Below are 111,813 nucleotides of genomic sequence, written 5' to 3' on the forward strand. Positions count from 1 at the left end.
GCGGTCGCGGTGGCCGAGGAGATGGGCCCGATCTTCCGCGAGAAGCACGAGCAGGACATCGCCCGCCACGAAGACCCCCGCAACGGCACCGAGGCAGAGAAGGGCTGGAACGTCTGATCATGAATGCCGCCACCGCCAAGAAGAAGACCGGCAGTGGCCCGGTGCTGGACTGGGCGGCCGGTCACGGACCCGTGACCGGTGCCCTGTCCGCCACCACCGGAGCCTTCGCCCTCGCCACCACCGGCGCCGCAACCGGCATGCCCCCCGGCTGGACCCTCGCCGCCGGCGCCGCAGGCGCCCTCGGCCACACCATCACCGGACTGCGCGCCCGCGCCGCCGGCCGCACCCTCGCCACCCGCGCCACCACATGGCTCCTCGGAGCCGGCTGGACCACATGGGCCATGGCCACAGGTCCGCTGACCTGGGCCGCCCTCGGATCGCTGGCCACCCTCGGCATCGGCATTGGTGCCTCCGCCCGCGCGTCCGCCTTGTATGAGGAGTCTCGGGAGGAGGAGGCCTTGGCCGCGGCTGAGCGGCAGGTGGCCCGTGAACTGTCCGCGGAACGCCGGGCGATTGCGGCGGAGTGGGTGGACCGGATCCAGCGCGTGTGCGGGATCACCGTGCGGGTGCTGGCAGTCGAGCAGTGGCCCACCGGGGCCGGGTTCTCCATCGACGCCGAACTCCCGCCCGGCGGCGCCACCTGGCAGAAGATCGCAGGCGAGTCCACCCGGCTGTCCGCGGACGCCCGTCTGCCGCACGGCTGCACCGCCACCGCCTCACCGGGCATCGACCAGGGCCGGGTCATCATCGACGTGACCACCGTCAACGTCCTCGCCAAAGAGCGCACCTACCCGTCCGACTACGGGCCCCTGTCCGTGCTCACCGGGATCCCGTGGGGCTACCGGACCAACGCCGAAGAGATCCGGGCCTACCTGCGCGAGCAGTGTGCTCTCGTGGTCGGCCCGACCGGATCCGGTAAGACGAACATGGTCCACGGGATCCTGGCGGGGTTCGCCCGCGCCGACGACCTCCTGACCTGGGTCATCGACCTCAACGCCGGATCCGCCGGCCTGCCCTGGGTCCTCCCCGCCCTCAACGGCGAGATCAAAGGATCCGACGGCAAGCCTGTGCGGCCGGGTGTGGACTGGCTCGCCGGCACCTACGACGAGGCCCTGACCATGCTGGACACCGCGGTCCGCGTGGCCAAGCAGCGCAAGATGCGCTACCAGGACCTCCTCGCCCGCCACAACACCGACCTCCTCCCCATCAGCCCGCAGATCCCCCAGATCATGCTCGTGATCGATGAGGGCGCGGAGATCCTGGCCAGCCCCGACCGGGCCATGCGCAAGCTCGCGGAGAAGATCCTGGAAGTGATCCGGATCGCCCGCGCCATGGGTATCCGCACCGTCCTGACCGCACTCGGCGCCACCAGCAGCGTGCTGGGCAACCTGATGATCCGCCGTGAGGGAAAGGTCCGGGTGGCGCTCACGGGCGGTGAGACCGAGGGTATGAACCTGGACAAGATGTTCCCCGGTGCCCGCGGTCTGCGCGTCGACCAAGCCCCCTACAAGGGTGCCGGGTTCATGGGCACCCCGGAGTCCCCGGCCGCGCTCTTCAAGACGTGGCGGATCCTGCCGAACCAGATCCGGGAGATCATCGCCGCCACCTCCGACCGGCACCCCGTCCTGGACGACATCTCCGTCAAGGCAGCCGGACCCGCCTACGTCCGCCGCTGGGATGCCGATCGCATCGCATGGATGCGCGACGACACGGCCGGCACCGGCCCGGCCCCGGCGTCCTCGGCACAGGCGCCGGTGGGTGGAGCGCTGAACCTGTCCGCGCTGCGCACCGACCAGCCGACGGCGGTGTCGGAGGAGGACGACCTGGCCCGCCGATTCCGGGAGGAGATCGACGCACACTTTGGCACCGCCCCCGAACCCGCCAACTCCGAGCGGGAGCGACCGGAGCGCCCGGGGCTGAACCTGTCCGCACTGCGCGACAGCAACGGCGCGGTCCCCGAGCCGGGGGCTGTGTCGGGGCGGGATGGCGGGCCGGACTGGCTGCCGGATGCGATCACCGCCATCCGCGATGCGGGGGCCACGGGCATGAAGCCGTCCGCGGTCGCCGATCTTGTCGGCCGCAGCCGGCAGGCCGTGCGCGACGCCCTCAAGTCCGCAGCCGAGCGGGGTGAGTTGGTCTACCGGGATAACGGACCGCACTCGGTCTACGTCCACCCCGACCACGCCTGAGTACTCACAGACGGCTACTGACTACTGGCTACCGGCAACTTGCCACTAGCCAGTAGAACGGCCCGCTACAGGCCCTCTGGGGCCCTCAACTGGCAATTCTGAGTTGCCAGTAGCCACTAGGCAGTAGCCACTACGACCACACACCGTAATCAGACGAGTGGGCGGCACCGGGAGCGGTGCCGCCCGCCGCTCGTTCCCTGGGAGGCCGCTCGTGATCGTGACCCTGTCCGCCGTCGCACTCCTCGGGGTGCTGGCCTTCGTCCTGCTGCGGGGCCGCTACGTCGGCCCGTTCAGCGCTCTCGTGCTGTTCCTGTTCGGCTTCTTCACCGCCAGCACCGGCGCCTCCGGCCCCATCCGCGCCATGTGCCTCGCTCTCGCCGACGCAGCCCGCCACATCACCTGACCCCGGCAGGAGCCCACCATGCCCGAACACGACCAGCCCGCGGCCTGGCAGCCGCGCATGACCGACACCGAAGCCACCGCCGAAGCCCGCCGGATCATCGAAGACGCCTACCGGCAACCCGTGCCGCAGATACCGACCGCCTACCGCGACCCGGCGCCGCTGCCCGCCTACGGCAGCACCCCACCCGTCCCGCAGCCGGACCAGCGGATCGTCCCCGCATGGGCCGCCGGGACCGCGGTCGCCGGCATTGGTGTCGGCGCCACCTGCGTCGGGATCGGCTGCGGGATCTGGCTCGCCTGCCAGGGATTCGCCGCCGTCACCCTCACCAGCGTCCTGTTCGTCACCCTCCCAATCGCAGCCCTGGCCGCCGTCGCCACCGCCATCGGATCCGCAGTCCGCTCGGTCAAGGCGACCCGCACGGAGACCCACCACCACTACTCGGGCCCGGTCCGGGTGGAGAACAACGCGATCACCGCGCCCGCGTACGGGCTGATCGCCCGCAACCGCAACGAACTCAACCGCTGAACCGGAGAGGAACCCCATGTCGTTCGGAGAGACTCCGATCACCCTCGTCGGCAACCTGACCGATGACCCGGAGCTGAAGTTCACCGAAGGCGGCGCCGCGCTGGCGAAGTTCACGATCGCCGTCACGCCTCGCGCCTTCGACCGCACCTCGAACCAGTGGAAGGACGGCACCACCGCGTTCTACCGCTGCGCGGCCTGGCGGGCCCTGGCCGAACACGTCGCCGAGTCCCTGGGCAAGGGTTCGCGCGTCGTCGCCATGGGCCGGATGCGGCAGCACGACTGGACCACCGACCAGGGAGAGAAGCGCTCCATGCTCGCTGTCGAGGTCGACGACATCGGCGCCTCCGTCCGCTTCACCACCGTCCAGATCAACGCCAAGCGGCCCGCCCAGAACGGCCCGGCCGCAGACCACCCGTGGAACACCCCGGGCAACCCCGCCGAGCCGGGCAACGAGCCGCCTTTCTAGACACGCCCCGGGGCGACCGCCTCTCTCGCCAAAGACACGCGGCCGCCCCGGATTCCAGTCCCATCCAAGAGATCTGGAGACCTCCAGCATGACTCATCCCCCGGGGGCCACGGTATGACCCTCATCAACGTCACCGGCATGCCGCTGGTCGGCCTGGACAGCCTCCACCTGCTGGCCTCCGCCCTGTGCGCGGCTGAGCGGGGCTGGCCGGTCATCCCGCTGCACCCCGGCAGCAAGCGCCCGGCCGGGCATCCCGAACGCTCCTGCCCCGGCACCGGCCGGTGCGCGGACGGGCACCGCACCCCCGAGCAGCGCGCCACCACCGACCCCGAGCTGATCCAGGCCGCGTGGGCGCGTACCGCGTACAACGTGGGGATCGCCACCGGCCCGGCCGGGCTGCTGGTGATCGATCTGGACGTGTGCAAGCCGGAAGAGGAAGAAGGAGCGCCTGACGGCGCCACTTCCTTGACCACGCTCTGCGAGCGCGCCGGCGAGCAGCTTCCGCCCACCTACCAGGTGCGGACCCCGAGCGGGGGACGGCACCTGTACTTCACCGCCCCGCCCGACGGGCGGCTGCCCGGCAGCGTCAACCGGCTCGGACCTCACATCGACACCCGCGCCTGGGGCGGCTACGTCGTCGCCCCCCACAGCACCACCCCCGACGGCGCCTACGCGGTGTGGGACGAAACCCCCGTGGCCGCACTGCCGTGCTGGCTGGTCCCGCTGCTGACCGAGCCGTCCAAGCCAGCGGTGGCGCCGGCGCCACTGCTGATCCCCGGCCGGGTCACCCGACGGGCTGAGGTGGCCTTGGAGCGCGAGGCGGCCATCGTCAGGGATACGCCTGAGGCCGGGGGCCCGCAGGGCGGCCGTAACGAGCAGCTTCTGGTGAGCGCCCGCGCGCTCGGGCGGTTCGTCGCGTGGGGCGAGATCCCGCGGGACTTGGTGGAGGAGGCTTTTCAGGGGGCGGGAGAGGCGGCCGGACTGTCCGCGTCAGAGTGCCGCGCCACCATCCGCAGCGCCTTGGACTGGTCCATCCGCAACTGCTGGCCCAGGGACGCCGCATGACCCCCAGTCCTGAAAAGCCCACCCCATCCACCACACCCGGTTCGCGCCCGGCCCAGGGCGGCGCCGATGAGCGCCGTGGCACGAAGAGCGACGGCCGACAGGCCGTCCTTTCAGCTCGTCGTCCTGACCTGCACCCGGCCGACCACCGCAGCCACAACCCCGACGACCCGACGCCGGACCGGCCGAGGATCCGCATCTACGCCGCACCGGTCTACCGCCACCACTACGACGGCGCCCGCTGGTCCAAGCGCTACGGCGCCACCCCCACCGCTGCCTACGCCTGCTCCTGCGGCCAGACCGGCACCGTCACCGGACAGCACGCCGTGGCCGCTCTGGTCACAGAGTACGAAGCCCACCAAGCCGTCTGCACCGGAGCACCCACAGGGCACACCGAAGGGAGGGCCGCCGCATGACGGACGCTCGCAGTACCGACGGGGAGGAGCTGCCGCCGCCCAGCAACCCCCTCGCTGTCGCCCGCAGGGTGCTGCCGGACTGGCAGAACGAGGACGGACGGCTGGTGTGCCGGCGCTGGCGCGGCTCCTGGATGCGCTGGACCGGTACCCACTGGCGGGAGATGGACGACGCACAGGTGCGCGCGGCCATGTACACACGCCTGGAGCACACCACCTACCAGGCCCCCGGCAAGGACGGACAGCCCGAAGGGCGTGACTGGGCACCGACCAAGCAGAAGATCAGCAACCTTCTCGACGCTCTAGGAGCCATCACCCTGCTGCCCACCGACACCGACGCGCCCGCCTGGCTCGACGCCGACGCGGACGCACCGGACGGAGGGCAGATCGTGGCATGCGAGAACGGGCTGCTGCGCATCCGGGACCGAGCGCTCCTGCCGCATGGGCCCGGCTTCTTCAACCTGGTCTCCGTTCCCTTCGCCTACGACCCGCAAGCGACCGCACCGACCTGGGAACGCTTCCTGGCACAGATCTGGCCCAACGATCCCGACGCCATCCAGGCAGTTCAGGAGTGGTTCGGCTACGTCCTGTCCGGCCGCACCGACCAGCAGAAGATCCTGCTCATCGTCGGCCCATCGCGTTCCGGCAAGGGCACCATCGCGCGTGTCCTCAAAGAGCTGGTCGGCAAGGACAACCTGGCTGGTCCCACCCTCGCCGGACTGGGCACCAACTTCGGGCTGTCCACCCTCGTCGGCAAGCCGCTTGCGGTCATCTCCGACGCCCGCCTCGCCGGCAACGACAACAGCCAAGTCGTCGAACGGCTGCTCACAATCTCTGGTGAGGACACGATCGACATCGACCGCAAGTACCGGGAAGTGTGGACCGGCAAGCTCCCCACCCGGCTGATGATCCTGTCCAATGAACTGCCGCACTTCGGCGACTCCTCCGGTGTCATCGCCAAGCGGTTCGTGCTGCTCAACATGCGGGTCTCCTGGCTGGGCAAGGAAGACCCCACCCTGTTCGACCGGCTCGTCACCGAGATGCCCGGCATCCTCAACTGGGCGCTGGAAGGCCTCGCCCGACTCCAGCGCACCGGCCGGATCACCGAACCGGCATCCAGCCGCGAGGCAATCACCACCATTCAGGACACTGCATCCCCCACCAGTGCATTCGTCCGCGAACGCTGCACCACCGGACCCACGTGCAGCGTGCCCGTGGACGCTCTGTGGTCCGTCTGGCGGGAGTGGGCCGAGGACAACGGCGTACGCCCCGGCACCAAGCAGGTCTTCGGCCGCAACCTGCTCTCCGTGGTGCCTCAACTCAGCCGCTCCCGGCCCCGCGACGCCTACGGCCGGCAGGTGGTCACCTACACCGGGATCACGCTGCGGCAGTGCGAAACACATTTGCGTGAGTCGCGACTCATCGCGTCTCAAGACCCCTCTGAGTGCCGCTGAGTGCCGTTGAGTCGCGACTCAGAGCAATGTTTTTCTAACTTCCGGAGGACGCAGTGACGCCATCCCGGGTCCTTGAGGAGACCGGCCCCCGGGCCATCCTGCGGGGCGGTCTCCCCGACCGGTACCTCACACCCGACGACATCGCCGAGATCTTCGAAGTGCCGAAAGAGACCGTCTATCAGTGGCGGAGGAAGCGTATCGGCCCGCCCGGCTTCCGCGTCGGCAAGTACGTCCGCTACGACCCTGCCGACGTCCGCGCCTACGTCGCGCAGCGCAAGAGCGCAGACCAAGACGCCGCGTAGCCGACAACCACCCAAGGACAGCAGGGAGAGCCGCGCCCCAGCGGCTCTCCCTGCTGCATGTTGAGATGAGAGAGGACCACTGCCGCATGGCCGGCCACATCCAAGACCGCTGGTTCAAAACCCAGACCGGCCCCGACGGGAAGACGGCCCGCGTCAAGACCGACCGCCACGGCACAGGCATGCGCTATCGCGCCCGCTACATCGGCCCCGACGGCACTGAGAAGTCCAAGAGCTTCCCCGACGGACAGAAGCGCCTCGCTGAGAAGTGGCTGTCCCAGATCGAGGCGGACATGACGCGCGGGCAGTACATCGACCCGCGCGCCGGTCGCCTCACCGTGCGGCAGCACGCGGAGCGGTGGCTGGCCTCACTCACCATGGACCCGGGCACCTACGTCGGAACCGAGCAGCGCATCCGTCTGCACGTCCTGCCGCACCTGGGCAGTCGCTCCCTCGACTCGCTCAGGCCGACGCACATCCGTGAGTGGCTGCGAAAGCTCCAGGACGGCGGAGTTGCGCCCGCCTATCAACGGGTGATCTTCGCGAACTTCTCAGGGATGCTGACGGCGGCTGTGGAAGACCGCCTGATCCCGCACAACCCCTGCCATTCGTCGTCGGTGCGGGCGCCCAAGCTGGACCCGCGCCACATCGTTCCTTGGCAACGTGAACGAGTGCTCGCGGTTCGCGCGGCACTACCGAAGCCGTTCGGCGCGATGGTGGATCTGGCCGGCGGGTGCGGCATGCGGCAGGGCGAGGTCTTCGGCCTGGCCGTTGACGACGTCGACTTCACCGAAGGCGTGGTCCACGTCGTCCGGCAGGTCAAACTCATCGCCGGGCACCAAGTCTTCGCACCGCCCAAGGGCGGCAAGACGCGCACGGTGCCTTTGCCGGAGACCGTCGCCCAGTCACTGGAGGAGCACATCACGCAACACCCGCCCACCGCCGTAGCGCTGCCGTGGCGGGCGGTCGACGGCCCGCCCCACACGGCATCCGTTCTCTTCGCCAACCGCGAGGGACGCGCCGTCAACCGCAACGTCTTCAACCGCCTGGCATGGCGTCCTGCCCTCGACGCGGCGAAGGTCCCGCGTGGACGGGAGAACGGCATGCATGCGCTCCGGCACTTCTACGCGTCCGTGTTGCTGGACGCGGGGGAGAGCATCAAGGCCCTGTCCGAGTACCTGGGACACCACGACCCGGGCTTCACGCTGCGGACGTACACCCATCTCATGCCAAGCAGTGAGAAGCGGACGCGGGAGGCGGTGAACCGGGCCTTCGGGGGCGGCCCGGACGCCGATGACGGCCCCACGACGGCCCAGGCGGCCTGAGGAAGGGGGAAACCAGCAGGTCAGGCCGCAAGCGCCGTCAGTAGCGCTGGTTGAGATACCCCAGCAACTCGTCGTGCAGCAGGCCGTTGGACGCGGCCGCGTTGCCGCTGTGCGGGCCCGGGCGGCCGTCGAGGCCGGTGAAGGTGCCGCCGGCCTCGGTGACGATGACCGCGGTGGCGGCCATGTCCCACAGGGACAGCTCCGGCTCCGCGCACAGGTCGACCGAGCCCTCGGCGACCATCATGTACGGCCAGAAGTCGCCGTACGCGCGCGTGCGCCACACCTCGCGGGTGAGGTCCAGGAAGCCGTTCAGGCGGCCCTGCTCCTCCCAGCCGGAGAGCGAGGAGTACGCGAAGGAGGCGTCCGCCAGCTTGCCGACGCGCGAGACGTGGATGCGGGTCGCGGAGGTCAGGCTGCGGCCGCTGAAGGCGCCGTGGCCCTTGGCGGCCCACCAGCGGCGGCCGAGGGCGGGGGCGGAGACGACGCCGACGACGGGCTGGTAACCGCCCTCGGCCGCCTCCATCAGGGAGATGAGGGTGGCCCAGACGGGGACGCCGCGGACGTAGTTCTTGGTGCCGTCGATCGGGTCGATGACCCATCGGCGGGGCCCGGTGCCCTCGATGCCGTACTCCTCGCCGAGGATCGCGTCCCGGGGGCGGGCGCGCTGGAGCTGGCCGCGGATGAGTTCTTCCGCCGACCTGTCCGCTTCGCTCACCGGGGTCATGTCCGGCTTCGTCTCCACCTTCAGGTCAAGGGCCTTGAAGCGGGCCGTGGTGGCGGCGTCGGCCGCGTCCGCGAGGACGTGGGCGAGGCGGAGGTCGTCGAGGTAGTCCGGCATGGAACGAACGCTATCTGTCGAGGGGGTACGGGGCTACAGGGGGCTGCGTGACGAGGGCGCCCGCAGCTGGGCGGGTGCGTGGACGGCCGAGGGCGCCCCCCTGTGCCACCGCGAACCCTTGACAGTGCATGTATGCGCGTCAAATCTGGGCGCAGAGCCGCTCGCCCCAGGGAGGCGATGATGCCTGCAGCCCGGGAATCGCTACTGGACGCCGCCTACACGGCACTCGCACGCCGGCCGTGGTCGGCGGTGCGGATGGTCGACGTGGCCGCGGCGGCCGGGGTGTCCCGGCAGACGCTGTACAACGAGTTCGGGAGCAAGGAAGGGCTGGCCAGGGCGCTGGTACGGCGGGAGGCCGACGGGTATCTCGCCGGGGTGGAGCGGGCCCTCGCCGCGCACACCGATCCGCGGGACCGGCTGACCGCCACCGCCGAGTGGACGGCGTCGGCCGCCCGGGACAACGCGCTGGTGCGGGCCATGCTCACCGGTTTCTGGAGCGAGCGCCTGCCCGCGCCGACGCTGTCCGCCGTGCCGTCCTCCTCCGCCGTACCCGCACAGCGCCGCGCGGACGGACCACTGCCGTCGCCCGGCGATTTCGTGCGGATCGTGCGGGACCGGGCGGTGACGGTGCTGGCCGGTCCCGTCGCGGCCACGGCGGACACCAGCGAGCTGATCCGGTCCTGCGAACTGGTCGTACGGGTCGCGCTGTCCTGTGTCGCGGCCCCGCCGGGCCAGGGCGGCGTGGCGGACCTGGTGCGGAGCGCTCTGTTCCGGCAGACGGTGTGAGCCCCGCTCGTTCAACGGGCCTGGCCCGGCGACGTGTTCAACGGGCCTGGCCCGGCGACGTGTTCAGCGGGTCGAGCCCGGCAGCGTGTTCAGCAAGTCGCGCCCGGCGGCCCGTTCAGCGGGCCGAGCCCGGCTCCGTGTTCAGTGGGCTGAGCCCGACAGCTGGAGGCCGATGACGCCGACGATCACGAGCGTGATCGAGACGATCTTCAGGGTCGACACCAGGTCGCCGAGGAAGACCATGCCGTAGATCGCGGTGCCCGCCGCGCCGATCCCGGTCCACACGGCGTACGCGGGTCCGACGTCGAGCTTCCTCAGGGCGAGCGTCAGCAGGCCGAAGCTGCCCAGCGCGAAGCAGGCGAAGGCGATCGTCGGCCAGAGCCGGGTGAACCCGTGCGAGAGCTTCAGGCACACGGCGAAGCCGGTCTCCAGAATCCCGGCCACGATGACCAGCAGCCACGCCATGTGCTGTCCTCCCGTAGGTCCGGCTCTCCGGCTCGGTGCGATTATGCACTTACCGGCCTCGGGCCTCGGCAAACAACGCGGTGCTCAGTCGCCTTCCCGGCGCTCCCGCGTGGCCAGCAGCCGCCGCAGCGAGTACAGCCGAGCCGGGTCGGCGTGCCCCTCCTCGACCCACGTGTCCAGCGCGCAGTCCGGCTCGTCGTGGCTGCACGCGCGGGGACAGCCCTCCGTGCCCGGCTCCAGGTCGGGGAAGGCATGGATCACCCGGGACGGGTCGATGTGCGCGAGGCCGAAGGAGCGCACGCCCGGGGTGTCGATGACCCAGTCGTCCACACCGGTGAGCGGCAGGGCGAGGGCGGAGGTGGTGGTGTGCCGGCCGCGGCCCGTGACCGCGTTGACGTGTCCCGTCGAACGACGGCGGTCCTTCGGGACCAACGCGTTGACCAGGGTCGTCTTGCCGACGCCCGAGTGCCCCACGAAGGCGGTGATCTTGCCGTCCAGGTAGGCGCGCACCCGGTCCGCGGCGTCGCCGTTCTCCAGCTCCTCGCGGCTGGTGACGACGTAGGGGATGTCCAGGTGGCCGTACAGCTCCAGCAGCTTGTCGGGCGGGGCCAGGTCCGACTTGGTCATCACCAGCAGCGGTTCCAGACCCCCGTCGTAGGCCGCGACGAGACAGCGGTCGATCAGGCGCGGGCGCGGCTCCGGGTCGGCGAGAGCCGTGACGATCGCCAGCTGGTCGGCGTTGGCGACGACCACACGCTCGTAGGGATCGTCGTCGTCGGCCGTGCGGCGCAGCACCGAGGCGCGCTCCTCGATGCGCACGATCCGCGCGAGCGTGTCCTTCTTGCCGGACAGATCGCCGACCAGGGACACCCGGTCGCCGACCACGGCCGCCTTGCGGCCCAGCTCGCGGGCCTTCATCGCGAGGACCGTACGGTCGTCGACCAGGCAGGTCAGCCGGCCCCGGTCGACGGTGAGGACCATGCCCTCGGCCGCGTCCTCGTGCTTGGGCCGGATGTTCGTACGCGGCCGGTTGCCCTTGCGGTTGGGACGGCTGCGGATGTCGTCCTCGTCGGTGTGCTTGCCGTAGCGGCGCATGGTTCCAGTCCGCCCGTCAGTTCCCCAGCATCCCGGTCCACAGGTCGGGAAAGTCGGGCAGGGTCTTCGCCGTCGTCGCCACGTTCTCGATCTGCACACCCTCGACCGCCAGACCGATGATCGCACCGGCCGTCGCCATGCGGTGGTCCTCGTAGGTGTGGAAGACGCCGCCGTGCAGCTTGCGCGGGCGGATGTGGAGGCCGTCGGCCGTCTCGGTGACGTCGCCGCCGAGTTCGTTGATCTCCTTGGTGAGCGCGGCCAGCCGGTCCGTCTCGTGCAGCCGCAGATGGGACACGCCGCGGAGGGTGGAGGGGGAGTCCGCGAGGGCGGCCACCGCCGCGATGCCCGGGGTCAGCTCGCCGACGTCGCCCAGGTCCACGTCGATGCCGTGCAGGGCGCCCGAGCCGGTGAACTCCAGCCCGTACTCGGTCAGTTCGCAGGAGCCACCCATCTCGGTGAAGATCTCCCGCAGCCGGTCACCCGGCTGGGTGGTGCGGGCCGGCCAGTCCGGGATCAGCACCTTGCCGCCGGTCACCAGGGCCGCCGCCAGGAACGGCTGGGCGTTCGACAGGTCCGGCTCGATCGTCAGGTCCCGGCCGAGCAGCGCGCCCGGGGTCACCCGCCACACGTTCGGCTCGCCGCCCGACTCCGGGGTGTCCACCTGGGCGCCGACCGCGCGCAGCATGTCCACGGTCATCCGGATGTGCGGCATGGAGGGCAGGGTCGCGCCCGTGTGACGGACCTCGACGCCCTGATTGAAACGGGGGCCGGACAGCAGCAGCGCCGACACGAACTGGGAGGACGAGGAGGCGTCGACCGACACCGGGCCGCCGTCCAGCGCCCCGCCGCCGTGCACGGTCAGGGGCAGCGCGCCCCGGCCGTCGTCGTCGATTCGGGCGCCGAGCGTGCGCAGCGCGTCGATCACGCCGTTCAGAGGACGCTCGTACGACCGCGGGTCCCCGTCGAAACGGATGGGACCGTCGGCCAGCGCGGCCACCGGCGGCAGGAAGCGCATCACCGTGCCGGCGTTGCCGACGTCGACCGTGGCCGGACCGTGCAGGCCCGTGGGCAGCACCCGCCAGGCCTCCCCGGATCCGTCCGGGCCCACCCCTTCCTCGATCTCCACGCCCATGGCCCGCAGGGCACCGGCCATCAGCAGCGTGTCGCGGGAGCGCAACGGGCGGCGCAGCCAGCCGGGCTCGGAGGCGAGGGCCGCGAGCACGAGGGCGCGGTTGGTGACGGACTTGGACCCGGGCACGTGGACCGTCGCGTCGACGGCTCCGCTCGCGTGCGGGGCGGGCCAGAGGGCGGGGTGCGCGGTGTTCGGGGCCATGGGGCCACTTTATAAGGAGGGTCCGGTATCAACCTTCCAGCAGCCAGCGGCCCCCACCGATCAGCGAGCACAGCGACACCGCATGGAACAGGAACAGCCACAGGCCCGCCGGAACGTGCGTCAGCCGCGCCAGCTGGTCCGCGTCCGAATCGCCCGCGCCTCCGCGCGCCCGCTTGGCCTGCAGCTCGAACGGCGGCCGTACGCCGCCGAACAGCAGGAACCACACCACCGCGTACGCGAACGCCGCCTGTACCTGCGGACCCGCCAGCCAGGACACCAGCAGGAAGGCGCCGCCGGCCAGGACCACGGTCAGGACCCCGTAGGCGTTCCGGATCATCACCAGCATGGTGACCAGCAGGGCGGTCGCCACCCACAGCAGCAGGGTGATGCGGCCGGCGGCCAGGAGCGCGGCACCGCCCAGACCCAGCAGCGAGGGGGCCGTGTAGCCCGCGGCCGCGGTGAGGATCATGCCCAGGCCGTACGGCTTGCCGCGGCTGACCGTGAGGCCGCTGGTGTCGGAATGCAGGCGTATGCCCGTGAGCTGCCGGCCCGTGAGCAGGGCCACCAGGCCGTGGCCGCCCTCGTGCGCGATGGTGATCGCGTTGCGCGAGAGCCGCCACACGGTGTGCGGGACGACGACGGCGAGTGCGGCGCCCAGGGTGGCGAGCACCACCCACAGGTCGGGGTCGGGCTGGGTGCCGGTGAGCCGGTCCCAGAGGTCGGGCAGCGCGGTGGCGGCGAGGCTGTCCATGGGTCCGAGTGGCTCCCTGTCGTCGTACGGAGTCTGGCAGTGTGGCACTTATGTGCGGACGGTATGCATCCAGTCGTAGGCCCGAGGATCTCGCAGGAACCTTTGAGATCGAGAAGTGGGAGCCCGAAGAGACCTTGGAGCCGGACTACAACGTGGCTCCGACCAAAGAGGTCTACGCCGTCCTGGACCGTCCGTTGAAAGACGCGGACGCCCCTCGTCCGGTTCGCCAGCTGCGCAAGCTCAGGTGGGGACTGGTGCCCTCCTGGGCCAAGACGCCCGAGGGCGGCGCCCGGATGATCAACGCGCGCGCGGAGACCGTGCACGAGAAGCCCTCGTTCCGGCGCGCCTTCGCCGCTCGGCGCTGCATCCTGCCCGCAGACGGCTACTACGAGTGGGTCACCGGCAGGCAGGAGCGGGAGCTGGAGGAGGAGGGCAGGCGGAAGCGCCCGCGCAAGCAGCCCTACTTCGTGCTGCCCGCCGACGGCTCGGTGTTCGCGATGGCGGGGCTGTACGAGTTCTGGCGGGACCGCACCCTGCCCGACGACCACCCGCAGGCCTGGTGGGTCACCTGCTCGGTGATCACCACCGAGGCGGAGCAGACCCCGCTGGCCGTCGCCCCCGCCGAGGGTCCGCACACGCTCGCCGAGATCCACCCCCGGATGCCGCTGATGCTCACCCCGGACCGCTGGGACGCCTGGTTGGACCCCTCCCGCACCGACCCGGACGACCTGCGCGACCTGCTGGCCCCGCCCCCGCCCGGCCTGATGCGCGCCTACCCGGTCACCACGGCCGTCAGCAACGTCCGCAACAACGGCCCGGAGCTGCTGAAGGAGCTGGAGGCACCGGAAACAGGCACACTCTTCTGACGTGACTACAGAGACGGTCGGTACGGATGCCGGGGACGCCCGGATCACCTGGCACAGGGCGAAGAAGGCGCGGCTGGTGCTGGCCGTGAGCCATGGGGCGGGAGGTGGCATCGAGGCACGCGACCTCCGGGCGCTCGCGCAGACGCTCCCCGGGCACGGGGTGAGCGTCGCCCTCGTCGAGCAGCCCTGGCGCGTCGCGGGCAAGAAGGTCGCGCCCGCCCCGAAGACCCTGGACACCGGGTGGCGCGGGGTGTGGCCCGCGCTCGCGAAGCCCGGCCTGCCGGTGATCTCCGGCGGGCGCAGCGCCGGCGCCCGGGTGGCCTGTCGTACGGCGACCGAGCTGGGTGCGCACGCCGTGCTCGCGCTGAGCTTCCCGCTGCACCCGCCGGGCAGGCCCGAGAAGTCCCGCGCCGACGAGCTGCTCGGCGCCGGGGTGCCCACGCTCGTCGTCCAGGGCGGGAACGACCCCTTCGGGAAGCCCGACGAGTTCCCGGAGGGCGACTTCGCACTGGTCGAGGTGGAGCACGGCGATCACGGGTTCGCCGTCCCCAAGCGCGCGGAGATCACCCAGGAGCGGGCGCTGGAGATCGTCACCGACGGTGTCGTGGAGTGGATCGCGTCACTCGGCTGACCCCTGGGAATGTCACACGGCGGATCACTGTTGTGGCGGACAGGAGTGCTGAAGCACCGGCACCGACGTCGTGGAGAGGAAGTCCGCCGCATGGGTTCGACCATCTGCCCGAGCCGCAGCAGCCGCACTGACCTGGACTGGACGGTGCTGCACGCGGGCAAGACCGCTCCTATTCGAGCGGCGGCAGGCCCGGGTCGTGTTCTATCCTCCGAAACGAGTGGGACCGGTTTCGGCCCCGCCCAGGATCTTGAGGAGGTGGGTCCGGTCACTGGGACCGACGCAGGGACCGACAACGGCCAGGCGGAGCAGCCCGAGGGCCGGGGCGACAGCGCGGAGACGAGGACGGAGCGCAGTGCGCGCTTCGAGCGCGACGCGCTCGAATTCCTCGACCAGATGTACTCGGCCGCGCTGCGCATGACGCGCAATCCGGCCGACGCCGAGGACCTGGTGCAGGAGACGTACGCCAAGGCGTACGCGTCCTTCCACCAGTTCCGCGAGGGCACCAACCTCAAGGCGTGGCTGTACCGGATCCTCACCAACACCTTCATCAACTCGTACCGCAAGAAGCAGCGCGAGCCCCAGCGCAGCGCGGCCGAGGAGATCGAGGACTGGCAGCTCGCGCGTGCCGAGTCGCACATGTCGACCGGTCTGCGCTCCGCCGAGTCGCAGGCGCTCGACCACCTGCCCGACTCGGACGTGAAGGAAGCACTGCAGGCGATCCCCGAGGAGTTCCGCATCGCCGTCTATCTCGCGGACGTAGAGGGCTTTGCGTACAAGGAGATCGCGGACATCATGGGGACACCCATCGGTACGGTGATGTCCCGGCTGCACCGGGGCCGCCGTCAACTGCGCGGCATGCTGGAGGACTACGCCCGCGAGCGCGGTCTGGTCCCGGCGGGTGCCGGAGAGTCGAACGAAGCGAAAGGCTCGGGCTCATGAGCTGCGGAGAGCCGCACGAGACGGACTGCAGTGAGGTCCTCGACCACCTGTACGAGTTCCTCGACAGCGAGATGCCGGACGTCGATCGCGACAAGTTCCAGCACCACTTCGAGGAATGCTCGCCGTGCCTGGAGAAGTACGGCCTGGAGCAGGCCGTGAAGAAGCTGGTCAAGCGGTGCTGCGGACATGACGACGTGCCCGCCGACCTGCGTGCCAAGGTCATGGGGCGGATCGACCTGATCCGCTCCGGGCAGACCGTCCCCGAGCACGACGTCACCGCCGCGCCGCAGGAGAGCTGAGCTCCGGCCGTACGAGCCCCGGCCGTCACCCGAATGTGCTAATCCTCGGTTCATAAGCTCCCGGATCTCCTGATGCGCGCCCTAGGCTCCGAGCCTGGACGGGCATGGTCGGGGGAGGGGCGTCATGGAGGCGGTTCCGGCGAGGGCACGGGCCTATGTGGTCTGCGTCGCCCTGCTGGCCGTGCTCAGCGCCCTGCCCCTGCCGGCCACGCATGCGCCCTGGTGGGCCCTCACCCTGCTCGCCGCGCTGTACGCGGCCTGCGACCACGTCGTACGCCGCCGCCTCGGCGGCACCTTCTACCCCGTCCTGCTCGCCGGGGCGTTCCTGCTCCCCCCGCCCGCCGCCGCACTCGTCCCGCTGCCGGCCGCCCTCCTCGCCCGTGTCGAGGACCGGCCCGTGTGGCTCCGCCGGGTGTGGCGGGCCGCGCAGCCCTCGCTCGCGGTGTGGGGCGCCGCCAGCGTCCACTGGGCGCTCGGCGGCCGGGACGCCGTCGTGGGCTGCGACTTCCCCTACGCCCTCGTGCCCGCCGGGGCGGCCGTGCTCGCCTTCTGCCTGGTGCTCACCGCGCTCGACGGCGGGATCCGGGCGACGGCCGAGAGGGTGCCCGTACGCCGGGCCTGGCGCGGGCTGCTGTCCCGCTCCCTCGCGCCGGTCGCGGTGCACGGACTCGCCGGGCTGATGATGGCCGTCCTGTGGCGCAGCCGGTACGGGCCCGTCGCCGCGCTCCTCGTGCTGCTGCCGATGTGCGTCTCCTGCTGGGTCTTCGCCCAGTACCACCGGGAACGGGCCGCCCACCAGGCCACCATCCGCGCGCTGGTGCAGGCGGTCGACATCAAGGACGGCTACACCCGCGGCCACAGCGAACGCGTAGGCCAGGCCTCCGTGATGATCGCCCGCGAACTCGGCATGGACGACGACCGCGTCGAGGTGCTGCGCTTCGCCGGCATCCTGCACGACGTCGGCAAGCTCGGCGTGCCCACTCGGCTGCTGCGCAAGGACGGCCCGCTGACTCCCGAGGAGCGGCGGATCATCGAGCTGCACCCCGAGTACGGCCACGAGATGGTGCGCGGGATCTCCTTCCTCGGCGAGGCCCGCACGGCGATCCTGCACCACCACGAACGGCTCGACGGCAGCGGCTACCCCTACGGGCTCGTGGGCACCCAGATCCCCGAGTGCGCCCGCGTGGTGGCCGTGGCGGACGCCTTCGACGCGATGACCTCCACCCGCTCGTACAGCAGGGCCCGCCCCGTCGAGGCGGCGCTCACCGAGCTGGAGCGGTGCGCCGGGACCCAGTTCGACCCCCGCATGGTCACGGCGCTCGCCCGGGCCCTCGGCCACCACGGCTGGCACCCGGCCGTCACGGCCGACGAGACGGCGCAGCGGGTCCCGGCCCAGCAGCCGGTCGCCGACAGCCGCAGCGGGGCATCCCGATGACCGCCCTCCGGCTCATCCACGCCGCCGCCGCGCTCACCGCCGCCGCCTCCTTCGCGGTCATCCTGTGGACCGGCATAGCCGACCGGGGGGTCGGGCTCGCCTTCGGGGTCCTCATAGCCGTCGGCGAGCTGACGCGGTGGAGCGGAGCCCAGGTGCGGCAGGCCGCGCCGCTGGGCACCGCCGGATCGCTGTCGTACGCGTTGCTCGGACCCGATGCGGGACACCAGACGCTGCATGACGCGCCGCAGGTCGTGACCGTCGTCCTCGCCGCCTCCCTGCTCGGCGGCGTCCCGCACATCTGGTCCGGCCGCACCCCGACCCTCGACCACCTCGCCCGCCGCGTCCTGACCGTCGGCTTCGCCGCGGTCTGCTTCCAACCCCTCTCCAACCAGGGTGCGTTCGACTCCTGGAGCGGCCCCGCCTACGCGCTGCTGCTCGTCGCCCTCCTCAGCCTCACCGCCCTGTGCGACGCCGTCCTCGCCGCCGCCCTCGCCCACTCCCGCACCCGCTGGCCCTTCGGCCCGCTCCTGCGCGACGAACTGCGCGGGCTGCTCGGCATCGGATCCGCCGTCTGCGCGACCGGCGCGGTGATGGCGCTCGCGGTCGCCGTCGTCGGACTGTGGGCCCTGCCGGTGTTCTGTCTGCCACTGCTGCTCACCCAGCTGTCCGTACGCCGCTACGCCGCCGTGCGCGCCACCTACCGGCAGACCATCGCCTCCCTCGCCCGGGCCACCGAGATAGCCGGGTACACCCCGACCGGGCACGCCCGCCGTGTCGCCACGCTCAGCCTGGCCGTAGGCCGCGACCTGGGCCTGTCCCGGCCGGCGCTGACCGTCCTGGAGTACGCGGCTCTCATGCACGACATCGGCCAGCTCAGCCTGGTCGACCCGGTTCCCGCCGGCGCCACCGCCGTCCTGTCCCCGCAGGAGCAGCGGCGCATCGCGCTGCTCGGCGGGGCCGTCGTACGGCAGACCGGGGTGGACGCGGCGGTCGCCGTGGTCGTGGAGCGGCAGGCCGACCCCTGCCGGGATCAGCCGCTCGCCGGCCGCATCGTGCGGGCCGTGAACGCCTACGAGGAGAAGGCCCGTGACGCCGGGCCCGACGGGCCGCTCCGGGCTCTGGAGGAGCTGCGCCTGGCCACCGCCGGTGACTACGCTCCCGAGGTAGTGGAGTCGCTCGCCCGGGTCCTGTCCCGGAAGAAGGACGGCGCGATGGGGGTGCCCCCAGGTGTGTAGCTCCGGGGGAGCCTCGTGCCAGGCTGGTGGCGGGAGACGGGTGGGCCTGACCCTGCCCTCGGCGGGGTAACCCATGGGTAATGAGCGCCCTTCCCACCGTACGTGGTTGGATGCGAGGGAGAGGGTGTCCGGGGGCACAAGCCAGCCCACGTGCGGAACTGGAACTGGCAGGCGGGAATCGTGAGGATCTTCGGCAAGGGACGGCACCGGCCCTCCGCCTCCTGGCGGCAGGCCACCGACCGTGCGTTCACGCTCATCGGCGACGGCCGGTACGAGGACGCGGGCGAGCTGCTGACACGCGCGGCCGACCTGGAACCCTGGCTGGCGGAGTCCTGGTTCAACCTCGCCCTGCTGCACAAGTTCCGGCACGACTGGGAGCAGGCCCGCGCCGCCGGACTGCGCGCGGTGGCCCTCCTGGACCGGGAGACCGGCGCCCCGGACTGGTGGAACGTGGGCATCGCCGCGACCGCCCTGCAGGACTGGTCGCTGGCTCGCCGCGCCTGGCAGGCGTACGGGCTGCGGGTGCCCGGCGGCGCCGCCGCCTCCGGTGAGCCGGTCGGCATGGAGCTGGGCAGCGCGGCCGTCAGGCTCTCCCCGGAGGGCGAGGCCGAGGTGGTGTGGGGCCGCAGGCTGGACCCGGCCCGGATCGAGGTGCTGTCCATTCCGCTGCCGTCGTCCGGGCGGCGCTGGGGCGAGGTCGTGCTGCACGACGGCGTTCCGCACGGCGAGCGCACGACGACCGCCGGGCACTCCTACCCGGTCTTCGACGAGATCGAGCTGTGGGCGCCCTCGCCCGTCCCCACCTGGGTGGTGCTGCTGGAGGCGGCCACCGAGGCCGACCGGGACGCCCTGGAGCAGCTGGCCGCGGACGCGGGGTTCGCGGCGGAGGACTGGTCCTCCTCGGTGCGACTGCTGTGCCGGATGTGCTCGGAGTCGCGGATGCCGTCGGACGAGGGCGACGGGGTGCACCTGGATCCGCATGACCACAGCGAGCCCGGGCATCCGGGGCCGCTGGGGCATCGCACGGACGGGCAGCTCTGGGTTCCCGAGCGGGAGTGCGGCGTTGCGGCGCCGGCCTCGCTCGTGCGGGGGCTGCTGGACGGGTGGGTCGCGGACAGCCCTGACTCCCGGGACTGGCGGGATCTGGAAGAGGTTTGCTGAGCCACTCTCGACCAGCCCCCTTTAGGCTGTACTCGCAGATTTTTCCAGGCATGCAGGAAGGCGTACGTCGGTCATGGCTCAGCAGGACACCGATCAGCAGCACGCGGGCGTGCTCCCCGTCGACGACGAGGGCTATGTCGTCGACACGGAAGACTGCGAGGAGCGCGAGCAGGCCTGGCGCGAGCGCGGCACCTCGCGGCCGATCACGGTCGTCGGCAACCCGGTCCTGCACAAGGAGTGCCAGGACGTCGCCGACTTCGGTGCGGAGCTGGACCAGCTGGTCGCGGACATGTTCGCCAGCCAGCGCACCGCCGAGGGCGTGGGCCTGGCCGCCAACCAGATCGGTGTCGACCTGAAGGTCTTCGTCTACGACTGCATGGACGACGAGGGCGTCCGGCACGTCGGCGTGGTGTGCAACCCGAAGCCGGTCGACCTGCCCGCCGACAAGCGCCGCCTCGACGACAGCAACGAGGGCTGCCTGTCCGTACCGACCGCGTACGCGCCGCTGGCGCGTCCCGACTACGCCGAGGTGACCGGCCAGGACGAGAAGGGCAACCCGATCAAGGTCCGCGGCACCGGCTACTTCGCTCGCTGTTTGCAGCACGAGACCGATCACCTGTACGGGTACCTGTACATCGACCGTCTGTCCAAGCGCGACCGCAAGGATGCGCTGCGGCAGATGGCCGAGAACGAGCCACGCTACCCCGTGGTCGCGAACGACTGAGACGCACGGCCGGGACGTCCGGCCACCGTGCGGGAGCAGCCACGACGTCGACCGCGACGCCCGGCCGGGATCTGTCCCGACCGGGCGTCGTTCGTTTGTTCGTCGCACGATTCCCGGCATCTTGGGGTGGTGAGTGGGGCAAATCCGTTCCCATAACGGTCAGTTGTGGTGCTGAATGGGAAGTGCGGGGATACGCAACGGCGCACGCCCGGCACGGCAAGGAGGGGTGTGTGCTCCTGGCGGCTGAGAGGGGACTGTTCGTGCACGCTTTCTCACACGGCACCACATCGTCGACAGCGGTCGCAGTGCCGCCGTCCCTCGCCCTCCCGGTGATCGAGGACCTGTTTCCCCGGCAACTCCACCCGTATTGGCCGAAGCTTCAGGAGAAGACACGCCAGTGGTTGCTGGAAAAACGGCTCATGCCCGCGGACAAGGTGCGGGAATATGCCGATGGTCTTTGCTACACCGACCTCATGGCCGGGTACTACACCGGCGCCTCCGACGAGGTCCTGCAGGCCATAGCGGACTACAGCGCCTGGTTCTTCGTCTGGGACGACCGCCACGACCGTGACAGGGTGCACGGCAGGGCGGCCGACTGGCGCCGGCTCAGGTACCGCCTGCACGCGGCTCTTGACGCACCCCGGCACCATCTGCACCACCCGGACCCCCTGGTGGCGGGGTTCGCGGACAGTGTGCGCCGGCTGTACGCGTTCCTGCCGCACACCTGGAACCTGCGGTTCGCCCGGCACTTCCACGACGTGATCGAGGCCTACGACCGCGAGTTCCGCAACCGGACCGAGGGGTACGTACCGAAGGTCGAGGAATACCTCGCCCTGCGGCGGCTGACCTTCGCCCACTGGATATGGACGGACCTGCTGGAGCCGAGCGCCGGTTGTGAACTCCCGGACACGGTGAGGATGCATCCGGCATATCGCCGTGCGGCACTGCTGAGCCAGGAATTCGCCGCCTGGTACAACGACCTCTGCTCGCTGCCGAAGGAAATAGCGGGCGACGAGGTGCACAATCTGGGAATCAGTCTCGTCACCCATGAGGGACTGACGCTCGAAGTAGCGGTGGAAGAAATCAGGCGGCGCGTCGAGGAATGCATCCATGATTTCTTCGAAGCCGAGATGGATGCCCTTCGGTTCGCCGCCGAAATCGACGACGGTACGTCCCGCGGAAGGGAATTGAGCGCCGCCGTGCGCGTCTGCGTCGGATACATGCGGAACTGGTTCAGCTCCGTCTACTGGTTCCACCACGAGTCCGGCCGGTACATGGTCGACAGCTGGGACGACCGGTCCACGCCCCCGTACGTCAACAACGAAGCGGCAGGTGAGAAATGACCGTCGAGTCTGTGAAGCCCGTGACCCCCGAGAGCACGGAACTGCGCGAACCGCCCCTCGCCGGCGGCGCCGTCCCGGGCCTCGGGCACGGCCTGAAGCTGGTCCGCGACCCGCTCGCCTTCATGTCCGGGCTGCGCGCGCACGGCGACGTCGTGCGCCTGAAGCTCGGCCCCAAGACGGTGTACGCCGTCACCACACCGGCGCTCACCGGCGCACTCGCACTCAGCCCCGACTTCAAGATCGACGGTCCGCTCTGGGAGTCCCTCGAAGGCCTCCTCGGCAAGGAAGGCGTGGCCACGGCCAACGGCCCGCGCCACCGCCGCCAGCGGCGCACCATCCAGCCCGCGTTCCGGCTCGACGCGATCCCCGCGTACGGCGCGGTGATGGAGGAGGAGGCGCACGCGCTGACCGAGCGCTGGAAGCCCGGCGAGACCATCGACTGCACCTCGGAGTCGTTCCGGGTCGCCGTGCGCATCGCAGCCCGCTGCCTGCTGCGCGGCGACTACATGGACGAGCGCGCGGAGCGGCTGAGCACCGATCTCGCGAGTGTCTTCCGCGGTATGTACCGCAGGATGGTCATCCCGCTCGGTCCGCTGTACCGGCTGCCGTTCCCCGCCAACCGCGAATTCAACCGGGCACTGGCCGATTTGCATCTGCTGGTCGACGAGATCGTCGCCGAGCGCAGGGCATCTGGTCAAAAGCCGGACGATTTGCTGTCGGCATTGCTGGCGGCGAAGGACGACAATGGCGACCCCATCGGGGAACAGGAGATCCACGACCAGGTGGTCGCGATACTCACCCCCGGAAGCGAAACGGTCGCCTCCACGATCATGTGGCTGCTCCAGGTGCTCGCGGAACATCCGGAACACGCGGAGAAGGTGCGCGCCGAGGTCGAATCCGTGACCGGTGGTCGGCCCGTTGGATTCGCGGACGTCCGTGGGCTCCGGCACACCAACAATGTCGTCGTCGAGGCGATGCGTTTGCGGCCGGCCGTATGGATATTGACGCGGCGCGCGGTGACCGACACCGCGCTCGGCGGCTATCGCATTCCGGCCGGGGCGGACATCGTCTACAGCCCTTACGCCATCCAGCGCGACGGCCGCTCGTACGACCACCACCTCGACTTCGACCCCGACCGCTGGCTGCCCGAGCGGGTCAAGGAGGTGCCGAAGTACGCCATGAGCCCCTTCAGCGTCGGCAACCGCAAGTGCCCCAGCGACCACTTCTCCATGGCCCAGCTGACCCTGATCACCGCGGCGATCTCGGCGAAGTACCGCTTCGAGCAGGTCAGCGGGTCGAACGACGTCACCCGCGTGGGCATCACCCTCCGGCCCCACCGGCTGCTGCTGCAGCCCGTGGAGTGGTGAGCGACGCCTGCTGAACGACCGGCGCGCGCTCAGGCGGCCTCCGGGCCCCTGAACGCGCGCCGGTAGGCGTTCGGGGTCGTGCCCAGGGCGCGGACGAACTGGTGGCGCAGTGCCGCCGCGGTACCGAACCCGGTGCGCGAGGCGATCGCGTCCACGGTCTCGTCCGTGCCCTCCAGCAACTCTTGTGCCAGCAGCACCCGTTGGCGCAGGATCCAGCGGTAGGGAGTCGTCCCCGTCTCCTGCTGGAAGCGGCGGGCGAAGGTGCGCGGCGCCATATGGGCGCGGGCGGCGAGCTGTTCGACGGTCACGTCCTGGTCGAGGTGCTCCTCCATCCACACCAGGACCTCGCCGACCGTGTCGCACCGGGTCTTGGGCAGCGGCCGCTCGATGTACTGCGCCTGTCCGCCGTCCCGGTGCGGTGGCACCACCATGCGCCGGGCGATCTTGTTGGCGACGTCCGGGCCCTGTTCCTTGCGGACGATGTGCAGGCAGGCGTCGATGCCGGCCGCGGTGCCGGCCGAGGTGATCACCGGGTCCTCGTCGACGTACAGGACGTCCGGCTCGATGACCGCCCTCGGATTGCGCAGCGCCAGCTCCTTGGCCTGCCGCCAGTGCACACTGCACCGCCGCCCGTCGAGCAGTCCGGCGGCACCGAGCACGAAGACGCCCGAACACACGCTCAGCACGCGCGTGCCCCGCTCGACGGCTCGCACCAGGGCGTCGAGCAGCGCGGGCGGATACTCCCGCCAGACGTAGTCGCTCCCGGCCGGCACCGCGATCAGGTCGGCCTCCTCCAGCCGCTCCAGACCGTACGGCGTCGACACGGTGAGTCCGCCGACATGGGTGCTCAGCGCTTCGCCCTCCGCCGAGACCACGGCGAAGTCGTACACCGGCAGGCCCTCGTCGCTGCGGTCGATGCCGAACACCTCGCACACCACACCCAGCTCGAAGGGGTGCACACCGTCCAGCAGCACGGCGGCCACGTTCTTCAGCATGCCTTCAGTGTGCCCCGACAGTGGCAGTAAATCGAGGGTGTACGGCAGTCCTGCCACTCCCGGTAAGGAGCATTCAGCGCGACAGTAGTGACATGAACGGAAATCAGATCGAAGGCCTGATCGGAATACTCGTCACGTTCGGCATCCTGGTCCTCCTGGTCCTCCCGTCCGTGCTCGGCATCGTGCGCGACAGGCGCATCGACCGGCAGCTCAGGGAGGCCCAGGAGAACCGCGGAGGGAGCCAGCGGGAAAAGGAGGCTCAGAAGTCCTCGTCCAGGTCGACCGTGCCCTCCACGGCGACCTGGTACGCCGACGGGCGGCGCTCGAAGAAGTTCGTCAGCTCCTGAACGCCCTGCAGCTCCATGAAGGAGAACGGGTTCTCCGAGCCGTACACCGGGGCGAAGCCGAGGCGCGTCAGGCGCTGGTCGGCGACGCACTCCAGGTACTGCCGCATCGACTCGGTGTTCATACCGGGGAGGCCGTCACCGCACAGGTCGCGCGCGAACTGCAGCTCGGCCTCGACGGCCTCCGCCAGCATGTCGGTGACCTGCTGCTGCAGCTCGTCGTCGAAGAGGTCCGGCTCCTCCTTGCGGACGGTGTCGACCACGTCGAAGGCGAAGGACATGTGCATCGTCTCGTCGCGGAACACCCAGTTGGTGCCGGTGGCGAGACCGTGCAGCAGACCCCGGCTGCGGAACCAGTAGACGTACGCGAAGGCGCCGTAGAAGAACAGGCCCTCGATGCACGCGGCGAAGCAGATGAGGTTGAGCAGGAAGCGCCGGCGATCGGCCCTGGACTCCAGGCGGTCCAGCTTCTCCACCGAGTCCATCCACTTGAAGCAGAACTCGGCCTTCTCGCGGATGGACGGGATGTTCTCCACGGCCGCGAAGGCGGCGGCGCGGTCGTCCGGGTCCGGGAGGTAGGTGTCGAGCAGCGTCAGATAGAACTGGACGTGCACGGCCTCCTCGAAGAGCTGGCGGCTCAGGTACAGCCGCGCCTCCGGGGAGTTGATGTGCTTGTACAGCGTCAGCACCAGGTTGTTCGAGACGATCGAGTCGCCCGTCGCGAAGAAGGCCACCAGGCGGCCGATCAGGTGCTGCTCCGACGGCGTCAGTTTCGCCAGGTCGGCGACGTCCGAGTGGAGGTCGACCTCCTCGACGGTCCAGGTGTTCTTGATGGCGTCCCGGTAGCGCTCGTAGAAGTCCGGGTAGCGCATGGGGCGCAGAGTCAGCTCGAAGCCGGGGTCGAGCAGGTTCTTCTCGGTGTTCGGGACGGTCATTACTGGCAGGCCTCGCAGGACTCGGGGTTCTCAAGGGAGCAGGCGACGGCGTCGGGGTCGGCCACCTGCTGGACGGGGATGGTCGCTGGTGCCTGTGCCGCGCGGGCGATGCGGGTCGCCGGGCGCGAGCGCAGGTAGTACGTCGTCTTCAGGCCCGACTTCCAGGCGTACGCGTACATCGAGGAGAGCTTGCCGATGGTCGGCGTCTCCAGGAAGAGGTTCAGGGACTGTGCCTGGTCCAGGAACGGGGTGCGGGCCGCGGCCATGTCGATCAGGCCGCGCTGCGGGATCTCCCACGCCGTGCGGTACAGCGCCCGGATGTCCGCCGGGATCCACGCGAAGCCCTGCACCGAGCCGTTGGAGTCGCGCAGCGCCTCACGGGTGCGCGCGTCCCAGACGCCCAGCTCCTTGAGGTCCTGCACCAGGTAGGAGTTGACCTGGAGGAACTCGCCGGACAGCGTCTCGCGCTTGAACAGGTTGGAGACCTGCGGCTCGATGCACTCGTACACGCCTGCGATGGAGGCGATGGTGGCGGTGGGCGCGATCGCCAGCAGCAGCGAGTTGCGCATGCCGACCGCGGCGATCCGCTCGCGCAGCGCCGCCCACCGCTCGGGCCAGGTCAGCTCGGCGTCGTAGTGGTCGGGGTGCAGCACGCCCTTGGCCGTACGGGTCTTCTCCCAGGCCGGCAGCGGGCCGTTGCGCTCGGCCAGGTCGGCGGAGGCCTCGTACGCGGCGAGCATGATGCGCTCGGCGATCCGGGTGGACAGCGCCTTGGCCTCGGGCGAGTCGAAGGGCAGACGCAGCTTGAAGAAGACGTCCTGCAGACCCATCGCGCCCAGGCCCACCGGACGCCACTTCGCGTTGGAGCGGCCCGCCTGCTCGGTCGGGTAGAAGTTGATGTCGACCACGCGGTCGAGGAAGGTGACGGCCGTGCGGACCGTCTCGTCGAGACGCTCCCAGTCGATGTCCCCGTTGCCCACGAACGCACCGAGGTTGACCGAACCCAGGTTGCAGACCGCCGTCTCGCCGTCGTCCGTGACCTCCAGGATCTCCGTGCACAGGTTGGAGGAGTGGATGACGTGGCCCGGCTCGGCGGTCTGGTTGGCCGTGCGGTTGGCGGCGTCCTTGAAGGTCATCCAGCCGTTGCCGGTCTGCGCGAGGGTGCGCATCATGCGGCCGTACAGGTCGCGGGCCGGGATGGTCTTCCGGGCCAGCCCGTCGGCCTCGGCCCTGCGGTAGGCCGCGTCGAACTCCTCGCCCCACAGGTCGACCAGCTCCGGCACGTCCGCCGGGGAGAACAGGGACCACTGCTCGTCGGCGTTGACCCGGCGCATGAACTCGTCCGGGACCCAGTGCGCCAGGTTGAGGTTGTGCGTACGGCGGGCGTCCTCACCGGTGTTGTCGCGCAGCTCCAGGAACTCCTCGATGTCGGAGTGCCAGGTCTCCAGGTACACCGCGGCCGCGCCCTTGCGCCGGCCGCCCTGGTTCACGGCGGCGACGGAGGCGTCCAGGGTCTTCAGGAACGGGACGATGCCGTTGGAGTGCCCGTTGGTGCCGCGGATCAGGGAGCCGCGCGAACGGATCCGGCTGTACGACAGACCGATGCCGCCGGCGTGCTTGGAGAGGCGGGCGACCTGGTGGTAGCGGTCGTAGATGGAGTCCAGCTCGTCCAGCGGGGAGTCGAGGAGGTAGCAGGACGACATCTGGGGGTGCCGCGTACCGGAGTTGAACAGGGTGGGGGAGGAGGGCAGGTAGTCGAGGCGGCTCATGAGCCCGTAGAGCGCCGCGACCTCGTCCACCGAGCGGGCCGTGTCGTCCTCGGCGAGGCCCGCGGCGACACGCAGCATGAAGTGCTGGGGCGTCTCGATCACCTGGCGGGTGATGGGGTGCCGCAGCAGGTAGCGGCTGTGCAGCGTGCGCAGGCCGAAGTAGCCGAAGCGGTCGTCGCCGGCCGCGTCGACCAGCGCGTCCAGCCGCTCGGCGTGCAGCCGTACGAACTCCGCGGTGCGGTCGGCGACCAGGCCCTCGCGGTGGCCCACGGCGACGGACTCGGTGAAGGACGTCACGCCCTGCGAGGCGGCCTCGGTGCGGATGGTGATGGTCAGCAGCCGGGCGGCCAGCCGGGAGTAGGCGGGGTCCTCGGAGATGAGTCCGGCGGCCGCCTCGGTGGCCAGCTCGCGCAACTCCGTCTCGTCCGCGCGCGCGGACCGGCCCCGCAGCGCGGCCGCGGCGACCCGGCCGGGGTCGGCGTCGGGGAGGTCGGCGGTCAGCTCGGTCAGGGTCCGCAGCAGCGCGGCACCAGGACCGTCCGTCTCCACCGGGGCTCCGGTCGCCTGGATGGCTGAAGCCGGGGCGGCTGGCGCGATGGTCACGTGGGGCTCTCCCTCGCTCGGCACGGGGGCCTGGCGGAGGGCAGGGGGCAGCACGAGCGCGCACGGCGTCGCGTCCACCGGCCCACTCCACGAGGCCCGGACGTCTGAAGGCACCCGGACCGGACGGCCGGGCGCGCGCTGCCGGCAGGTCCTCGGACTGGACAGGCGTGCGGATGCACGCAAGTACACCGTTGCGGGACAGTTCCGGATTCGCACCGGATTCCCCTGCGGCGACAGCGAGGACGAGCATACATCTAGTGCCGGGCTGTCGTGTCACCCCCAGATGTTGTGTCGCTGTCGCTTCAGAGGGTCAACTCATAGGTGAGGAGAGTGATCTCGGCCAGGTGGGGAAGGGGGCTCCAGTCCCGCTCGGGCGTGCGAACGAAACCCAGGCGCTCGTAGATGCGGTGGGCGCTGTGCATGGCGCCCTGCGTGGACAGGACGACGCGGGTGCATCCTGCGGTACGGCGTGCCCGGTCGATGCAGGCGCGCACGAGGGCCTCGCCGGCGCCCTGGCCGCGGCCGGCATGCGCGACCGCGAGCATGCGGATCTCGGCCTCTCCCGGGCCCGCTATGTCGGCCATGGGGCCGCCGGAGGGGACGAAGGTGGCGCCGCCGAGGAGCGTGTCCTTCCGGACGGCCACGAGGACGTCCGCCGCGGCGGCCCGTTTCGCGACGTCTCGCAACTCGCCGAGGTAGGCGTCGCTCTCGCCGAAGTCGAGGAGTCCGTCCTGGAGGTAGGCCTGGGCGGTGATCTCGCCCAGAGCGGCGTATTCGGTGGGCTCGGCCGACCTGACGAGGATGTCCATGGTGCGAGTGTGCACGACGGCGGGCCGCCGGTGGTCCTGCTTTCCGGGGGCCCGCTGCGGGTTCTCTGTGGCTGGTGGCGCCCACGCGGCGGGGCCGTATCCGATACGGCCCCGCTCTGCGCGGCTCTAGTGGGTGCTTCCTGCCGTGGCGGGCGGAAGCTCCACCTCGACGCCCGGGTCGCCCGCGTCCGCCGTGTAGTCCTGCGGCCTGGTCTCGTCGAGACCCTCGGGGGCCTTCACGGCCTTCAGGACGAAGGTGAGGACGACGGTGACGACGACGTTCAGCACGAACGCGGTCAGACCGATGTAACCGATCTCCCCGATGCCCGGGATCTCCTTGGAGTTGCCGCCGAAGTGCTTCTGCGTCGGCGAGGCGATCCCGTACGCGGCGACCGTGCCGTAGACCATGCCGACCGCCCAGCCGGCGAGCAGCGCCCAGCGGTGGAGCCAGCGTGTGAACAGGCCGCCGACCAGGGCCGGGAAGGTCTGCAGGATCCAGATGCCGCCCAGCAGCTGGAAGTTGATGGCGACCGTCTTGTCCATCGTCAGGACGAAGACCAGCGCGCCCACCTTCACCAGCAGGGACACGAGCTTGGAGACCCGGGTCTCCTCCTCGGCCGTGGCGTCGGGCCTGATGAAGTCCTTGTAGATGTTGCGGGTGAACAGGTTCGCCGCCGCGATGGACATGATGGCCGCGGGCACGAGGGCGCCGATGCCGATCGCCGCGAAGGCCACGCCCGCGAACCAGTCCGGGAACATGTCCTCGAACAGCTGCGGGATCGCCAGCTGTCCGTTGGTGACCTTCACCCCGGCCGCGATCGCCATGAAGCCGAGCAGTGCGAGCAGGCCCAGCATCAGCGAGTACAGCGGCAGGATCGTGGTGTTGCGCCGGATCACCTCACGGCTCCGGGACGACAGCGTCGCGGTGATCGAGTGCGGGTACATGAACAGCGCGAGCGCCGAACCGAGCGCCAGCGTGGCGTACGTCCACTGGCCCGCGGGGGCCGGCACGAGCCCGCCCGCACCCGCCTTCGTGAACTTCTCGCCCGCCTTGGCGAAGATGTCGTCGAACCCGCCCAGCTTGATCGGGATGTAGATGATCGCCACCGCGATGACGATGTAGATCAGCGTGTCCTTCACGAACGCGATCAGCGCGGGGGCCCGCAGACCCGACGAGTACGTGTACGCGGCCAGCACGCCGAAGGCTATGAGCAGCGGCAGGTCCTTGACGAACCAGTTGGTGTTCTCGCCGCCACCGACGCCCATCACGTCCAGCACGGCCTGGATGCCGACCAGTTGGAGCGCGATGTACGGCATCGTCGCCAGGATGCCGGTGACCGCCACGGCCAGCGACAGGCCCTTGGAACCGAAGCGGCCGCGCACGAAGTCCGAGGTCGTCACGTAGCCGTGCTTGTGCGAGACCGACCACAGGCGGGGCAGGAAGGTGAAGATCAGCGGGTAGACCAGGATCGTGTACGGCACCGCGAAGAAGCCGGCCGCGCCCGCCGCGTAGATCGCCGCCGGTACGGCGACGAAGGTGTACGCCGTGTACAGGTCGCCGCCGAGCAGGAACCAGGTGATCCAGGTGCCGAACGACCGTCCGCCCAGGCCCCATTCGTCCAGCGACTGCTCGTTGTCGGGCCGGCGCCAGCGCGCGGCCAGGAAGCCCATGACCGTGACGGCCAGGAAGAAGAAGATGAAGACGCCGAGCGCGACGCCGTTGACGCCGTCCTTCATCGGGTCGCTCCCTCGTCCTGCGTGGCCTTGCGGGCGCTCTGGTCACGCTGCCACAGCTTGTAGGCGAGCATCGTGAGTGCGGTGGAGATGACGACCCACAGCATCTGGTACCAGTAGAAGAACGGGATCCCGATGAACGCGGGATCCGTCTTGCCGTACGAGCCCACCCACAGCATCGCCGCGAAGGGCGCGACGAGACACAGACCGATGATCACGCGGACCGGTGTCACGACCGGTGGTCTCACTTCGGGTGTTTCGGACATGCCACGGCTCCGTCCCCTTGCTGATCATCTGTTGTAATGCGCAGGCAATCTAGGTGACGGTGTCAGCGCAGCGGAAGACCTCGTCCGCATATCGGTATGTCGATTTCGGGTCTGTGATGTGAAGACGCCAACTCAGGTCAGTCCTGAGGGCGCTTGAGCCTCGCCACGAACTTGTACCGGTCGCCTCGGTAGACGGAGCGCACCCACTCCACCGGCTTGCCCTCGTGGTCCAGGGAGTGGCGGGAGAGCATCAGCATCGGCAGGCCCACGTCGGTGCCGAGCAGGCCTGCCTCGCGCGGGGTGGCCAGCGAGGTCTCGATGGTCTCCTCGGCCTCGGCGAGATGGACGTCGTAGACCTCGGCGAGGGCGGTGTACAGGGAGGTGTACTTCACCAGCGAGCGCCTGAGGGCCGGGAAGCGCTTGGCCGACAGGTGGGTGGTCTCGATCGCCATCGGCTCGCCGTTGGCCATGCGCAGCCGCTCGATGCGCAGCACGCGTCCGCCGGCCGTGATGTCGAGCAGCTCGGCAAGCCGGTCGTCGGCGGTGATGTAGCCGATGTCCAGCAGCTGCGAGGTGGGCTCCAGGCCCTGGGCGCGCATGTCCTCGGTGTACGAGGTGAGCTGCAGTGCCTGCGAGACCTTCGGCTTGGCGACGAAGGTGCCCTTGCCCTGGATGCGTTCGAGCCGGCCCTCGACGACGAGTTCCTGCAGGGCCTGGCGGACGGTGGTGCGGGAGGTGTCGAACTCGGCCGCCAGCGTGCGCTCGGGCGGGACCGGCGTGCCCGGCGCCTGTGTCTCCGTCATGTCGAGCAGGTGCTTCTTCAAGCGGTAGTACTTGGGCACGCGCGCGGTACGGACGGTCGTCCCTGCCTCGTTCTCCGCACTGCCGACGTCGGTGCTCATGCTCTGCCTTCCCGGCTCCTGATGCCGAAAGCGACCGACATCCCATCGGCCACGGCTCACATCGTGGCACGGCTTGCCGTGTCAGGGATCCACCCGCACGCTCCGTGATCTCCTCTATATACCGTCGGACCCGCTGTTGGTCTAGTCCAACAGGGCGCAGGGCTGGCGGCGACGGTGCCTCGATGCCGCCGCCAACTCCGGGACGGCTGTCCCGCCCCCATGTCTAGATCCCCTGCCAGTCCGGCTTGTTGGCGTAGGTGTGCCGGAAGTAGTCGGCCAGTTTGAGCTTGGACGCGGCGGCCTCGTCGACGACCACCGTGGCGTGCGGATGCAGCTGGAGCGCGGAGGCCGGGCAGACGGCCGCGACCGGTCCCTCGACGGTCGCGGCGACCGCGTCCGCCTTGCCCTCGCCCGTCGCGAGCAGCACCAGGTGCCGGGCCTCCAGGATGGTGCCGATGCCCTGGGTGATCACATGGTGCGGCACCTGCTCGATGTCGCCGTCGAAGAAGCGCGCGTTGTCGATCCGGGTCTGCTCGGTCAGCGTCTTGATCCGGGTGCGCGAGGCGAGCGAGGAGCACGGCTCGTTGAACCCGATGTGTCCGTCCGTGCCGATCCCGAGCAGCTGGAGGTCCACGCCGCCGGCCTCGGCGAGCGCCCGGTCGTACGCCTCGCATGCCGCCTGGACGTCCTTGGACGTGCCGTCCGGCCCCGTGAAGGCGTCCATTCCGATCCCGAGCGGCTCCAGTACCTCCCGGCGCAGCACCGAGCGGTAGGACTCGGGGTGCTCGGCGGGCAGCCCCACGTACTCGTCGAGCTGGGCTATGCGCGCCCGTGAGGCGTCCACGGCGCCGGAGCGCACCTTGCCGGCCAGCGCCTGGTAGATGGGCAGCGGAGTGGAGCCGGTCGCCACACCGAGCAGCGCGTCGGGCTTGCGTCGCAGCAGCTGGGCCATGGCCTCGGCGATCAGCTCGCCACCCGCCGCGGCGTCCGGAACGATGACAACTTCCACGCTGGGCCTGCCGTTCTGAAGAGGGCCGGGAGATCTGGAGAGAGGTCCGAGCAGAGTCTCTATGTGGTTTAGACCAATCTAACAGAATTCGGGGTCCGAAGGCGTGCCGGAGGACGGTTCTTCCTAGGTCAGTGAACCCCCCGTCGCGTCCATCCAGCTCCCCGTCACCCACCGCCCGGCGTCCGACGCGAGGAACGCCACCACATCCGCCACGTCGGCCGGCGTTCCCACCCGGCCGAGCGCCGACACCGACGCGGCCTGCGCCCAGCCGTCCGGCGTTCCGTGCAGGAACCCGGCCGTGTTGTCCGTGTCGATGATGCCGGGCGCCACCGAGTTCACCGTGATGCCGCGTGCACCCAGCACCTTGGACAGATCGCGGGTGAAGACGTCCAGCGCGCCCTTCGTCATCGCGTACGCCATCTTGTCCGGCATGGCGGCGGTCCGGGCCAACCCCGACGAGATGTTGACGACCCGCCCGCCGTCCCGCAGCCGCGACAGGCCGTACTTGCCGATGAAGAACGGTGCCTTCACGTTCACGGCGAAGACCCGCTCGTACTCCTCCTCCGCTATCTCGCCGATCGGGGGCGCCGTACCGATCCCCGCGTTGTTCACCAGGATGTCCAGCCCGTCCGCATGCCGGTCGAACTCCTCCCACAGCCGCTCGGCACCCCCCGGCACCCCCAGCTCCACCCCGATCGCGAACGCGGCGCCGCCCTCCGCCTCGATCGCGGCCACCGTCTCCTCGGCCGCCGCCTCATTGCTGCCGTAGTGCACCGCGACCCGCGCCCCGTCCCGCCCCAGCCGCTCGGCGATGCCCCGCCCGATACCCCGGCTCGCGCCCGTGACCAGTGCTGTCTTCCCCGTGAGCACACCCATGTCCGCCACCCCTCCACAATTGTCTAGCGGTCGCTACAGAAAAACCGTACAACACGCCGCCGACATTTCTCTAGGGGGCGCTATAAAATGCACCCCATGGTGAGCGCTCGGGACACGGCCCAGGAGACAGCCCCGCAGACGGCGGAGGCGAAAGAGCAGGTCAGGGCAGGCAGGTCCCGTGGCCGACCGCGCTCCTTCGACCGTGCCACCGCACTGGAGAAGGCGCTCATGGCCTTCTGGGAGCACGGCTACGAAGCCACCTCGGTCTCCGATCTCACCCGGATCATGGGCATCGGCGCCCCGAGCCTCTACGCGGCCTTCGGCGACAAGAGGTCCCTGTTCGAGGAGGTCGTCCAGGTCTACGCGGGCACCCACGGCGCCTTCGGCGACCGCGCCCTCGCCGAGGAGCCCACCGCCCGCGCCGCCGTGGCGCGGATGCTGCGCGAGGCCGCCGCGGAGTACACCGACCCCGCCCACCCCTACGGGTGCCTGATCGTCCACGCGGCCACCAACTGCACCAGCCCCGAGGTCGAGCTGCTGCTGCGGGAGCGGCGCAACGCGAGCATCGGCACGCTCGAGTCCCGGATCCGGGCCGACACGGCCGCCGGGCGGCTGCCGTCCGGCACCGACGCCGCCGTGCTCGCCCGGCACGCCGGGGCGATGATTCAGGGCATGTCCCAGCAGGCCCGGGACGGGGCGAGCCGGGGGGAGTTGGAGGCGCTCGCCGAAATTGCCATGGCCATCTGGCCCCGCGGCTGATCCGGGCGGGCTAGGCTGCGTGGCATCGTGTGCCACCAGACCGCAACGTATACCTTCGCGCGCATGGACACGTCATCGTGGTCTAGTCCACAATGCGTAAGACACAATCGTACGGAAAACTGAACAGCTTCCGTCTTCCCCGCACAGGAAGACGGACCGAGGAACCGGCGCTCTCTGCCCTGACTGCCCCGGATCCTCGGCCTTCGGCCGATCGGGACCGCACACCCCGCGGCCGATGATGCTCCGGGCTGCGGTGCCGGGAGGGTTGAGGGTCCCTCCCAGGCGCCGCGGCCCGCGGGTGTTTTTTCGGCCATTTGTAGAGCCCCGGGTACGCTCGCACCGTGCCCTCCATGAACGAACTCGTACGCCAGCACACGGCCCTCGACGACTCCGATCTCGAGTGGCTCCACCTGCTGGTCTCGGAGTGGCAGCTGCTCTCCGACCTCTCCTTCGCCGACCTGGTCCTGTGGGTCCCCACCCGCGACGGCACCCGGTACGTGTCGGTCGCCCAGATGCGCCCCAACACCGGCCCGACCTCCTACCAGGACGACATGGTCGGCCACCTGGTCCCGCGCGGCCGGCGGCCCATGCTGGACGCGGCGCTGGACGAGGGCCGCATCGTGCGCGAGGGGGACCCGGAGTGGCGCGAAGAGGTCCCCGTCCGGGTCGAGTCGATCCCCGTACGGCGTGAGGGCCGCGTCCTCGGCGTCATCGCCCGCAACACCAACCTGCTGACCGTGCGCACCCCGAGCCGCCTGGAGCTGACCTACCTCCAGAGCGCCTCGGACCTTGCGCAGATGATTGCAGCAGGATCGTTCCCCTTCCCCGGCCAGCAGGTCGACATGGACGCCTCGCCGCGCGTCGGTGACGGCCTGATCCGGCTGGACGCGGACGGCATGGTCCAGTACGCCTCCCCGAACGCGCTCTCCGCCTACCACCGTCTGGGCCTCGCCGCCGACCTGGTCGGCCAGCACCTGGGGCAGACCACGGCCGAACTCGCCCCGACCCGGGGCCCGGTGGACGAGGCACTCGCCAAGGTGGCGAGCGGCTGGGCGCCGCGCGAGTTCGAGATCGAGACCAACGACGGGGTGATCCAGTTCCGGGCCATTCCGCTCAAGCCCAAAGGCCCCCGGACCGGTTCCCTGGTGCTGTGCCGGGACGTCACCGAACTCCGGCGCCGCGAACGAGAGTTGATCACCAAGGACGCGACCATCCGGGAGATCCACCACCGGGTCAAGAACAACCTGCAGACCGTCGCGGCGCTGCTGCGTCTTCAGGCCCGGCGCATCGGCTCCGAGCGCGGCCGGGAGGCGCTGGAGGAGGCCGTGCGCCGGGTCGGCTCGATCGCGATCGTGCACGAGACGCTCTCGCAGAACCTGGACGAGCGCGTGGAGTTCGACGACATCGCCGACCGGGTCCTCGCGATGGTCGCCGAGATCTCGCCGGGCAAGGTGGCCGGCCGGCGCAGCGGACGGTTCGGGATCCTCGACGCCGAGGTCGCCACCCCGCTGTCGATGGTCCTCACCGAGATCCTGCAGAACGCCCTGGAGCACGGCTTCCGCGAGGGCGACACCGGCACGGTCGAGGTCTCCGCGGTCCGTGGCGGCACCACCAAGGAGGCCCGCCTGCTCGTCACCGTCCAGGACGACGGGGTCGGCCTGCCCGAGGGCTTCGACCCGCACCGCTCGGGCAACCTCGGTCTGCAGATCGTACGGACGCTGGTGGAGGGCGAGTTGGGCGGCACCTTCGACATGGTCCCGGCGCCGGAGCGGGGGACCCGGGTGATCCTCGACATTCCGGTGCGGGCACAGAAGTAGGAACCACCCGGACGGCCGAACGGGAAGCGCCCGAAAGGGCCCCGAACAGCATTGAACCCCGGACCACTTGGTGGTCCGGGGTTCAAAGCTCGTTGCTGCTCTGCTATGTCGCTAAGCGCATCGGGGGTACTGCGCGCTGCGGCTCGGGGGCGGGAGATGCGTACGCGCTGTACGCGCCGCCAAGCTCAGGCTGTCAGCAGGGGTGGGACTGTCAGGCGGAGGCCTGACGGGCCCGGTTGCGGGCGGCGCGGCGCTTCATGGCGCGGCGCTCGTCCTCGCTGAGACCACCCCAGACGCCGGAGTCCTGACCGGACTCGAGCGCCCACTGCAGGCACTGCTCCATGACGGGGCAGCGACGGCAGACGGCCTTGGCTTCCTCGATCTGCAGCAGCGCAGGACCGGTGTTGCCGATGGGGAAGAAGAGCTCGGGGTCTTCCTCGCGGCAAACGGCGTTGTGACGCCAGTCCATGGCTGCTACCTCTCCTTGGTATTACGTGCAAGTTGCTTGTGAATGTGAACGCTTTCACGAATCCCTCAACAAGTGAAGGGCCCACCGCCGAGTCTTCCCCGGCGTGGTCCTTGGTTTGAAGAGGGGTTCTGGTGATCAGTGGAGGCCGGTGTTGCGGGCCGTCCCGATCGCCACGTAGAGACTCGCAAACCTCAGCGACGGATACAACCCCTTCCGGAAAGTTTTTTTTGATTCCTCGGTGTCGACTGGGTCACAGCCGTACTTCCATGGGGTGGATCCTGGCCTAAACGTTCGAGTGAAAGGACTTTGGCCCGTTCCGCTCACACAATCACACGCAGTGCGCGGCGTACGCCTGTGAACGTCACGCTCGTACGTAGTCCGAGGTGGTCGCCGTCCATCTGAAGGGGGAGGGGAGCCTTCGAATGCAAGGTGAACTGGTCCAGATCGTGCAGCGAGACCGCGTGCTTGCCATGAGGTCCGCGCTCGGGGGACGAAGTGAGCAACTGTGTGCCATACCGGGCAACCGCGGCCGTGGACAGACGGCTGAGGCCGAGCACGTCGATACCCGTATCGAACGATGCCTTAGGTGACGTGTACATCGGGCGATTGCCGAGATACGTCCAAGGCGACGTGTTCGAGACTATGGCGACAACAAGATCGTTGATCGGGTCGGCGCCCAGGCGCTCCAGGGTGATCGCGCCGTGCCGGCGGTTCGGCTCGCCCAGGAACTGCCGGACCACCTGCCGTACGTACAGCGCGTGCGTCGACTTCTTGCCGAGCTCGCGCTGCTGCTCGACCCGGCCGACCACGCCCGCGTCGAAGCCCAGCCCGGCGTTGAACGTGAACCAGCGGTCCGGCACCGCCTCGTCCTCGGTGCCGGGCGTGCCCGAGGTCAGGCCGAGCCCGACGACCCGCTCGGTTCCGTCGCGCAAGGCGTCCAGCAGGGCGCCGGTGGCCTCGACGGGGTCGTTGGGCAGGCCCAGGGCGCGGGCGAAGACGTTGGTGGAACCGCCGGGGACCACCGCCAGGCCGGGCAGGCGGTCCGGGTCGGGGCCGGCGTGCAGGAGACCGTTGACGACCTCGTTGACAGTCCCGTCGCCGCCGAGGGCCACGACCATGTCGATGTCGTCGCTCTCCGCGGCCTGCCGGCCCAGGTCGCGTGCGTGGCCGCGGTACTCGGTGGTGACCGCCTCCAGCTTCACCTCGCTCGCCAGCGCGTGGATCAGGACATCACGCCTGCGTGCGCTTGTGGTGGTTGCTGCCGGATTGACCACGAGAAGTGCACGCATGGATGGCAGCGTACCTACTGGGGGGTACTCGGCCCAGACCGAGGTAGGGATCCGGTAAGAGGTGGGGGCGTGAGTCTGACCACGCACGACTTCGCTGTGCGCGGGGCGGAGGCGGCCGCCGCGGGGCGCGGGGCTACGCTTCCCGGGTGAGCAGCGAGCAGAAATCCGCCCCGGACACCACCGAAGCCGCCGCGGTCGACGGCCCCCGCCCGCGCCGTCTGACGTACGCGGCGGCGCTGACCGCCCTGGAGGGCGCGGCCCTGGTGGTCGGCGGCGTGTGGACGCTGGTCCTCGGCCTCACCGGCGACCCGGACGACCGGAAGCAGGCCGTCACCCTGGGCATCACCCTGATCGTCCTGGCCCTGCTCCCGCTGCTGGCCGCACGCGGGCTGCTGCTGTGCCGCAGCTGGAGCCGCGGGCCCGCCGTGATCACCCAGATCATGGCCCTGCCGGTCGCCTACAGCCTGCTCCAGGCGGAGAGCATGGCGATCCCGGTGGGCATCGCCCTGGCCGTGGTCGCGGTGGCCTCGCTGGTCCTGCTGGTGAACCCGGCCACGACCCGGGCCCTGGGCATCAAGGGTCCGGGCCGGGCCGAATAGGGCCTACTCCTCGACCAGCAGCTTTTCCCGCAGCTGCGCGAGGGTCCGGGCGAGCAGCCGGGAGACGTGCATCTGGGAGATGCCGACCTCCTGCGCGATCTGCGACTGGGTCATGTTCCCGAAGAAGCGCAGCAGCAGGATGCGCTTCTCGCGCGGCGGCAGGTCCTCCAGCAGCGGCTTGAGGGACTCGCGGTACTCCACGCCCTCCAGCGCCTCGTCCTCGGCGCCGAGGGTGTCGGCGACCGCCGGGGACTCGTCGTCGGTGTCAGGGACGTCCAGGGACAGCGTGGAGTACGCGTTGGCGGACTCCAGGCCCTCCAGGACCTCCTCCTCGGAGATCGCGAGCTTCTCGGCCAGCTCATGGACCGTGGGGGAGCGGCCGTGCTGCTGGGACAGCTCGGCCGTCGCCGTCGTCAGCGCGAGCCGCAGCTCCTGCAGGCGGCGCGGCACGCGGACCGCCCAGCCCTTGTCGCGGAAGTGCCGCTTGATCTCGCCGACGACGGTCGGGGTGGCGTACGTGGAGAACTCCACGCCGCGTTCCGGATCGAAGCGGTCGACGGACTTGATCAGGCCGATCGTGGCGACCTGGGTGAGGTCGTCCAGCGGCTCGCCGCGGTTGCGGAAGCGTCGCGCCAGGTGCTCGACGAGCGGCAGGTGCATACGGACCAGCCGGTTGCGCAGCTCCGCGTACTCCGGGCTGCCGTCCTTCAGCTTGCGCAGTTCGACGAACATCGCACGCGCCCCGCTGCGGTCCTGGGGGTCGTGCTGGGTGGCCTGAACGGCCTCCGTGCCCAGCGCGTCGTCCTCGGCGTTTCGCTCGTGCTCGCTCATCGTCCCGCCCGTAGCCCTTCCCCGAGCCCTCGCCTCCGCGCGGGCGGCGGAACCCATCCCGCCGCGTCCCTCCGTAGGCTCGCCCTGCACGGCACCGTCGCTGCCGGCCTCAGCGGAGTCGTCCTCCGGGTGCGGCCTGGCCTGCTCGGGGATGCCGTCGATGCCGTCCGTCATGCGTCGGGAACCGTCCGTGGGGCCTCGGCCCTCCGTCGGCAGCTCCCGTGTGCCGCGCTCTTCGTCCCGCACCGGCCCGTCCCCGTTCCTCACGCCGGCCCAGGGCCTGCGCCGCGCTGTTTGTAGAGGCTGATGGACACGGTTTTGTCCTCGTCGACGGCGGACGAGACCTTGCCCGCCAGGGCCGAGAGCACCGTCCAGGCAAAGGTGTCCCGCGAGGGGGCGTGGCCGTCGGTGGTCGGCGCCGAGACCGTGACCTCCAGTGAGTCGTCGACGAGCCGGAAGACACAGCTGAGCACGGAGCCGGGAACGGCCTGCTGCAGCAGGATCGCGCAGGCCTCGTCCACGGCGATGCGCAGGTCCTCGATCTCGTCCAGGGTGAAGTCCAAGCGGGCCGCCAGACCGGCCGTGGCCGTACGCAGCACCGACAGGTAGGCACCCGCAGCCGGCAGCCGGACTTCCACGAAGTCCTGGGTCGCGGGCTCGCCTGCGATCTGGGACACCCTCACCTCCATGGTGGTACAAGCTTTACGGGGCCGAGGGTCGCCCCCCGGGGTAACGCATATGTGGTTCCGCGGTGACGCTATCGCGCTCCGAACGGTCCTGTCCCCGGGCCCCCAACCCCCTGGCGTCACTCACAGTAAAGCTGTGGATACGCTCCGTGTCTAGAGGGTGTGGGGGCCCAAATGGGAAGAGCGTGCGCCGGGTTGACGTACCCCGGTGTCAGACGCCCGAACCGTCGACGGCCACGGCCGTATGTCGTGTCAGTGCAGTGTCACACGAGAACGTGGTCAACGAAGCACCACCGCCAGTCCTCGCCGGGTTCGAAGGTTCGCATCACCGGGTGACCGGACGTCGCGTGGTGCTCCGTCGCATGTCTCCCCGGTGAGGAGTCGCAGCAGCCGACGTGGCCACAGGACAGACAGAGCCGCAGCTGCACGGGGTGTGTCCCGCGCGCGAGACACTCCGAGCAGGTCTCGGTCAGCGGTTCGGGTTCCGGGTGCGGCAGCGCGTCGGGGTGCGTGCACTGTTTCATGATTGCCAGATTACGACGGGTGTGCGGGTGGCCGCGCGGAAAAACGAGGGTGGGCGAGGACCATGGACGTGATGCCGCTGCTGTTGCTGGTGGCCGGCAGTGCCGCGGTCGCCGGAGCGGCCAGGCGCGGACCGGTTCCGGCGCCGCTGCTGCTGGTCGCGGTCGGACTGGCGGTCTCCTACGTGCCCGGGGTTCCGGACTACACCCTCGAGCCCGAGATCGTTCTGCCGCTGCTGCTGCCCCCGCTGCTGTACACCTCGGCCAGCGACAGTTCCTACCTCGACCTGAGGGCACAACTGAGGCCCGTGGCGCTGCTGTCGGTGGGCTATGTGCTCTTCGCGACCTTCGTCGTCGGCTGGGCCGCCTATCTGCTCATCCCCGGAATGCCACTGCCCGCCGCACTGGTGCTCGGCGCGGTGGTGGCCCCGCCGGACGCGGTGGCCGCCACGGCGGTCGCGCGCCGGGTCGGCCTGCCCTCCCGGATCACGACGATCCTCCAGGGCGAGTCCCTGCTGAACGACGCCACCGCGATCACCGCCTACAAGGTGGCCGTCGCCGCGGCCGTCGGCGCGGCCGCGACCTGGGAGGGCGGGATCCGCGAGTTCCTGATCGCGGCGGTCGGCGGTGTCGGCGTCGGCCTCGTCCTCATGGCCCCGCTGCACTGGCTGCGCACGCACCTGTCCGAACCGCTCCTCCAGAACACGCTCTCCCTGCTGATCCCGTTCGTCGCCTACGGCGTCGCCGAGCAGCTGCACGCCTCCGGAGTCCTCGCGGTCGTGGTCGTCGCCCTCTACCTCGGCCACCGCGCGTGGGAGGTCGACTTCGCCACCCGGCTCCAGGAGGAAGCGGTGTGGCGGATGGTCGCCTTCATCCTGGAGTCGGCGGTCTTCGCCCTGATCGGCCTGCAGCTGCCGGTCGTCCTCAAGGGGCTCGGGCAGGACGAGGGCGCCAGGGCGGCCTGGTACGCCGTCGTCCTCTTCCTCGTGGTCGTCCTCGCCCGGTTCGTCTGGGTCTACCCGGCGACCTTCCTGCCCCGCCTGTGGTCGGCGCGCATCAGGGAACGCGAGGAGAACCCCACCTGGAAGGGCGCGATGGTCACCGGATGGGCCGGCATGCGGGGCGTGGTCTCGCTGGCCATCGCCTTCTCCATCCCGGCCACCGTGCACGGCGGCCTCCCCTTCCCGCAGCGCAACCTGATCCTGTTCCTGACCTTCACCACCGTCATCGGCACCCTGGTCGTGCAGGGCCTGTCCCTGCCCCCGTTGATCGGCCTGCTCAAGTTCCCCGGCCGCGACCGGCAGGCCGAGACGCTCGCCGAGGCCAACGCCCAGGCACAGGCCTCCCGGGCCGCCGAGAGCCGCCTGGACGACCTCCTCTCCGACGAGCGCAACGCCCTGCCTCCGCCGCTCGCCGACCGCCTGCGCACCGTCCTGGAGCGCCGCCGCAACGCCGTCTGGGAACGCCTGGGCCAGGTCAACCCCGTCACCGGCGAGTCCGTGGACGACACCTACCGCCGACTGTCCCGCGAGATGATCAGCGCCGAACGCGAGGTCTTCGTCCGGCTCCGCGACCTCCGCTACATCGACGACGAGATGCTCCGCGCCCTGCTCCGCAGGCTCGACCTGGAGGAGGCGGCCGCCTACCGGGAGGTGGGGTAGCTCAGCCCGCGGGTGCCTGCCCGGACCCGGCGCCGTCGATCGCCGTGCGAAGGCGCCTCACCTTGGCTTTCTCATCCTCACAGGAGCCCGGTGCATCGGCTTCCAGCTCGGTGTGGAGGGCGAGGGCCGCGTCGCAGGCCCCGCGCGATTCCCGGACACGCCCCAGTGCGAGGAGCCGTTCGGCGTGAGTGACATGAGCGGCTGCGAGACTCGTGGTGAGCTTCCTCCCCAGACCTTCGGCGAAGTCGGCGGGGAGCCCGACCAGCAGGCTCACCGCCTCGGCCGCGGCGCGCTCGGCGTCCTCCAGGCGGTTCATGTTCGTCAGAAGGGTCACTTGATTGGTCAGCGCGCTCAACAGCCCTCGAGAGATGGCCGGATCGTCGCGGTACGCGAGGCGAAACACCTGGGCGGCTTTGTTGTTCACCCGGAAGGCCAGCATGCCGCACGACATGCCGCGGAAGACCTGCGCCTGTACGAGGAAACATGAGGCCAGGAGGCCGAGATGGGCGCGACCGTGGGACACGACCAGCCTTCTCGCCATGTCGGTTGCCTCCATCGCGGCCTCCATGGCCTCCGCCTGTTCGCCCACCGCATCGCTGAGGGTGGAGAACGTGCGTAAGGCCGCGGTGGCTTCCGCCAGTTGCATCTCCGGATTCGAACGGGCCAGCCGGCGCTTGATCCCCACCGCTTCCCGTGCGGCTTCCAGGGCGCCGTGGGCGTCTCCGCTGTCCCGCAGCACGTTCGCCTTGTTGGTCAGCGCGGAGGCCAACTCGTCCGCATAGGCGTCCGGACGGCTTTGGGCCGCGTGCCGGCGAATGCGCAACGACTCCTCGACCGCTTCCAGAGCTTCGGTGTACCGCCCCGCCTCGTGGTGACGAAGTGTGAGCGTGTTCAGTGACCTGGCGAGATCAGGGTGCAGGGACGGGTCCACCGAGGCCAGTTCGCGCCGTATGGCGACTGATTTCCGTGCGACTTCGAGTGCCTCGCCGTCGTACCCCGCGGCGGCGAGGCTGTGGGAGTGGTTGTTCAGCGTTCCTGCCAGGACGAACAAGCGATCGGTGTCGTCCTCGGGCTTCCACGCGCTCAGCAGGACGATGGCCTTCCTGCCCGCCACGAGGGATTCCTTCGCACGTCCCAGCGCCCAGAGAGCCTGAGCCCGCTGGCCCAGGAGGAGCCCGTTGAGCAGGGGTTGGTGCGTGGCCGTATCCGGGTCAGCCTGCTCCAGGAACTCCACAGCGGATGTCGCGACGTCCAGAGCCTCCTCGTGACGATCCGCCGCGATGAGCCTCATGGAGAGGTTGTGCAGCGTGCCTGCCCTGTCCACCTCGCTCGTCCGTTCCGTCTGCTCGTCGAGGAGTTGGGCGAGCCGCTGGTGCAGGCGCACACCCCACGAGGCGAGCGCCTGCGTCATCGGAGGCACGTGGTAGGACAGCTCCTGCAGATCCTCGGGGGGAAGCAGAGCCTCTCCGAGAATCTGGTCCAAGGCGCTGATCAGCAGCGAGGGCTCCGCACTCCGGGTGCCGGCGGCCACCAGGCCCCGTGCCAACCGTGCCGGCGACTCCCGTACAGCCGTGCGCAGAACCGACTTCAGCGCGTCGGCGTCGACCTGTGCGGCCGCTCTGCTGAGCACGAGCAGCGCATTCTCGATCTCGTCCTCGTCGAGAGCTTCCAGAAGCCGAAGGAAGATTTCGGGCTCGTCCGCCACCCGGGTCCCCACCAGGTATTCCCCCAGTGGATCCGGTTCCAGGGCTCCCCAGTGCCGGCTGTCGGCCGGGTCGACGGATTCCGGTCGGGGATAGAGATCGCGCAGCCAGTCGGCCACCGCACGGCGTACGGACTCCGGGTGGTCCCCGATGCGCGGAACATGACCGACGATCTCGTAGGCCCGACCGCGCGGTACCGGCCCCACCAGTGTCGCCGCCACGACGGCGTTCCGGAGCGCGGCATCGCCGAGCCGGTCGAGTGGCGCCCGCTGTGACGTGTTCCTCCAGTACTTCGCCTCGTGCCCCAGGAGCGTTTCCTGGGGCATCGTCGCGGTGGACCGGGGGTGCGTGGACGCCAGAATGCTCGCGAGCGCCGCCATGTGAATCTCCAGCACGGTTCCGGGCGGCCTGCGCCACGAGTCCTGGGAGGGCAGAGCGAGCGGCTCCTCGGGAGCGTCGGCGGCCGGCCCGAGAGCAGCGACTCCGCGCGACAGGTCGACGACCGCGGAGCGGAACGCGGCGTCCCGGTCCACGCCGAGCGAGGCGGTGCCGGAGATCGACCAACGTCGCGTCGCGGCCGCCACGTCGACGGCCTCGGGACTGCCCGAGCTGACCTCCTCCCACCACTGGCCCACGGCACGAGCGATGAGGAGCACCTTGAAGGGGACGCCGGACGGGCGACGACACAACCGGTCCAACAGGGAGTTGATCTGGTCCACCCGGGTCTCCGCGTAGTCGATCACGAGGAGGACCGGCGCTGTCACGCGGGCGAGCAACCGATGGTCGTCCGCGCTGCTGCGCCTGGCCAGGTGGACCACGGCATAGCCCGACTCGGCGAGCCTGTGGCCCAGTTCGCGCGCGATCCGGCTCTTGCCCGCACCGCCGGCACCCGTGAGGAGCGCCAGCGACACGCCGCGGTCCGACGTGCTCCATTCCACCATCTCGGCGAGCAGTTCCCGGCGCCCCGTGAAGGTGACGACCTCCGCGCGGGGATGGAGCAGCGTGGCCACGGACCGCGGCACCAAGGGTGCCGCCGCCTCGGCGATGTGGGAGAACTCCGCCGGTTCCAGCTCCACCTTCCGGCCCGCGTGCTGCTCGATCAGCGCACGGAAGTCGTCGTCCGCGAACAGGACATAGCCGGGCACGGCGTCGACTCTGCTGTGCGGCCACCCGGGCAGATCGGCCACGGCGACCCCCACCAGGGTGCCTTTGCACCACACCGCGCCGCCCGACAGCCCGGCCCAGGGCGAACCCTTCGCCGGTGCCAGGGGCGGACTGCCCTCCAGTTCCAGCACATAGCGGTCGGCTTCGACGGCCTCCTGAGGCAGCAACCATCCGCGGAATTCGCCGGATCCCACGCGTCCACGGCGACTCGCCAGCGCCGGGAACCCACGTACGGAGATCTCGGCGGCGTCCGGAACCACGATCCGCCCCCACCGCACGGCGGCCGGATCGTCGACCAGATCCCTGTCGGCCAGGAGCAGGGCGGCGTCGTAGGGGTCGTCCGACCGCGCCCACACCACCTGGCAGCGCGTCGGCGCACCACCGGGCGTCGTCACCGTCGCCTCGGCGTTGTCCCCGACCATATGGTGTGCCGTGAGGACGAGGCGCGGCGCGACCACGTAGCCGGATCCCTGACCGCTTGCCCGCACTACGGCTACACGGCGTCTCTCCTCCATGGTGCGCGTACCCCCGGCGGCCGGATCAGCGACCGAAACGGGATTCCAGTTCTCCCACTTCAGGAGGCGTCTCGTTACTGATCAGGAGAGGCTGTCCGGTGCCGTCCTTCGGAGTGAGGACCAACTTCACACGGTGGACGTCCTGCTTCGCGACCTTGCCGTTCAACTCCGCGGACAACACGGCGCTGAAGATCTTGCTGACCCCCAGCTTGGCGGTCCCCTCACGGGAGAGGGTGAAGGCGAACTCCAGCTCGATGGGGCCCACCTCGAACTGCACCCCGCTCGTGGCTCCCGCGGCGGCGGCGCTCAGCAACTCGTCACGGAGTGCCTGTACCGCTTCGCCGACTCCGATGCTCTCGGGCATGAACCCCCCTCTGTCGGCCGACCCGTCACAGTCGGTACGCCATTTCCACACTGTACGGTCCGGCTCTGACATTCCGCCCACGCTTCCCGGAGCGAACGGCGCCGGGCACGGCCACCGTCACCCCGGGAAGGGCGCGCCTGTGATCACGGCGGCCACGGTCGTTCCCGGGACGAACCCGCCCTCCTCGGCCAGGGCGACCAGTCCATAGAGCAACTTGGCGACATAGAGACGCTCCACGGGCAGTCCGTGCCGTTGCTCGAAGTCCTCCGCGAAGGTGTCGAGCGCCGGGGTCGTCCGGGCGTAGCCGCCGAAGTGGAAGCGGTCGTCGAGGGACCAGGCACCGGTGCGGGCGCCGAAGGCGCGCTCCTGGAGAGCCTGTATGTCGTCCTCCAGGAAGCCGCCCTTGAGCACCGGTACGCCGAGCGCGCGCTGGCCGGCGGCCAGGCCGCCGGCCAGCCCCGCGAGCGTGCCGCCGGTGCCGCAGGCCACCGCGACGACGTCGGCGCGGCCACGCAGCTCCGCGCCGAGGGCCCGGCAGCCGCGCACGGCCTCGGCGTTGCTGCCGCCCTCCGGGACGACGTACGCCTCCTCGGCGCCGGCCGCGCGCAGAATCGCGGCCAGGGTCTCCGGTTCGCTCTTGTGCCGGTACGTCGACCTGTCGACGAAATGCAGCCGCATGCCGTCGGCCACGCACCGGGACAGGGAGGGGTTGAGCGGGCGGCCGGCCAGCTCCTGGCCGCGGACCACACCGGTGGTCTGCAGCCCGAGCAGCCGGCCCGCGGCCGCGGTGGCCCGCAGATGGTTGGAGTAGGCCCCGCCGAAGGTGACCAGCGCCCGGCCCCGCGCGGCCTCGAGATTCGGCACCAGCTTGCGCCACTTGTTGCCGATCAGCTCCGGGTGGATCAGGTCGTCCCGCTTCAGGAGCAGCCGCAGGCCGTGCCGGCCGAAGCGGTCGTCCCGCACCTCCTGAAGGGGGGAGGGGAGGCGCGGGGCGAGCGGGCCGGTGCTGGTCACGCCCTCATTGTCGCCCGGCGCCCGGTGCAGCTACGCCTTCAGACGCTCCTCGACCCGGTCGCGCAGCCACGCCATCGAGAAGCCGCGCGGGTCCACCTTGCCGGGCTGCCACTCCAGGTGGCCGATGACCGAGCGCTCCGTCCAGCCGTGGTGGCGGCACACGGCCGTGGCGGCCCGCACGATCGCCTCCAGCTGTGCCTCGGGCCAGGGATCCTCGCCGTCGCCCAGGTTCTCGCACTCGAAGCCGTAGAAGTGCCGGTTGCCGTCGGTGTTCGCCTCGGTGTCCGGAGGCAGTCCCTTCTCGGCGATCACCGCGCGCAGGACGTCGTCGTCGCCGAGGCCGGCGTGGTTGGCACGGCCGTAGCCGACGAGGTGGACCGTGCCGTCCTTGGTGATCACTCCGTGGCACAACGGGCCCGGCAGCTCCGCGTGGCCGTCGCGGCAGAGCTGCACGGTGCGGTCGCTGCCCTGGGTCACCGTGTGGTGGATCATCACGCCGTGGACGGGCCCCCAGGGGCCCTTGTGGTTGCGGTTGTGGGTTCGCCAGTCGCCGACCTCGACGACCTCGACGCCCTCCGCCCGAAGCGCGTCCAGAAACCCGTTCGCGGACATGGGTGGGGCCATGACCGCCTCCTTCGTGCTGTGCCCGGTGGCCGTCGGTCGCGGCCCTGTCGTACCGCTGCTTCTACCGAAACCGGACGTCCCGGACTACATCGTTCGCACACTGTGCGAGCCGATCCGGACAGGCTGCGCGGCGAGGCCGGACTGGACAGGGTTCCTCTTTCTGCCCAGTAGTCCGATGATCCATTCCCGCTCTTTCGGGTAATGGTGTGAGTGCGCTCCGTGATGGAAGGCTCGCTCGTGAGACCGGTGTGCGATTCGGCGCCGGGCATACATGAGAGGGCATTTTCTTATGTCGGTAGGCGAAGAGGTCCGCACGGAGCAGGGCAAGCCGCAGCAGTCTCTCGGCACGGCGGCAGCGCGGAACCTGGCCACCACGACCAAGTCCGTCCCGCAGATGCAGGAGATCACCTCCCGCTGGCTGCTGCGGACGCTGCCCTGGGTGGACGTACAGGGCGGCACGTACCGGGTGAACCGGCGACTGACGTTCGCCGTCGGCGACGGCCGTATCACCTTCGTGAAGACCGGGGACCAGGTGGAGGTCATCCCGGCGGAACTCGGCGAACTCCCGGCGCTGCGTTCGTACGAGGACATCGAGGTGCTCACCGAGCTGGCCCGGCGCTGCCGCCGGCGGGACTTCGCGCCCGGCGAGGTCATCGCCTCCTTCGGCAACCAGACGGACGAGGTGTACCTGCTCGCCCACGGCAGGGTCGAGAAGGTCGGCACGGGCCCGTACGGCGACGACGCGGTCCTCGGGGTCCTCGCCGACGGCGCCTACTTCGGCGACCAGGCGCTGCTGGACCCGGACGCCATCTGGGAGTACACCGCCCGCGCGGACACCGCGTGCACGGTGCTGATCCTCGCCCGCCAGGACGTCGAGCAGGTCGCCGAGCGCTCGGACACGCTGCGCGAACACCTGCAGGAGCTGCGCGCGATCCCCGAGCAGCGGACCAACAAGTACGGCGAGAAGGAGGTCGCGCTGGCGGCCGGCCACAGCGGCGAGCCGGACATCCCGCACACATTCGTCGACTACGAGGCGCGGCCGCGCGAGTACGAACTGAGCATCGCCCAGACCGTGCTGCGCATCCACTCGCGCGTGGCAGACCTGTACAACCAGCCGATGAACCAGACCGAGCAGCAGTTGCGGCTCACGGTCGAGGCGCTGAAGGAGCGCCAGGAGCACGAGCTGGTCAACAACCGCGACTTCGGGCTGCTGCACAACTGCGAGTACGACCAGCGGCTCCAGCCGCACGACGGCGTGCCCGGCCCGGACGACATGGACGAGCTGCTCAGCCGTCGGCGCGGCACCAAGTTCTTCCTCGCCCACCCGCGTGCGATCGCCGCGTTCGGACGCGAACTGAACAAGCGCGGACTGGTCCCGGAGACCATCGAGATCGGCGGGAACCGCATCCCGACCTGGCGCGGTGTGCCGGTCTACCCGTGCAACAAGATTCCCGTCACCCCGGAGCGCACGACCTCGATCATCGCCATGCGTACCGGTGAGAACGAGCAGGGTGTCATCGGCCTGCGGCAGTCCGGCATCCCGGACGAGATCGAGCCGAGCCTGTCCGTCCGGTTCATGGGCATCAACGAACAGGCCATCATCAAGTACCTGGTGACGGCGTACTACTCGGCAGCCGTCCTGGTGCCCGATGCGCTCGGCGTGCTGGAGAACGTCGAGATCGGCCGGTGGAGGTGACGTTTCCGCACTTCGCGGCCGTGTTCCCGCCCTTCGGGGCGGGTACATCCTCGGGGTATGTGTCCAGCCGGAGCCGAAGCGGCACTGTCCGCGGACTGTGCGAGGGGGACTCATGACCGAGTTCATGACGGAGACCAAGCAGCGTTCACCCGGAGCGCGCGAGCGGCAGGGGTCCGCGGGCGGTGCCGGGCCCGGTCCGCTCGACGGGCAGGAGGCGGCGGCGCTGCTGGAGCGGACCCGGGCCCGGGTCGACCCGGAGCTGCGGGCGGCCGTCGAGTCGCTGCCCGGCTCGATGCGCCGGATCGCGCTCTACCACTTCGGCTGGGAGCACGCGGACGGCACGCCGGCCGAGGGTAACGCGGGCAAGGCCATAAGGCCCGCGCTCGTCCTCGCCGCGGCCGCCGCGCTCGGTGGCCCGAGGGCGCGGTCGGCGGCCGTCCGGGCGGCCGCGGCGGTCGAACTGGTCCACAACTTCACGCTGTTGCACGACGACGTGATGGACCGGGACACCTCACGCAGGCACCGGCCCACGGCCTGGACGGTGTTCGGCGACGCCGACGCCATCCTCGCCGGCGACGCCCTGCAGGCGCTGGCCCTGCGGCTGCTCGCCGAGGACCCGCACCCGGCCTCCCGTCCTGCAGCGGCCCGGCTCGCCGACTGTGTCGTCGAGCTGTGCGCCGGACAGCACACCGACACGGCCATGGAGCGGCGCGCGCCGGACGAGGTCACGCTGGACGAGGTGCTCGCCATGGCCGAGGCGAAGACCGGCGCGCTGCTGGGCTGCGCCTGTGCCCTCGGCGCGCTGTACGCGGGCGCGGGCGAGGAGGACGTGGCGGCGCTGGACGGCTTCGGCCGCCAGGCCGGGCTCGCCTTCCAGCTGATCGACGACGTGATCGGCATATGGGGCGATCCGCAGCGCACCGGCAAGCCGGCCGGCGCGGATCTCGCGGTCCGCAAGAAGTCCCTGCCGGTGGTGGCGGCCCTGGCCTCCGGTACCCCGGCGGCGGCCGAACTCGCCGAGCTGTACGGGAAGCCGTACGTCAAGGGGGAGTCCGGGGACGGCGGCGAGATCGCGCGGACGGCGCTGGCCGTGGAGCAGGCCGGCGGCCGGGACTGGGCGCAGGCCGAGGCGGCCGACCGGATGGCACGGGCCATGCAGGAGCTGGCCCGTGCCGTGCCCGCGCCGGAGGCGGCGGGCGGTCTGCTGGCCCTGGCCGAGTTCGTGACCCGGCGCGCCAGTTGAGGCCGCCGTCGACCGGCGGCAGCCAGTTGGGGCCGCCGTCGCGCGACGGCCGCCCGTTGCGGTCGTCGTCCACCGGCGGCCGAGGAAGGACCCCGGTGCCTCCGGGGCCGTGCGGCTCCTGACCCCGCACGGTCACCGGGGGCTCCGGCCGCCGGGCCCCGCGCATCCCCACGGTGCGCGGGGCCCGCCGAACGTGGGGGTGGCCCAGGGTTTTCCGGTCGCCCGTCGGTTTCGCGGCGGTCGGTGGAGCGGGGCGTGCGTCCGGGGGTTTCGTGGTCGTCGCAGGACCGGCGCCGCGAGCGTCGGGTGAGCGCGGGCGAGTCCGCAGGGGGACTACTTCTCGGGGACGATCGTCGTCACGATCCGCTCGACCAGCCCCTCCGGCACGCTCACTCCCTCCAGGGCTCCGTCCAGGACGTCGGGCAAGGTCAGGTGTTCCAGGATGAGGCCGAGCATCGCTAGGTAGAGCACGGTGACGGTCTCGTCGCCGCCGGGCAGGCCGGCCTGCCGGTGGAACTCCATCCCCTGCTCCAGGTCCCCGCGCACCGACTCGGTGAAGGAGGCCCGCAGGTCGGGGCGCCTGGTGGCCTCCAGGCGCATCTCCAGCAGGGCCAGATAGCCGGTCCGATCGCGAGTGGCGCGGTCCATGATGTCCCGCATGAAGGCGGTGACCAGGGAGCGGTCGCGGGGTGCCCGCAGCAGCGTCTCCGTCACCTCCGGATCCGGCGCGAGCCGGATGTGCAGGCGGGCGTCGATCTGGCGCAGCAGTTCGTCTCGGCCGGCGAAGTAGTTGGAGGCCGTACCGGTGGGCACGCCCGCCTCGCCGTCCACCGCGCGGAACGTCAGCCCGCGCGCGCCCTCCTGTGCCAGCACCGCGATCCCGGCGTCCACCAGCGCCGCCCGCCGTTCCGGATTGCCCGCCATGCGGAATCCCTTCTCTTACTTGCCCTCGCTGCCGACGGCGTCCCGGAAACAGCTTGCCACCACTACAGCCGAAGTACTACAACTGGAGCACTACAGATGGAGTGGTTACCTCGCTCCGCGACCCGAGAAAAGAGACCAAGCTTGCGAAAGCTCACGTACTTCATCGCCTGCTCGCTCGACGGCTTCATCGGTGACGCCCACGGCGACGCCTCCGAGATGCTCCGCTTCCTGGACGAGGAGTACTTCGACTTCCTCAAGACGGAGTTCCCGGAGACCCTGCCCACCCACAGCCGCAAGCCGCTCGGCGTGGACCACCTGGAGAACAAACGGTTCGACACCGTCATCCAGGGCCGCGGCAGCTACGAGCTGGCACTGAAGGAGGGCATCACCAGCCCCTACGCCCATCTGCGCGAGTACGTCGCCTCCCGCACCCTGGGCGCCTCGCCCGACCCGCACGTCGAGATCATCGACGGTGACCTGCTCGGCCGGGTCCGCGGGCTGAAGGCGGAGGACGGCGGGCTGGACATCTACCTGTGCGGCGGCTCGCAGGTCGCGGGCGCCCTGCTCGACGAGATCGACGAACTCGTCATCAAGACCTACCCGATCGTCTACGGCACCGGCATGCCGATGTTCGGCACCGGCCTCGACATCAAGGAGTTCGGCCTGGACTCCGACTCCGTGCGCGCCTTCGGCAACGGCGCGATCGTGCGGACGTACCGCAGGAAGCGCTGAACCCCCGCCCGCCCTACCCTGAGGACATGGGCAGAGAGGACCACGTCTGTCCCGTCTGCGGACAGCCCGTCGACAAGGTCGTGGGTCGGCACAAGACACTGGGCACCTGGGTGCCGGTGTGGAGCCCCGGCCCGTGCCGCAACCCCGGCTGCTCGGCCTACGGGGCGCATGCCGAGCCCGCGGCCCCGGCCACCGGGGCCGCCGCACCGCTACCCGAGGAGCCCGCCGCGCAAAGACCCGCGCAGAGCCCCGGGGAATCCGCCGCGAAAGACTCCTGAGCCCGTGTCGGGAATCCCGGCCCGGCTCCGACGTCCCCTGTGCGAGCCGCCCACCGAGGGCGGCCCGTCTCGAAGGAGCCGAGCATGAAGTACCTGGTGATGGTGCAGGGCACGCAGGCGGACTACGAAGCGATGCGCGGCAGGCCCTCCGAGCGGTCGCCGGCCTGGACCGAGGAGCAACTGCAGGCCATGTACGCCTACATGGGCGCGATCAACGACGACCTCGCCGCGTCCGGCGAACTCGTCGACGCCCAGGGCCTGGCCGAGCCCGCCCGGACCCGGCTGGTGGGGCGCGGCAAGGACGGCGAGACGGTGATCGCCGACGGGCCGTACCGCCGGACCGAGGAGCTGATGGCCGGCTACTGGGTGGTGGACTGCGCGAGCCTGGAGCGGGTTACGGAGATCGCCGAACGCGTCACCCGCTGCCCCGGACCCGAGGGCCTGACCGAGTACCCCGTGGTGATCCGGCCGATCATGGACGGCGCCGGGGACATCGGCGCCGAATGACCGGACCCACGGCACCGAGGACCACCGAGGATCGTCGAACCAGGTCGCCGGACCGGTGGAGCGCCTCGACCGCCCGGGCCCGTAGCGTGGCCGCATGCCGAAACTTCCGCACATCGTCCACATCACTGAGCGCTCCCTGTGGGAGGCGGCCCGCGAACGCGGTGCCTACGAGGTGTCCACCCGCGGCCGCACCCTCCAGGAGGAGGGGTTCATCCACTTCTCCACCCGGGACCAGCTCCCACGCATCGCCGCCTTCCTGTACGGCGACTACGAGGGCCCGGACACGCTGGTGGTGCTGGTCGTGGACCCGGCCCGGCTCGGTGTCCCGCTGAAGTACGAGGCCATGCCGCCGAACGGCGAGGAGTTCCCGCACGTGTACGGGCCGGTGCCGGTCGATGCCGTGGTGGACGTGGAGCCCTGGGGGTGAGCGTGCCGGGGGGTGCGCGACGGCGCCGGTGGCGGCGCTGGGCCGTCTGCGCCTGGGCCGTGGCGGTGGCCGCCGGGGGCGGGCTCACCCTGTGGCTTCAGGATTCGGTCCGGCCGCAGGAGCCGTACGTCTGGGAGAACGGGGACGGTTCGACGCCGGGTCTGCACGGCAGTACGCCGCGCCCGCTCCACGAGTCCAGCGCCGACTACGAGTGCCCGCCGAGTCCGGAGCCCACGTCGACGCAGGGACCGAGCCGGACGGTCGCCGCCTGCGCCTACGTGACTACGGCTCCCTGACCGCCGCGGGCAGCCCGCCCGTCTCGGGGTCCCGGCCGGTCAAGCAGTACGTGCCGCCGGCCGGGTCGCGCATCACCGCCCAGTGCGCGCCCTGGTGGACGCGGACGGCGCCCAGGCGCTCGTGCCGGGCCCGGGTCGCTGCGATGTCCGCGCAGGCCAGGTCCAGATGGGCGGAGGACGGGCGTTCCTCGTCGAGGCGCTGGAGCAGGATCCGGACCGGCAGGCCCGTCGGCGGCCTGAGCACCCGGAACTCCGGCAGGGAACCCGCCAGCAGGTCCCAGCCGGTCAGCGCGGCCCAGAACGCGGTCTCGGTGTCGTACACCGAGGGCGGGACGTCCAGGCACACCTGGTCCAGGCGGCTGCCGTCGACCACCGGTGGCCGTACCGCCTCGCCGCGCCAGGGGCCGACGCAGAACGACTGCCCGGCGGGTGTACGGAGCACGGCCCAGTCACGGTGCTCGGCGACCAGGTCCGCACCGAGGCCGGCGGCCGACTCCGTGAACTCCCGCACGTCCTCGACAAAGAAGTCGAGATGGGCCCCGCCGTCCCCGTCGAGGACTCCCTGGAGCTTCACGCAGGCGTCCGCCCCGTCCGGCAGCAGTGTCACGAACTCCTGTCGCTCGCCCCGGAATTCGGACAGCCGAGTGCCCGTGACGGCCGTCCAGAAGGCGCGGGCTTCGGCGAGACGGTCGATGGGGCGGTCGATGAAGGTATACGTCCAGCGGATGGTGTTCATGGCGGGGATCGTAGGCAGCCGTCCCCGCTGCGTCGGCGGAATTTCAGTCCGCGGGCCGCTCAAGGAACCGCAGCATGTTCCCGGCCGGGTCCCGGAAGGCGCAGTCGCGCACCCCGTACGGCTGGTCCGTCGGCTCCTGGAGCACGTCGCCGCCGGCTTCCCGGACCCGCTCGTACAGCGCGTCGCAGTCGGTGGTGGTGAAGATGACACCACGCAGCAGACCCTTGGCGAGCAGCTCGGCGATCGCCTGTTTGTCGGCCGGGGAGATGTCCGGGCTCGCGCCCGGCGGCTCCAGCACGATCTCGACATCCGGCTGGAGCGGCGAGCCGATGGTGACCCACCGCATCCCCTCGAAGCCCACGTCGTTGCGGATCTCCATGCCGAGCACGTCGCAATAGAAGTGAAGCGCCTTGTCGTGGTCGTCCACGGCGATGAAGCAATTCTTGAGTTTCAGGTCCATGGCTTCACGCTAGGCCCCGCCGTGCGCAAAAGCGTCAGTACGGCCGGCGGCGCGGGCGGGTGAACGTACGGGCCACACAGGACGGGATCACCGCGCTCTCCTCGTGGGTGCCGGCGCGGTAGGCGCTCGGGGTCTGCCCGACCAGTTCGGTGAACCGGGAGCTGAAGGAGCCGAGGGACGTACAACCGACGGCGAAGCACACCTCGGTGACGGTGAGGTCGCCGCGGCGCAGCAGCGCCTTGGCCCGCTCGACCCGGCGCGTCATCAGGTAGCTGTACGGCGTCTCCCCGTACGCCTTGCGGAAGCTGCGCTGGAAGTGGCCGGGCGACATGTGGGCGCCCCTGGCCAGCTCGGTCATGTCGAGCGGCTCGGCGTACTCGCGGTCCATGCGGTCGCGTACCCGCCGCAGCCGTACCAGGTCCTCCAGAGTCACCCGCTCAGCTTTGCACAGAGCGCATGCGGCCAGGCAACATCGACGCTTTCGCACAGGAACACACAACAGAGTCCACCGAGTTCGACACTCCCTTTGCCTCCAGTTCGCCTCGCATTGGCCGGTGCTTGCTTTCCTCGGGGAATGGACCACATCACGTTCCTCGTGGCGGTCGTCATCGTCACGGCCCTGGCCTTCGACTTCACCAACGGATTCCACGACACGGCGAACGCGATGGCGACGTCCATCGCGACCGGCGCGCTGAAACCCAGGACGGCGGTGCTGGTGAGCGGCGTCCTGAACATCGTCGGTGCCTTCCTGTCCACCGAGGTCGCCAAGACGATCTCGGGCGGGATCGTGGACGACACACTCGTCAGTCCGGCGATGATCTTCGCGGGCCTGGTCGGGGCGATCCTCTGGAACCTGCTGACCTGGCTGGCCGGTCTGCCCTCCAGTTCCTCGCACGCCCTGTTCGGCGGACTCATCGGGGCCGTCTGGGTCGGTGCGGGGTCCGACGGCGTGCACTTCGACAAGGTTGTCGAGAAGGTGCTGATCCCCGCGGTGGCCTCGCCGGTGGTGGCCGGCATCGCGGCGCTGATCGCCACCTACCTCGCCTACCGGCTCACCGAGCGGGCCCGCAGGGACTCGGTGACCAAGGGCTTCCGGATCGGCCAGATCGCCTCGGCCTCACTGGTCTCCCTGGCGCACGGCACCAACGACGCGCAGAAGACGATGGGCGTCATCACGCTCACCCTGATCTCGGCCGGTGCCCTCGGACACGAGGCGGGTCCGCCGGTCTGGGTGATCGCCTCGGCGGGCCTCGCGATCGGCCTCGGTACCTACCTGGGCGGCTGGCGAATCATCCGCACGATGGGCAAGGGTCTCACCGAGATCCAGTCTCCGCAGGGCTTCGCCGCCGAGACCGCCTCCACGACCGTGATCCTCACCTCCGCCCACCTCGGCTTCGCCCTGTCCACCACGCAGGTCGCCTCCGGCTCCATCCTGGGCGCGGGCCTGGGGCGCCGCCTGGCGGAGGTCCGCTGGGGCGTCGCCGGGCGCATGGTGGCCGCCTGGCTGATCACCCTGCCCGCGGCCGCGCTGGTCGGAGGGCTCGCCGCGAGCGTGGTCAAGCACGGCGGCAACGTCGGTACGGCGGTGATCGCGCTGGTCGCCGTAGCCCTCGCCGCGGTCATCGTCTTCGCCGCGCGCCGCAATCCGGTCCACGCGAACAACGTCAACGACCACCACGAGGTCGCCATCCGCACCCCCGCGCCGACCCACGTCGACACGGCCGCCTGAACCACGGAACCACGGAGAGCTGACATGCATCTGGACTGGACCGCACTCGGCCAGGTCACCGCGGTGAGCATCGGAGTGACTGTTGCGGTGGTCGCCGTCTTCGCCCTCGGCGTCCTGGGCCTCGCCCGGGTCGAGGTCGCCCGTGAGCAGCCGGGCGGCACTTCGTCCGCCGGCCTCGCCCAGGCCGGGCTGTGCTTCCTCGCCTGCGTGGCGGTGGTGGCGTACGGGATCTATCTGATCGTGCCGCAGTTCCACTGACGCAGACGAAGGGGGACGAGATGACGCCTCTCATGACGGAGGGCCTGCGGGTCGACTACACCGACCACGACGACCCCGTGCTGATCCGGCCCGACGGCACCCCGGTGGACACCTGGCGGGAGAACTACCCGTACGACCACCGGATGGAGCGCAAGGAGTACGAGTGGCACAAACGGCTTCAGCAGATCGAGCTGCTGAAGCTGCAGAGCTGGATCAAGGAGACCGGTCGCCGGCTCGTCATCGTCTTCGAGGGACGGGACGCGGCCGGCAAGGGCGGCACCATCAAGCGGTTCACCGAGCACCTGAACCCGCGCGGCGCACGCGTGGTGGCGCTGGAGAAGCCGACCGAGCGCGAGCGGGGGCAGTGGTACCTCCAGCGGTACGTCGAACACCTGCCGACCGCCGGTGAGATCGTGCTCCTCGACCGCTCCTGGTACAACCGGGCCGGTGTCGAGCGGGTGATGGGCTTCTGCACGGACGACGAGTACCGGCGCTTCATGCGTCAGGCACCCCTGTTCGAGCGGATGCTCGTCGACGACGGCGTGGACCTGGTCAAGTTCTGGTTCTCGGTCTCGCAGAGCGAGCAGCGCACCCGCTTCACGATCCGTCAGGTCGACCCCGTACGGCAGTGGAAGCTCAGCCCGATGGACCTGGCCTCCCTGGACCGCTGGGACGAGTACACCGCGGCGAAGGTCGCCATGTTCCGTGAGACGGACACCGAGCACGCCCCGTGGACCGTGGTGAAGAGCAACGACAAGAAACGGGCCCGGGTCGAGGCGATGCGCAGCGTGCTGGCGCGCTTCGCGTACGACGACAAGGACGAGGAGGTCGTCGGCACGCCCGACCCCCGCGTCGTCGGCGCGGCGGCCGGCCTCCTGGAGGTCGGCGAGGACGACCGGGACCACCCCTAGGGGCGGACCGAACGCGCGGGGCCCGCCCGGCCACCGGGCCGGGCCCTGCCGTTGGAGGGGCCGGTTCGCGCGGAGGTCGTCCTGGGCGAAGCGTGTGCCCGTTCAGCCCGATCGTCCGGGTGAGGGGATCACCCTATCGAGCGCGTTCGATGGAGCCGCTGAGTGCGTTCAGCAGAGCCGCGCCGCGCTCGGCGTCGGCGATGCTGACCGCGAATTCCGATCCTTTTCCCCGGGCGCGGATGACGAGGCATTCTCCGCTTCGTAGCATGACCGTGGTGCCGAGACCGCTGAGCCGGTAGCCCCAGCCTCCGACCTGCGCGGGGGTGCGGTCCTCGACGTGGGCCGACTCGATGTCCGCTGCCGGCCAGCGCCGGGTGGGCCAGCCCAGCGGTCCGAACGTCACTTCCAGACCCCGCTCCGACACGCGTGCCTGCACGGTGGAGCAGCCGGCCACGGCGAGTGACGTGAGTGCGAAGGGGGAGAACAGCGCCCACAGGAGGCCGGCGGCGGCGAGGCCGCTGGCCAGACCGACGAGGGCGGCTACCGCCACCAGGCCGGTGACCGCCGCCAGCAGGTGGAGCCAGGGGTTGGTGATGCGGGAGAGCCACACCACGCGCTGCCCGCGAGGGATCTCCAGAACCGGGCCGGAAGGGCTTGGCGTGGCGGGTGCCGAGGAGGCCGCCGCGCGCGAGTTCACCAGCCATCCGGCGACTCCGGCGACGACGGCCGCGACGAGCGTCGCGACGATCCACGGGGTGGGCTGGCGGGCCTGGTGCCAGTCCGTGTGGTCGAGGTTCGCGCGGACGACGGACGCCTGCGCGCCGCCGAGGAGGATGCCCCCGGACAGCAGGGCGGCGGCGATCCATGCCCGCGCCGTCCTGCGCGCGGTGTCTTCGGCCCGCCGCAGCGCCAGGAACACGATCGCCACCAGAGCCAGCCAGATCAGTTCCGGAAAGAGGGATGCCGCCCAGAGGGGCATGGAGCCGTCCGGCGTGGCCCGTCCGAAGTCCCAGTGAGTGGCCAGGCGGTCCGGCAGCCGTCCGTGGGCGGTCCAGGGCAGGGCCGCGACCAGCGCGGCCGTACCCACTGTCCACACCCCGGCGCCCCAGCGAGCTCCGCGCTCGGACCCTGCACCGTTGTTCACGGTATCCCCCTGATCATCTCGATGAGATCGGTCCTGCTGTAGCCCAGGTACGCCGCCTCGGTCACCAGCGCGTGCACCTTGTCCAGCAGTCCGGAGCCCTCGGCGGCACCTTCTGCCACGGTCACGCCCCGGCCCCTGCGGAACTCCAGCAGTCCGTCGTCCCGAAGGCTGCGCAGCCCCCGCAGGACGGTGTTGACGTTGACGCCCAGCGCCTGGGAGAGGTCGCGTGCCGAGGGCAGGCGGTCTCCCGGCCGGCACTCACCCTCGGCGATGGCACGCCGGATGGCCCCCGCCACCTGCTCGTGGAGGGGGCGGGTGTCTCTCTTGTCCAAACGCAGCAACATGGTGCTAATGAAAATAGCACTATGTGCTTCAAAGGAGAGGTGTAGAGAGGGCCGGGGAGGCTGTCCGCGCATTCGTACCGGGCATGCTCGGCGGACGCCGAGAGACATGGAAGCTCGGCGCACACCGCTCCGGCCCCAGGAGGTGCCGCCCGCCGGGTCGTCATCGTCGCCGAGCAGCTGAGCGGCGTACGCGGGCGCGTGGTCGATGTCGGGCTGGGCTGGGCTGACCAGTGGGCGCCGGCCACGCGGGACCGGCGAGGGTGCGGTCGGCGGTCGTCACCGACGACCTCGTCGAGCACCTTGCCGCACGCCCCTCCAAGGAGGGCTGTTCGCGATGGGGGAGGGTGAGCCCCTCGACCACCACCGCTGGAAGACGCCCTCGTCGCCGGCGGAGCGAGCGTCAAGCAGGTCCAGCTGGTCCAGCTGGTCCTCGGCCACGCGTCCACCGTCAGCGCGCTGCGGATCTACGCGCACCTGTGGCCGGGAGAAGAAGACCGCACCCGGACCGTCAAGGACGCCGTGCTCGGCGGCCTGCGGTCCGGGTGCGGGCAGATAGACCAGGCGATCGAAGGAATCGCAGGTCAAGCGGCATGATCGAAGATCAGGCCTTCTTGGTCTCCCAGAAGATCTTGTCGATCTGGGCGATGTAGTCCAGTGCCTTCTGGCCCGTCGCCGGGTCGGTGGACGCCTTGGCGGCCGAGAGGGCCTTCAGGGCGTCGTTCACCAGCTGGTGCAACTCCGGGTACTTCTCGAAGTGCGGGGGCTTGAAGTAGTCGCTCCAGAGCACGGAGACGTGGTGCTTGGCCAGCTCCGCGCGCTGCTCCTTGATGACGGTGGCACGCGCCTGGAAGTGCGGGTCGTCGTTGGCGGCCATCTTGTCCTGAACGGCCTTCACCGACTCCGCCTCGATGCGGGCCTGGGCCGGGTCGTACACACCGCAGGGCAGGTCGCAGTGCGCGCTGACCTTGACCTTGGGGGCAAACAGGCGGGAAAGCATGGAGCGTTCCTTCCTCGTGATCGTCTTCTCAGGTGCGACATTACTCCCTGAGGGACGGGATTTCGTGAGGGCCCCCTAGGGCTTAGGACAAAAGTCCAGGGTCAGACTGAGACTGGTGGAGGAACGGACCGGGGAGGTGCCGGGGATGCCGGAGCTGTCGCAGGAGACCGAGCGGGGAAGGGTCGCGGCGCCGTTCGGGCTGGCGGAGGTGACCGGTCCGTCCATGGTGCCCACGCTGCATCACGGGGACCGGCTCCTGCTGCAGTACGGGGCCGTGATCAGGCCGGGGGACATCGTCGTCCTGCGTCATCCCTTCCAGCAGGACCTGCTGGTCGTCAAGCGTGCCGTGGAGCAGCGCGAGGGCGGCTGGTGGGTGCTCGGGGACAACCCGTACGCGGGCGGGGACAGCACCGACTACGGGGTCGTGCCCGACGAGCTGATCCTCGGCAGGGCGCGGTTCCGGTACCGGCCGCGCAAGGAGGGTCAGCGCTCGCCGCTGGCGGTGGCGCGCTGGGCGCTCTCGGCCGCCAGGCCGCTGCTGCCCGCCCGGTCGGCCTCCAGGCGCTTGCGAGCACGGTAGGCGGCCACGTTGGCGCGGGTCGCGCAGCGGTCCGAGCAGTAGCGCCGGGAGCGGTTCGTGGACGTGTCGAGGTAGGCGTTGCGGCAGGGGGCTGCTTCGCACAGGCCGAGGCGGTCGACGCCGTACTCCGTGAGGTGGAAGGCCAGGCCCATCGCCGCGATCGCGGCGTACCCGGCGGTGGCGTTGGACGGGTGGTCGGCCAGGTGCATGTGCCACAGCGGGCGGCCGTCGTCGTCCCGGTGGTCGTGCCCGGAGATCTGCGGGCTCACCGGGAACTCCAGGAGGAGTGAGTTCAGGAGGTCTACGGCCAGGGTCTCGTCGCCCTTGTCGGCCGCCTCGAACACCGAGCGCAGCCGGCCCCGTACCGAGCGGAAGCGGGTGACGTCGGCGTCGGTGGCGCGGCGGGCCGCCGACGCGTTCGCCCCGAAGAGGTCGCGGACGGCCTCGACCGAGGTCAGGGAGTCCTTGCCCCGGACCGGTTCCTCGCTGTTGACGAGACGTACGGCGTAATCCGAGTAATAGACCAGTTCCACTTGTAGTCCTTACGGAGGCGCTCTATGGTCATGTCTGCGGTCGGGTAACAGCCGATCGTGCTTCCAGGGTATTACGCGTGCGTGAGGAGACGGGGTTTCCATGACCACCAGTACCGGAACCGACTGGGCCGCCTGGCAGGAGAGCTGGGACCGGCAGCAGGAGTGGTACATGCCGGACCGCGAGGAGCGGTTCCGGATCATGCTCGACATGGTCGAGGCGCTCGTCGGTACGGCACCGCGCGTGCTCGACCTCGCCTGCGGCACCGGCACCATCACCGCCCGGCTGCTGGCGCGGTTCCCCGAGGCCACCAGCACCGGCGTCGACCTCGACCCGGCTCTGCTCGCCATCGCGCGCGGCACCTTCCAGGGCGACGACCGCGTCTCCTTCGTCACCGCCGACCTCAAGGATCCCGGGTGGCCGGCGCAGCTGCCGCACGACTCCTACGACGCGGTCCTGACCGCCACGGCCCTTCACTGGCTGCACAGCGAACCCCTCGCGGCCCTCTACGGTCAGGTCGCGGAGGTGGTCCGCGACGGCGGTGTCTTCATGAACGCGGACCACATGATCGATGAGAGCACGCCCCGGATCAATGCGGCCGAGCGCGCCCAGCGGCACGCCCGCATGGATCAGGCCAAGCGGGGAGGTGCCCTGGACTGGGCGGAGTGGTGGCAGCTGGCGGCGCAGGATCCCGTTCTCGCCGAGCCCACCGCCCGCCGCTTCGAGATCTACGGCGAGCATGCCGACGGGGACATGCCGTCCGCGGCCCGGCACGCGCGCGTGCTGCGCGAGAAGGGGTTCGGGGAGGCCCGGGCGGTGTGGTGCTCGCCGTCGGACACGCTGCTCCTCGCCCTCAAGTAGGGGGCGTCGCGCAGGAACAGAGGCGGTACGAAAGATTCGTACCGCCTCTTCTGCGTGCTCGCAGGGGGCACCGCACTGGTACGGGTGAGAGTTCTGGCGGCGCGAGCAGGCGTCCGGCGAGCTGCCGGACGTCGCCCCTGTCCGCGCCCGGTCGCACTTTTTTGCGAGGGAGCTTTGGCAGCGTGCATGATCACCGGCCGAGGACGTTCCGTCCGGGCGTCCTGAAACGGGAGGAAGAGTCTGCGATGCAGCTCAGGAAATCCGCTGCCGTGGCAGCAGTGTGCGCGGCCATGTCCGTGGCGGGTGTGGTCACCGCGCCGTCGGCCTACGCGGAGGGGAACGGCGGGTGCTACCAGTACTCGAACGTGGACACGTTCCCGAACGATGACACCGTGATCATCTGGAAGGCGTGCCTCAGCAAGAAGGCCAAGCGGGTCGGGCACCCCTCCGCGATCGTCTCCATGGGGAAGAAGCACGCGAAGTGCAAGATCGTGATCACCGTCGTCACCACGGGTGAGAAGGTCGTCTCCCAGAAGACCTATGCCTGCCCGAAGGGAAAGGTGGTCAACAAGCACTACGCCGGTAAGGACTTCCACGGCAAGGGGCAGTTCACCACCTTCGTGCACATGTACAAGATCAAGACGGAGGGCAACCTGTCGCCGCGCAGTCCGTGGCTCAACCTGCACTGACCTTCCGCACCGCCCTCAGCAACGGCTGATGCCGCCCACCCCGGCCGGGGTGGGCGGCATCAGCCGTCTGTGACCGTTCAGAGCACCTTGGACAGGAACGACTGCGTCCGCTCGTGCTGCGGGTTGGTCAGAACATCTCGCGGATGACCGGACTCGACCACCACACCGCCGTCCATGAAGACCAGGCTGTCGCCGACCTCGCGGGCGAAGCCCATCTCGTGGGTGACGACGACCATCGTCATACCCGACTCGGCGAGGTCACGCATGACGTCCAGGACGTCACCGACCAGCTCCGGGTCGAGGGCCGAGGTCGGCTCGTCGAAGAGCATCAGCTTCGGGTCCATCGCCAGAGCCCGGGCGATCGCCACCCGCTGCTGCTGACCGCCGGAGAGCTGCGAGGGGTAGTTCCCGGCCTTGTCCGCGAGGCCCACCCGCTCGATGAGCTGCATCGCGCGCTCCTTGGCCTGGGCCCTGCTGACGCCCCTGACCTGGACCGGAGCCTCCATGACGTTCTCAAGGGCGGTCATGTGCGGGAACAGGTTGAAGCGCTGGAAGACCATGCCGATGTCTCGGCGCTTCATCGCGACCTCGCGGTCGCGCAGCTCGTACAGCTTGTCGCCGTGCTGCCGGTAGCCGACCAGCTCGCCGTCGACGTACAGCCGGCCGGCGTTGATCTTCTCAAGGTGGTTGATGCACCTCAGGAAGGTCGACTTGCCCGAGCCGGAGGGGCCGATGAGGCAGAACACCTCGCCCGGCTTCACCTCCAGGTCGATGCCCTTGAGGACCTCGACGTGGCCGAAGGACTTGTGCACGCCCTGGGCCTTGACCATCGGCACCGTGCCGTGCGGCCGGGCGTCCTGCGTCTTGCTCAGCTTGTCGGTCATGCCGTGACCTTCCTGCTCGAGAAGGTCGTCAGATGGGCCTTCACCTTCTGCCACGGTGTGGGCGGAAGCTGGCGACTGGAGCCGCGGGCGTAGTACCGCTCGATGTAGTACTGGCCCACGCTCAGCACCGAGGTCATGATCAGGTACCAGGCGGCGGCGAGGAAGTACATCTCCACCGGGGCGCCGGAGTTCTGGCCGATGTCCTGGGCGAAGCGGAACAACTCCGGATACTGGACGGCCGCCACGAGCGAGGTCGTCTTCAGCATGTTGATCACTTCGTTGCCCGTGGGCGGCACGATCACGCGCATCGCCTGCGGGATGATGATCCGTCGCAGCGTCTTGCCGTAGCTCATGCCCAGCGCGTGCGACGCCTCGGTCTGGCCCTCGTCCACCGCGAGCAGACCGGCCCGGCAGATCTCGGCCATGTACGCGGCCTCGTTCAGGCCGAGGCCGAGCAGCGCCGTCAGCAACGGCGTCATGAAGTCGGACCACTCGTCCTTGTAGAGCGGACCGAGGTTGACGTAGTGGAAGACCAGGCCCAGGTTGAACCACAGGAACAGCTGGACCAGGACCGGGGTGCCGCGGAAGAACCAGATGTAGAACCAGGCGATCGACGAGGTCACCGGGTTCTTCGACAGCCGCATCACCGCGAGGACGATGCCGCCGACGATACCGATCACCATCGACAGGACCGTCAGCAGAAGGGTCTTGCCGACACCGGTCAGGATCCGGTCGTCGAAGAAGTAGTCCGGGACCGCGTTCCAGTTGATCTCGCCCTGGGCGAACGCGTAGATGATCGCGACGAGGAGCGCGATCGCGATGACGGCGGAAACGTAGCGTCCGTAGTGCCGGACCGGAATGGCCCGGATGGCCTCCGGGCCGGCCGGGGGGGTGTTCTGCTCCCCGGCCGTCTTCTCGATGTCAGTCACGGGTGTTGCCTCTCAGTGGCCGCTGCAGCCGCGGATCACTTGCCGCCGTTGATGACGGACTCCTTGACGGCGCCGTCCTGGGCGCCCCACTTCGTGAGGATCTTCTCGTACTCGCCGTTCTTGATGACCGCGTTCATCGCGGCCTGGAGCGCGTCGCGCAACTGGCTGTTCTTCTTGGCGACGGCGATGCCGTACGGGGCCGCCTCGACCTGCTCACCGACGAGCTCGAAGTCCTTGCCGCCGCCGGAGTTCTTCACCGCGTAGGCGGCCACCGGGAAGTCGGAGGAGGCCGCGTCCACGCCGCCGGAGCGCAGTCGCGTCTGGGACTGCTGGTCGTCGTCGAAGGGCTCGATGGTGAGCTTCTTGCCGCTCGGACACTTCTTGGCCTCCTGCTTGGCCAGGTCCTCCGAGACGGTGCCGCGCTCGACGGCGAGCTTCTTGCCGCACAGATCGCTCCAGGACGCGATGCCCTTGGTGTCGCCCTTGCGCGTGTAGATCGAGACACCGGCGGACAGGTAGTCGACGAAGTCGACGCCCTCGCCGACCTTCTTGCCGGTGTCGGGGTCGATGCCCTCCTGGCGGTTCTTGTTGTCCGTCATCGCCGACATCGCGATGTCGTAGCGGTCGGAGCGCAGACCGGTGAGCAGGGCGTCGAAGGTGCCGTTCTGGAACGTGAGCTTCACACCCAGCTGCTTGCCCATGGCGTCCGCCAGGTCCGGGTCGATACCGACGACCTTGCCGGAGGAGTCCTTGAACTCCACCGGGGCGTAGGCGATGTCCGAACCGACCCTGATCTCGCCCTTGTCGCGGATCTCCTGGGGAAGCTTGTCGGCCAGCGGGGCGTTGGACACGCTGCCGGAGCCGTTGGTCTTGGTCTGGTCACCGCAGCCGGTGAGCAGCAGGGCGCCTGCGACCGCGATCGCACCGACCGCAGCTAGCCGGGAGTGCGCGGCGGTCGTACGAAGGGTGGAGCTTGCGGTCATCGTGGTTCCTCCGGCGGATGGGAAGAGGTGCCGATGGGTCGACGGAAACACACACCATCGGGTGTCGCGACCTCGTGGGTTTACGGCATCTTGCCATTCGGACTACGCCAATCAGGCGACTCGCTATGTCAAAATCGGATAACGGGTGACCCCCGAACCCTCCAGGTCCCTTCCGTACGGGACTTCAGGGCCACAGATCTGCGGCGATTCCCCGCTCGGACCGGAAATCTTCTGGTCATCTCACGATGTGGTCCATTGTTGCGCGTGACGCGCGTCCAAGTCCTGGTTACCGGCGAGTCACATCTGTGTCGTGCCTGTGTCAGCCGCACGTCATCCCCGTGTGGCCTTCTGGTTCCCAGATGTGACCTTGCACCTATTGGACTCGTCGTGAGCGCCGTCCGTCCGGTAAGAAGGTTCTTTACACCCCTCATCCGGGGCTCAGGGCGCGTGTGCGGCGCGCCCGTCGCGTCTGTGCTCGTACGTATCAGCAACCGGGCCTTACGCGGTGCCCGCCCACCCCTCACCAGGAGTGGTCGACCCTCAAATCATGCATACCTAAGGGGTAAAACAAAGTGGCAGCGGAGATCGTCAATCCTCGCAGCGACAGCAGTACGGATCAGGACGGGGCCGAGCCCCTCGATTCCTTCGATCCGGCGTTCGCGCTGCACCGCGGCGGCAAGATGGCCGTGCAGGCCACCGTGCCGGTCCGTGACAAGGACGACCTTTCCCTCGCGTACACGCCCGGCGTCGCGCGCGTGTGCACCGCGATCGCGGAGCAGCCGGACCTGGTCAACGACTACACGTGGAAGTCCTCCGTGGTGGCTGTCGTGACCGACGGTACGGCCGTGCTCGGACTCGGGGACATCGGTCCCCAGGCCTCCCTCCCCGTGATGGAGGGCAAGGCGATCCTGTTCAAGCAGTTCGGCGGTGTCGACGCGGTGCCGATCGCGCTCGACTGCACGGGCGTGGACGAGATCGTGGAGACCGTGGTCCGGCTCGCTCCCTCCTTCGGCGGAGTGAACCTGGAGGACATCTCGGCACCCCGGTGCTTCGAGATCGAGAAGCAGCTCCAGGAGCGGCTCGACATCCCGGTCTTCCACGACGACCAGCACGGTACGGCCGTCGTGACCCTCGCGGCGCTGCGGAACGCGGCGCGGCTGAGCGGGCGCGAGATCGGGCAGCTGCGGGCCGTCATCTCGGGTGCCGGCGCGGCCGGTGTCGCCATCGCCAAGATGCTGGTCGAGGCCGGCATCGGGGACGTGGCGGTGGCGGACCGCAAGGGCGTCGTGTCGGCGGACCGCGAGGATCTCACTCCGGTCAAGCGCGAGCTGGCCTCCTTCACCAACAAGGCGGGCATCACCGGCACGCTGGAGAACGCCCTCGCGGGCGCCGACGTCTTCATCGGCGTCTCCGGCGGTACGGTCGCGGAGGAGGCCGTGGCCTCCATGGCGAAGGGTGCCTTCGTGTTCGCGATGGCCAACCCGAACCCCGAGGTGCACCCGGATGTGGCGCACAAGTACGCGGCGGTCGTCGCGACCGGGCGCTCCGACTTCCCGAACCAGATCAACAACGTGCTGGCCTTCCCCGGGATCTTCGCGGGCGCGCTGCAGGTGCGGGCCACGCGGATCACGGAGGGCATGAAGATCGCTGCCGCGGAGGCGCTGGCCGCTGTGGTCGGGGACGACCTTGCTGCCGACTATGTGATTCCGTCGCCGTTCGATGAGCGGGTTGCTCCCGCGGTGACCGCGGCGGTGGCTGCGGCTGCCCGTGCCGAGGGCGTTGCGCGTCGCTGACGTTGCTCTGAATGGCCCCGTCCGTTTGGGCGGGGCCATTTTGCGCCCACCCACCCGCCCGTTCGGGTGCTTGCGACGCGCTGTGTGGGCTTGTCGGTGCCGGGCTGCGCCGGACGGGTGCCCTGACGCAAGAGGGCATGTGTCACAGGGACCCCTGGTTCCGTCGGCTGCACAGCGCACTTATCGTCGAGCCATGTTCGCTGTCTACGCCGCCCGAATCGACCGCGACCAGCCGCTCTCCGGCCTTGAGTTGGGGGACCGTCCGGCCCCCGAGGCCCGCGCCGGCTGGAGCACGATCAACGTGCGGGCCGCTTCCCTCAACCACCACGACCTCTGGTCCCTGCGGGGCGTCGGCCTCCCGGAGGACCGGCTGCCGATGATCCTCGGCTGCGACGCCGCCGGAGTCGACGAGGACGGCAACGAGGTCGTCCTGCACTCCGTCATCGGCCAGAGCGGTCACGGTGTCGGCCCCAAGGAGCCGCGCTCCATCCTCACCGAGCGCTACCAGGGCACCTTCGCCGAGCAGGTGGCCGTGCCGACCTGGAACGTCCTGCCGAAGCCGAAGGAACTGTCCTTCGCCGAGGCCGCCTGCCTGCCGACGGCCTGGCTGACCGCGTACCGGATGCTGTTCACCAACGCCGGGGTGCGACCCGGCGACTCGGTCCTCGTGCAGGGCGCGGGCGGCGGGGTCGCCACGGCCGCGATCGTGCTGGGCAAGGCGGCCGGCCTGCGGGTCTTCGCCACCAGCCGGGACGAGGCGAAGCGGAAGCGGGCCCTGGAACTGGGGGCGGTCGAGGCGGTGGAGCCGGGTGCCCGGCTGCCGCAGCGGGTGGATGCCGTCATCGAGACCGTGGGCGCGGCCACCTGGTCCCACTCGGTGAAGTCCCTTCGGCCCGGCGGCACGATCGTCATCTCCGGTGCCACCAGCGGCGACCGTCCCTCGCACGCCGAGCTGACCCGCATCTTCTTCCTGGAGCTGAAGGTCGTCGGCTCCACCATGGGCACCAAGGACGAGCTGGAGGACCTGCTCTCCTTCTGCGCCGCCACCGGGGTGCGGCCCGTCATCGACGAGGAACTGCCCCTGGACCGGGCCCGTGAGGGCTTCGAACGGCTCGCATCCGGCGACCAGTTCGGGAAGATCGTGCTCACCAACTCCTGAACTCCCCGCGGAGGGACGGCGAGGCGGGTCCGGAGTGCCGGGCCCGCCTTTTTCCTCACCCCGTTGTCAACCTTGGTTGACATGACCGGTGTGTCAACGTAGGTTGACATCATGACCGATGCGACGGATCTCGCCCAGCGTGCCGGTGACCGCGATCCGCGGGTGGGGCTGCGTGCCGTGGCCGCGCTCCGCAGGGTGCTGGAACAGCTGGAGGCGGTACAGGTGCGCAGTGCGCGCAATCAGGGCTGGTCGTGGCAGGAGATCGCCGCGGAACTGGGCGTCAGCAGGCAGGCCGTGCACAAGAAGTACGGGAGGCAGTGATGTTCGAACGCTTCACCAAGGACGCCCGCGAGGTCGTACGGGGCGCGGTCGAGCACGGGGAACGCGAGGGGGCGCGGTCCGTCGGTGCCGAGCATCTGCTGCTCGCCCTCCTCGATCGCGAGGCGAGCCGCGCTTCCTTCGCGCTGGCCGCGCTCGGGCTCGCGGAGCGCAAGGCGTCCGTACGGGAGGCGCTGGGCGAGGCGCGGCGGCGGGCCGGCCTGTCCCGGGCCGAGTCGGAGGCCCTGGCCGGACTCGGGATCGACGTCACGGAGATCGTCTCCCGCGTCGAGGAGGTGCACGGTGCCGGGGCGATGTCCGGCGACCGCAGCGGCAAGGCCCGGTGGTCCGGGCGCCGCCCCTTCAGCCGGGGTGCGAAGGGCGTCCTGGAGGGAGCGCTGCGCACCGCCGTCGGCCGCCGCGACGCTCACATAGGCGACGAACACATCCTGCTGGCCCTGACCGTGCGGCCCGGCGTGCCCGCCGAGGTGCTCGCCGACCACGGGGTGACCTACCAGTCGCTGCGCCGGGTGCTGTACGGCGAGGAGGCCGCACAGGCCGGCTGAGGGCGCGCCCGGGCGGGTCGGCCGAGGGAACCCGCGCGGGGCCGACGAGTCCAGGGGAGTGGCCGGAGTGTTCGGTCCGGCCGCGGCAGGAACGGGTGGTGCTGCGGGCGGGAGTCCGCGGCGCGGCCGGGAACGGTGGGGCGCGCCGCGCACTCCCGCCCTGGCTCAGACCTTGGGGCTGCGCAGTATCGCCCCGATGTGGGCCGCCGCCGACGACAGACGGCTGCGGGCGTCGCGCAGTTGGTCGGCGGTGACGCCGTGGTCGCGGGCTGCGTCACGGATGTCGTCGCGGAAGCGGTCCAGGAGGCGGTCCAGGTCCCGGGTCGGGTCGCCGGTGGGGTCCTCGTGGGCCCAGGACGGCTCGTACTCGGCCGGGAAGTCCTCCGGGGTGGCGGAGTACTCCGGTCCCGCCGCGGGGGCCGACTTGCGGGGACCCGTGCCCCGCTCCTCGGCGGTGCGGCCGAAGCCCCAGTCCTTGCCGACCTCCTTCCCGAAGTCCTTCCCGAACTCGCCGAACTCCTTGGCGAGTTCGGTCAGGCCCTCCCGTACGCCGCTCGGCCAGTCGCCGCGGGTGAAGTGGTCCTGCACGCGCTCCTGGACCCGGCGGGCGATGCGCTGCATCTCCTCCTGCGCCTGGGCCCGCGCCCGCGCCTGGGCCTCCTGGGCCTGGTGGCGGGCCCGCTGGGCCTCCTCGCGGGCCCGGCGGCTCTCGTCCTTGGCGCGGCGGGCCTGCTCCTTCCACTCCTGCTTGACCCGGCGCATCTCCTCCTTGGCGGCGCGCCAGGCCTCCTTGTCGCCGAGGTCGCCGTACTCCCCGAAGGGTCCCGCCTCGCCGCCGCCCGCCTTGGTGCCCCGGCGAGCCTCGGAGGCGGCCGCGCGCATCTCGCGCCGCAGATCGCCGGCCGCGCCGCGCACGTCGGCCCTTATCTCGGCGGCCAGTTCCGCGACGGACTCGCGGATCTCCAGCTCCAGGTCGGCCAGTTCACCGCTGCGGTCGGCCAGTTCGGCGCGGCCGGCGTCCGTGATGGCGTACACCTTGCGGCCGCCCTCGGTCGTGTGCGTGACCAGGCCCTCGGCCTCCAGCTTGGCCAGCCGGGGGTAGACCGTGCCCGCCGAGGGGGCGTACAGGCCCTGGAAGCGCTCCTCCAGGAGCCTGATCACCTCGTAGCCGTGGCGCGGTGCCTCGTCCAGCAGCTTGAGCAGGTAGAGGCGGAGGCGGCCGTGGGCGAAGACGGGGGGCATGTCAGAGCACCTTCTTGTCGGTCGTGCCGTCGGCCGGGGCGTCGGTGGCGCCGGTGCCCCGGCCGGAGACGGAATTGTCCCCCGGGGTGGTGCCGGGGCCGGCCGCCGGGTCCGGTGCGGTGCGGTGCTCGTCCTCTGCCGGCGGGCGGCGCAGCAGGGCGATCGAGCCGGAGACCGTGGTGGCCCTGAGCTTGCCGTTGCCGGCGCCGAGGCGGCCGGTGATCTTGTGGGCGCCCCACTGGCCGTGCACCCGCAGGCCGTCGAAGGCGTTGGAGATCGTGCCGCTCGCGGTGTTCGCTTCCACCTCCGCGTCCGCCGGGTGCGGCAGCCGGATGGCGATCTCGCCGGAGACGCTGGTCAGCCGCACGTCGGTGGGGCCGTCCGGGTCCAGGTCGATGATCATGGAGCCGCTGACGGAGTCGGCGCGGACGGAGGGGCCCGAGCCCTCGACCACGGTCAGGTCGCCCGAGACCGAGTTGAAGCGCAGGTCGCCCGTGACGGCCTGGGCCTCCAGGTTTCCGGACACGGTGTCGGCGCGGACCGGGCCGGAGAGGGCCACGAGGGTCGTGTCGCCGTTGACCCCCTTGACCACCGAGGGGCCGCTGATGCCGGACACGACCGCGCCGGCGCTGACCACGCCGACCTCCACGCGCGTGTCGGCGGGGACCGCGAGGGAGACGACGGCGCTGCGCCGCCAGCCCTTGCGGTCGAGCCACTTGAGGAAGCCCTTCCAGGGGAGGTCCTCGTAGGCCACCGTGAGGGTGCCGTGCTCCTGGGTGACGATCAGGGGAGGGCCCTCGATGTCCGAGACCTCCAGACGGGCGGAACCCTCGTCCGTGCCCACGACGTTCACCGTTCCGTTGACGATACGGACGTGCAGGTCGCTCACGGGGGTGTCGAAGGTGAGCTTCTGGGGCTCGGCGACGGACCACTCGGACATGGGAAGCCTCCTCGGGTGGCGGACACGGTCGCGCTCACAACACGCCATATCGCGTCTTCTTCCAAACACGATATATCGTGGTCACGGAAAGTCAAGACACCTTTTCCGGGGTGGGGTCGCTCGCCCGCCTTCACGTGGCCCCCCGCTCCCGCGCCGTTGCATAGGCTGTCCCTGGACCCATCCACCCCGGACGTAGACGCAGGAGAAGCAGGTCATGTACTTCACCGACCGCGGGATCGAGGAGTTGGAGAAGCGGCGCGGCGAGCAAGAGGTCACGTTCGAGTGGCTTGCCGAGCAGCTGCGCACGTTCGTGGATCTCAATCCGGACTTCGAGGTGCCCGTGGAGCGCCTCGCGACCTGGCTCGCCCGGCTCGACGACGAGGACGACGAGTAGCAGCGGCCACTCCCGTCACAGTAGGGGCGATCATCAGCCGTATCGTCCGATGACCCTCCCCCTCCGCTTTTTCCGGAGTTAGCCTTCTCCTCCCATTCAGCGAACGGGGGCGTCATGGGTGGAGGAGTCGAACGCATCCGGCTCGACGACGGAACCGTCGTCTGGGCCAGGATCGGCGCGGCCGACGAGGAGGCGCTGGACGAGGGCGGGTACTGGGACACCGGGCTCGGGGACCGCGTCATAGACATGGCGGGCGGCCTGGCCGGCACGGTGGGGGGCGTCGTGCGCTCCCTGCGCGCCGGTCTGGACACACCCGCCCCGGTCGAGGTGTCCGTCAGCTTCGGAATCGAACTGACGGCGCAGTCCGGCAAGATCGTGAGCGCCATCGCGGAGGGCGGCGGCAAGTCCTCCCTGACCGTGTCCCTGACCTGGACCGAACCGGCCACGGCGGCGGACGGTGCGGATCCCGCGGCGCCCGGCGGCACCGTCGTACCGCCGCGGTCCCCGGCCTCCGGCGCCGTATGAGCGCCTTCGACGAGATGGTGCGCCCCTCTCTCGCACGCATCGGCGCACCGGGTGACGGGTATGCAACGGACCGTGACCTGTACTGGGGGTCGGGGTTCTTCATAGCCCCGGGCTGGCTGTTGACCTGCGCCCATGTCGTGGGGAAGGGGGGCGCCGCGGTGTGCCGAGGGGAGAGCCCCATGCGCGTGACCTGGCAGGAGCGCACCGCCGCCGACGCCTGGGAGGAACGCACCGGCACCGGGACCGCCGTACTCCTTGCGCCACGCCCCGGGGCAGCGGAGTCGTTCCGCGATCCGTGGCCGTTTCCCGACCTCGCACTCGTCCGGGTCGCCGGCGCCGACGACGTGCGCTGTCTGTGGCTGAGCGACCGGGAGCCGGGCGCCCGGGCCCCGATCGGGCTCTACGGCTGGTCCGTGCAGACCGGTGAGCTGGGCATCCGGCACGGCATGGGCGAACTCGCGGGCTCCGACGCCCGGGCGCTGCTGCTCGGCGGCAACCTGCCGATCGGCGGCCTGTCCGGCGGGCCCGTCCTGGATCTGCGGCACGGATCCGTCATCGGCGTGATCAAGGGCCGCCGCCGGGAGGAGGGCGTCGCCGTCCCGGTCACCGCGCTGCACGAGCTGCTCGACCTGCGCGAGGGAGCCGGCGTCCTGCGCGAGGTCCTGCGCGCACACGACCTGCACCACCTCCGCCTCCTCGACGACCCGTCGCCGTACGCGAACTGGACCACGCTCCAGGCCGCGCTGCCCGGTCTCGCACCTCCCGCCTCCGGCATCACCGCAGACCTCCGCGCCCGGCTCTACGGCCACCTCGCCGAACTGCCGCCGCCCGCCGGAGCGGGCGAGATCGTCCACCTCGTGGAGGAGGTCAAGGAGCAGGTGCGCGGCGAACGGCTGCGCTCGCTGGTGCTGCAGAACGTGCGGACCTGGCGCGAGGGCGCCGCGCTGCTGTACGGGCTGCGCACCCTGGAACCGGGCGGCGGCGGCACACTGGTCGACCTCGACGCCGTCCTGCTGTACGCGGCGAAGGCGGTGCGCAGGACCGTACGGGAGCATTCCGCCGAGGTGGATCCCGCGCGGCTGGGCGCGTTCACCGGCTGGCTCGCCGGGCAGGCCGCCGGCCACCGGCACTGGGCGGTGGGCGAGGCCATCCGGGGACTGCTGGACGGCGTCGACGCGCAGGGGAGCGGGGACGCCGAGGGCAGCGGAGGCACTGCGGGCAGCGAAGACGCCGAGGGGCGTGACGGCGCCCGGGCATGGGACGCCGTCCCCCCTTCCAGGCACCCCTCCGCCCCGCCCGTCGTCCAGCCGTCCGCCACCCGTACCGACGTCCTCGTCAAGGTGGGTGCGCCCATGTACGACGGCCGCTACCCGTGGAGCGTGCAGCTGATCTACGACGGCCTGGACGTCACCCCGGTCGACGCCGACGACCGGGGTGTCCGCGCCGAGGAGCTGGCCGCGACGCTGCGCGGGCCGCTGGCCCGGGCGCTCGGCCAGGGCGACCACGGCGAGCATCTGGCCGCGATCGAGGTGTTCCTGCCCCGCAAGCTGTTCGACCTTCCCGTGGACGAGTGGCAGCTGCTGCCCGCCGGGCCCGCCGGTCCCGGTGTCCTGGAGGGCGAGGAAGGCGACGGCGAGGGTGTGGACGACGACGAAGACTTCGTCGACGAGCGGTTCATGCCGCTCGGGATGCGCCGGACCGTCGTCGTCCGGGACCTGCGGCGCAACACCCGGCCGCCCTCACCTGAGTGGCGCAGACGCTGGCGGGGCGTGGTCCGCGGCCCGCTCGCGCACGAGCCGCTGCACGGCATGGCCCCGGCCGACGGCCACCCCGCCGCGACCCGCTCCGGGGGCAGGTACCCGTACTACGGCGCCCTGACGGCGATGGACGACATGTGCGTTCCGGTCTACTGCGGTCCCGTCGGCAGCGGGGAGGGGCAGGCGGCGATGAGGGACGCGCTGATGGCCGGCCACTCGGTGGTGCTCTGGCGCCGGGACCGGCACGACCACGACGAGTGCAAGGAATTCCACCGGCAGGCCGCCCATGTCCTGGGGGCGGCGCGGCACGCCGAAGGCCTCGACGGCCCGGTGCGTGACCTCCGCATCCGCCTGTACGACCCTGAGTCGGCCCGGGCTCAAGGACTGCGCGGGAAGCTTGCGGTGTTGTTCGACCCGCCGGACCGGCCGCCGTACGCCACCGAGACGATGCGGCCGCCGCCCCTGGCCGCGCCCGGCGGCTGACCTGTCCGGCGCGCCCGCCGGACGCCCCGTCAATCCGCTTGACTCGCAAGGCTGTTCGGCGGGCCGGAAGTGAACGCCGGACACCCCGAACCTCGGCAGACAGGGCCGCCTGACGGTAGCCTCGTACGTCGGACGGCCGGGCCCGCTGCATGATCACCAGAGCCGGGAGGAGCCCAAGGTGAACGACTGGCGGATCTACCGCGGAGTGGGTCAGCCGCACGACGGCATGCTGCGGTTGCCGGCGCCGCCGCCCTGGCGCGACTTCGCGTCCTCCCGGGAGGGCCCGGAGGACGGCGCCGAGGACCCCAGCAGCGCGCGCAGGCTCGGCGTCCGCCGCCGTATGGTCGAGAACTACGCGCCCAGGCCCGCCGAGGTCGACGCGGTGAACGCGGCCCTCTACCTGCGCCGGCCCCTGCTGGTGACCGGCAACCCGGGCACGGGCAAGTCGACCCTGGCGTACGCGCTCGCCCATGAACTCGGCCTCGGCACGGTGCTGCGCTGGCCCATCGTCAGCCGCACCACCCTCCAGGACGGCCTGTACCGGTACGACGCGATCGGCCGCCTCCAGGACGTCCAGCTGGAGCGCGCCCGCGGCGCCGAGGACGCGACGGCCGCCCCCGGCATCGGCTCCTACATCCGGCTCGGCCCCCTCGGGACCGCGCTGCTGCCCGCCGAGCAGCCCCGGGTGCTGCTCATCGACGAACTCGACAAGAGCGACCTCGACCTGCCCAACGACCTGCTCAACACCCTGGAGGAAGGCGAGTTCTCGATCCCCGAGCTGGAGCGGCTGGCCGACCGCGAACCCGTCGTCGAGGTGCTCACCCACGACGGCGGCCGGGTCGCCGTGCGCGGCGGACGGATCGCCTGCACCGCCTTCCCGGTGATCGTCCTGACCTCCAACGGCGAACGGGACTTCCCGGCCCCGCTGCTCAGGCGCTGCGTCCAGCTGGAGCTGGACCCGCCCGGCGAGGAGCAGCTCACCGCCATGGTCGAGGCGCACCTCGGCCCGGACGGCGTCGAGGCCGGCGGGGATCTCATCCGCAGGTTCCTGGAGCGCGAACCCGGCGAGGTGCTAGCCGCCGACCAGCTCCTCAACGCCCTCTTCCTCACCCGGCACGACCCGCGCGCCCAGAGCCTCACCCGGGAGCGGATCGCCGAGATGCTCATGCAGCCGCTCGACCGTACGAGGTGATGGCCGGATGCCCGGGATGCGCCTGGACGAGCTGATCGGCAAGCTGCGCCAGGGCGGGCTCGACCTCACCGCGGAGGACGTGGCGGACGCGGTCTGGCTGGCCCGGCGGCTCGGCGCAGCCCCGCCCCGCGACGCCCCCGCGCAGTCCGGTACCGCCCCGGCCACCCGACCCGAAGGCGACCCGGAGACGTCACGGCCCGACGCCGGACCGTCTCCGGTCCCGGACCAGCCCCGGGCGGACTCCCCCGCCGCCCCGGTTCCGCTGCTCACCCCCGGCCTCACCGTGCGCCCGCAGGCCGACGCCGCGACCCCCACCGCCTTCCCGGTCCGCGCACCCGCCGCCGGCGCCCTGCCGGGACTGCTCGGCCTGGAGAAGGCGCTGCGCGCACTCGGCCGCTACCGGGTCGCCTCCGTCCGCTCCGAGGACGAGCCCCTCGACGAGGAGGCCACCGCCGACCGTGCCGCCGCCAGCGGCATTCTGCTCCCGGTCACCCGGCCCGGCCGCCGCCGGCGCTGCGAGGTCCAGCTGCTCATGGACACCGGGCCCGCCATGGCCGTCTGGGGACAGCTGGTCGAGGAACTGCGCCAGGCCTGTCAGCAGTCCGGCGCGTTCGCCTCCGTGCGCGTCCACCACCTGTACGCCGACGACTCCGGCGCGCCCCTCGTCGGTACGACCGCCGGTCCCGGCCGGCACACCCGGCTGCGCCCGGCCGACGAACTGCACGACCCCACCGGCCGCCGGCTCACCTTCGTCATCAGCGACTGCGTGGGCCCGCTGTGGCAGAACGGCAGCGCACAGCGCCTGCTGCACCAGTGGCCGCGCACCGCCCCGCTGGCCGTGGTCCAGCCGCTGCCGCCCCGGCTGTGGGGTCGTACCGCGCTGCCCGCCGAACCCGGCCTGCTGCTGCGCCCCGCCGAGGTGGGCGGCCGTCTCGCCTTCCTGCCCGACGACGAGCCGTGGGAGGAACCGGCGCCGGGCGCCCGGTCCGTGCCGGTGCTGCAGCCCACCCCGGAGGCCTTCGAGGCGTTCGCCCGTCTGCTCGGCGGGGCCGGCCCCACCAGCGAGCGCGCCTGGGCGGCCCTCACCGGCCCGGCTGCGGCCACCCCCGCGGCCGTCCCCGCCGGCCCGGCACCGCGCAGCGACGACGACCTGCTGCGCGCCTTCCGCGCGGGAGCCTCACCCGGTGCCCTGCGCCTGGCCGTCTACCTCGCCGCGGCCCCCCTCACCCTGCCCGTGATGCAACTGGTCCAGCGGGCCATGCTGCCCGACACCGGCCCCATGGAACTGGCCGAGGTACTGCTCGGCGGGCTGCTCAGACAGCTCCCCGGCACCGAGGACCAGCCCTGCTTCGCCTACTCGGGCCGGGTGCAGGACCTGCTCCTGTCCTCCCTCGACCAGGACACGGCCGGCCTCGTGCTCAAACACTGCTCGGCCTATGTGGAACGGCACTTCGGCAGGGGCACCCGCAACTTCGCCGCCCTCGCCGCGGCCCGGCTCGCAGACCACGACCCGGCCGCCGGTGCAGGGCCCCTGCCCGAGGACACCGGTGCGCCGGAGGGCGGCGGCAACGTCGAGGCCGAACTGTTCGCCCGCATCCCGGCCCGGGTCCTGCGCTTCTACCTGCCGGACCTGGTCACGCCCGACCCGCTGACCGAGGCCGAGCGGCTGCTCGCCCAATGGCACCACCTGGCCGACCCCGAGGTGCTGCACCGCGCCCGGGAGCAGGCTCTCGCCGCAGCCGGGCCCGGCACCGGGACAGCCCCCGGCACCGGCCTGCGGCCCCACCTGGTCCTCGGCCGCATCCTGCGCGCCGAGGCGGGCCTGGCCGCCGCGCGTACGACGGGCAGGCGTGCCGAGCTGCTGCGCGAGGCCGCGGCCGAACTCGCCGCGGCCCATTCGGCGGCCCCCGCCGACAGCCGCGAACGGGCCGAGGCGGCCCTGGAGCTGGCCGCCTGCCGACGGGAGCTGTGGCAGCTGACGGCGGAGAGCGACCACCTCACGGCCGCCCTGGACGTCCTGGATCCCGACCTGGCCCCCTGGCCTGGGCTGACCGGGCGGGCACGGGAATGGTCCCGCTCGCGGATCCCGGACGATGCGGACGCCCTGGCCGGCCTCGGCGACGCCGGGGAGGCGCAGCGGGAGCAGGGGGAGGGATCCGGTTCCGACGGCTCCGGGCCGGACGGCTTCGGGACCCGTCCGGAGGAGGACACGCCCCCACTCGGCCCCGAGGCCGTACCCCAGGCCGAGGAGACCGTGGACGGCCGGCGGAGTGCCGCCGTGCCCTGGCCCGTCTCCGCCCACCGGTCCCGGCTCCTGCTGCGCGGCCGGGTCCTGCTGGATCTGCGGCATCCCGAGGCCGCCGTCGCCGAACTCCGGGAAGCCTGCGCGATCCTGGATGCCGAGGGCACCGCCGATGCCGTATGCGGACCCGCGTTGCTCGACCTGGCGCGGGCCCTGCGGGAGGCCGGCGCCGAGGACGGCGAGACCCGGCGGGTGCTGTCGCGGGCCCTGCGGGTCGCCGGGGACGACCCCGATCTGCTGCTGCCCTGCCTGGCCGCACTGGCCGCCTTCCACGACGCGGCCGGCGAGGCCCGGGAGGCCGACGAGGCGTACGAGCGGGCCGCGCTGCTCGCACCGGCCGACGGCACCGTGCGCTGCCGGCTCCTCACCGCCTGGGGCGAGTCGCTGCTGCGGCGGGCCTCGGCACGGGACGGCTCGGGGACCGTGGACCGGGCCGAGTACGTGCTGCGCGAGGCACTGAAGGCGCTGCCCGCCCGGTCCGCGCAGCGCGGCCGCCTCCAGGGCCTGGTCGGCAGCGCGCTCGCCCAGCGGTTCCGCCATCTCGGCTTCCTGCCCGACCTGTTCGAGAGCCGGCACCTGCTCGGCCAGGCGGTGCGCGCGGCCGCCGACGCGGCCCTGCGGGCCGAGGTGTGGCTCCAGTTGGGGCGGGTGCGGCTGGAGGGCTGGCATCAGGCCGGTGCGCCGGTGCTGACGGATGCGCTCCAGGCGTACGAGAACGCCGAGCGGGAGGCGCGGGCCGCACACGGCAGCGATCCGGGCTCGGTGATGGCCGCCCGGGCACGGCACGGCAGCGGGGCGGTGCTCGCGCTGATGGGGCGGCCCGGGGCGGCACGCAGTGCCTACCGGGCGGCCCGGGAGCAGTGGCAGCGGCTGGTGGGCGCGCTGCGCGAGGTGGACTGGGCGGACGTGGAGCTGACCCGGCGGGCGGAGGAGGAGCTGGCGGCCGGTGCGCCCCCGCGACCCGCTCGGGCCGACTGGTCCGAGGCTGCCCCGCCCTGGTGGCCGTGGTCGCAGGAGTGGGTCAACCGGGCCGAGGCTGACCGGAGTTGATCCGGGGAGTGTTTCTGCTTCCGGTCTGTCGGGAAGAACTGGGCAGCCGTTGTGGCTGTGCGGGGCGAGCGCGGGCAAGGGAGGAGCAGAGGGTGGGGGAGCCAAGGACATGGGCGGCCGGCCCCGGTGAGGACGCCGGACGGACCGCGCTCCTGCCCGACCTGACCGGCGTCGACGTGGCGTCCTTGCGTGCCATGGACGACCCCGGACTGATCGCCGCCGTGGAGCACGTGCTGCACCGCTCCGGTGAGTTCCACGAGGTCTGGTACTCCGGTGGCGGCGAGGGGCCCCAACGTCTGTTTCCGGCCGGACTTGCCGAGGGCGTCCCGGACGAGGACACCGGGGGATGACGGGGCCGGGCGCCGGCTCCGGGATCCTGACGGAGGTGGCCAGCACCCGTCCCCTGCCCGCGAGCACCGGGACACTGCGCGCGGCACTCCACGCGCGTCGCATGCTGCTTCTCAAGGCCCTCCTCGTCCGCGTGGAAGGCCGGCGGGCCCGGACCGCGCCCTCGGTGCGGCGAGGGTTCGAGCGGGACTGGGAGCTGCTGGAGCGGACCGCGGCCGGCGCCGTCCGGGACGCGGTCGACTATCCGACCACCGGCGCATGGCTGGCCGAGACGCTCACCACGGCCGACGGCGCCCTGTTCGAGGCGCATCTGGCCCAGCTGGGCGGGGTCGCCGTCGCCGCCGCCGTCCGCGCGGGAGACCTCGTCGACGGCCACCTGGCCGTTCCCTCGGGCGCACTGGTCCTGCCCGGCCTCGGCGTGCTGAGCGTTCCCTCGGGCCGGGTCCGGCTCAGCGGTGTACCCGGGGCCCTGCGCATCGGGGACGCCCTGGGCGGCAGCGGTGTCGTCCTGCGCCCGCGGGCCGAGACGGGCGCGGAGCCGGTCGGAGAGCCGCGCGGCTGGTCCGGGCTGCGCACGCTGCCCGGCGGCGACGCCGTCCTCGACGATCTGGACCCCTACCGGGTGCCGCCGCCCGGGATCGGCCCCCAGGGCGTACCGGCGGCGGAACGTCCGCACTCCGTCCCCGAGGCCTGGGCCCGGCGCTGGCGCGCGGCGCACGCCCTGCTCGCCGCGACCGACCCGGGACGGAGCGCCGAGGTCAGGGCCCTGGTCCGGGCCGTGGTGCCGCTCGCGCCCGCCGGCCGGCCCGGCGTCGAACCGATGAGCGCCACCCTGCGCGCCGCCCCCGGCGCCGTACTGGCCCAGCTGCCCGCCGACGCCGCGGAACTGGCGGAGTGCCTGGTGCACGAGACCCACCACACCAAACTGGCCGCCCTCGAAGGGGTCGTGGCGCTGTGCCGTCCGGGTTCCGGAGCCGTGCACCGCGTCGGCTGGCGGCCCGACCCGCGTCCCGTTCCCGGGGTGCTCCAGGGGGCGTACGCGCATCTGGCGCTGGCGGATCTGTGGTGGCGGGCCCGGTCCGGGGGCACCCTTCCCGCGGCCTGGCGGTCCCGGGCGGCGGAACAGTTCACCGTCTACCGCGACCATGTGGGTGACGCCTTGTCCGTTCTCCGGGAATCCGATGAACTGACCATTGCCGGAAGGGAGTTCGTCAGAGTGATGAGCGGACATCACGCCGGCCTCGGATCGATGGCCCACGCCCGGGAGTGACGCTGCATGAGCCTACGGTTGCGTTACGTTATGCGAGCGGATGTCCGCGAGTGCGACAGGCGCGGGAGCAGGGAGTGACGATGGTGGGACAGCGGCGGTCGGACGCGGACGGTGCGGCGGCACCCGAGCACTTCCTGGTGGTCTTCCCCGGATACCACCGCTCGTGGGCGGCCTGGATCGCGCAGGCCCTGGAACGCCACGGCCATCGGGCCACCCTGCAGCGCTGGGACCCGCCGCGCGAGGTGCCGCTGGAGGACTCGTTCGGTGACCTGCTGCTGTCCAGCGGCCGCGTCCTGCTGGTCCTCAACGACTGGTTCTTCGAACTCGGCCCGCGCCCGGCCGGCGAATGGAACGACGTCCTGCGCGGCTTCGTCGCCGCCCATGCCGACCGCTTCGCTGCCGTCAACCTCACCAACCGGTCCCTGCTCCCGGCCACCGCCGTCCTCGAACCGGCCAGCCTGTGGGGGATGAGCGAGGACGCCGCCGAGGAACGGCTGCTGGGCCGGCTCGGCGTGGAACGGCGCCGCACCCCGCGTGCCTCCTCCACTCGCGTCCGGTACCCCGACACCCGCTGCGAGATCTGGAGCGAGGTCCCGCGCCGCAACCCGCGCTTCACCGGCCGCGACGACCTGCTCACCGACCTCCACCAGCGCCTGGCCGATGCCGAACGCGGCAACGCGATCTGCACCCTGCTCGGCATGTCCGGCATCGGCAAGACCCAGCTCGCCGCCGAGTACGCACACCGGTTCAGCACCGACTACGACCTGGTGTGGTGGGTCAACTCCGACGACCGCAACATCCAGCGCGACCGCTTCGGCGAACTCGCCGTCGAACTCGGCCTGAGCATCGGCAGCGAGCCGGGCGAGCGCATCCGCGCCGTCCGCGACGCGCTGCGGCGCGGCGAACCGCACACCAACTGGCTGATCATCTTCGACGGCTGGGACGACATGGCGGGCGTGAACACGCTCCTGCCCCAGGGCCCCGGACACGTGCTCATCACCTCCCGCAACCGCGGCTGGAGCGAACACACCGACATCCTCGAGATCCCCGCCTTCCTGCGGGCCGAGTCCACCGGCTACCTGATGCGCCGCGCCACCCACATCACCGCCGCGGAGGCCGACGAGGTCGCCGCCGAGTTCGGGGACGTACCGCTGCCACTGGTGCAGGCCGCCTCCTGGCTCGGCGAGTCCGGGATGGAAGTGCCCGAGTATCTGCGGATGGTGCGCGAGCGCCGGCTCTCCACGGTGGACGAGCCCGCCACCGGAGACGGCTTCCCGCAGTCCTCCATGACCTCCTGGTCGATACTGCTCAACCGGCTCCGGGCGTCCCAGCCGCACGCCATCGACGTCCTCGGCCTCTGCACGTCGTTCGCGCCCGGACGCATCCCGATCGGCCTCATCCGCGCCTACCCGCAGATCGACCTCCCCGAGGAACTGCGGTGGATGACCACCGACCTGCCCGCCTGGACCCGGGCCCTGGACACCCTGGTCAATTACTCGGTCCTCACCCGGGAGACCCGCGGTCCGGTCGGTGCCGACATGGGCCCGCACCAGGAGTCCGTGCACATGCACCGGCTCGTCCACGACATCGTCTCCAAGCTGACCGGCGAGGCCGGCCGGGCCGCCCACCAGCGGGCCGTGCGCAGCCTGCTGGCCGAGGCCGACCCGGGCAACCCCATGGACAGCAGGAACTGGCCCCGGTACGCCGAACTCCTCCCGCACCTGGAACCCTCCGGGGCGCTGGAGAGCACCCAGCCCCGGGTCCAGCAGATGGTCCTGAACTGCCTGCGGTACTGCTTCCGCAGCGGGGAGTACAAGAGCGGCCTCGACCTGGCCCAGCGGATCCGCGAGCGCTGGGCCCGCACCATGGACCCGCTGTCCCAGCTCATGCTCGACCTGACCTACCAGGAGAGCAACATCCTGCGCGCCAGCGGCAGGTTCCGCGACGCCTACGACCTCGACCTCGGCCTCCACCAGCGGCTCAGAACGGCCGAACGGCCCTCCCCGCTGGCCGAGTTGTCCACCAAGGGCAACATGGCCAACAGCCTGCGCCACCTCGGGCGGTACGCGGAGGCGGACGACCTGCAGCGGGGTGTCCTCGACGGCTACGCCACCCTCCTCGGCCCCGACGAGGTCTCCACGCTGATGGCCCGGCACAACGTCGCCGTCGGCCTGCGGCTCCTCGGCCGGTACCAGGAGGCGTACGAACTCGACCTGGAGACTCTCACCCAGCGGGAGAACGCGCTGCGCGCCCGGCACATCAGCACACTCAACTCCGGCAGCGCCGTCACCCACGACCTGCGCCTGCTGGGCCGCTACCGCGACGCGCTCGCCCGGCAGGAACCGCTGGTCCGGCTGCACGTCCAGGTGCTCGGCCCGCAGCATCCGCAGACCCTCGGCGCCCGCACCCACCTGGCCATGTGCCGGCGCCGGGAGGGCGGCCAGCAGCAGGACGTGGGGCCGTACATGGCGAGCCTCCTGGACCAGCTGGAGCAGGTGCACGGCCGGGAGCACTACCGGACGCTGGCCTTCGTCACCAACTACGGGAACTTCCTGCGCGAGCACGGCGACCTGGTGCAGGCCCGCAAGCTGATCGACGAGGCCGAGGCCGGCTACCGCAGTCTGCTGGGCCCGGCCCACCCGGTGGCCACCGGCATGCTCTCCAACACCGGTCTGGTCATGCAGGCGGCCGGCGAACGCGCCGAGGCCCTGTCGATGTTCGAGGCGGCCCTCGGCGGACTCACCGCCCCCCTCGGCCCCGACCATCCCTGGGTCCTCGGCTGCGCCCTCAACGCGGCCAGTGCCCGGAACTTCAACGGCCGGATCGCCGATGCCGTGGAGCTGAGCCGGGACACGCTGCGCCGGTCCCGGCACACGCTCGGCCACGAGCACCCGCTGACCCTCTCCGCCCAGGTGGCCCTCTCCGCCGATCTGCGGGCCGCCCGTGAGCAGGAGGAGGCCGGGAAGCTGGAGGAGGACGGTCTGCTCGGCCTCACCCGCACCCTGGGCGCCCAGCACCCGCACACCATCTCCGCCCGCCAGCGCACCCGCCCCTACTGGGACTTCGAGCCGTATCTGGGCTGAGCCGACTTCTTTGCGTGGTGCCCGGAGCTGTGGCCGGCCGGGCGTCGGCTTCGCCTGCCCGCGCTTGCGGGGTGCCGCTGCGCCCACCCGTGCCGTTGCGGCCGACGGCACTGCAGCCCCCTGGGGGCGCGGGGAACCGCGCGACCAGCCCCCAGGCACCCGCAGCCGCGTACGGTCTCGACCGCCCCGACGGGTAGGCAAAGGGCCCGGTGCCGAGCAGGAACTCGGCACCGGGCCCTGGTGTTCGGCGAACCGCCGGAGGCCTACGCCTCGAACACCTCACGCACCAGCTGCTCCTGCTCGGCCTGGTGGCGCTTGGCGGAGCCCACCGCCGGGGACGAGCCGTGCGGGCGCGAGATGCGCCGCAGCCGCTCGCCGGCCGGGATGTCCGCGCCGACCGCCAGGTCCAGGTGGTCGATCAGGTTGAGCGCGATGAACGGCCAGGCACCCTGGTTCGCCGGCTCCTCCTGCGCCCACAGGTACTTCTCGGCGTTCGGGTACTTGTTGACCTCCGCCTGCAGCTCGGCGCCCGGCAGCGGGTACAGGCGCTCGATGCGGATGATCGCGGTGTCCGTGACCCCCCGCTTGACCCGCTCGGCCTCGAGGTCGTAGTACAGCTTGCCGGCCACGAAGACGACCTTGCGGACCGATGCCGGGTCCACGGTGGCGTCGCCGATGACAGGGCGGAACTGACCCGACGTGAACTCCTCCGTCTTCGACGCGGCGGCCTTGAGGCGCAGCATCGACTTCGGGGTGAAGACCACGAGCGGCTTGTGGTGCGGGTTGTGCACCTGCCACCGCAGGAGGTGGAAGTAGTTCGACGGGAGGGTCGGCATGGCGACCGTCATGTTGTTCTGGGCGCAGAGCTGCAGGAAGCGCTCGACGCGGGCCGAGGAGTGGTCCGGGCCCTGGCCCTCGTAACCGTGGGGGAGGAGGAGGGTGACGCCGGACGTCTGGCCCCACTTCTGCTCCGCCGCCGAGATGTACTCGTCGACCACCGTCTGCGCGCCGTTGACGAAGTCGCCGAACTGCGCCTCCCACATGACGAGCGCGTCGGGGCGGGCCAGCGAGTAGCCGTACTCGAAGCCCATGACCGCGTACTCGGACAGGAGGGAGTTGTAGACGTTGTACCGCGCCTGCTCCTCGGCGAGGTACATCAGCGGCGTGAACTCCTCGCCCGTCTCACGGTCGATGAGGACCGCGTGGCGCTGGCCGAAGGTGCCCCGCTGGGAGTCCTGGCCGGACAGGCGGACCGGGGTGCCCTCCAGGAGGAGGGAGCCGACCGCGAGGGTCTCGCCCATACCCCAGTCGATCGTGCCGTCCTCGACCATCGTCGCCCGGCGCTGCAGCTGCGGCAGCAGACGCGGGTGGACGTGGAAGGAGTCGGGGATGTTGACCTGGGACTCGGCGATCCGCTTCACGACCTCCGAGGAGATCGCGGTGTTCACGGCGACCGGGAAGTCCGCCTGGGGGTCCGACACCGGGCCGGAGGCCGGCTGGGACGTGGCCTCGCGGACCTCCGTGAAGACCTTCTCCAGCTGGCCCTGGTAGTCCTGCAGCGCCTGCTCGGCCTCTTCCACGGTGATGTCGCCGCGACCGATGAGGGACTCGGTGTAGAGCTTGCGCACCGAGCGCTTCTTGTCGATCAGGTCGTACATCAGCGGCTGGGTGAAGGCCGGGTTGTCCGACTCGTTGTGACCGCGGCGGCGGTAGCAGATGAGGTCGATCACCACGTCCTTGTTGAACGCCTGGCGGAACTCGAAGGCGAGCCGCGCCACGCGGACGACGGCCTCCGGGTCGTCGCCGTTGACGTGGAAGATCGGGGCCTCGATCATGCGGGCCACGTCCGTCGCGTACATCGACGAACGCGAGGACTCGGGGGCCGCGGTGAAGCCGACCTGGTTGTTGATGACGATGTGGACCGTGCCGCCGGTGCGGTAGCCGCGCAGCTGCGACATGTTCAGGGTCTCGGCCACCACGCCCTGGCCCGCGAAGGCCGCGTCGCCGTGCAGCGCGACCGGCAGGACCGTGAAGTCCGTGCCGCCCTTGTTGATGATGTCCTGCTTGGCGCGGGCGATGCCCTCGATGACCGGGTCGACCGTCTCCAGGTGGGACGGGTTGGCGGCCAGCGAGACCGTGATCTGCTCGCCGTCCAGGCCGGTGAAGGTGCCCTCGGCGCCCAGGTGGTACTTCACGTCGCCGGAGCCGTGCATCGACTTCGGGTCGAGGTTGCCCTCGAACTCGCGGAAGATCTGCGCGTACGACTTGCCGACGATGTTCGCCAGGACGTTCAGCCGGCCGCGGTGGGCCATGCCGATGACGACCTCGTCCAGGCGCGACTCGGCGGCGCTGTCGATGACCGCGTCCAGCAGCGGGATGACGGACTCGCCGCCCTCCAGCGAGAAGCGCTTCTGGCCGACGTACTTGGTCTGCAGGAAGGTCTCGAAGGCCTCCGCAGCGTTCAGCCGGCGCAGGATGCGCAGCTGCTCCTCGCGCTCCGGCTTGGTGTGCGGGCGCTCGACGCGGTCCTGGATCCACTTGCGCTGCTTCGGGTCCTGGATGTGCATGAACTCGATGCCGATGGTGCGGCAGTACGAGTCGCGCAGCACGCCGAGGATGTCGCGCAGCTTCATCAGGGACTTGCCGGAGAAGCCGCCGACCGCGAACTCGCGCTCCAGGTCCCACAGGGTGAGGCCGTGCTCGGTGATGTCCAGGTCGGGGTGCTTGCGCTGGCGGTACTCCAGCGGGTCGGTGTCGGCCATGACGTGGCCGCGGACCCGGTAGGAGTGGATCAGCTCGAAGACGCGGGCGGCCTTGGTGACGTCGTCGTCGTGCGAGGCGTCGATGTCCTTGAGCCAGCGGACCGGCTCGTAGGGGATGCGCAGCGCCTTGAAGATGTCGTCGTAGAAGCCGTTCTCGCCCAGCAGCAGGTTCGCGACCTGGCGCAGGAACTCGCCGGAGGCGGCGCCCTGGATCACCCGGTGGTCGTAGGTCGACGTGAGCGTCATGACCTTCGAGATGCCGAGCTTGTTCAGGGTGTCCTGGCTGGTGCCCTGGAACTCCGCCGGGTAGTCCATGGAGCCGACGCCCATGATCACCGACTGGCCGGGCATCAGACGCGGCACGGAGTGGACGGTGCCGAGGCCGCCCGGGTTGGTCAGGGAGACCGTCACGCCGGTGAAGTCGTCCATCGTCAGCTTGTTGTCGCGGGCGCGACGGACGATGTCCTCGTAGGCCTGCCAGAACTCGAAGAAGTTCAGCGTCTCGGCCTTCTTGATGGCGGCCACGACGAGCTGGCGGTCGCCGTTGGGCTTCACCAGGTCGATGGCCAGGCCGAGGTTGATGTGCGCCGGCTTGACGAGGGTCGGCTTGCCGTCCTTCTCGCCGAACGACCAGTTCATCGACGGCATGGCCTTGATGGCCTGGACCATCGCGAAGCCGATCAGGTGCGTGAAGGAGATCTTCCCGCCCCGGGCGCGCTTCAGGTGGTTGTTGATGACGATCCGGTTGTCGAACAGCAGCTTCACCGGGACCGCGCGGACCGAGGTGGCGGTCGGCAGCTCCAGCGAGGCGTTCATGTTCTTCGCGACGGCGGCGGCCGGGCCGCGCAGCGTGATCAGCTCGGGGCCCTCGGGGGCCGCGACTGCGGGGGCTGCGGGGGCGGCCTTGGCCTTCGGCTGAGCGGGCGCCTGTGCGGGCGTCGCCGGCTTGGCCGGGGCTGGGGCTGGGGCCTGCGCCGCAGGAGCGGGGGCCGGAGCCGCGGCGGCGGGCTTCGGGGCCGCGGGCGCGCTCGGGGCCGGGGGAGCCGGGGTGGTGGTCCCTGCGGCCCCCGCGGCCGCAGTACCCGCCGGAGCCGAGGCGGCGGGAGCGCCCGGCTTGTAGTCGGCGAAGAAGTCCCACCAGGCACGGTCTACCGAATTCGGGTCCTGGAGGTACTGCTGATAGATCTCGTCGACGAGCCACTCATTGGGACCGAACGCAGCAGCGGGGTTCTTCCCGGCTTGGTCGTCGGTCGAGATGCTCGAGTTACTGGGGGACTGTGGCGACACGGCGGCAACCGCCCTCTTCCGCTTCACAAGGTGATGGACAGCGGGAATAAAGGCTACGCCTCCGAGACCGGGAAGGTGAGGTCGGGCCGGTTCATCGTCGTGTAAGTCACACCGGAAATCTTGTTTCAGGGCTTGATATGGCGGGAAACAAGCGGGGTTCCGCATGTGTGCGAGGGTGTGCGGGAACGCCGAGGGGGGCCCGGCGCGGCTGCGTGCGACGCGCGTCCCGGGCCTGTCCCTGATCACACGTGTCCGGCTGCGCGGACAGCCGTGGATCTTGTGGCTCCGCTTCGGACTTTACGTCAACTTGGGACGGAAGTCAGTCCCGGAAGAGTGACGATGATCCTGCAGCCCCGGTCGGATTCGGCCACACCGATCCGGCCGCGGTGCAGATCCACCGCCCAGCGGGCGATCGCGAGGCCGAGGCCGGTACCGCCGTCGCTGCCCGGACCGTGCGGCCGGGTCACCGCGCCGCGGTTGAACCGCTCGAACACGCGGTGCCACTCCGACCTGGGGATTCCGGGACCCTCGTCCAGGATCTCCAGCTCCAGCGACTCCGGCTGCGGCCCGCGCCGCGCCTTCACGGTGACCCGGCCGTGCGGCGGGCTGTGCTTGACCGCGTTGTCGATCAGGTTGGCCACGACCTGGTGGATGCGCTCGGGGTCCGCGTGCGCGGTCAGCTCCGGCGGGGAGACGTCGAGGTGCAGGTGCACGTCCGTACGCGTGTGGCTTCCGGAGCCGGAGGCGATGCCCGCGCGCGCGGAGGCGACCATGTTGGCCTCCTTCAGCACGCCCGAGAGGTACGGCCACACCTCGAAGCGGCGCAGCTTCAGCGGGACGACGCCGTTGTCGAGCCGGGAGAGGTCCAGCAGGGTCTCCACCAGGCGGCCGAGGCGTTCCGTCTGCTTGAGGGCCGTCCGCATGGTCTCCGGATCGGCCTCGGTGACCCCGTCGACGATGTTCTCCAGCACCGCGCGCAGGCCCGCGATGGGGGTACGCAGCTCGTGCGAGACGTTCGCGACCAGTTCCTTGCGCTGGTGGTCCTGTGTCTCCAGCTCGTCGGCCATGACGTTGATCGTCTGGGCCAGGTCGCCCAGCTCGTCGCGGCGGTTCTCGCGCACCCGGCGCGTGTAGTCGCCCTGCGATATGGAGCGGGCCACCGCGTTCATCTCGTCCAGCGGCGCGGTGAGCGAATGGGCCACGAACTGCGTTATCAGCAGTGTGGCGATCATCGAGAAGACCGTGATGAAGCGCAGCTCCGTCTTGGTGTGCACCGCGATCATCGACAGACCGGTGGTGATCAGCACCGAGATGACGACCAGCGCACCCAGCTTGGTCTTGACCGAGAACGGGCGTACGCCGCCCCAGGGGTCCTCCCCGGGGCTCCTCCGTGCGGCCTCCCGTCGGCCGCTCATGGCGTCGGTGTCTCCAGCGCGTAGCCCACACCGTGCACGGTGCGGATCCGCTCGGCGCCGATCTTCCGCCGCAGCGCCTTGATGTGGCTGTCCACGGTCCGGGTGCCGGAGGCGTCCGCCCAGTCCCACACCTCGGCGAGCAGCTGCTCCCGGGAGAGCACCGCGCGCGGGGTGTTCGCCAGGCACACCAGCAGGTCGAACTCGGTGGGCGTGAGGTGGACGTCCTCGGACTTCACCCGCACCCGGCGCTGCGCGTGGTCGATCTCCAGCTCGCCGAGCCGCAGGATGCCGGAGCGCGGCGTGGACGCGGCGATGGTCGCCCGCTCCACGCGCCGCAGCAGGACGTGCACCCGCGCGGCCAGCTCCCGCATGGAGAACGGCTTGGTCATGTAGTCGTCGGCGCCGACCCCGAGGCCGACCAGCATGTCGGTCTCGTCGTCGCGCGCGGTGAGCATCAGCACCGGCACCGGGCGCTGGGCCTGCACGCGCCGGCAGACCTCCAGGCCGTCGAAGCCGGGCAGCATGATGTCGAGGATCAGCAGGTCGGGCTGCCAGGCCTCGGCCGTGTCGACCGCCGCCGGACCGTCTGCCGCGGTCTGCACGAGGAATCCCTCGGCGCGGAGCCGGGCCGCGATCGCGTCGACGATCGTGGGATCGTCCTCGACGACCAGCACGCGGCGCTGCGCGCCCTGGGTCGTCGTGGCCGCGCCGGTCTGGGAGGTGTGTGTCTGCTCCATCGCCCGCCCCTGTTGCTTTCCGGAATCCGTGGGGTGATCCCATGACTGCGATTGACGCTTGAATGATCCGCGTCAGGGCAGCACATTACGGGGACTCACCGCGCCGTCGCTATCCAGGGCGGACGGCGAGGTGTACAGCGTCCGGAACGCCCCGGGCAACGGGCACCTCTTCGGTACGCACCTGACGGAACCCGGCATTCCGCAAGCTTCCTTCAAATTCCGGAGAGGGTTCGGCAGACCATACAGCCAGCACCCCGCCGGGGTTCAACACCCGTGCACAGGCCGCGAGTCCGGCAGGCGAGTAAATGCCGCCGTTGCCCTCGGTGACCGTCCAGCCGGGACCGTTGTCGATGTCGAGACACAGGGCATCGAACGTGTCCGATGTCTCATTGACGTACGTCACGAGATCGGATTCGACGATCTCGGTGCGCGGATCGGCGAGCGCGTCCGCGGAGAGCGCGGACAGGGGGCCGCCGTCCCGGTGCCAGTCGATGACCGCGGGCTCCCGCTCGACGACGGTGATCCGCCCCCACTTCTCGTCCGCCGACGCGTGTGCGAGCGAGAATCCCACCCCCAGTCCGCCGATCAGCACGTCCGGCGCCGGGCGCCCGTCCAGGGCGGCGTGGGCGGCGTCGACCAGCAGCCGCTCCGAGCGGCCGTCGGAGGTGTCCATCAGGAAGCAGCCGTTGGCGATGATCTGCAGCAGCGTGCCGTGTCTGCGCAGGACCACCTCGCCATGGGGGCCTTCGCGACGGTCCAGGACCACGGGGGAGTCGTACACGGCAGTCATGCGTCCATCCTGCTCGAACGGGGCGTTGCGTTCACGGGAATTGACCGGGAACCGGCCGCGAACCGGCGGATGCACCCGTTCGCGGGATGAGGCCGGGTGCTCGGCGAACTCGTGTGCGGGCCGGGGCGGACGCCTGCGAAGCGTCTGAGGTTGCTGTGAATCCGCTCTCGCGTGGCGTCGGTCATAGACAGCGGCCTCATGAACACGAAGGGTGGGGCGCGACGGAAGGAGCGCCTCACCGTGGAACGGACCGTGACGGGCCCTGCAATCGCCGCGTCCCCGCCCTTGGGCACGCCTCTTCCCTCCACCCCGTTGCCGGACATCGCCGGCCTGCTCGACGGGGTTCCCCGACAGCGTGAGCTGCCCGCCCCGGCGGTGACGCCGACCCCGATCCCGATCCCGATCCCGGTCCCGCCCCCGATCGCGGCCCGTCCCGCCTTCCGCCCCTGGCGCCTCCTGCCCACCCCCGCCGGCACCCCGTTCACCTTCGCCTACGCGGCCCTTCTCGCCCTCACCTCGCTCGTGGCGAGCTGGGCCGACCCCGCGCTGGTCCACCGGCTGTACCAGGACTCCAGTACCGACGTCGCCCATCTGGCGCGCACGCCGGTCCTGGTGCTGCTGGCGAGCGCAGTGTGGGTCGCGGGCGGGATCGTGTCGCCGTACGCGGCCGCGTTCGTGCTGGTGCTCACCGCGCTGGAGCGGCGGATAGGCGGCGCCCGGGCGGCCTGCGTGTTCCTGGCGGGCCATGTCCTGGCCACCCTCGCCACGGAGGTCCCGGTGGGCTTCGCGGTCCTGTTCGGCCATCTTCCGGACACCTCCCTGCACCGCCTCGACTACGGCATCAGCTTCGGTGTCGCCGCCAGCATCGGCGCCCTCTCCGGCCTGCTCGCGCCCTGGGTCCGCTGGCCCCTCCTCGCCCTGGTCGCCGGCACACTCCTGAGCGATCTGCTCGCCTTCCAGGACCCGATGACCAACTGGGGTCATCTGATCGCCCTCACGATCGGGATCGCCGGCTGGCCGCTCGTACGCCGCTGGCAGAGCTGATCCACCGACGACCTGAAAGGGCACGGGGACCTGCGCGATCGCCCCCCACCGGCCCGCACCCGCGCACGCCTCTCACTCCACCCCCCTTGGGCGCCGCCGACCCCGGCGTCACCACTTGATCGCTCACAGCGAACGCCAACCGGGGAACAACCGCGCAGCGCCGTGCATTGAGTCGGCATAGCTCAAGTTGACTGCCAAAGGGGAGATCATGGCTGCTGAGTCCACGGCGTTCACGCTCGTACTGCCCGTGCTGCCGCTCGACGACGAGGTCGTGCTGCCCGGGATGGTGGTCCCGCTCGACCTGAGCGACACCGAGGTGCGGGCCGCGGTGGAGGCCGCACAGGCCGCCGCCCGGTCGGAGCCCGGGAAGCCCAAGGTCCTGCTGGTGCCGCGCATCGACGGGACGTACGCCAAGACCGGTGTGCTGGGCACGGTCGAGCAGGTCGGCCGGCTGGCCGACGGCGACCCGGGGGCCCTGGTCCGCGGCCGCGGCCGGGTGCGGATCGGCGCCGGTACGACGGGTCCGGGCGCCGCGCTGTGGGTCGAGGGCGTGAGGGCCGACGAGAGCGTGCCCGAGCCGCTGCCCGGCCATGCCGCCGAACTCGTCAAGGAGTACAAGGCCCTCGCCACCAGCTGGCTGAAGAAGCGCGGGGCCTGGCAGGTCGTGGACCGCGTGCAGGCCATCGACGACGTCTCCGCGCTCGCCGACAACTCCGGGTACTCGCCCTTCCTGACCACCGAGCAGAAGGTCGAACTGCTCGAGACCGCCGACCCGGTGTCCCGCCTCAGGCTCGCCGCGCAGCAGCTGCGCGACCACCTTGCCGAGCAGGACGTGGCCGAGACCATCGCCAAGGACGTCCAGGAGGGCGTCGACAAGCAGCAGCGCGAGTTCCTGCTGCGGCGTCAGCTGGAGGCCGTGCGCAAGGAACTGCGCGAGTTGAACGGCGAGCAGGAGGGCGAGGAGTCCGACGACTACCGCGCCCGCGTGGAGGCCGCCGACCTGCCGGAGAAGGTCCGCGAGGCCGCCCTCAAGGAGGTCGACAAGCTGGAGCGGTCCAGCGACCAGTCGCCCGAGGGCTCCTGGATCCGCACCTGGCTCGACACCGTCCTCGAACTGCCGTGGAACGACCGCACCGAGGACGCCTACGACATCCAGGGCGCCAAGGCGGTCCTGGACGCCGAGCACGCCGGCCTGGAGGACGTGAAGGAGCGGATCACCGAGTACCTGGCGGTGCGCAAGCGCCGTACCGACCGCGGCCTGGGCGTCATCGGCGGCCGGCGCGGCGGTGCCGTACTGGCTCTCGTCGGCCCGCCCGGCGTCGGCAAGACGTCGCTCGGCGAGTCCGTCGCCCACGCGATGGGGCGCAAGTTCGTCCGCGTCGCCCTCGGCGGTGTGCGGGACGAGGCGGAGATCCGCGGCCACCGGCGTACGTACGTCGGTGCCCTGCCCGGCCGTATCGTCCGCGCCGTCAAGGAGGCCGGGTCCATGAACCCGGTGGTCCTGCTGGACGAGATCGACAAGGTCGGCTCGGACTTCCGCGGTGACCCGGCGGCGGCGCTGCTGGAGGTCCTGGACCCGGCGCAGAACCACACCTTCCGCGACCACTATCTGGAGGTCGAACTCGACCTGTCCGACGTGGTCTTCCTCGCCACCGCCAACGTCCTGGAGGCCATCCCGGAGGCCCTGCTCGACCGCATGGAGCTGGTCCGTCTCGACGGCTACACCGAGGACGAGAAGGTCGTCATCGCCCGTGACCACCTGCTCCCGCGCCAGCTGGAGCGGGCCGGCCTGGACAAGGACGAGATCTCGATCGCGGAGGGCGCGCTGCGCAAGCTCGCCGGCGAGTACACCCGCGAGGCGGGCGTGCGCACCCTGGAGCGGTCCCTCGCCCGGCTGCTGCGCAAGATCGCGGCCCAGCACGAACTCGGCGAGCGGGAGCTGCCGTTCACCGTCCGGGAGGAGGACCTGCGCGGTCTGATCGGGCGTCCGCACCACGTGCCCGAGTCCGCCCAGGACCCGGCCGAGCGCCGTACGTCCGTCCCGGGCGTGGCGACCGGCCTCGCGGTCACCGGTGCCGGCGGCGACGTCCTCTTCGTGGAGGCCTCCCTGGCCGACCCGGAGACGGGCGCGGCGGGGCTGACCCTGACCGGTCAGCTGGGCGACGTGATGAAGGAGTCGGCGCAGATCGCGCTGAGCTTCCTGCGCAGCCACGGTGCCGAGCTGGAGCTGCCGGTGGCCGACCTGAAGGACCGGGGTGTGCACATCCACTTCCCGGCGGGCGCGGTCCCCAAGGACGGGCCGAGCGCGGGCATCACGATGACCACCGCCCTCGCGTCCCTGCTCTCCGGCCGCCTGGTCCGCACGGACGTGGCGATGACCGGCGAGGTCTCGCTGACCGGCCGGGTGCTGCCCATCGGCGGCGTGAAGCAGAAGCTGCTCGCCGCCCACCGCGCCGGGGTGACCACCGTGGTCATCCCCAAGCGCAACGAAGCCGACCTGGACGACGTCCCGGCCGAGGTGCTGGACAAGCTCGACGTCCACACCGTGACGGACGTCCGCCAGGTCCTGGAGCTGGTGCTCGCGCCCGCCACGAACGGCGCGGAGCCGGAGGTTCCGGTAGCGGCGTGACGGACGCTTCCGGACAGGGGAAGGCCCGGGGCCCGTGAGGGAGGCCCGGGCCTTCGCCCTGCCGTGGCCAAGCGGGCATCTGGATCAACTCGGTAGAATTCGGGTGTGACTGGGCAGGTGGTGCAACCCTCCGGTCCGATCGGGACGGAGATCGCCGGCTACCGGGTGGAGCGCGAGCTGGGCCGCGGCGGCATGGCGGTCGTCTACTGCGCCACGGACCTGCGTCTCGGCCGTACGGTCGCCCTCAAACTGCTCGCCCCCGAGTACACCCGCAACGACGCCTTCCGCCGCCGCTTCACCCAGGAGTCACGGGTGGCCGCCGCCATCGAGCACCCGCACATCGTGCCCGTCTTCGAGGCCGGCGAGACCGACGGGGTCCTGTACATCGCCATGTGCTACGTCGCCGGGCAGGATCTGCGCGCCCTGCTCGACCGGGCGGGCCCGCTCCCGGTGCCGACCGCACTGCGCATCGCCGCGCAGCTGGCGTCCGCGCTCGACACCGCCCACCAGCACGATCTGGTGCACCGGGACGTCAAGCCCGGCAACGTCCTGGTCGCCAAGGGTGTCGACAGCGACCACCCCGAGCACGTCTATCTCACCGACTTCGGGCTGGCGAAGAAGTCCCTGTCGCTCACCGGGTTCACCACCGCGGGCGAATTCGTCGGCACCCTCGACTACGTGGCGCCGGAGCGGGTCGCGGGCCTACCGGTGGACGGCAGGTCCGATCTCTACAGCCTGGCCTGCGTCGTCTACGAGACCCTCGCGGGCACCCCGCCCTTCCGGCGCGAGGATGCCCTCGACCTGCTGTGGGCGCACCAGTACGACCCGCCGCCCGCTCTGAGCGAGGAGCGGCAGGGGGTCCCGCCTGCCGCCGACGACGTGCTGCGCAAGGCGCTGGCCAAGTCCCCCGACGACCGTTACGGCACCTGCGTGGAATTCGTCGCGGCCCTGCGCACCGCCCTCGACGATCACTCCGCCCCGCGGGGCCGTACGCCCACGCTGGTCGACCACCGTGCGGTAGGCATCCCCGTCGCCGCCGACCCGGAGCCCGAGCCCGTGCCCGACCCGCCTGCCTGGGCCGGCCCGGTCCTCGGGGGACCGGAATAGTACGGACTTATTTCTCCTCGTCAAGTCCCGAGCCCTCGGAACGTGACCGCGCTCTCGCGTTCCGGCCTACTTGAAGCACGAGCCGCACCGGAACACCGGTCACCGAAAAGGCCCGACACCGAGTAGGAGAAAGCCATGCAGCGCACCGACAAGAACCACGGCCAGAACCGTCCCAAGCGGGGCTTTCGAATCGCGACGATCGTGGCTTCGGCCGTGGTGGTCGCGGGAGGAGTAATTCTCCCGGCCACCGCGGCGACGGCGGCCAGTATGCCCGATTCCGTAGCGGTGGCGATGGTCGCCCACGACAAGGACCACAAGCACCACGACAAGCACGACCGGCACGACCGCGACCGGCACGACCGCGACCGGCACGACCGCGACCGGCACGACCGGCACGGTCACCACGACAAGAAGTGCCACCACTGCGACAAGGACAAGGACAAGGACAAGGGCAAGGGGAAGGGCACCGGCGGTAAGGGCGGCGACGGCGGTACCGGCGGCAAGACCGGCGGTAAGGGCGGTGACGGTGGTACCGGCGGTAAGACCGGTGGTGACGGCGGTAAGGGTGGTACCGGCGGCGACACCGGTGGTGACGGCGGTAAGGGCGGCACCGGCGGCGACACCGGCGGTAAGGGCGGTGACGGTGGTACCGGCGGCAAGACCGGTGGTGACGGCGGCACGGGTGGTACCGGCGGTAAGACCGGTGGTGACGGCGGTAAGGGTGGTACCGGCGGCGACACCGGCGGTAAGGGCGGTGACGGTGGTACCGGCGGCAAGACCGGTGGTGACGGCGGCACGGGTGGTACCGGCGGTAAGACCGGTGGTGACGGCGGTAAGGGTGGTACCGGCGGCGACACCGGTGGTAAGGGCGGTGACGGCGGGACCGGCGACACCGGTGGTAAGGGCGGTGACGGTGGTACCGGTGGCAAGACCGGCGGTGACGGCGGCAACGGCGGGCTCGGCGACCAGGGCGGTGACGGCGGTAAGGGCGGCACCGGCGGCGAGAAGGGTGGCGCCGGCGGTGACGGCGGGTTCGGCACCGACACCGGTGGTAAGGGCGGTGACGGCGGCACCGGCGGCAAGACCGGCGGTGACGGCGGCAACGGCGGTGGCGGCGTCGAGACCGGCGGCGACGGCGGTAACGGCGGTGACGGCGGTCAGCAGGGCGGTAACGGCGGCGACGGCGGTACCGGCGGCGAGACCGGCGGTAACGGCGGTGACGGCGGCAACGCCTGACCGGACCGGCGGCAACGCCTGACGGCCCCGACGGCGGGGGTGAAGGCCCGTAGGACCTCCACCCCCGCCGTTTCGTCCCCCAAGACCCAAGGAGAACCCTCATGACCAGGACACTCTGGCGACGCTCGATCGCCCTGACCGCGGCCACCCTGGCCGTCGCCGCGACCGCCACATGCACCTCCCGTGCACTGGCGGACCACCGGCCCGCAACCCACCACACCACTCAGTCCGCCTCCGCCGACGACTCCTCGGAGTGCGGCAAGGGCGGCGACGGCGGCAGGGGAGGGGACAGCAGCGACGGGACCGGTCAGCCGGGTGAGCCCGGCAAGCCCGCAACCCGCGAGTGCGACCGGTACAGCGATCTCCCGGACAAGCCGAAGGGCAAGCTCACCGTGGCCGACCGGGTCAAGATCGTGCTGGTTCTGATCAACGGCGGCGCGACCGAGGAGCAGATCGCCAAGAAGTACGACATCCCGAAGGAGAAGGTCGAGACCTGGAAGCAGGCGTATCTCAAGGAGGACTGGGCCGTGCTGCTGAACGACGACTGAAAAGTCCGGATCCCCGCAACCCGAATTCCCGAATTCCCGAATTCCCGAATCCCTGAACCCCTGAATCTCCGAGCCCTCGGCAAAGGAAAGAAACCACCATGAGCAACAACGCCCGCAAGAACACTCTGGCCGCGGCCGCCGTCTCCGTCCTGCTCGCCGCAGGCGGCGTACTCCTCCCCGCGGGCGCGGTGTTCGCGGCACCGGCGGCGCAAGGACAGGTTCAGGTGCACGACAGCGGTAACAAGAAGCACCACGACGACCACGACAAGCATCGCGACCACGACAAGCACGGCGACCACGACAAGCACGGCGACAAGCACCGCGACCACGACAGGAAGAAGGACCACAGGAAGCACGACGACAAGCGACATCGCGGCCACGGCGACGACGACTACTGCCGGCGCGGCGACGGAGGCGACGGCGGCAACGGCGGCAACGGCACCGGCTCTCCTCCGGTCTGCACGGCTCCGGGCCAGAGCGGCACCGGTGGCACGGGTGGACGCGGCGGCCGGGGCAGCTGCGGCGGCCGGGACGGCGGCGCCGGGAGCAACGGCAGCGGCGGTGGCGGCGGCGGTGGCGGCCACTGCCCCGAGCCCAGCCCGACGACCCCGTCGACTCCGGAGGACAAGGGGGGCAAGGGGGACACGGGCCACGGCGACCCGTCGACGCCGGACAACCCCTCCAGCCCGCAGGAGCCCGCGCCCGCGGACAACCCTCCGCCCGCGGACAACCCGCCCGCGGACAACCCTCCGCCTGCGGACAACCCGCCTGCGGACAGCGGGACGACCCCCGACACCCCCTCCGGGCCCCAGGACGACTCCGGAGGAGTGGTCGTCAACTGAGCGACGTCGACTGATTGCGCCGACCGAACACAGAAACAGGCCGACCGGCCCCTGCCCCGCCCCTCCCGGCGGGGCAGCGGTCTGTCAGCCCGCGGGCAGCGACTGCTCTGCCCACACCGTCTTGCCCACCCGGTCGTGCCGGGTGCCCCAGCGCTCGGCGAGCTGGGCGACCAGCAGCAGGCCGCGGCCCCCTTCGTCGAAGATCCGGGCGCGCCGCATGTGCGGGGTGGTGCCGCTGGAGTCGTAGACCTCGCAGATCAGGGTGGAGTTCTGGTGGATGAGCCGGAGCTGGATGGGCGGTCGGCCGTAGCGGATGGCGTTGGTGACCAGTTCGCTGACCATCAGCTCGGTGGTGAAGGAGGCCTCGTCCAGCCCCCACACGGAGAGCTGGTCGCTCGTGTGTTTGCGGGCCCGGGCCACCACGGTGGGCTCGCTGTCCAGGTCCCAGGCGGCGACCCGGTCGGTGTGCAGCGCCCGGGTGCGGGCGATGAGCAGGGCGATGTCGTCGTCGGGGCGGTGGCTGAGCATCTCGGTCAGGACCCGGTCGCAGATGGTGTCCAGCGTCGGCGCGGGACGGCCGAGCGCGGCGAACAGCTTGTCCAGCGCCTCGTCGATGTCGTGGTCGCGGGCTTCGAGCAGTCCGTCGGTGTACAGGGTGAGCAGGCTGCCCTCGGGCAGCTCGGTCTCGAAGGCCTCGAACGGCAGCCCGCCGAGCCCCAGCGGCGGGCCGGCGGGCACGTCGAGAAAGCGGACCGTGCCGTCCGGGGTGACCACGGCCGGCGGCGGATGGCCGGCCCGCGCGAGGGTGCACCGACGCGAGACCGGGTCGTACACCGCGTAGAGACAGGTGGTGCCGATGCCTCCGGCGCTGTCGGCGCCCGGGTCCGCGCTGCCCTCGTCCGCGGCCAGCCGCAGGACGAGGTCGTCGAGGTGGGTGAGCAGTTCGTCGGCGGGCAGGTCGACGTCGGCCAGGGTGCGCACCGCGGTACGCAGCCGCCCCATGGTGGCGGAGGCCCGGATGCCATGGCCGACCACGTCACCGACGACGAGGGCGACCCGCGCTCCGGACAGCGGGATCACGTCGAACCAGTCGCCGCCCACGCCGGCCCGGGTGGCCGCGGGCAGATACCGGGTGGCGATGTCCAGGGCCGCCTGGTCGGGCAGCGAGTGCGGGAGCAGGCTGCGCTGCAGGGCCATGGTGGTGGTGCGCGCTCGGGAGTACCGGCCGGCGCTGTGCAGGCCGGTGGCGGCCCCGGCCGTGAGTTCCCCGGCGAGCCGCAGATCCTCCGGACCGAACGGCTGCGGGCGCCGGTGGCGGCCGAGGACGGCCACCCCGAGCGTGTTGCCCTCGGCGAGCACCGGCACGACCATCAGCGAGTGAGTGCCGTACGCGCGCAGCCATGCGGCCGTCGGGTCCACGGCAGCCCACCCCGCGACGATCGGGTCCAAGACGTCGTAGAGAACGGAGTGGCCGGTGGCCAGGCACTCCGCCGGAGGCGAACCCGGCTCGTAGGCGGTCGCTTCGCCCACCCGGGCTCCGGCCGCGCTCGGGTCGTGGCCGGGGACGGCGCGCAGCGCGGCGCGGCGCAGGACCACCGGGTCGGCCGACGCGTCGGCGAGGTCGGCCGAGGTCTGCGGGGAGTCGAGCAGGTCCACGGTCATGAAGTCGGCGATCCGGGGGACCGTCGCCTCGGCCAGTTCCTGCGCGGCGCGCCGGAGGTCGGGGGCCATGCCGGCCGCCGAACCGGTCTCGCCCGCGGTGTCCTGCCGGGTGGCGGACCTGGGGGAGCGCCGGTGCGCGGCGAGGCAGACGGCCCGCACCGTGCCGGTCCCGTCCTTGAGCGGGGTGAGGACGGTCGACTGGTCGAGGTCCGGGACGAGGCCGGCCTGCACCTCGCGCGGCTCGCCGGTCACCAGCACGTGGCGCATCGCCCCGTCGGCCTCGTCGCTCGCGGGACCGGGCGCGATGTGCGGCAGGCGCAGCCCGCGCATCGCCGCCTCGGGCAGGGACAGGACGCGTTCCAGGCGGCGGTTGGCGCGCATCAGGCGCTGCTCGGTGTCGAAGATCGCCAGCGGGAACGGGGACTGGATGAACGTCCATTCCTCCAGGGGTTCGCCGCGGGGCGGCTGCGGCCGGTCACCCACGGCGGTCACCACGAGCCAGTCGGTGGCGCCGGTGCCCGTCGTCCGGCGGTGCGCGAGGAGCCCCAGTTCCAGGCGCCGGCCATCGCGGTGGCGCAGGGGTACGGTGCCGTTCCACCGCTCCCGCCCGGCCAGGGTCCGCCGGGCCGCCCCGGCCTCGGCGGCGAGCAGCGTGGTGGCCGGCCGGCCGACGACCGCCGAGGACTCGTAGCCGAGCAGCCGCTGGGCACCCTCGCTCCAGCTGGTCAGGATGCCCTGCTCATCGATGGTGGCCGTGGCCGTGTACGTCGAGTGTCGCTCCATCGCCGCTCATCTCGCCCTTGCTCGCCAGGCTCCTCTCCTGACCAGAATGATCCCGGCCGGCGCGGAGCACCAACGCAGCGAACGGCGGCCACTCGCAGGGGGACGGCCGCCGCACACGCACGGTTGCTAGCCGTTGGCCAGTGCCACCACCCGGTCCAGTGCTCCGTTGAACTTGTCGTGGTCCCCGACGGTCGGGCCGGAGGAGGTGTACTGCCACATCGTGTAGTACGTCCATCCCGCGGGCAGCGTCCCCGGGTCGGAGGCGTAGCGGGCGATCCAGAGCGGGTTGCTCGTGGCGAAACCGCCGTAGTTGCCGGTGCACTGGGTCCACCAGCTGGTGGCCGTGTAGATCACGGCGTCCCGGCCCGTACGCGCCTTGTACGTGTTCAGGAAGTCGGCGATCCAGCCGACCATCCCGGCGGCAGACTTTCCGTAGCAGGTGGCGCCGTACGGGTTCCACTCGATGTCGAGCGCGCCGGGCAGGGTCTTGCCGTCCCTGGACCAGCCGCCGCCGTGGTCGACGAAGTAGTTGGCCTGGGTGGCGCCGCTCGTGGTGTCCGGGGTCGCGAAGTGGTACGCGCCGCGGATCATGCCGACGTTGTACGAGCCGTTGTACTGCTGGGCGAAGTAGGGGTTCGTGTAGTACGTGCCCTCCGTGGCCTTCGTGTAGGCCCAGCGGACGCCGCTGTTCCACAGGGTGCTCCAGGCGACGTTGCCCTGGTAGCCGGAGACGTCGACGCCCTCGGTCCGGGTGGCGTCCTCGGTGCTGGGGATGCCGTCGCGGCCGTCGTGGGCCAGGACTCCCATGCCCATGTACGCCGAGCCGCGGCTGGGCGTGGTCGCGGCCCGGGCGGTGGTGAGGGGGAGAGCGAGGGAGAGCGCGGCGAGCAGGGCGGTGACGAGGACGGCGAGGGGGCGTGGGCGGAGGGAAACAGGTCTGTTCACGGGCATGACGTGCCTCCGGGGAGTGAGGTGGGGGACCACGGACGGCCATCTGGGCGTGGGCATGTCATTGATTGCCTGATAAAGAAGCTACGCACGTAGATGACGGCGTGGGAAGGGGGTCCGGAGGACGCCGTTGGTCTACGCCTGCGAAATACTTACGGAGCTGCGGCTATGGCGGCGTTTGACGGAAACTTTCAGGACAGCGAAACCGAGCAGGGGTGCTGACGTGCACGAGGACGGAAACGGCGACGGACATCGCGTCACCGGGCAGGTGGCGCCGAGTGGTGCAGACCAGGAATTCCTGGCGCTGGAGCGCGAGTTGACCGTGCTGCTCAGGCGCGCCCGGGCCAACCAGGGCGAGATGGCCCGCGAGGTCCACCCCGACCTCGAGTCCTCGGCGTACGGTCTGCTCATCCGTCTCGACGAACTCGGCGGCCAGCGCGCCACCGAACTCGCCGCCTACATCGGTGTCGGCAAGGCCACCATGTCCCGCCAGCTGCGCGCCCTGGAGGAGCTGGGCCTCGTCGCCCGCGAGCCCGACCCGGCCGACGGCCGCGCCTGGCTGGTCACCCTGACCGACGAGGGCCGCGGCCGCGTCGGCAAGGTCCGCGAGGCCCGCCGCGCCCGCTACGTCAGCCAGCTCGCCCACTGGGACCGCCGCGAGGTGGCCGAACTGGCCAGGCTGCTGCACCAGTTGAACGGGGTCATGGCGAAGTAGGCCGCACGGCGCGGCAGCCTCACAGCTCCACGTACACCACCGTCGCGTCGTCATGGGTCTTGCTGCGTCCGAGGAACGCCCGCTCTTCCCGGTCCGCCCGCTCCCGTTCCCGCACGGCGTCCACCAGGGAGCGGGCGCCCGCCTTGGCGACCAGCTCGAACAGGGCCGTCCAGTCGCCCTCGTGGAACTTCTCCGTCCAGCGGGTCGCGCCGTCGGTCAGTGCGGCCAGCGCGCGGACCTCGTGGCGCGGAAGGGTGCCGGTGACCGCGCGGGAGGCGACGGCGGGGTCGGCGGCGGCCGTGAAGAAGCCGCCCTCCTTGTTGCGCAGGTTGGCGTCGACCAGGGCGTCGGTGGCCAGGGCGGAGCGCGGCAGCCGGTCGAGGCGGTCGTCCAGGACCGGCGCGACCGTGCCGTCGGGCGACTGCAGGAGCAGCGCGGAATCGGACAGGACCAGGTATTCCAGGGTGTCGGCGGACCAGCGGGTCAGGACGACGGTGGCCTGGGGGGTTCGCGGGTGAGAAAGCTCACAGGTGTGTGCATGGGCGTCAGCCGTTCGACCGATCGCCTGCGAAAGAATCTCCGGGAGCGTCAGATCTCGGTCGGAAACGGTCAGTTCGGTCAGCGAGCCGCCGAGCCGTGCCGTGAACCAGGAGACGGAATGAAGACACCCCGTCCCGCTCTTCGGCGGCGTCACTCCGTCCAGCAAGATCACGCAACCTCCCTGACCGGACGCGGGTAGTCCGACTCCGGCGAAGTCCTCGTTGGGGCGGGTCGCGTCGCCGGGTTCCGAGACGAGATCAGTTCGCATCCGGCCAGTCTGCACGAGCCCTTCACAGGCTGCGTCAAAGGTCGGCAAGCGTCGCGGGATGGGCACGGCCGCGCAGGCCGGCCGCCTGGTTTGGGGTGAAATCGCATGCTCCGGGAAGGCGTGGCGGCGAATACTGTCAAAGCCTGCCGCGCCCGTCCAACCGGCCCGCCGTACAGGAGTGCTGCACGCGCCAGAGGAACTTGCCCGTCAACTCCCCTCCGATGTTCACTCCTTCGGGTGGCGGGTCAGGCGATGACCGACCCCTGCCCACCGGCGCTGGGAGGGTCGGGAACCGTACGAACCGGGTGTACGCACCACTGGGCACCGAGACGACGGGCCGCCACCCGGGTCCTTGGGTAGACGAGTTCAGGAATGCGAGCACCGGTGCAGATGAAGCGGCCTCGGCGCACAGGCAGGCAGACGGCCCCCGCGGGGGCCGCCGAGCAGACCCCCGTGGGCACCGGCCGTCCCACCCATGTGCGCACCCGGCTGATCGTCGCCGCGGCCGTGGTGGCCGCCGCCATCGCCGGAGCGGGAGCACCCTCGCTGCTCACCGCCTCCCAGGACGTCAGCGACTCCCAGGACCTGGTGACGCTGGCCGCCCGAACCCAGGACGCGCTCGCGCTCGCCCACTCGCTCGCCGACGAACGCGACGAGGTGACCTCCTACATCGCCGCCGGCCGGCCCAAGTCCAAGGCGCCCACCGAGCAGCGCAGCGCCCGCGTCGACCGCCAGATCGAGGACCTGCGCGCCGACACCGACACCTCGGCCTCGCTGCGCACCGACCTCGACGGCATCGCGGCCGTCCGTCGCGCCGCCCTCACCGGCAAGACGAACGCGCTGCAGACCCACCAGGCGTACTCGGCCACCATCGGCGAACTGCACCGGCTCGCCGACGACCTGGCCGAGCAGCTGCCCCCGCGGGCCGGCTCCGGCGCCTACTCCCTCGCCGAACTGGACACCGCCGTCCAGCAGTCCGCGGCCGCCCGCGGTCTGCTGCTGGCCGCGCTCAACATCCCGTCCACCACCCGGACGGTGATCAACCCCACCACCGGTCTGCCCACCACGACCACCGTCCCGACCGAGGCCGACCAGAGGCAGCGCGACGCGCTCACCGCCGCCGCCCAGCAGGCACGGCTGCGCGCGGACGCCGCCCTCGCCGGCTTCCGGGACACCGCGCCCCTGGCGGCCGTCGACTCGTACGACTCCACGGTCACCGGACCCGAGGTCAACTCCGCCGAGAAGTACCTGGCCGCCCTCACCGACCAGCCGGCGTTCAGCGGCAGCGAGCCCACCACCAGCACCAAGAAGCTGGACGCTGCCCTGTCCGCCCGGGTCGACCTGATGCGGGGCGCGGAGGCGGCCCTCTACGACCACCGCACCAGGGACCTCGCGAAGCTCCGGGACGACGACGTCACCGCCCTGGAGATCCGCATCGCCGTCCTCGGCGCCCTGATGCTGGTCGCCGTCGGTGTCGCCACCGCCATGGCCCGCACCCTCACCCGCCCGCTGTCGGTGCTGCGCCGCGGCTCGGCCCGGCTGGCCGGGGCCGAGGACCCGGCGGCCCAGGAACCGATCACCTTCACCGGCCGCAACGACGAGTTCGCCCAGGTCGTCCGCTCGGTCAACGCCCTGCACGCGCACGCGGTCGCCCTGCACGAGCGGGTGACCACTCTGGAGACCGACCGCAAGCACCTGGTCGGCCAGCGGCAGAAGATGGCCGACGCCCGCGAGGAACTGCGCGCCGAACTCGCCGAGTCGGCGGCCCAGCTGGAGCGGCTGCGCACCAGCATCGGCGGCACGTTCGTCAACCTCGCCCTGCGTACCCTGGGGCTGGTCGAGCGCCAGCTGGCGGTCATCGAGGGCCTGGAGGAGCGCGAACAGGACCCCGACCGCCTGGCCACCCTCTTCAAGCTCGACCACTTCGCCACGGTCATGCGCCGCCACAGCGAGAACCTTCTGGTCCTCTCGGGCACCGAGCACGTCCAGCCGCACCACGGCCCGGTACCGCTGGTCGACGTGGTCCGCGCGGCGGTCAGCGAGATCGAACGCTACGAGCGCGTCCGCATCGCGGCCCTGCCTCCGCGCGCCCACCTGGCGGGTTTCGCAGCCGACGACCTCTCCCACCTCCTTGCCGAACTCATGGAGAATGCCACCTCGTTCTCGCCGCCCGACCTGCCCGTCGAGGTCTCCGGCTGGCTGCTGGAGTCCGGCGAGGTCATGCTGTCCGTCCAGGACGAGGGCATAGGCATGGCGGGCGACCGGCTCGACCGCCTCAACTCCCGCCTCGCCGACTTCGACCCCGAGTCGCCGTACGACCAGGAGGGCGAGGACGGCCTCGGCCTCGGCCTGTACGTGGTGGCCCGCCTCGCCCACCGGTACAGCGTCCGGGTCCAGCTGCGCGAGCAGAAGCAGGGCGGGGTGGCGGCGGTCATGGTCCTGCCCCGGACCCTCCTCACCGAGGCCCCCGCGGCACCGGTCCCGCCCCCGGCCACCCTCTCGGACACCCCCCAGACCTTCTCCCTCCCCGGCGCCGCCGCCGAGGTCAACTCCAACGTCCTGCAGTCCCGCACGAGGGACAAGGACACGGATCTGCTGGTGGCACTGGCAGAACAAGCCCTCCGCGAAGCCCCCGACACCCCGACTGACCCGGATCCCGCCACGGGCGGCATGCCCGCGGGCGGCGCCGAGTCGGAGTCCGTCACCGGCGAGATGCCCGCGGGTGCGGCCGAGCGGGAGTCCGGGACCGGGGAAATGCCTGTAGGCGGCGTCGTGCGGGAGTCCGGCCTCGGCGGGATGTCCGCGGGTGCGGCCGAGCGGGAGCCCGGGGTCGCTGAGACGCCCGCGAGTGCGGCCCTGCGGGAGTCCGGGGCCACTGGGATGCGCGCGGGTGTGGCCGGGACGGGGCCGGAGGTGCACGTACGGGCCGACGCGGTGGAGCAGGACACGGGGGAGGCGCCGGCCCGGCCCAAGGAGCCGGTGGAGACCTTCGCCGAGACCACGATGGAGCTGATGCTCCCGGAGGTCACGACGGATGCCGCGGCCGCCGACGGCGGGGACGCCCCACAGGGGCCACCCGCACCCGACGTCGAGAGCCGCACGGGGGGTGCGGGTGGGAACGAAGACGCCGAAGGCGAAGCCGGGGCGCTCACCAGCAAGGGCCTCCCGAAGCGCACGCCCAGGATCACCTCGCCCACGGCACCGCCGCGCCAGCGCAGCGCAGGCGTGGACGCCGAAGCCCTCCGCCGCAGGCTCGGCGGCTTCCGCCAGGGAGCACAGGCCGGCTATCGCGACGTAGAGGCAGAGATCTCAGAACGTACCGAAGTAGACACGGGGGGCACAGTCGAGGAGGCAAGCAGTTGACCGCGCCCAGTACCTTCGCACTGAGCAGTGAGGCCCGCAACCTGCACTGGCTGCTGACCAATCTGGTCGAGGAAGTCCCCGGAATCCAGTCCGTCGCCGTGGTCTCCTCGGACGGCCTGCTCCTTCTCTCGTCCGACCCCGGCCACGCCGAGCAGTCCCGCCGGGCCCGCCCGGCGAAGGGTCCACGCGGCTCCTCCGCCGACCTCGCCACCATCGTCTCCGGCATCGGCAGCCTTACCGTCGGCGCCGCCCGGCTGATGGAGTTCGGCGGGGTCAAGCACACGATGATCGCGATGGACGAGGGCAGCCTGTTGGTGATGTCGATCAGCGACGGCTCGCTGCTCGGCGTGCACGGCTCCGCCGAGTGCGACATGAGCGTGGTGGCGTACCACATGGCGCTCTTCGTCGGCCGCGCCGGCCACGTCCTGACCCCCGAACTCCGCAGCGAGCTACGGAAGTCACTGGAGGCCGAGCCGACCGGGAGCGCCCGATGAGCGGCACGGCCAGGGAGCAGCTCCCCGTGCGCGGCGGTGGCCGCAAACCCGCCCGCGTCCGCCCCTACTCGCTCACCGGCGGCCGTACCCGCTTCGGCCACGTCCTCCTCGTGGAGACGTTCGTGGGAAGCACCGCCGGCACGGCGGCCCTCGAAGCCGCCCAGGAGCGCAAGGAACTGACGAACGGGTCCCTCACCACCCGGGTCATGCCGGAGATGCGGGCCATCGTCGAACTGTGCCGCCGTATGCGCACGGTGGCCGAGATCGCCGCGCTGCTGAAGATGCCGCTCGGCGTGGTCCGCGTCCTGCTGAGCGACCTCGCGGACCAGGGAAAGATCCGTGTGTACGGCACCGGCACCGGTCACGGCACCGGCCGCCCGGACCGCGCTCTGCTGGAAAGGGTGCTGAGTGGACTCCGCCGTCTCTGACGCCGCCGGCGTCACCCCCCTCGTCGCCGGTTTCACCGAGCCCGACGAGGACCTGAAGGCCTGGCAGAAGGACCGTACCCGGGCGCCCGTAGCCACGAAGATCGTGGTGGCGGGAGGCTTCGGCGTCGGCAAGACCACCCTGGTCACGGCCGTCTCGGAGATCACGCCGCTGCAGACCGAGGCGCTGATGACCGAGGCCAGCGAGGGCACCGACGACCTGTCCGCCACGCCCGGCAAGGTGACCACCACGGTGGCCATGGACTACGGCCGCCTCACGCTCGACGACGACCTGGTGCTCTACCTGTTCGGCACGCCGGGCCAGCAGCGGTTCTGGTTCATGTGGGACGACCTGGTGCGCGGGGCGGTCGGCGCCGTCGTCCTGGCCGACACCCGCCGGCTGAAGGACTGCTTCCCGGCTCTGGACTACTTCGAGAGCTGCGGACTGCCGTACGTCGTCGCGGTCAACCACTTCGACGACAGCGAGCTGTTCGACCCGGAGGACGTGCGGGAGGCACTGACGATCCCCGCGCACATTCCTGTCATGATCATGGACGCGCGGCGCCGGATCTCGGTGGTCGAGACCCTTCTGGCCCTGGTGGCCCACGCGCTGGACGAAACCCCCGAGTAGTCCCGATCTAGGAGCCCCACCCGCATGCGGAAGATACTCGTCGTCGGAGCCGGCCAGTCCGGACTCCAGCTCGCCCTCGGCCTGCAGTCGCACGGCTACGAGGTCACCCTGATGTCGAACCGGACCGCGGACGAGATCCGCTCCGGCCGGGTCATGTCGACCCAGTGCATGTTCGACACCGCACTGCGGCACGAGCGCGATCTCCAGCTGAACTTCTGGGAGTCCCAGGCCCCGAAGATCGAAGGACTCGGCGTCTCGGTCGCGGCCCCGGGCTCCTTCGACCCGGGCCCCTCGCAGCGGGCGATCGACTGGGTGGGCAGGCTCGACGGGTATGCCCAGTCGGTCGACCAGCGGGTGAAGATGGCCGGCTGGATGGAGACGTTCGCCCAGCGCGGCGGCCAGCTGGTCATCCACGGCGCGGCGGTCGGCGACCTCGACTACTTCTCCCGCACCTACGACCTCGTCCTGGTCGCGGCCGGCAAGGGCGAGCTGGTGTCGATGTTCACCCGCGACCCGGAGCGCTCCCCGTACAGCGAGCCGCAGCGCGCGCTGGCCGTCTCGTACGTCCACGGCCTGGGCCCGCGCCCCGAGCACCCGGACTTCGACGCGGTCCGCTGCAACGTGGTCCCCGGCGTAGGCGAGCTGTTCATCATGCCGACGCTCACCACCTCCGGCCGCGCCGACATCCTGTTCTGGGAGGGCATACCCGGCGGCCCGCTCGACGCCTTCAACGGCGTCAAGGACCCGGCGGAACACCTCTCCCTGACCCTGGAACTCATGGAGAAGTTCACTCCGTGGGAGTACGCGCGGGCCACCAAGGTCGAACTGACCGACGCCGGCGGCACGCTGGCGGGCCGCTACGCCCCGACCGTCCGCAACCCCATCGGCCGGCTGCCCTCCGGCGGTCTGGTCCTCGGCGTGGCCGACGTGGTCGTCGCCAACGACCCGATCACCGGGCAGGGCTCCAACTCGGCGTCCAAGTGCGCGGCCGCGTACCTCGCCTCGATCCTCGAGCGGGAGGACAAGCCGTTCGACGAGGAGTGGATGCGGCAGACGTTCGACCGGTACTGGGCAACCGCGTCGCACGTGACCAAGTGGACCAACGCCATGCTGGCCCCGCCGCCGGAGCACGTCCTGAACCTCCTGGGCGCGGCCGGCCAGTTGCCGCCCGTGGCTGATCGTTTCGCCAACGCCTTCGACGATCCGGCCGACTTCGAGAACTTCTTCTACGAGCCGGAGAGGACGCAGGCCTACCTGGCGTCGGTCGCCGGAGCGTGACCAATCTCTGACCAGTAGCAAGCCCACCTGTGGCTACCGAGGCGTCACCCCACCTGCTGAGGAGGGGTGGCGCCTCCGTCTTTCACCCCCAGGTGCTCCGGCTCGGATGCCATGCGAAACCGGCCAACCAGGGAACCCGCGCATCCGCCCCTCCGTCCTCCCAGAGGGTTCGCGACGTCCTGCAGCCGCCATTTTCGGCCACACCACGCATATCAGGTCAAAGCGCAAAATTTCGTTGCCCCGCACTGGCTACCCGTGGGTAACCTCAGCGGGTCCCGAAGCCGCACCGATCCTCAACCCGGGCGGCCGGGAAACATCACAGGGGGAAGGAACCCGACTCTTGCGTAACAAGCTCGGTCGTACGATCACCGGCGCAGCAGTGCTCGCCCTCACCGCCACCGGCGCCCTCACAGGAACAGCGAACGCCTCCACAGACGTTCCCGACACCACCGGCGTCATCACAGGAACAGAGAACGCCTCCGCGGACGTTCCGGACAGCGCCTCCACAGACGCCGCGGACAGCGCCTCCACAGAGGTTCCCGACAGCGCCTCCGCAGACGTTCCCGAAGCAGTGTGGGCCGCAAGAGGCTGGCCCGCGCCTTCAGCCGATCCGCACCTTCCTGACGCAAGCGGCAACATCCCCGCCGACCAGGAGGATGCGCCGCAGCCGCTCATCGATGAAGGCGTCTACGGCCCTGATGCCGATGCGGTGTCCACGTCGGCAGAGCCGGTGGCGGCAGCCGCAGCGATCAGCGGCAACGGAACGGCCAACTGGGCGTACAACAACCTGGACACCAGGTGGGAGTACCGGACCGACTGCGCGAACTTCGTCTCGAAGGCCCTGTACCACGGGGGCGGGATGCAGATGCGCCCCGGCGGCCGCAAGGCGGACAATGCCTGGTGGCAGGGCAGGTACGGGTTCGGTAAGAGCTGGAGCTGGACGAGTGCGGACTACCTCCGCCGGCACGTGACCAAGTGGCGGCACTCCGCAATGATTCCGCACGAGTACAACGCCAAGGTGGGGGATCTCGTCTTCTTCAAGTGGAAGAGGGAGCGGGTCTACAACCACGTGGCGATCGTGTCGGCCATGGTGCAGGGGCACGCGAGCATCGTGCAGCACGGCCTGAAGAACGAGACCACCCTGCACGAGGTGATCCAGCGGTACAGCCACACCTCGAACCCGATCGAGAAGGTCACGATCGTCAGGCCCAAGGACCGCAGGTAGCAAGTAGCAAGGACGTGAGATGCCCAGGTCGAAGCGGAGCCACACAGCGGTGGGATCGCTGGCAGCAGCAATGCTGCTGACGTCTGGATGTGCTGTTCTGGACAGCGGCTCTGCTGATGCCAGAGGGTCGGGTACGTCCTATGAGCAGGCGTACGCCGACCACGAGCCGTTGCACGTGGTCGGCTACCCCTCCACCGGGTCTTTGCTGGTGGTGCAGGAACTCGTGTGGGACATCGCCGACGGCAGGACGGATGAGCTCGGCAAGCTGGCGACCGGCGACAGCAGCGAGGCGGAGGCCCGAAAGACCGCCGAGAACTGGATCAAGGGATTCGGTGCCGGCGCCCGTGGAAAAGTGACAGGCGATTTCTATGACGGCGGTTCAGAACGCCAGGTCGTGGTCCTGTACTTCCATGACACCCGTCAGACCAAGGAGTTCACCGTTCGACTCGACGGCGACGCGGGCAAGGACGGCTGGCGGATCCTGATGAAGTCGACCGATTTCAAGGACGCCACCCATGCTCCCGGTTGGGCGCCGAAGGAGCCGGGAGAAACCGGTTCCAGGATGAAGAACAACAACTGATCGGCCTAGCTGGCGTCGGTTGCCGCAGGCCGAGTGTCGGCGGCCGGACGTACGGCGCCGAGTACCGGATAGGACGCCAGGGGGGAGAGCGTGACCTTCCCGCCGGGTCTCGGCGCCTGTACGACCTGTCCGTCGCCCACGTACATCGCCACGTGCGTCGCCTCGGGGAAGTAGACGACGAGGTCGCCGGGGCGCAGTGCGGTCAGCGGGATCCTCTTCAG

General features: G+C 70.9%; 108 protein-coding genes, 1 pseudogene and 1 riboswitch (1 of these 110 only partly in view). Of the genes and pseudogenes, 65 read left to right on the forward strand and 44 right to left on the reverse strand.

What is annotated here, in order from left to right; all coding sequences use genetic code 11:
• The first annotated feature begins 119 nt into the window (after nucleotides 1-119).
• The 9 genes from ABZ471_RS13670 (at nucleotide 120) to ABZ471_RS13710 (ending at nucleotide 8,196) form a co-directional block, all read left to right on the forward strand.
• On the forward strand, nucleotides 120-2,249 hold the full coding sequence (locus ABZ471_RS13670) for a hypothetical protein (protein ID WP_359065841.1): 2,130 nt from the start codon (nucleotides 120-122) through the stop codon (nucleotides 2,247-2,249).
• 211 nt (nucleotides 2,250-2,460) lie between these two features.
• On the forward strand, nucleotides 2,461-2,652 hold the full coding sequence (locus ABZ471_RS13675; RefSeq protein WP_359065843.1) for a hypothetical protein: 192 nt from the start codon (nucleotides 2,461-2,463) through the stop codon (nucleotides 2,650-2,652).
• A gap of 18 nt (nucleotides 2,653-2,670) precedes the next feature.
• Entirely contained in the window at nucleotides 2,671-3,177 is a 507-nt protein-coding gene (locus ABZ471_RS13680) for a hypothetical protein (RefSeq protein WP_359065845.1), read from the forward strand.
• A 16-nt stretch (nucleotides 3,178-3,193) separates the two neighbouring features.
• Nucleotides 3,194-3,643, forward strand: a complete 450-nt coding sequence (gene ssb, locus ABZ471_RS13685) for a single-stranded DNA-binding protein (protein WP_359065847.1) — start codon at nucleotides 3,194-3,196, stop codon at nucleotides 3,641-3,643.
• A gap of 114 nt (nucleotides 3,644-3,757) precedes the next feature.
• Nucleotides 3,758-4,708, forward strand: a complete 951-nt coding sequence (locus ABZ471_RS13690) for a bifunctional DNA primase/polymerase (protein WP_359065849.1) — start codon at nucleotides 3,758-3,760, stop codon at nucleotides 4,706-4,708.
• Nucleotides 4,705-5,121, forward strand: a complete 417-nt coding sequence (locus ABZ471_RS13695; protein WP_359065851.1) for a hypothetical protein — start codon at nucleotides 4,705-4,707, stop codon at nucleotides 5,119-5,121. The genes ABZ471_RS13690 and ABZ471_RS13695 overlap by 4 nt, the downstream gene beginning before the upstream one ends.
• Nucleotides 5,118-6,572, forward strand: coding sequence for a phage/plasmid primase, P4 family (locus tag ABZ471_RS13700; RefSeq protein ID WP_359065853.1), 1,455 nt, complete (start codon nucleotides 5,118-5,120; stop codon nucleotides 6,570-6,572). Before ABZ471_RS13695 ends, ABZ471_RS13700 begins: the two co-directional genes overlap by 4 nt.
• Nucleotides 6,573-6,625: 53 nt before the next feature.
• A complete protein-coding gene (locus ABZ471_RS13705; RefSeq protein WP_359065855.1) occupies nucleotides 6,626-6,874 on the forward strand; it encodes a helix-turn-helix domain-containing protein in 249 nt (82 codons plus the stop codon).
• A gap of 86 nt (nucleotides 6,875-6,960) precedes the next feature.
• Nucleotides 6,961-8,196 (forward strand): site-specific integrase, encoded by a 1,236-nt coding sequence (locus tag ABZ471_RS13710; protein WP_359065857.1) that lies wholly within the window; start codon nucleotides 6,961-6,963, stop codon nucleotides 8,194-8,196.
• 37 nt (nucleotides 8,197-8,233) lie between these two features.
• Here ABZ471_RS13710 and hisN read toward each other — a convergent pair whose 3' ends face one another.
• Nucleotides 8,234-9,034, reverse strand: a complete 801-nt coding sequence (hisN, locus tag ABZ471_RS13715; RefSeq protein WP_359065860.1) for a histidinol-phosphatase — start codon at nucleotides 9,032-9,034, stop codon at nucleotides 8,234-8,236.
• A gap of 180 nt (nucleotides 9,035-9,214) precedes the next feature.
• Between hisN and ABZ471_RS13720 the strand changes: the two genes are divergently transcribed.
• Nucleotides 9,215-9,820: a TetR/AcrR family transcriptional regulator gene (locus ABZ471_RS13720; protein ID WP_359066076.1), complete on the forward strand. Its 606-nt coding sequence runs from the start codon at nucleotides 9,215-9,217 to the stop codon at nucleotides 9,818-9,820.
• A gap of 141 nt (nucleotides 9,821-9,961) precedes the next feature.
• Here ABZ471_RS13720 and ABZ471_RS13725 read toward each other — a convergent pair whose 3' ends face one another.
• The 4 genes from ABZ471_RS13725 to ABZ471_RS13740 form a co-directional block, all read right to left on the reverse strand.
• Nucleotides 9,962-10,285, reverse strand: a complete 324-nt coding sequence (locus ABZ471_RS13725) for a multidrug efflux SMR transporter (RefSeq protein WP_359065862.1) — start codon at nucleotides 10,283-10,285, stop codon at nucleotides 9,962-9,964.
• Between the two features lie 84 nt (nucleotides 10,286-10,369).
• Nucleotides 10,370-11,380 (reverse strand): ribosome small subunit-dependent GTPase A, encoded by a 1,011-nt coding sequence (gene rsgA / locus ABZ471_RS13730; protein WP_359065864.1) that lies wholly within the window; start codon nucleotides 11,378-11,380, stop codon nucleotides 10,370-10,372.
• A gap of 16 nt (nucleotides 11,381-11,396) precedes the next feature.
• On the reverse strand, nucleotides 11,397-12,713 hold the full coding sequence (aroA, locus tag ABZ471_RS13735) for a 3-phosphoshikimate 1-carboxyvinyltransferase (protein ID WP_359065866.1): 1,317 nt from the start codon (nucleotides 12,711-12,713) through the stop codon (nucleotides 11,397-11,399).
• 28 nt (nucleotides 12,714-12,741) lie between these two features.
• Nucleotides 12,742-13,464: a M50 family metallopeptidase gene (locus ABZ471_RS13740; protein WP_359065868.1), complete on the reverse strand. Its 723-nt coding sequence runs from the start codon at nucleotides 13,462-13,464 to the stop codon at nucleotides 12,742-12,744.
• 50 nt (nucleotides 13,465-13,514) lie between these two features.
• On the opposite strand from ABZ471_RS13740, the gene ABZ471_RS13745 reads away from it, so the two are divergent.
• From ABZ471_RS13745 to ABZ471_RS13790, 10 genes are all read left to right on the forward strand, one after another.
• Nucleotides 13,515-14,330, forward strand: a complete 816-nt coding sequence (locus ABZ471_RS13745; protein WP_359065870.1) for an SOS response-associated peptidase — start codon at nucleotides 13,515-13,517, stop codon at nucleotides 14,328-14,330.
• 1 nt (nucleotide 14,331) lies between these two features.
• Complete coding sequence (locus tag ABZ471_RS13750; protein ID WP_359065872.1) at nucleotides 14,332-14,961, forward strand: alpha/beta family hydrolase; 630 nt, start codon at nucleotides 14,332-14,334, stop codon at nucleotides 14,959-14,961.
• Nucleotides 14,962-15,216: 255 nt separating this feature from the next.
• Nucleotides 15,217-15,900 carry an RNA polymerase sigma factor SigR gene (gene sigR / locus ABZ471_RS13755; protein ID WP_359065874.1) on the forward strand — a complete coding sequence of 228 codons (684 nt, stop codon included), beginning with the start codon at nucleotides 15,217-15,219 and terminating at the stop codon, nucleotides 15,898-15,900.
• Complete coding sequence (rsrA, locus tag ABZ471_RS13760; protein ID WP_359065876.1) at nucleotides 15,897-16,199, forward strand: mycothiol system anti-sigma-R factor; 303 nt, start codon at nucleotides 15,897-15,899, stop codon at nucleotides 16,197-16,199. Before sigR ends, rsrA begins: the two co-directional genes overlap by 4 nt.
• A 124-nt stretch (nucleotides 16,200-16,323) precedes the next feature.
• On the forward strand, nucleotides 16,324-17,634 hold the full coding sequence (locus ABZ471_RS13765) for an HD-GYP domain-containing protein (protein ID WP_359065878.1): 1,311 nt from the start codon (nucleotides 16,324-16,326) through the stop codon (nucleotides 17,632-17,634).
• Nucleotides 17,631-18,869 (forward strand): metal-dependent phosphohydrolase, encoded by a 1,239-nt coding sequence (locus tag ABZ471_RS13770; RefSeq protein WP_359065880.1) that lies wholly within the window; start codon nucleotides 17,631-17,633, stop codon nucleotides 18,867-18,869. Before ABZ471_RS13765 ends, ABZ471_RS13770 begins: the two co-directional genes overlap by 4 nt.
• Nucleotides 18,870-19,049: 180 nt before the next feature.
• Nucleotides 19,050-20,030, forward strand: coding sequence for a tetratricopeptide repeat protein (locus tag ABZ471_RS13775; RefSeq protein WP_359066078.1), 981 nt, complete (start codon nucleotides 19,050-19,052; stop codon nucleotides 20,028-20,030).
• Between the two features lie 73 nt (nucleotides 20,031-20,103).
• Nucleotides 20,104-20,754 carry a peptide deformylase gene (gene def, locus ABZ471_RS13780; RefSeq protein WP_359065882.1) on the forward strand — a complete coding sequence of 217 codons (651 nt, stop codon included), beginning with the start codon at nucleotides 20,104-20,106 and terminating at the stop codon, nucleotides 20,752-20,754.
• Nucleotides 20,755-21,014: 260 nt separating this feature from the next.
• Complete coding sequence (gene cyc1 / locus ABZ471_RS13785; RefSeq protein ID WP_359065884.1) at nucleotides 21,015-22,097, forward strand: epi-isozizaene synthase; 1,083 nt, start codon at nucleotides 21,015-21,017, stop codon at nucleotides 22,095-22,097.
• Nucleotides 22,094-23,464, forward strand: coding sequence for a cytochrome P450 (locus tag ABZ471_RS13790; protein WP_359065886.1), 1,371 nt, complete (start codon nucleotides 22,094-22,096; stop codon nucleotides 23,462-23,464). Before cyc1 ends, ABZ471_RS13790 begins: the two co-directional genes overlap by 4 nt.
• Before the next feature lie 29 nt (nucleotides 23,465-23,493).
• Here ABZ471_RS13790 and ABZ471_RS13795 read toward each other — a convergent pair whose 3' ends face one another.
• Nucleotides 23,494-24,459, reverse strand: a complete 966-nt coding sequence (locus ABZ471_RS13795; protein ID WP_359065888.1) for a helix-turn-helix domain-containing protein — start codon at nucleotides 24,457-24,459, stop codon at nucleotides 23,494-23,496.
• 92 nt (nucleotides 24,460-24,551) lie between these two features.
• Here ABZ471_RS13795 and ABZ471_RS13800 point away from each other — a divergent pair, with 92 nt between their 5' ends.
• Nucleotides 24,552-24,806: a hypothetical protein gene (locus ABZ471_RS13800; protein WP_359065890.1), complete on the forward strand. Its 255-nt coding sequence runs from the start codon at nucleotides 24,552-24,554 to the stop codon at nucleotides 24,804-24,806.
• On the opposite strand, the gene ABZ471_RS13805 is transcribed toward ABZ471_RS13800, so the two are convergent.
• The 8 genes from ABZ471_RS13805 to ABZ471_RS13840 all read right to left on the reverse strand — a co-directional run bounded on the left by ABZ471_RS13805 (nucleotide 24,719) and on the right by ABZ471_RS13840 (nucleotide 33,706).
• Nucleotides 24,719-25,738 (reverse strand): ribonucleotide-diphosphate reductase subunit beta, encoded by a 1,020-nt coding sequence (locus ABZ471_RS13805; protein WP_359065892.1) that lies wholly within the window; start codon nucleotides 25,736-25,738, stop codon nucleotides 24,719-24,721. The two genes, ABZ471_RS13800 and ABZ471_RS13805, sit on opposite strands and share 88 nt — an antisense overlap.
• On the reverse strand, nucleotides 25,738-28,110 hold the full coding sequence (locus ABZ471_RS13810; RefSeq protein WP_359065894.1) for a ribonucleoside-diphosphate reductase subunit alpha: 2,373 nt from the start codon (nucleotides 28,108-28,110) through the stop codon (nucleotides 25,738-25,740). Before ABZ471_RS13810 ends, ABZ471_RS13805 begins: the two co-directional genes overlap by 1 nt.
• 125 nt (nucleotides 28,111-28,235) lie before the next feature.
• A riboswitch (cobalamin riboswitch) is annotated at nucleotides 28,236-28,373 on the reverse strand.
• A gap of 39 nt (nucleotides 28,374-28,412) precedes the next feature.
• Entirely contained in the window at nucleotides 28,413-28,919 is a 507-nt protein-coding gene (locus tag ABZ471_RS13815; protein WP_359065896.1) for a GNAT family N-acetyltransferase, read from the reverse strand.
• A gap of 126 nt (nucleotides 28,920-29,045) precedes the next feature.
• Nucleotides 29,046-30,656: a monocarboxylate uptake permease MctP gene (gene mctP, locus ABZ471_RS13820; protein WP_359065898.1), complete on the reverse strand. Its 1,611-nt coding sequence runs from the start codon at nucleotides 30,654-30,656 to the stop codon at nucleotides 29,046-29,048.
• The gene (locus ABZ471_RS13825) at nucleotides 30,653-30,919 is read right to left on the reverse strand and encodes a DUF3311 domain-containing protein (protein ID WP_359065900.1); all 267 of its coding nucleotides are present in this window, start codon (nucleotides 30,917-30,919) and stop codon (nucleotides 30,653-30,655) included. Before ABZ471_RS13825 ends, mctP begins: the two co-directional genes overlap by 4 nt.
• A 137-nt stretch (nucleotides 30,920-31,056) precedes the next feature.
• Entirely contained in the window at nucleotides 31,057-31,821 is a 765-nt protein-coding gene (locus ABZ471_RS13830; protein WP_359065902.1) for a GntR family transcriptional regulator, read from the reverse strand.
• Between the two features lie 223 nt (nucleotides 31,822-32,044).
• The gene (gene nagB, locus ABZ471_RS13835; RefSeq protein WP_359065904.1) at nucleotides 32,045-32,830 is read right to left on the reverse strand and encodes a glucosamine-6-phosphate deaminase; all 786 of its coding nucleotides are present in this window, start codon (nucleotides 32,828-32,830) and stop codon (nucleotides 32,045-32,047) included.
• Between the two features lie 123 nt (nucleotides 32,831-32,953).
• A complete protein-coding gene (locus tag ABZ471_RS13840) occupies nucleotides 32,954-33,706 on the reverse strand; it encodes an SDR family oxidoreductase (RefSeq protein WP_359065906.1) in 753 nt (250 codons plus the stop codon).
• 96 nt (nucleotides 33,707-33,802) lie between these two features.
• Here ABZ471_RS13840 and ABZ471_RS13845 point away from each other — a divergent pair, with 96 nt between their 5' ends.
• Together ABZ471_RS13845 and ABZ471_RS13850 are read left to right on the forward strand one after the other, a co-directional pair.
• On the forward strand, nucleotides 33,803-34,465 hold the full coding sequence (locus ABZ471_RS13845; RefSeq protein WP_359065908.1) for a TetR/AcrR family transcriptional regulator: 663 nt from the start codon (nucleotides 33,803-33,805) through the stop codon (nucleotides 34,463-34,465).
• 350 nt (nucleotides 34,466-34,815) lie between these two features.
• Nucleotides 34,816-36,282 carry a PAS domain-containing sensor histidine kinase gene (locus tag ABZ471_RS13850; protein ID WP_359066080.1) on the forward strand — a complete coding sequence of 489 codons (1,467 nt, stop codon included), beginning with the start codon at nucleotides 34,816-34,818 and terminating at the stop codon, nucleotides 36,280-36,282.
• A 211-nt stretch (nucleotides 36,283-36,493) separates the two neighbouring features.
• Here the strand turns inward: ABZ471_RS13850 and ABZ471_RS13855 are convergent, their stop codons facing one another.
• Both ABZ471_RS13855 and ABZ471_RS13860 read right to left on the reverse strand, forming a co-directional pair.
• A complete protein-coding gene (locus ABZ471_RS13855; RefSeq protein ID WP_016639615.1) occupies nucleotides 36,494-36,751 on the reverse strand; it encodes a WhiB family transcriptional regulator in 258 nt (85 codons plus the stop codon).
• 320 nt (nucleotides 36,752-37,071) lie between these two features.
• Nucleotides 37,072-38,040 carry a diacylglycerol kinase family protein gene (locus tag ABZ471_RS13860; RefSeq protein ID WP_359065911.1) on the reverse strand — a complete coding sequence of 323 codons (969 nt, stop codon included), beginning with the start codon at nucleotides 38,038-38,040 and terminating at the stop codon, nucleotides 37,072-37,074.
• A gap of 146 nt (nucleotides 38,041-38,186) precedes the next feature.
• Here ABZ471_RS13860 and ABZ471_RS13865 point away from each other — a divergent pair, with 146 nt between their 5' ends.
• On the forward strand, nucleotides 38,187-38,639 hold the full coding sequence (locus tag ABZ471_RS13865; RefSeq protein WP_359065913.1) for a hypothetical protein: 453 nt from the start codon (nucleotides 38,187-38,189) through the stop codon (nucleotides 38,637-38,639).
• Nucleotides 38,640-38,642: 3 nt separating this feature from the next.
• Here ABZ471_RS13865 and ABZ471_RS13870 read toward each other — a convergent pair whose 3' ends face one another.
• The 3 genes from ABZ471_RS13870 to ABZ471_RS13880 all read right to left on the reverse strand — a co-directional run bounded on the left by ABZ471_RS13870 (nucleotide 38,643) and on the right by ABZ471_RS13880 (nucleotide 40,680).
• Nucleotides 38,643-39,845: an RNA polymerase sigma factor SigF gene (locus ABZ471_RS13870; protein ID WP_359066082.1), complete on the reverse strand. Its 1,203-nt coding sequence runs from the start codon at nucleotides 39,843-39,845 to the stop codon at nucleotides 38,643-38,645.
• Nucleotides 39,734-40,147, reverse strand: a complete 414-nt coding sequence (locus tag ABZ471_RS13875) for an anti-sigma regulatory factor (RefSeq protein ID WP_004925829.1) — start codon at nucleotides 40,145-40,147, stop codon at nucleotides 39,734-39,736. The genes ABZ471_RS13870 and ABZ471_RS13875 overlap by 112 nt, the downstream gene beginning before the upstream one ends.
• Nucleotides 40,148-40,419: 272 nt before the next feature.
• Nucleotides 40,420-40,680, reverse strand: coding sequence for a UBP-type zinc finger domain-containing protein (locus ABZ471_RS13880; protein ID WP_359065915.1), 261 nt, complete (start codon nucleotides 40,678-40,680; stop codon nucleotides 40,420-40,422).
• A 62-nt stretch (nucleotides 40,681-40,742) separates the two neighbouring features.
• Here ABZ471_RS13880 and ABZ471_RS13885 point away from each other — a divergent pair, with 62 nt between their 5' ends.
• A complete protein-coding gene (locus ABZ471_RS13885; RefSeq protein WP_359065917.1) occupies nucleotides 40,743-42,338 on the forward strand; it encodes a Na+/H+ antiporter in 1,596 nt (531 codons plus the stop codon).
• A 1-nt stretch (nucleotide 42,339) separates the two neighbouring features.
• On the opposite strand, the gene ABZ471_RS13890 is transcribed toward ABZ471_RS13885, so the two are convergent.
• The 4 genes from ABZ471_RS13890 to ABZ471_RS13905 form a co-directional block, all read right to left on the reverse strand.
• Nucleotides 42,340-45,663, reverse strand: coding sequence for a tetratricopeptide repeat protein (locus ABZ471_RS13890; RefSeq protein ID WP_359065919.1), 3,324 nt, complete (start codon nucleotides 45,661-45,663; stop codon nucleotides 42,340-42,342).
• Nucleotides 45,664-45,745: 82 nt separating this feature from the next.
• Nucleotides 45,746-46,084 (reverse strand): trypco2 family protein, encoded by a 339-nt coding sequence (locus tag ABZ471_RS13895; protein ID WP_359065921.1) that lies wholly within the window; start codon nucleotides 46,082-46,084, stop codon nucleotides 45,746-45,748.
• Nucleotides 46,085-46,201: 117 nt separating this feature from the next.
• Nucleotides 46,202-47,098: a pyridoxal-phosphate dependent enzyme gene (locus tag ABZ471_RS13900; RefSeq protein WP_359065923.1), complete on the reverse strand. Its 897-nt coding sequence runs from the start codon at nucleotides 47,096-47,098 to the stop codon at nucleotides 46,202-46,204.
• Between the two features lie 30 nt (nucleotides 47,099-47,128).
• Nucleotides 47,129-47,722, reverse strand: a complete 594-nt coding sequence (locus ABZ471_RS13905) for an N-acetylmuramoyl-L-alanine amidase (RefSeq protein WP_359065925.1) — start codon at nucleotides 47,720-47,722, stop codon at nucleotides 47,129-47,131.
• A gap of 289 nt (nucleotides 47,723-48,011) precedes the next feature.
• On the opposite strand from ABZ471_RS13905, the gene ABZ471_RS13910 reads away from it, so the two are divergent.
• Both ABZ471_RS13910 and ABZ471_RS13915 read left to right on the forward strand, forming a co-directional pair.
• Entirely contained in the window at nucleotides 48,012-49,418 is a 1,407-nt protein-coding gene (locus ABZ471_RS13910) for a family 2B encapsulin nanocompartment shell protein (RefSeq protein ID WP_359065927.1), read from the forward strand.
• 112 nt (nucleotides 49,419-49,530) lie between these two features.
• Nucleotides 49,531-50,661: a family 2 encapsulin nanocompartment cargo protein polyprenyl transferase gene (locus ABZ471_RS13915; protein WP_359065929.1), complete on the forward strand. Its 1,131-nt coding sequence runs from the start codon at nucleotides 49,531-49,533 to the stop codon at nucleotides 50,659-50,661.
• Nucleotides 50,662-50,994: 333 nt separating this feature from the next.
• Here the strand turns inward: ABZ471_RS13915 and ABZ471_RS13920 are convergent, their stop codons facing one another.
• The gene (locus tag ABZ471_RS13920) at nucleotides 50,995-51,585 is read right to left on the reverse strand and encodes a TetR family transcriptional regulator (RefSeq protein ID WP_359065931.1); all 591 of its coding nucleotides are present in this window, start codon (nucleotides 51,583-51,585) and stop codon (nucleotides 50,995-50,997) included.
• A 141-nt stretch (nucleotides 51,586-51,726) separates the two neighbouring features.
• Between ABZ471_RS13920 and ABZ471_RS13925 the strand changes: the two genes are divergently transcribed.
• From ABZ471_RS13925 to ABZ471_RS13945, 5 genes are all read left to right on the forward strand, one after another.
• Nucleotides 51,727-52,317: a dihydrofolate reductase gene (locus ABZ471_RS13925; protein WP_359065933.1), complete on the forward strand. Its 591-nt coding sequence runs from the start codon at nucleotides 51,727-51,729 to the stop codon at nucleotides 52,315-52,317.
• A gap of 26 nt (nucleotides 52,318-52,343) precedes the next feature.
• Nucleotides 52,344-52,595, forward strand: a complete 252-nt coding sequence (locus tag ABZ471_RS13930; protein WP_359065935.1) for a hypothetical protein — start codon at nucleotides 52,344-52,346, stop codon at nucleotides 52,593-52,595.
• Nucleotides 52,596-52,679: 84 nt separating this feature from the next.
• The gene (locus ABZ471_RS13935) at nucleotides 52,680-53,102 is read left to right on the forward strand and encodes a YciI family protein (protein ID WP_359065937.1); all 423 of its coding nucleotides are present in this window, start codon (nucleotides 52,680-52,682) and stop codon (nucleotides 53,100-53,102) included.
• A gap of 94 nt (nucleotides 53,103-53,196) precedes the next feature.
• On the forward strand, nucleotides 53,197-53,529 hold the full coding sequence (locus tag ABZ471_RS13940; RefSeq protein ID WP_359065939.1) for a DUF952 domain-containing protein: 333 nt from the start codon (nucleotides 53,197-53,199) through the stop codon (nucleotides 53,527-53,529).
• Complete coding sequence (locus ABZ471_RS13945; protein ID WP_359065941.1) at nucleotides 53,526-53,825, forward strand: hypothetical protein; 300 nt, start codon at nucleotides 53,526-53,528, stop codon at nucleotides 53,823-53,825. Before ABZ471_RS13940 ends, ABZ471_RS13945 begins: the two co-directional genes overlap by 4 nt.
• Here ABZ471_RS13945 and ABZ471_RS13950 read toward each other — a convergent pair.
• Genes ABZ471_RS13950 through ABZ471_RS13960 form a run of 3 tightly spaced genes read right to left on the reverse strand, consistent with a single transcriptional unit; the run spans nucleotide 53,812 to nucleotide 55,454 of the window.
• A complete protein-coding gene (locus tag ABZ471_RS13950) occupies nucleotides 53,812-54,561 on the reverse strand; it encodes a VOC family protein (RefSeq protein WP_359065943.1) in 750 nt (249 codons plus the stop codon). The two genes, ABZ471_RS13945 and ABZ471_RS13950, sit on opposite strands and share 14 nt — an antisense overlap.
• A 43-nt stretch (nucleotides 54,562-54,604) precedes the next feature.
• Nucleotides 54,605-55,021, reverse strand: coding sequence for a VOC family protein (locus tag ABZ471_RS13955; protein WP_359065945.1), 417 nt, complete (start codon nucleotides 55,019-55,021; stop codon nucleotides 54,605-54,607).
• A 34-nt stretch (nucleotides 55,022-55,055) separates the two neighbouring features.
• A complete protein-coding gene (locus tag ABZ471_RS13960; RefSeq protein ID WP_359065947.1) occupies nucleotides 55,056-55,454 on the reverse strand; it encodes a helix-turn-helix transcriptional regulator in 399 nt (132 codons plus the stop codon).
• A gap of 141 nt (nucleotides 55,455-55,595) precedes the next feature.
• Between ABZ471_RS13960 and ABZ471_RS13965 the strand changes: the two genes are divergently transcribed.
• The 3 genes from ABZ471_RS13965 to ppk2 are packed head-to-tail and all read left to right on the forward strand — an operon-like array spanning nucleotide 55,596 to nucleotide 57,919.
• On the forward strand, nucleotides 55,596-56,750 hold the full coding sequence (locus tag ABZ471_RS13965; RefSeq protein WP_359065949.1) for an inorganic phosphate transporter: 1,155 nt from the start codon (nucleotides 55,596-55,598) through the stop codon (nucleotides 56,748-56,750).
• 24 nt (nucleotides 56,751-56,774) lie between these two features.
• Entirely contained in the window at nucleotides 56,775-57,008 is a 234-nt protein-coding gene (locus tag ABZ471_RS13970; protein WP_359065951.1) for a hypothetical protein, read from the forward strand.
• A gap of 20 nt (nucleotides 57,009-57,028) precedes the next feature.
• Nucleotides 57,029-57,919: a polyphosphate kinase 2 gene (gene ppk2 / locus ABZ471_RS13975; RefSeq protein WP_359065953.1), complete on the forward strand. Its 891-nt coding sequence runs from the start codon at nucleotides 57,029-57,031 to the stop codon at nucleotides 57,917-57,919.
• A gap of 133 nt (nucleotides 57,920-58,052) precedes the next feature.
• Here the strand turns inward: ppk2 and ABZ471_RS13980 are convergent, their stop codons facing one another.
• Nucleotides 58,053-59,063, reverse strand: a complete 1,011-nt coding sequence (locus ABZ471_RS13980; RefSeq protein ID WP_359065955.1) for a DUF1648 domain-containing protein — start codon at nucleotides 59,061-59,063, stop codon at nucleotides 58,053-58,055.
• Entirely contained in the window at nucleotides 59,060-59,407 is a 348-nt protein-coding gene (locus ABZ471_RS13985; protein ID WP_359065957.1) for a GntR family transcriptional regulator, read from the reverse strand. Before ABZ471_RS13985 ends, ABZ471_RS13980 begins: the two co-directional genes overlap by 4 nt.
• A gap of 272 nt (nucleotides 59,408-59,679) precedes the next feature.
• On the opposite strand from ABZ471_RS13985, the pseudogene ABZ471_RS13990 reads away from it, so the two are divergent.
• Nucleotides 59,680-60,001: pseudogene (locus tag ABZ471_RS13990) on the forward strand (site-specific integrase); the annotation flags it as partial.
• A gap of 7 nt (nucleotides 60,002-60,008) precedes the next feature.
• Here ABZ471_RS13990 and sodN read toward each other — a convergent pair.
• Nucleotides 60,009-60,404 carry a superoxide dismutase, Ni gene (gene sodN, locus ABZ471_RS13995; RefSeq protein WP_005480378.1) on the reverse strand — a complete coding sequence of 132 codons (396 nt, stop codon included), beginning with the start codon at nucleotides 60,402-60,404 and terminating at the stop codon, nucleotides 60,009-60,011.
• A 145-nt stretch (nucleotides 60,405-60,549) separates the two neighbouring features.
• Here sodN and sodX point away from each other — a divergent pair, with 145 nt between their 5' ends.
• On the forward strand, nucleotides 60,550-60,984 hold the full coding sequence (gene sodX, locus ABZ471_RS14000) for a nickel-type superoxide dismutase maturation protease (protein WP_359066084.1): 435 nt from the start codon (nucleotides 60,550-60,552) through the stop codon (nucleotides 60,982-60,984).
• Here sodX and ABZ471_RS14005 read toward each other — a convergent pair.
• Nucleotides 60,888-61,517: a CGNR zinc finger domain-containing protein gene (locus ABZ471_RS14005; RefSeq protein ID WP_359065959.1), complete on the reverse strand. Its 630-nt coding sequence runs from the start codon at nucleotides 61,515-61,517 to the stop codon at nucleotides 60,888-60,890. The two genes, sodX and ABZ471_RS14005, sit on opposite strands and share 97 nt — an antisense overlap.
• Before the next feature lie 100 nt (nucleotides 61,518-61,617).
• Between ABZ471_RS14005 and ABZ471_RS14010 the strand changes: the two genes are divergently transcribed.
• Nucleotides 61,618-62,376: a class I SAM-dependent methyltransferase gene (locus ABZ471_RS14010; protein ID WP_359065961.1), complete on the forward strand. Its 759-nt coding sequence runs from the start codon at nucleotides 61,618-61,620 to the stop codon at nucleotides 62,374-62,376.
• A gap of 245 nt (nucleotides 62,377-62,621) precedes the next feature.
• Nucleotides 62,622-63,065: a hypothetical protein gene (locus ABZ471_RS14015; RefSeq protein ID WP_359065963.1), complete on the forward strand. Its 444-nt coding sequence runs from the start codon at nucleotides 62,622-62,624 to the stop codon at nucleotides 63,063-63,065.
• A gap of 77 nt (nucleotides 63,066-63,142) precedes the next feature.
• On the opposite strand, the gene ABZ471_RS14020 is transcribed toward ABZ471_RS14015, so the two are convergent.
• Genes ABZ471_RS14020 through ABZ471_RS14030 form a run of 3 tightly spaced genes read right to left on the reverse strand, consistent with a single transcriptional unit; the run spans nucleotide 63,143 to nucleotide 65,861 of the window.
• Entirely contained in the window at nucleotides 63,143-63,895 is a 753-nt protein-coding gene (locus tag ABZ471_RS14020) for an amino acid ABC transporter ATP-binding protein (protein ID WP_359066087.1), read from the reverse strand.
• 50 nt (nucleotides 63,896-63,945) lie between these two features.
• Nucleotides 63,946-64,878 (reverse strand): amino acid ABC transporter permease, encoded by a 933-nt coding sequence (locus ABZ471_RS14025; protein WP_359065965.1) that lies wholly within the window; start codon nucleotides 64,876-64,878, stop codon nucleotides 63,946-63,948.
• Between the two features lie 35 nt (nucleotides 64,879-64,913).
• Complete coding sequence (locus ABZ471_RS14030; protein WP_359065967.1) at nucleotides 64,914-65,861, reverse strand: ABC transporter substrate-binding protein; 948 nt, start codon at nucleotides 65,859-65,861, stop codon at nucleotides 64,914-64,916.
• A 572-nt stretch (nucleotides 65,862-66,433) separates the two neighbouring features.
• Here ABZ471_RS14030 and ABZ471_RS14035 point away from each other — a divergent pair.
• The 4 genes from ABZ471_RS14035 to ABZ471_RS14050 all read left to right on the forward strand — a co-directional run bounded on the left by ABZ471_RS14035 (nucleotide 66,434) and on the right by ABZ471_RS14050 (nucleotide 69,697).
• Nucleotides 66,434-67,654 (forward strand): NADP-dependent malic enzyme, encoded by a 1,221-nt coding sequence (locus ABZ471_RS14035; protein WP_359065969.1) that lies wholly within the window; start codon nucleotides 66,434-66,436, stop codon nucleotides 67,652-67,654.
• Nucleotides 67,655-67,847: 193 nt separating this feature from the next.
• Nucleotides 67,848-68,813 carry a zinc-binding dehydrogenase gene (locus ABZ471_RS14040; protein WP_359065971.1) on the forward strand — a complete coding sequence of 322 codons (966 nt, stop codon included), beginning with the start codon at nucleotides 67,848-67,850 and terminating at the stop codon, nucleotides 68,811-68,813.
• A gap of 111 nt (nucleotides 68,814-68,924) precedes the next feature.
• Nucleotides 68,925-69,134, forward strand: coding sequence for a helix-turn-helix domain-containing protein (locus tag ABZ471_RS14045; RefSeq protein ID WP_359065973.1), 210 nt, complete (start codon nucleotides 68,925-68,927; stop codon nucleotides 69,132-69,134).
• Nucleotides 69,134-69,697 (forward strand): Clp protease N-terminal domain-containing protein, encoded by a 564-nt coding sequence (locus tag ABZ471_RS14050; RefSeq protein WP_359065975.1) that lies wholly within the window; start codon nucleotides 69,134-69,136, stop codon nucleotides 69,695-69,697. Before ABZ471_RS14045 ends, ABZ471_RS14050 begins: the two co-directional genes overlap by 1 nt.
• A 165-nt stretch (nucleotides 69,698-69,862) precedes the next feature.
• Here the strand turns inward: ABZ471_RS14050 and ABZ471_RS14055 are convergent, their stop codons facing one another.
• Both ABZ471_RS14055 and ABZ471_RS14060 read right to left on the reverse strand, forming a co-directional pair.
• Nucleotides 69,863-70,939 (reverse strand): PadR family transcriptional regulator, encoded by a 1,077-nt coding sequence (locus tag ABZ471_RS14055; protein ID WP_359065977.1) that lies wholly within the window; start codon nucleotides 70,937-70,939, stop codon nucleotides 69,863-69,865.
• A 1-nt stretch (nucleotide 70,940) separates the two neighbouring features.
• The gene (locus tag ABZ471_RS14060; RefSeq protein ID WP_359065979.1) at nucleotides 70,941-71,879 is read right to left on the reverse strand and encodes a DUF4097 family beta strand repeat-containing protein; all 939 of its coding nucleotides are present in this window, start codon (nucleotides 71,877-71,879) and stop codon (nucleotides 70,941-70,943) included.
• 214 nt (nucleotides 71,880-72,093) lie between these two features.
• On the opposite strand from ABZ471_RS14060, the gene ABZ471_RS14065 reads away from it, so the two are divergent.
• The 8 genes from ABZ471_RS14065 (at nucleotide 72,094) to fxsT (ending at nucleotide 84,283) form a co-directional block, all read left to right on the forward strand.
• Nucleotides 72,094-72,273: a DUF6104 family protein gene (locus ABZ471_RS14065; RefSeq protein ID WP_046418474.1), complete on the forward strand. Its 180-nt coding sequence runs from the start codon at nucleotides 72,094-72,096 to the stop codon at nucleotides 72,271-72,273.
• A 114-nt stretch (nucleotides 72,274-72,387) separates the two neighbouring features.
• Nucleotides 72,388-72,798: a CU044_2847 family protein gene (locus ABZ471_RS14070; protein ID WP_359065982.1), complete on the forward strand. Its 411-nt coding sequence runs from the start codon at nucleotides 72,388-72,390 to the stop codon at nucleotides 72,796-72,798.
• 14 nt (nucleotides 72,799-72,812) lie between these two features.
• A complete protein-coding gene (locus ABZ471_RS14075; RefSeq protein WP_359066089.1) occupies nucleotides 72,813-75,038 on the forward strand; it encodes a trypsin-like peptidase domain-containing protein in 2,226 nt (741 codons plus the stop codon).
• 178 nt (nucleotides 75,039-75,216) lie between these two features.
• The gene (locus ABZ471_RS14080; protein ID WP_359065984.1) at nucleotides 75,217-76,230 is read left to right on the forward strand and encodes a MoxR family ATPase; all 1,014 of its coding nucleotides are present in this window, start codon (nucleotides 75,217-75,219) and stop codon (nucleotides 76,228-76,230) included.
• 7 nt (nucleotides 76,231-76,237) lie between these two features.
• Entirely contained in the window at nucleotides 76,238-79,582 is a 3,345-nt protein-coding gene (locus ABZ471_RS14085) for an SAV_2336 N-terminal domain-related protein (RefSeq protein ID WP_359065986.1), read from the forward strand.
• 92 nt (nucleotides 79,583-79,674) lie between these two features.
• Nucleotides 79,675-79,932 carry a hypothetical protein gene (locus ABZ471_RS14090; RefSeq protein ID WP_359065988.1) on the forward strand — a complete coding sequence of 86 codons (258 nt, stop codon included), beginning with the start codon at nucleotides 79,675-79,677 and terminating at the stop codon, nucleotides 79,930-79,932.
• Between the two features lie 35 nt (nucleotides 79,933-79,967).
• Nucleotides 79,968-81,200 (forward strand): HEXXH motif-containing putative peptide modification protein, encoded by a 1,233-nt coding sequence (locus ABZ471_RS14095; RefSeq protein ID WP_359065990.1) that lies wholly within the window; start codon nucleotides 79,968-79,970, stop codon nucleotides 81,198-81,200.
• A gap of 80 nt (nucleotides 81,201-81,280) precedes the next feature.
• A complete protein-coding gene (gene fxsT / locus ABZ471_RS14100) occupies nucleotides 81,281-84,283 on the forward strand; it encodes an FxSxx-COOH system tetratricopeptide repeat protein (protein WP_359065992.1) in 3,003 nt (1,000 codons plus the stop codon).
• Nucleotides 84,284-84,546: 263 nt separating this feature from the next.
• On the opposite strand, the gene ABZ471_RS14105 is transcribed toward fxsT, so the two are convergent.
• The 4 genes from ABZ471_RS14105 to ABZ471_RS14120 form a co-directional block, all read right to left on the reverse strand.
• Nucleotides 84,547-88,332, reverse strand: a complete 3,786-nt coding sequence (locus tag ABZ471_RS14105; protein ID WP_359065994.1) for a multifunctional oxoglutarate decarboxylase/oxoglutarate dehydrogenase thiamine pyrophosphate-binding subunit/dihydrolipoyllysine-residue succinyltransferase subunit — start codon at nucleotides 88,330-88,332, stop codon at nucleotides 84,547-84,549.
• Between the two features lie 302 nt (nucleotides 88,333-88,634).
• Nucleotides 88,635-89,747 (reverse strand): ATP-binding protein, encoded by a 1,113-nt coding sequence (locus ABZ471_RS14110; protein ID WP_359065996.1) that lies wholly within the window; start codon nucleotides 89,745-89,747, stop codon nucleotides 88,635-88,637.
• Nucleotides 89,744-90,484, reverse strand: coding sequence for a response regulator transcription factor (locus tag ABZ471_RS14115; RefSeq protein WP_359065998.1), 741 nt, complete (start codon nucleotides 90,482-90,484; stop codon nucleotides 89,744-89,746). Before ABZ471_RS14115 ends, ABZ471_RS14110 begins: the two co-directional genes overlap by 4 nt.
• 109 nt (nucleotides 90,485-90,593) lie before the next feature.
• Nucleotides 90,594-91,274: a spermidine synthase gene (locus ABZ471_RS14120; RefSeq protein ID WP_359066000.1), complete on the reverse strand. Its 681-nt coding sequence runs from the start codon at nucleotides 91,272-91,274 to the stop codon at nucleotides 90,594-90,596.
• Nucleotides 91,275-91,514: 240 nt separating this feature from the next.
• Between ABZ471_RS14120 and ABZ471_RS14125 the strand changes: the two genes are divergently transcribed.
• The 6 genes from ABZ471_RS14125 (at nucleotide 91,515) to ABZ471_RS14150 (ending at nucleotide 98,680) form a co-directional block, all read left to right on the forward strand.
• Nucleotides 91,515-92,318, forward strand: a complete 804-nt coding sequence (locus ABZ471_RS14125; RefSeq protein ID WP_359066002.1) for a rhomboid-like protein — start codon at nucleotides 91,515-91,517, stop codon at nucleotides 92,316-92,318.
• 208 nt (nucleotides 92,319-92,526) lie between these two features.
• Entirely contained in the window at nucleotides 92,527-94,947 is a 2,421-nt protein-coding gene (gene lon / locus ABZ471_RS14130; protein ID WP_359066004.1) for an endopeptidase La, read from the forward strand.
• A 105-nt stretch (nucleotides 94,948-95,052) separates the two neighbouring features.
• Nucleotides 95,053-96,054, forward strand: coding sequence for a serine/threonine-protein kinase (locus ABZ471_RS14135; protein ID WP_359066006.1), 1,002 nt, complete (start codon nucleotides 95,053-95,055; stop codon nucleotides 96,052-96,054).
• 135 nt (nucleotides 96,055-96,189) lie between these two features.
• Nucleotides 96,190-97,290, forward strand: a complete 1,101-nt coding sequence (locus ABZ471_RS14140) for a hypothetical protein (RefSeq protein WP_359066008.1) — start codon at nucleotides 96,190-96,192, stop codon at nucleotides 97,288-97,290.
• Nucleotides 97,291-97,391: 101 nt separating this feature from the next.
• Nucleotides 97,392-97,838 carry a hypothetical protein gene (locus ABZ471_RS14145; RefSeq protein ID WP_359066010.1) on the forward strand — a complete coding sequence of 149 codons (447 nt, stop codon included), beginning with the start codon at nucleotides 97,392-97,394 and terminating at the stop codon, nucleotides 97,836-97,838.
• A 98-nt stretch (nucleotides 97,839-97,936) separates the two neighbouring features.
• A complete protein-coding gene (locus ABZ471_RS14150) occupies nucleotides 97,937-98,680 on the forward strand; it encodes a hypothetical protein (RefSeq protein ID WP_359066012.1) in 744 nt (247 codons plus the stop codon).
• An 84-nt stretch (nucleotides 98,681-98,764) separates the two neighbouring features.
• On the opposite strand, the gene ABZ471_RS14155 is transcribed toward ABZ471_RS14150, so the two are convergent.
• Entirely contained in the window at nucleotides 98,765-101,125 is a 2,361-nt protein-coding gene (locus tag ABZ471_RS14155; RefSeq protein ID WP_359066014.1) for a SpoIIE family protein phosphatase, read from the reverse strand.
• A 126-nt stretch (nucleotides 101,126-101,251) separates the two neighbouring features.
• A complete protein-coding gene (locus ABZ471_RS14160; RefSeq protein WP_359066016.1) occupies nucleotides 101,252-102,076 on the reverse strand; it encodes a lysozyme in 825 nt (274 codons plus the stop codon).
• Between the two features lie 220 nt (nucleotides 102,077-102,296).
• Between ABZ471_RS14160 and ABZ471_RS14165 the strand changes: the two genes are divergently transcribed.
• Nucleotides 102,297-102,788 (forward strand): MarR family transcriptional regulator, encoded by a 492-nt coding sequence (locus tag ABZ471_RS14165; RefSeq protein WP_359066018.1) that lies wholly within the window; start codon nucleotides 102,297-102,299, stop codon nucleotides 102,786-102,788.
• A 19-nt stretch (nucleotides 102,789-102,807) separates the two neighbouring features.
• Here the strand turns inward: ABZ471_RS14165 and ABZ471_RS14170 are convergent, their stop codons facing one another.
• On the reverse strand, nucleotides 102,808-103,596 hold the full coding sequence (locus ABZ471_RS14170; RefSeq protein ID WP_359066020.1) for a protein phosphatase 2C domain-containing protein: 789 nt from the start codon (nucleotides 103,594-103,596) through the stop codon (nucleotides 102,808-102,810).
• A gap of 372 nt (nucleotides 103,597-103,968) precedes the next feature.
• Between ABZ471_RS14170 and ABZ471_RS14175 the strand changes: the two genes are divergently transcribed.
• From ABZ471_RS14175 to ABZ471_RS14205, 7 genes are all read left to right on the forward strand, one after another.
• Nucleotides 103,969-106,959, forward strand: a complete 2,991-nt coding sequence (locus tag ABZ471_RS14175) for a nitrate- and nitrite sensing domain-containing protein (RefSeq protein ID WP_359066022.1) — start codon at nucleotides 103,969-103,971, stop codon at nucleotides 106,957-106,959.
• Nucleotides 106,956-107,453: a roadblock/LC7 domain-containing protein gene (locus tag ABZ471_RS14180; protein WP_359066024.1), complete on the forward strand. Its 498-nt coding sequence runs from the start codon at nucleotides 106,956-106,958 to the stop codon at nucleotides 107,451-107,453. The genes ABZ471_RS14175 and ABZ471_RS14180 overlap by 4 nt, the downstream gene beginning before the upstream one ends.
• A complete protein-coding gene (locus tag ABZ471_RS14185; RefSeq protein WP_359066026.1) occupies nucleotides 107,450-107,881 on the forward strand; it encodes a DUF742 domain-containing protein in 432 nt (143 codons plus the stop codon). Before ABZ471_RS14180 ends, ABZ471_RS14185 begins: the two co-directional genes overlap by 4 nt.
• Nucleotides 107,862-108,509, forward strand: coding sequence for an ATP/GTP-binding protein (locus ABZ471_RS14190; RefSeq protein ID WP_359066028.1), 648 nt, complete (start codon nucleotides 107,862-107,864; stop codon nucleotides 108,507-108,509). The genes ABZ471_RS14185 and ABZ471_RS14190 overlap by 20 nt, the downstream gene beginning before the upstream one ends.
• Nucleotides 108,510-108,533: 24 nt before the next feature.
• The gene (locus tag ABZ471_RS14195) at nucleotides 108,534-109,787 is read left to right on the forward strand and encodes a styrene monooxygenase/indole monooxygenase family protein (RefSeq protein WP_359066030.1); all 1,254 of its coding nucleotides are present in this window, start codon (nucleotides 108,534-108,536) and stop codon (nucleotides 109,785-109,787) included.
• Between the two features lie 340 nt (nucleotides 109,788-110,127).
• Entirely contained in the window at nucleotides 110,128-111,012 is an 885-nt protein-coding gene (locus tag ABZ471_RS14200) for an amidase domain-containing protein (protein ID WP_359066032.1), read from the forward strand.
• A 49-nt stretch (nucleotides 111,013-111,061) separates the two neighbouring features.
• The gene (locus ABZ471_RS14205; RefSeq protein ID WP_359066034.1) at nucleotides 111,062-111,592 is read left to right on the forward strand and encodes a hypothetical protein; all 531 of its coding nucleotides are present in this window, start codon (nucleotides 111,062-111,064) and stop codon (nucleotides 111,590-111,592) included.
• 5 nt (nucleotides 111,593-111,597) lie between these two features.
• Here the strand turns inward: ABZ471_RS14205 and ABZ471_RS14210 are convergent, their stop codons facing one another.
• Nucleotides 111,598-111,813, reverse strand: partial view of a C40 family peptidase gene (locus ABZ471_RS14210; protein WP_359066036.1) — the end only. It continues 846 nt past the right edge of the window; only the last 216 of its 1,062 coding nucleotides appear in the window; its start codon lies beyond the right edge, outside the window; its stop codon occupies nucleotides 111,598-111,600.

The organism is Streptomyces sp. NPDC005728, from assembly GCF_040630895.1.
Lineage (GTDB): Bacteria > Actinomycetota > Actinomycetes > Streptomycetales > Streptomycetaceae > Streptomyces.

Bases quoted from the DNA above. Each gene is read 5' to 3' on its own strand.
- ABZ471_RS14115 (WP_359065998.1), bottom strand. From the start codon at position 90,484: ATGGAGCAGACACACACCTCCCAGACCGGCGCGGCCACGACGACCCAG.
- rsgA (WP_359065864.1), bottom strand. From the start codon at position 11,380: ATGCGCCGCTACGGCAAGCACACCGACGAGGACGACATCCGCAGCCGT.
- ABZ471_RS13850 (WP_359066080.1), top strand. From the start codon at position 34,816: ATGAACGAACTCGTACGCCAGCACACGGCCCTCGACGACTCCGATCTC.
- ABZ471_RS14160 (WP_359066016.1), bottom strand. From the start codon at position 102,076: ATGCCCGTGAACAGACCTGTTTCCCTCCGCCCACGCCCCCTCGCCGTC.
- ABZ471_RS13855 (WP_016639615.1), bottom strand. From the start codon at position 36,751: ATGGACTGGCGTCACAACGCCGTTTGCCGCGAGGAAGACCCCGAGCTC.
- ABZ471_RS14150 (WP_359066012.1), top strand. From the start codon at position 97,937: ATGAGCAACAACGCCCGCAAGAACACTCTGGCCGCGGCCGCCGTCTCC.
- ABZ471_RS13670 (WP_359065841.1), top strand. From the start codon at position 120: ATGAATGCCGCCACCGCCAAGAAGAAGACCGGCAGTGGCCCGGTGCTG.
- ABZ471_RS13970 (WP_359065951.1), top strand. From the start codon at position 56,775: ATGCATCTGGACTGGACCGCACTCGGCCAGGTCACCGCGGTGAGCATC.
- ABZ471_RS13745 (WP_359065870.1), top strand. From the start codon at position 13,515: ATGTGCGGACGGTATGCATCCAGTCGTAGGCCCGAGGATCTCGCAGGA.
- ssb (WP_359065847.1), top strand. From the start codon at position 3,194: ATGTCGTTCGGAGAGACTCCGATCACCCTCGTCGGCAACCTGACCGAT.
- ABZ471_RS13700 (WP_359065853.1), top strand. From the start codon at position 5,118: ATGACGGACGCTCGCAGTACCGACGGGGAGGAGCTGCCGCCGCCCAGC.
- ABZ471_RS13840 (WP_359065906.1), bottom strand. From the start codon at position 33,706: ATGGGTGTGCTCACGGGGAAGACAGCACTGGTCACGGGCGCGAGCCGG.
- ABZ471_RS13915 (WP_359065929.1), top strand. From the start codon at position 49,531: ATGACCGAGTTCATGACGGAGACCAAGCAGCGTTCACCCGGAGCGCGC.
- ABZ471_RS13695 (WP_359065851.1), top strand. From the start codon at position 4,705: ATGACCCCCAGTCCTGAAAAGCCCACCCCATCCACCACACCCGGTTCG.
- ABZ471_RS13880 (WP_359065915.1), bottom strand. From the start codon at position 40,680: ATGAAACAGTGCACGCACCCCGACGCGCTGCCGCACCCGGAACCCGAA.
- ABZ471_RS13680 (WP_359065845.1), top strand. From the start codon at position 2,671: ATGCCCGAACACGACCAGCCCGCGGCCTGGCAGCCGCGCATGACCGAC.
- ABZ471_RS13720 (WP_359066076.1), top strand. From the start codon at position 9,215: ATGCCTGCAGCCCGGGAATCGCTACTGGACGCCGCCTACACGGCACTC.
- ABZ471_RS14185 (WP_359066026.1), top strand. From the start codon at position 107,450: ATGAGCGGCACGGCCAGGGAGCAGCTCCCCGTGCGCGGCGGTGGCCGC.
- ABZ471_RS14020 (WP_359066087.1), bottom strand. From the start codon at position 63,895: ATGGTCAAGGCCCAGGGCGTGCACAAGTCCTTCGGCCACGTCGAGGTC.
- ABZ471_RS14050 (WP_359065975.1), top strand. From the start codon at position 69,134: ATGTTCGAACGCTTCACCAAGGACGCCCGCGAGGTCGTACGGGGCGCG.
- ABZ471_RS13910 (WP_359065927.1), top strand. From the start codon at position 48,012: ATGTCGGTAGGCGAAGAGGTCCGCACGGAGCAGGGCAAGCCGCAGCAG.
- aroA (WP_359065866.1), bottom strand. From the start codon at position 12,713: ATGGCCCCGAACACCGCGCACCCCGCCCTCTGGCCCGCCCCGCACGCG.
- ABZ471_RS13845 (WP_359065908.1), top strand. From the start codon at position 33,803: ATGGTGAGCGCTCGGGACACGGCCCAGGAGACAGCCCCGCAGACGGCG.
- ABZ471_RS13905 (WP_359065925.1), bottom strand. From the start codon at position 47,722: ATGGCCCCACCCATGTCCGCGAACGGGTTTCTGGACGCGCTTCGGGCG.
- ABZ471_RS13770 (WP_359065880.1), top strand. From the start codon at position 17,631: ATGACCGCCCTCCGGCTCATCCACGCCGCCGCCGCGCTCACCGCCGCC.
- ABZ471_RS13965 (WP_359065949.1), top strand. From the start codon at position 55,596: ATGGACCACATCACGTTCCTCGTGGCGGTCGTCATCGTCACGGCCCTG.
- ABZ471_RS13860 (WP_359065911.1), bottom strand. From the start codon at position 38,040: ATGCGTGCACTTCTCGTGGTCAATCCGGCAGCAACCACCACAAGCGCA.
- ABZ471_RS14175 (WP_359066022.1), top strand. From the start codon at position 103,969: ATGCGAGCACCGGTGCAGATGAAGCGGCCTCGGCGCACAGGCAGGCAG.
- ABZ471_RS13885 (WP_359065917.1), top strand. From the start codon at position 40,743: ATGGACGTGATGCCGCTGCTGTTGCTGGTGGCCGGCAGTGCCGCGGTC.
- ABZ471_RS14120 (WP_359066000.1), bottom strand. From the start codon at position 91,274: ATGACTGCCGTGTACGACTCCCCCGTGGTCCTGGACCGTCGCGAAGGC.
- ABZ471_RS14055 (WP_359065977.1), bottom strand. From the start codon at position 70,939: ATGCCCCCCGTCTTCGCCCACGGCCGCCTCCGCCTCTACCTGCTCAAG.
- ABZ471_RS13955 (WP_359065945.1), bottom strand. From the start codon at position 55,021: ATGGACCTGAAACTCAAGAATTGCTTCATCGCCGTGGACGACCACGAC.
- ABZ471_RS14015 (WP_359065963.1), top strand. From the start codon at position 62,622: ATGCAGCTCAGGAAATCCGCTGCCGTGGCAGCAGTGTGCGCGGCCATG.
- ABZ471_RS13930 (WP_359065935.1), top strand. From the start codon at position 52,344: ATGGGCAGAGAGGACCACGTCTGTCCCGTCTGCGGACAGCCCGTCGAC.
- ABZ471_RS14045 (WP_359065973.1), top strand. From the start codon at position 68,925: ATGACCGATGCGACGGATCTCGCCCAGCGTGCCGGTGACCGCGATCCG.
- ABZ471_RS13740 (WP_359065868.1), bottom strand. From the start codon at position 13,464: ATGGACAGCCTCGCCGCCACCGCGCTGCCCGACCTCTGGGACCGGCTC.
- hisN (WP_359065860.1), bottom strand. From the start codon at position 9,034: ATGCCGGACTACCTCGACGACCTCCGCCTCGCCCACGTCCTCGCGGAC.
- ABZ471_RS14040 (WP_359065971.1), top strand. From the start codon at position 67,848: ATGTTCGCTGTCTACGCCGCCCGAATCGACCGCGACCAGCCGCTCTCC.
- ABZ471_RS13710 (WP_359065857.1), top strand. From the start codon at position 6,961: ATGGCCGGCCACATCCAAGACCGCTGGTTCAAAACCCAGACCGGCCCC.
- ABZ471_RS14195 (WP_359066030.1), top strand. From the start codon at position 108,534: ATGCGGAAGATACTCGTCGTCGGAGCCGGCCAGTCCGGACTCCAGCTC.
- ABZ471_RS13815 (WP_359065896.1), bottom strand. From the start codon at position 28,919: ATGGACATCCTCGTCAGGTCGGCCGAGCCCACCGAATACGCCGCTCTG.
- ABZ471_RS13765 (WP_359065878.1), top strand. From the start codon at position 16,324: ATGGAGGCGGTTCCGGCGAGGGCACGGGCCTATGTGGTCTGCGTCGCC.
- ABZ471_RS13895 (WP_359065921.1), bottom strand. From the start codon at position 46,084: ATGCCCGAGAGCATCGGAGTCGGCGAAGCGGTACAGGCACTCCGTGAC.
- ppk2 (WP_359065953.1), top strand. From the start codon at position 57,029: ATGACGCCTCTCATGACGGAGGGCCTGCGGGTCGACTACACCGACCAC.
- ABZ471_RS14070 (WP_359065982.1), top strand. From the start codon at position 72,388: ATGGGTGGAGGAGTCGAACGCATCCGGCTCGACGACGGAACCGTCGTC.
- ABZ471_RS13800 (WP_359065890.1), top strand. From the start codon at position 24,552: ATGAACGGAAATCAGATCGAAGGCCTGATCGGAATACTCGTCACGTTC.
- ABZ471_RS14155 (WP_359066014.1), bottom strand. From the start codon at position 101,125: ATGGAGCGACACTCGACGTACACGGCCACGGCCACCATCGATGAGCAG.
- ABZ471_RS14145 (WP_359066010.1), top strand. From the start codon at position 97,392: ATGACCAGGACACTCTGGCGACGCTCGATCGCCCTGACCGCGGCCACC.
- def (WP_359065882.1), top strand. From the start codon at position 20,104: ATGGCTCAGCAGGACACCGATCAGCAGCACGCGGGCGTGCTCCCCGTC.
- lon (WP_359066004.1), top strand. From the start codon at position 92,527: ATGGCTGCTGAGTCCACGGCGTTCACGCTCGTACTGCCCGTGCTGCCG.
- ABZ471_RS13920 (WP_359065931.1), bottom strand. From the start codon at position 51,585: ATGGCGGGCAATCCGGAACGGCGGGCGGCGCTGGTGGACGCCGGGATC.
- fxsT (WP_359065992.1), top strand. From the start codon at position 81,281: ATGGTGGGACAGCGGCGGTCGGACGCGGACGGTGCGGCGGCACCCGAG.
- ABZ471_RS14075 (WP_359066089.1), top strand. From the start codon at position 72,813: ATGGTGCGCCCCTCTCTCGCACGCATCGGCGCACCGGGTGACGGGTAT.
- ABZ471_RS13935 (WP_359065937.1), top strand. From the start codon at position 52,680: ATGAAGTACCTGGTGATGGTGCAGGGCACGCAGGCGGACTACGAAGCG.
- ABZ471_RS13825 (WP_359065900.1), bottom strand. From the start codon at position 30,919: ATGTCCGAAACACCCGAAGTGAGACCACCGGTCGTGACACCGGTCCGC.
- ABZ471_RS13940 (WP_359065939.1), top strand. From the start codon at position 53,197: ATGCCGAAACTTCCGCACATCGTCCACATCACTGAGCGCTCCCTGTGG.
- rsrA (WP_359065876.1), top strand. From the start codon at position 15,897: ATGAGCTGCGGAGAGCCGCACGAGACGGACTGCAGTGAGGTCCTCGAC.
- ABZ471_RS13985 (WP_359065957.1), bottom strand. From the start codon at position 59,407: ATGTTGCTGCGTTTGGACAAGAGAGACACCCGCCCCCTCCACGAGCAG.
- ABZ471_RS14140 (WP_359066008.1), top strand. From the start codon at position 96,190: ATGCAGCGCACCGACAAGAACCACGGCCAGAACCGTCCCAAGCGGGGC.
- mctP (WP_359065898.1), bottom strand. From the start codon at position 30,656: ATGAAGGACGGCGTCAACGGCGTCGCGCTCGGCGTCTTCATCTTCTTC.
- ABZ471_RS14170 (WP_359066020.1), bottom strand. From the start codon at position 103,596: ATGCGAACTGATCTCGTCTCGGAACCCGGCGACGCGACCCGCCCCAAC.
- ABZ471_RS14060 (WP_359065979.1), bottom strand. From the start codon at position 71,879: ATGTCCGAGTGGTCCGTCGCCGAGCCCCAGAAGCTCACCTTCGACACC.
- ABZ471_RS13830 (WP_359065902.1), bottom strand. From the start codon at position 31,821: ATGAGCACCGACGTCGGCAGTGCGGAGAACGAGGCAGGGACGACCGTC.
- ABZ471_RS13725 (WP_359065862.1), bottom strand. From the start codon at position 10,285: ATGGCGTGGCTGCTGGTCATCGTGGCCGGGATTCTGGAGACCGGCTTC.
- ABZ471_RS13790 (WP_359065886.1), top strand. From the start codon at position 22,094: ATGACCGTCGAGTCTGTGAAGCCCGTGACCCCCGAGAGCACGGAACTG.
- ABZ471_RS13795 (WP_359065888.1), bottom strand. From the start codon at position 24,459: ATGCTGAAGAACGTGGCCGCCGTGCTGCTGGACGGTGTGCACCCCTTC.
- ABZ471_RS14010 (WP_359065961.1), top strand. From the start codon at position 61,618: ATGACCACCAGTACCGGAACCGACTGGGCCGCCTGGCAGGAGAGCTGG.
- sodN (WP_005480378.1), bottom strand. From the start codon at position 60,404: ATGCTTTCCCGCCTGTTTGCCCCCAAGGTCAAGGTCAGCGCGCACTGC.
- ABZ471_RS14030 (WP_359065967.1), bottom strand. From the start codon at position 65,861: ATGACCGCAAGCTCCACCCTTCGTACGACCGCCGCGCACTCCCGGCTA.
- ABZ471_RS14085 (WP_359065986.1), top strand. From the start codon at position 76,238: ATGCCCGGGATGCGCCTGGACGAGCTGATCGGCAAGCTGCGCCAGGGC.
- ABZ471_RS13805 (WP_359065892.1), bottom strand. From the start codon at position 25,738: ATGACCGTCCCGAACACCGAGAAGAACCTGCTCGACCCCGGCTTCGAG.
- ABZ471_RS13950 (WP_359065943.1), bottom strand. From the start codon at position 54,561: ATGAACACCATCCGCTGGACGTATACCTTCATCGACCGCCCCATCGAC.
- ABZ471_RS14065 (WP_046418474.1), top strand. From the start codon at position 72,094: ATGTACTTCACCGACCGCGGGATCGAGGAGTTGGAGAAGCGGCGCGGC.
- ABZ471_RS14110 (WP_359065996.1), bottom strand. From the start codon at position 89,747: ATGAGCGGCCGACGGGAGGCCGCACGGAGGAGCCCCGGGGAGGACCCC.
- sodX (WP_359066084.1), top strand. From the start codon at position 60,550: ATGCCGGAGCTGTCGCAGGAGACCGAGCGGGGAAGGGTCGCGGCGCCG.
- ABZ471_RS13690 (WP_359065849.1), top strand. From the start codon at position 3,758: ATGACCCTCATCAACGTCACCGGCATGCCGCTGGTCGGCCTGGACAGC.